The following is a 115,343-nucleotide window of genomic DNA, read 5'->3' as shown; positions in this document are numbered from 1 at the left end:
TACATTTCACTCAACTATGTGGCAAAAGATTATGTTCATAGCATGACCAGAAATACTATGAAAAGCAATTTTACCATTCTGGATAGCATTAATACTCATAAACCCATTCCTGATAATCTCTCAAAAGATCAAGATAGTGTTTTTATTTGGGCTTACTATGCGATTTACGATGATAACAATCACTTAAAATATGCCAATGAAACCAAGAAAAAAGAAAGCTTGCAGATCTTTCACTACATGAAACAGCATCATATAATCTCCAATCGACAAAGAGGCGTCTTTATACCCATTAAGAAAAAAACCTATTATGTAATGGCAGACGACTATCAAGGAATTTTTGAGGATGGCCTAATTAGTAAAACTGGTACCAAACAAGATCGCACCTACCATGTCATTAACTTTGCGGATATTACCTATACACAAAACCTTATTAATCAAATTAACTATTATTTAATCCTGAGCCTAACTCTTTTATTTCTTATTATGCTTTTTATCATGGGAAAAACCTTTTTCGGCATTAAAGAATCTATCCAGTCTGTTCAAACCTATATTTCCAATTTGTGGCGAGACAAAGAGACTGTCAATAGCGAGAATAAGCACATTGTCTTTTCCGACTTTGATCCCTTACTTAAAGAAAGTCAAGAAATGACCAAACGCATCCGACAAGCAGAAGCTAGCCAACTAACCTTCTTCCAAAATGTATCTCATGAACTACGTACCCCTTTAATGTCTATTCAAGGTTATACAGAAGGAATGAGAGAAGGAATTATCCAAGAATCACTAGCTTATGATATCATTTTGAACGAAAGTCAAAAAATGAAACAATTGGTAGATGATATTATGCTCCTATCTCGTATTGATGGGAATGCTAATATTCAAAAAGAAACTATTGTACTAGATGATATCCTTACTAACTGTGTTGCCTATTTTAAACCAATTGCTCAGCAAAAAGGTATAAAATTAACTTATCACATCAATCAGCATTGTGCTGTTGAGGGGTCAGAGGAACTAATTCAAAAGGCCATAACTAACATTGTAAGCAATGCATTACGTTATGCTAAAAGTAGCATTAGTATCACTTTACAGACTAATCAAGTTACTATTGAAAATGATGGACCTGCTATTGCCAGTCAAGATCTTCCACATATCTTCGAAAGATTTTATAAAGGCGACAAAGGCCAGACAGGTATTGGCCTAGCAATGGTTAAGGAAATTATGAATCAACACCAAGGAGAGGTTCTAGTTATAAGCAAGGAAAATAAAACCCGATTTATTCTTAACTTCGATTACCACACTTTTGCCACATGATTTCCTCAAAATTTCGAAGAATTATTAATGACCTTCAGTTATACTTATAACATAAAGTACTTAACAAAATGAAAGAAGGTCACTTATATGATTAACCTAAAACAATTCAAATCCTTATCCGTTATCACACTACTCTCTCTCACAGCTTTTGCTGGTACCTACCAGACTAAAAGTTATGCTGATGATACAACACACTCAACGTCTCTTAAAGTCAATATGACAAATGTTGAGAAAAAACTGGCTGACGCAGATAAGGAAGCCGAACCTATCTATGCTAAAATGGATAAAATTCAAAAAATAATTGATAATATTCGGACTGCTAAACTAAGTTCAGATGAGCTATCCCTTACTAAGAAGATTAGCCAGCTAAATGAAAAGCACCAAGTTGTTTTAGAAAAATTTTATAACCAACTTGGAGATAAAAGATGGCATTCTGAAAAAGAAGCACTCGGTTTAGTAGCTAAATCTAAGCTAAGTAAAACCGAGAAAAATAAGTTAACTAGCTATTTCAAAAATTACTATAAACACCAACATGATCTAGATAAAAAATATGATAACTTCAATAAACTAACAAGTAGTCAACAAAACAAGTTAGAATCATTGACAAAAAAAGCTGATACTATTTACAAAAAGCATGGCATTACAAAAGATATTTTAATGGCTTACTATGCTCAAAAAGGAATGAAAGCTGATTAATCTCACTTTTTTATCTGACTAGTGCATCTCAACTCTCCCCTTTTCATTAAGACATATCATAACCGACTGTCGCTATATTTTCATAAACAAATGCAAAAAACTATCCTTGTGGAGCTAGCAGAAAAGAACCATCATATGATGGTTCTTTTCGATATATATTAAATAAGCTCATTAACTTTTTCACTTTTTAATGTTTTTACTTGTTGAAGTTTTGGATTTCATTTACAATGTAACTACAAAATACTAGTAGTGACTTCAGATAACCATATAATACACAAATAGAGCTAAGTAACCTTACCAGAGGAACGTTTTTTGATTAAGTGCCAACAAACACTCCTTCACCTAACATATGAAATGCTCTATCCCCTTAAGCAAAAGATTTATTAATAATATTCTAAAAGAGGGGGCTGCCTAATGTATGTTAGTGGAGCTACAGAAATATTTCTTAAAAAATTTTTTAAACATTCCACTTGAAGTTATTACTATATAGTAATAAAATAAACTTGTGAATCATAAAAAGAAATGAGGTAGACAAAATGATTACAGTATCAAATACAAGTGAATTTATGAAAGCCATCAACAGTAAGGCTAAAGTTATTCACATTAGCCGTAGCATGACTTTTTCGTTTCCAATTTCCCTTCCAGCTGGTACTACCTTAAAAGGGCTTCCCCAAGAAGACGGAATACTCCCTTCTCTGTTCTTCTCACACTCTGATGGCTTTATTATAAATGGAACAACAGCTATTGAAGATCTGTCTATCGTCACTATGCAAGATAAAAAAGCAATTTTAGTGGCACCTCAACAGTATGAACAAGATTTTGGTCAAGTTAGTTTAAAAAATCTTGAACTTGACGGACAAATCTCTTTAATTTTTAGAAATCCAACCATGACAGCCGATGTTAAGGTTGAAAATGTACACATCAATAGTTCTGATACAAGAACTTACTTAGAACAGCCTCAGAAATATGGAGTAAATGTGCTTCAAGGTGCCTTTACTCTGTACAACTTCAATCCCAATCAAGATAGTTTAGTCACCGCTAATATTACTGGCCTCTCTGTTGGTTCAGAAGGACATCCTGCAGTTGGTTCCGGAGTCTTTATTTCTGGCTTCAATGATCAAGGAGGACAAGTTAAAGTTCCTCATTTAGAACTAGGAGCTATCTATTCTACTGGTCTTCTTCCTCAAGGCGTTTCTGACTTTATAACTGGAGCTATCTTTGTTGTGTATGGAGTTACCGTTGAAAAATTAATTCAAAATGGTAAAGTCGTAACTTATGGTGTTAACGATATGGTTCTTGATGCTTGGGGAACCGTCGAGGAATGGACAGTCAACGAAGATGTCATTTCATATGGACCGTCAGGAGTTGGTTTCGTCAACTTTGGCACTGTTAACTATTTTAAAGCTGAAAAAGGTATTTCTACTTATGGTTTAGGAGCACGCGCTTATAACCAATACGATGGTACCTTAAAAGAAGGGCATTTCACAAATCTCCATACCTTTGGTGATGGAGCAGTTGGTATCCAAATTTCTAAAAAAGTTGGTAAACTTGTAATAGAAGGTGACGTTATTACTCATGGAAGTGTCGGTCAGTCTTTAGTGAAAGGTGTCAATGTTGACTTACCTGCTTACGCGCTATCTATTAAGGATGGTGGTCAAGTTGAGGAATTAATTATCAAAGGTAATATCATTACAAATGGTGAAGATGTTATCACAGTAGCAATGGAAGAAGAAGGTCTCCTTAACCTCGTTGCACTAGACGGTGATGTTATTGCTAACGGTAAGGACTCACTTAGTTTTGAAAATAGCAAAGCGAGTCAAGCTTTTGCAAAGTAATCTACCACACTCTTCTCCAAAAGGAAGCCTAATGAAGGCTTTGCTACAGGAGAAAATAAACTCATCTCTGGTAGTATATGACACTTGGAGGTAGGAATCGTGGAAAAAACTTTTGATCTTAATAAGACGGCATTAGTGGTCATTGACCTTCAAAAAGGAATTTTAGAGATGCCAACACTTCCTTTTTCCACTACAGAAATCATCCACAATGCCAAGCAATTAGTCCACTATTTTCGGCAAAAGAAAGCTTTTATTGCTTTTGTCAGGGTTCAGTTTCTTGATGGTAAAGATAAACTCAAGCCCAATGCCATGAAGCAACTCCCAGGAGATGACCAAGCACCGGATTTTTCAGACTTTGCTGATGATTTCGAGGTGACCAATGCTGATTATATCGTTAATAAACGCGGTTTTAGTGCTTTCTTTGGAACTGATCTAGACCTGCAGTTAAGACGACGTGGAATTGAAAACCTTGTTTTATGTGGTATTTCCACACATGCCGCTGTTGATTCAACGGCACGTGATGCCTATCAATACGCCTATAATCAATTTTTTATAACGGATGCTATGGGAGCTGCAACGAGAGATATGCATGAATTCCCAATAAAGAACCTCTTCCCAACTATGGGACAGGTCCTTACGACAACAGAATTTTTATCTCTAATAGGAGGTAAGTAATGACTAGTTCTAAAATAAACACTTATCATATCAGTCCAACTGAAGACTATCCCCAATTTTTAATAGAATTAATCCAATCTATTGAATGGAAAGCTGGCCCCCACCTCGCTCAAAGAGTAAAAGATAATAATCTTGCCAGCTATGATGAGATTATTGTCCTAACGACTCTTGACGACCAATTAATAGGCTTTGGAGCCTATCTCGAAACAGATATTTTAGACAAAACCGATTATCCTTTTGGGCCTTTCGTGTCAACAATTTATGTTACTCCTAAATACCGTGGACAGGGAATAAGTTATCAGCTTATTAACAATATTTTACATGTAGCAAGAAAAAACAAGTGTGAGCAGTTATACGTTGTAACAGAGCATACTGGACTTTATGAAAAAACTGGCTTCATCTTCCAAAGGTTTGTCACAGACATCTTCAATCGTAAGATGCGCTTATTGAAAAAAGATCTCTAAAAAATTAAGATAATACAGATAAAAAAGCAATGATTCCTAAGTCTTTGCTTTTTTTATGTCCGTAAAGTCAGTTTCCAAGACGGAAATGGTACCTCTATAAAGTTTCTTTATTGGAACTTTATTTTTGTTATAGGAAACTTTATAATGAGAATGAAAGGAGTAAGACAATGATTGGTGATACTATTTTCTTAGAACGCACTCGCTTGGGCATGACACAGGAAAAATTAAGTGATTATTTACATTTAACCAAGGCAACCATCTCCAAATGGGAGAACAACCAAGCTAAACCTGATATTGATTATTTAATTTTACTAGCTAAACTCTTTGATATGACTCTAGACGACCTGGTTGGTTTTCAAAAAACATTAACAGATTTTGAAAGGACTGAACTCTTTAATCAGTTAAAAGAGAAAATAAATCAGACTGAGGAGCTAGAATTTTTTCAAGAGATCGAAGAACTTTCTAAACATTACATTAATGATTTCAAAACACTTCTGATGCTAGTGCAACTGGTACTAAGTAATCCCAACAAACTTGACACCAAGGTATGGTCGCTGGAAATGCTTAACCGCATTATTAGTAAAACGACCGTTGAATCTGATCTCCAATCTGCCATGATGCTAAAAGTGGTCATCCTTTTCCAACAAAAAAAGTATGATGAAATTATCAGGATTTACCAAAATCGTCCCTATAAGCTTGGTGAAGAATTGTTTTTGGCCAATAGCTTCGCAGCCAAAGGTCAAACCGATCAAGCTAAGCAAGTCTTACAAGTAGAAATGTATCAGCAACTTCTCTTGATATGCCAGTATCTCTTAAGCCTCGCTGCCTACGAAAGCACAGAAAAGCAAGAATCCATCTACTCTCGCCTTGAGCAATTGATAACTCTCTTTGATTTGGTCAACCTCCATCCAAACACAGCTATTTCTTGCTATTTCGGTCTAGCATGCCATTTCGCTAGTATTGATGCTAAACGAGCCATTTTATACTTAAACCAACTAGTACAAGCAACCAAAAATTTAATCACTCAATTTGAACTACATGGCGACAGCTTTTTTGATGCCATTGATCCTTGGCTACAGGAACTACCCACGGGCATTCAACCACCAACAAGTTCCCAAACCCTTATTCAACGAGTGATTGCCTTATGCTACAGCCCCAATTTACAAGCAGTAAGCCAAAATAGCCAATTTAAGGTCCTACTAGCAGAATTAGAAGCATTAGAAAAGGAGGCTTCTCATGAATACTAATATTCCAAGTCAATTTCTACCCTTTTTTATCCCACTTATCCTTTTACAAATCTTATTAATCCTTATCGCTTTACTAAAATTACGAAAACTAAATCGGACAAGATACCTGTCTAAACCTACATGGGTTCTGATTATCATATTTATTAACCTCTTTGGACCTATTGCTTTCCTTAGTCTAGAAGGGAAAAACAGATGACTGCAATCAGCTTTCAAAATCTTTCCAAATCATTTGGTGACAAACTTATCCTGGATAGAGTAGGGCTCCATTTGGACGAAAATATGATTTATGGCTTCGTCGGACCAAATGGTGCTGGAAAAACAACAACAATTAAGATGATTCTTGGTCTTCTAAAAAGTGACAGTGGCCAAATTTCAGTCTTAGGAAAACCAGTAACTTTTGGTAAAACAAAAAGTAACCAAGAAATTGGTTATTTGCCTGATGTTCCTGAATTTTATGATTACATGACCGCAAGGGAGTACTTACAACTTTGTACAGGACTAGCACAAAATCAGGCTAGTCTACCCATTGACAACCTTTTAAAACAGGTGGGTTTAGCTGGTAATGAACAGCGCATCAGTACCTATTCACGAGGCATGAAACAACGACTAGGATTAGCTCAAGCCCTTATTCACAATCCTAAAATTCTAATTTGTGATGAACCGACTTCGGCTTTGGACCCCAAAGGACGCCAAGATATTCTCAATATCATCTCTCACCTACGAGGACAAAAAACAGTCATTTTTTCGACTCATATCTTATCAGATGTGGAAAAAATCTGTGACCAAGTATTAGTTCTAACAAAAGCAGGTATCCATAACTTGGAAGAGTTACGAGTGAACGCCCCTGCCAGTAAGAATCAACTGAGTATCTTAGTCAAACTTTCAGAAGAAGAAGCTAAGGTCTTAGCTCTGCGATTCCCCATTGAAAAGAGAGACCAAGACTACAAGATTTGCTTAGCATTATCTAAAAGTGTGAACAAAGAACAAGCCCTAAGAACCTTTTACAGCTATTTAGTAAAACAGGCAATCACACCTTCTTTTATTGAACTACTAGACGATAGCTTAGAAAACCTCTATTTGGAGGTGATCAAATGACAGGCTTTGCACTCATGCTAAAAAAGGAATGGCTGGAAAATAGTCGCAGCCATAAAACTCTCGCTCTCCTCTTAATCTCCGTTATTTTTGGACTGTTAGGCCCTTTGACTGCGCTTTTGATGCCAGATATCATGGCTGAAATTTTACCCAAAAACCTTCAGAAAGCTATTCCTGATCCCACTTACCTTGATTCCTATACCCAATATTTTAAGCAGGTCAATCAACTCGGACTCATTCTTTTAGTCTTTCTCTTTAGTGGAACGCTAACCCAAGAATTTACCAGAGGCACATTAATTAATTTAATAACCAAAGGACTCAGCAAAAAGGCTATAATCCTTGCAAAATTTACTATGATAGCTGGGCTTTGGACTTTAACCTATAGTTTAGGTTCTCTTACTCAGTACGCTTACACTCTCTATTACTTTAATAATCAGGGGAAGGATAAGCTTTTGGCCTATGGTGCTTCCTGGTTATTTGGACTGATGCTGATTAGTCTTATCCTCCTTTATTCCGCTCTCTTCCGTAAAACTGCAGGCCTATTAATAGCTTGCCTTATGACCATTGTAACCTTTTTTATCTCTGGTTTTTTCAAAGCTACGAAGAATTGGAATCCCATGTTACTGATTCAGAAACAAAGCCAAATGCTAAGTGGACATTACAAGATTCAAGACTGGTTCCAGCCCGCCCTGTTAATTATTGCAATTATGTTGATTAGCTTGACTCTTGCCATAGTCATTTTTGAAAATAGTGATGTTTAATACCGGTTTAAACACGAAACAATAATCTGTAACAAACTCACAAGAAACATCAAAAAAGTGAGTATTAATCTGATACTCTACAGAACTTAGCTTTTCATATACCCGCTACATTAACAAAGAACTATTATTGCGATAAACGATCTATAAAATAACCCCAGAAGATATGTCTTCTGGGGTTATTTTATATTGAATTAGAGAAGTTTTTTCTATGAATTCTATTCAAAATCAGCATGCCTTGCAAACATCGTTTCAGATGTTTCTTGCAACTCAGTCATTAAATCTAATACTAACGCATCAAATAAAATGAATGCCATTTGTTCAAATGCTGAGCCCATGGGTTGAATAGACTGTTCTCCTTCAGAATCTGTTTTAATTCGTCCTGGCAAAATGATTTTACTATCTGCTAAGTTTCCAATGGATGAGTTTTCTGCCATTGTAATAAGGGAAATTGATAATCCGCCTTTTTTTGCTTTCTCAGCTAAACCCTTTAAACTTGGTGTTTCTCCAGATCCTGAACAAATGATAACCATATCACCTTCATGAGAGTGAGGGGAGGAGATTTCGCCCACTATACTAACATCAAATCCCAAGTGAAGCAGGCGGTTGGCAAAGCCTTTAACTGCCAAACCTGAACGTCCAGCTCCCGCTAAGAAAATATGTTTTGCCTTTAAAATATTTTTAAGAACAAGACTTGCTTGATTATCTGATAGTTTTTTAGAATTCTCTTCTAATTCTTTTAGAATCTGTTGGATATTATTCGTTAATGACATATTTCACTCCTAAGCTATTGTTCTACCACCATCTAATAAAATTGTTTGCCCTTGAATATAAGAATTTTCTGGATCTGCTAAAAAGTATGCCAAGTTCGCCACATCAGTTACTGTTCCATACCGTCTTACAGGAATTTTTTCTAGAACAGCTTTTAGACTCTCTTCAGTTGGATAATTAACACGCATCATTTCGCCAGTGTCAATCAGACGAGGAGCAATAATATTAACATTGACCCCTTTTGGTCCTAATTCTTTGGCAAGGCCACGCATCAAGCCTTCTCCTCCTGCTTTACTTGCTGGATAAGAAACGCCGCCACCAGTTCCACTTAAAGCTGAGCCTGAACTGATGTACACAATTGACCCTTTATTAGTTAAGAAATCATTATAGAAAACTTTCACTGTATTAAATAGTCCACTTAAATTAATATCTAAATGTTTTTGCCATTCAGATGTTGAAATCTTATCCATTTTATTGGCTACAGCAATTCCAGCATTTAAAATTAAAATATCAACTCTTCCAAACGTTTCAAATGTTGCTTCACGAACTTTTTCCATAGCATTTAAATCCGAAACATCAGCTTGTACAAATAATGCTTTTGTAATTTTTTTTGTAATTTCATCTGCAGTACTTTGTCCGTTTTCAACGTTGTAATCGACAATAACCGGATGGACACCAGCTTTCGCAAATTTTTCTGCAATAGCTTTCCCGATACCATGACCTGCTCCAGTTACAACAACAACTTGTCCTTCTACATTACTCATATTTATCTCCTATTTTACTTTAAATAATTGCTTGTTTTAATTCTGAATAGCTAGCTTCCCGATTATCAGAAAACAATGCGCCTCCAACAACAATTAGATCCGCTCCAGCTTCTTTACACTCTTTTGCAATTTCCTTATTAACGCCACCATCAACTTCAATCTGGATAGGACGACTACCAATCAGTTGTTTCGTCGCTTTAATTTTGTCAATACTCTTAGTGATAAAGCTTTGACCTGGTTGACCTGGATTGATAGTCATAATTAAAATATAGTCAATGTCATCTAATAAATAAGTCAGAACGGTCTCAGGTGTCCCTGGATTAATAACAACTCCAGCTTTTCTTCCCGCTTTTTTAATTTTTTGAATGACTGAATGAACATGAGGTGTTGATTCATAATGTACCGAAATCATTTCAGCACCTGTATCAATCACATCGTCAATATGTTTTTCTGGTTCTTTTAACATCATATGAACATCAAAAATCATAACAGATGCTTCTTTCATAGCCTTGATTTGATTTGGTCCAAATGCAATATTGTTGACAAAGTTGCCATCCATTAAGTCCACGTGTAGAATTTGAGTATTTCTAGATTCTAAAAAATCTATTTCTTTTTGTAAATGTAATAAATCTGCTCCAAAAATGGAAGGTAATATTTGACTCATACACTATCTCCTTATAATCTTAAACTGAAATTCGCTTATCCAGCTACTAATGTCTTAATCCAATAGGTTAAAATTTCCCATGGTCCTGTCAATACAAAATCTGTACCTTGACTTGATAATTTAACTCCTGCACCTTTTAGAAACTCGGTAGCACCTGGAGCGACGTATGCTCCTAAGTACATAACAACTATTGAAAATAGCAAGGTTGAAATAATTGAACGAATGACATTTCCTTTACTTGCCATTACTGTCATTGTTGTCATATAGATAATTGATGTCAAAATTCCAATTGGAAAAGTTCTAACGCCTGGTAAAACAAGCGCTGCTAACATTGTCAATGGAATGGTGATTACTGTAACTGTGACAGTTGCTGGATCTCCTAATGCCAATGCACAGTCCATCCCAATATTTAGTTCAGAATCTTCACCCATTTGTTTCATCATAATTGTTTTAGCTGCTTTTCCGATTGGTGATAAGCCTTCCATTAAAATACCAACTACTTTTGGTAATAAAACTTGAACGGCTGCTATTCCCATAGCCATTGGGACAATCGCTGTAATAGGTTGTTTTGTTAAAACTCCTAAAATGATACCGACAATAACTCCAATGATAGCAGGATCACCCATTAATCCTAAGCGTTTTTGTAATTTTTCTAAACTAATATCCCATGTGTTTAACCCAGGAATGACATCAATAATTCGATTGACAAGAAGGACAAATGGTAACGTCCAAGCTGTATGAATCAACGTTGTACAAGTTGTATCTTCCAGACCATAATACTCTTGCCACATCGGTGCAATTTTATCTCCGACAATCAGTGCTAATAATGATAAAACTACTGATACAACTAAGCCCAATAAGAAATTATCAAAAATGAAATATGCTAAGGCACCTGGAACTAGGAAATGCATATAATTCCAAATATCTACGTTTAGCGTCTTAGTCCATTTTAATCTTACAAGTAGAATGTTAAGGACTAAGCCGATTGGAATGACTAAACCAGCAAATGGAGCTACCCAAGCCGCCGCTCCAACAGCTGGCCAGCCAAGGTCCATAATCGTAAACCCTGAGCCCATTTTTGAATAATAATCAATAGCTGGTTGTAAGGATTTACTTAACAATTCGACGACTAAACCTAGTCCAATAAATCCAATACCAACAGTAATACCTGCTTTAATAGCGGCAGTAACTTTCATACGAAATACTAATCCTAAGATAAAAATTACTAGAGGTAGGATAGCAGATGCACCCATACTCGTAATTGTTTTCATTATTGCTTGTAAGGTTTCCATTTTTGTCTCCTAAACTATTTGAAGTGAACTCAATTAACCATTATTACTTTGTGTAACTTCTTGTAAAAGTTCTCCAAGTTTTGCACGCGTCTTTTCTTCATTAATACCTGTGATAAATGATGAAACACTTAAATATGGTTTTGATAGAGTTCCACGATAAACGCTGGTTGTTAAGATAACATCAGCTTCTTTCGCTGCCGATTGTAGTTCCTGCATTGAAGATTTAATAATTTGATAGTTATCAATTCCATATTCCTGACAGACAGACTTCACTTCATCCGCTGCTAAGGTTGATGTTGCAATACCACTTCCACAAGCTACTAAAATATTAATTTTTTTCATGTTCTTTTCCTTCCGTTTTCTCACTTAATAATGATATGATTCCTTCTTCCGAACTAGCATTTAAGATTTCATTGATAAACGCTTCATTCTGAATTTTTTTCATTAATGTTTTCAAAATCAACAAATGATTTTCTCCACTATTTAATCCTAAAATAAATAACATTTTTACTGGGATTGAAACTTCAGGATCATCCATTCTATTCATGATTATGGATTCTTTTAATCTTACAACCATAATAAAGGGGTGGTTTACAAAACTAGGGTCACCATGCGGGATGGCCACATTTGAATATCCAAGCTCAAGTCCAGTTGGATAGTCATCTTCCCGATTATTTAAAAATTCTTTGAATCCTTCTTTGACATATCCTTTTTTCGTCAATTTTAAAGCTACTTTTTGAAATAGCTCTTGACGGTCTAGACTATCATCATCTAATAGAATTAAATTCTTTTCGATATATTGTGAAATCATTATTACTCCTTATGTTTTTCCATATATTTTATTTGTTTGATGATATCATCTGCAGAATTAGCTTCTAATAATAAATCAGAAAAATTTTCTTTAGCAACTAAATCTCGTAACTCTAGTAAAAATGGTAAGTGACTTGTTTTATCTGGAGTTGTCATTAGTAAAATGAAATGAATCATCTGATCGTTATACAAAATACCATCTTTCAAAACTAATAAACTAAATCCTAATTTCTGTTGGTAAATGTACGGATCCAAATGTGGTAATAGTAATTTGGATTTTAACATGATATGAATTGGTTTTTCTTTATATTCTTCCTGTAGTGCTCTCGCATAATCATCGGTGATTTTTTTATCAAGAATCAAAGGGTGACAAACCAGTTTCAGAGCATCATTCCAATTAATCCGATAGTCGATTATCTGAATACTGCTTTCCTCTAGCATTGCGGACAAACTTAAACCATGTGTTTGATGACTCTTTGAAGAACCTTTAGTATCATTATGTATCAATAAATAGCGATGAATTGCTTCTGTAAGGTCCTTTTCTGAATTGATAGTTGCATAATTTTTAATGAGACTGACTAAGTCAGTCACATTAATACTTGGCATATCAAGATGAAATAGTTTACTAATCACATGATGACGTAACTGAATTTTATCTTCATCTAGCGAAAGAGTATTGACTAAAAATAATTCTTTTTCAGTATCAATAGGGACAGGTGAGAAGACAAGTTCATGTGGTAAAATAAATCCTTTATATTCTCGAATCGATATGGTTGGATAAAAAATGATCTCTGGAAATAGGCTTCTCAAGTCCTCTTCCATTAGTTTCGAAAACGAAATACCATTTGGACAAACAATTACTGCTTTCTTATTTCGTTCTTCATGTCTACTTTCACCTTTTTCCAATAAGTGGCCGCCAACAAACAAAGTGATATAGGCTATTTCTTTATCTGGTAAACTTGTTTTAAAATATGTTTCTAATGGTGAAACCGACCGTTTTACAAAATTATGTAGAACTCTATATTTCGAGATGATTTGCTCATACATAACATTTTCAAATGTTAAATGATATTTGATCCGGTAATAAGCTGGCTTAAAGTGACTAAACAGTTTTTCTAAAAGTTCACTTTTATCATTAAAGATAACCATCGCTTGCGACTCAAATATCTCAATGAAATCTCTTAAAGCATTTGATAAGTCCTGTAATTCTTCTTTATTAAGCTGTGGAATCGTTGCAACCTTTGAGCTTAACAAATGAATGGCAAAATAAACATACTCACTTTTTGAAACTTTTGGAAAAGTTTCAGAATACATTAAAGACTGATATTCCTGAGTAGTGGCAATTTCAGAAATTTCTTTTGAATCAAATTCTTCAATTGTTAACCCTCTTCTTATCCTTTGACGGATAATTGTCATGAATGGAACTAATTGAAAATAATCTTCGTCAGTATAGACAATGTCTAGCATCTCCTCAATCTGATGTAGAGTATTACTAATTTTTTCCAAGTCATCTGTTAAATCGCTTAATAAGTGAAGGATAAATTCATTCCCAAAATACTGATTTAAATCAATAATAATTTGATGAAGCAGGCTTCGTTGATTCCATTCAGCTCCCTTAATTTCATAACCATTACGACGAGAATATACCAAAGTTAATTCATATTCGGATAAAAGTGTTCTACATCTTTTCAATTCATTTAATACCGTATTTTTGCTAAGTGTAAAAATATACGCAAAATGATCTAAAGAAATATAACTTTCCTTACTGAGTATGAGCAATAAAATAATGTTAACTCTAGCTGGACTATCAATCATTAACTCTCTTAACTTGAAATTATTCGAGAGTACTTTTTTTGACTGAGGGTCAATAAGATAATTTCCGTTGTTTTTTAAAATTTTGGGGTATCCTAAGCCCTCAAGATCTTCGTTAATTTGAGTAATAACATAATTCAATTGACGAATTGTTATTTGTAATTGTTTAGCCAACTCTTCCTCATTTGAAGTATGATATAAAATTAATTGTTGGAGTACACTTTGTTTTCGATCGATCATTATTTTTCCTCCTAAATCTATGATATAGTACCTACCAATAAAAAAAAAATCTCCATTCAACACAATTTATGTTTGAAACAACACTTTAAATGTGATGAACCGAAAAAAATACTTTAAAACCCATCTCATCAAGCTTGACACTTGCCGCCTTAATCTTTGAAACAGTGAAGCATAAAATATAAAAGGCGATACCTCTTCAGATATCACCTTTTATATTTTACCTAAATCCATCCTTTTTCTTGTACGATTTTGGCGGCCTCAGTTCGGTTGTTAGCGTTGAGTTTGGTAAAGACACAAGTTAAATAATTGCGAACGGTGCCGTTTGATAAAAAGAGTTTTTGAGCAATTTCGTGGTTAGAAGCACCTTGTACTACTAGACTCATTACCTCTTGTTCTCTAGGACTTAGAGGGTTAGTCGAAAAGGTAACTTCCTCAATTAGTTCTGGCGAGTATTCTTTGCGTCCTTCTAGAACGCTGTGGATGGTTTGCATCAATTCTGAAATGGAACGGTCTTTCAGAACATATCCGTCAACATGGGCAGCTAAAGCTCGCTGAAAGTAGCCTTTCCTCTTGAAAGTTGTCACAATAATAACTTTAAGCTCTTGATGTTCCCGAACCCACTCTAAAACATCTAAGCCTGATTTTTCGGGCATTTCGATATCAAGAATAGCCACGTCAATGGCTTCTTGCTTCAGTAAATCAATAGCCTTTTGACCATTTTCTGCTTGGAAGACGGCATCAACACCTGATTGATAAGTGAGGAGCTGACAGAGAGCATCTCGTAACATGGATTGATCATCAGCAACTAATAATTTCATCTTTTACTCCTTTGAAGGGATTATAATGCTTATTTGAGTTGGATTTTTGACTGAACTTATCGCTAGCTGTCCCCTCAAAGGAACCAAACGGTCTTTAATACTATGTAATTCTCGACCATTAATGTCTGAAAAACCAATACCATCATCTTGATAATTGAGAGTATAGGTTTTTTCAGTTCGACTGAAGACAAGCTGGCATTTTTTAGCTTGACTATGTTTCATAAGATTATTAATTAATTCTCTGAGCATCATACTTAGTTTGTTTTGTATGTCTATAGGAAATGACTCCGCCACTTTGTCACCTTTTATTTGGAGATTGATTCCCGCTAATTCTAACATATTAGAAATGACTACCAATTCTTGGCTAATTTTATGGTCCTTGAGACTTTCCACCATTTGTCTGACATCTTTAGTCGCATTTTTAGTAATTTTCTGTAAGTCAACTACTTCCTTTTGCGCCTTGGCAATTTCACCATGATCCAAAAGCGTTTGGATTAAATCAGCCTTGACCGTCAGCATAACAAAGACGTGACCTAAGGTATCGTGTAAATCTTGACTGATGCGATTACGCTCATTCTCAGCCAAAAGCAAATTAATGGATCTATTTTTCTCCATAAGGACTTCATTGGCTTCTTCACGTTTACGTTCCAGAGTCCAGAAAATAAGTATAGAAAAGTTGAGAATTGGCGCGACCAGGGCTAGAACTTGGGTTGTGACGTCATATCCTTTTAGAAAAACATATAAAACTACAATTAGTGTGGCTGCAACATAAGAAAAAAAACGGAAACTTTTAAAATTGTCTCGTAAACGATAAACAAAGAGGTTATTTAGATAAAAGAATAACCAAATCATGCCACTGTTGATAAATAAGGACATGTAGGTAATATAGATTAGCATGTAAACCCAAAAAAGGTTAGTCAGCCAGCCCTTCTTTTCGTGAACAATAAAAAGATAAGCAAATAAAAATAAGAGAGAAAATGGCAATGTCCACAAAGGGTATCCAAAAAAGAAGATACCACCAAATGGGAATATCATGAAAACTAAGGAGACATAATAGAGAGGATGTTCCCACTGCCATTTTAAAATCATACCGATACTTCTCTCCTTTGTTTAATTACTAGCGCTATTATCATCATTATTATGGCATAGGCAAAGACAATAAGCAAGGACTGCCATTTCAATTGAGTCTTTTCTGCAAATTTTGTAACCATCTGATTGACATGGTAAGTTGGTGTCAACTTAGAGATGTATTGCATCCATTTAGGAAAAACGGAAATAGGCATCCATGACCCCCCAATGATGGCTAACAATAGAAAAACAACATTCCCAACAATGGACATCAATTGAGGGGAAGGAATCTGAGCAATCAAGAGTCCCATGGCTAAAAAGACCAAGCCTGAAATGAGAAGTAAAATAGTTGAACCAAGCCATTGTTCCAAAGACATCTCAACACCTCTGAACATTTTTGCAATCATAAACGTGGCTAGAATGGAACAGGTAAAACTAATATAAACTCTAACAATTTTCGATAGATAGTATTGCAACATATTAACATTGGCATGTTCCAAATAAAGTAACCAGTGATTCTTTCGATCCTCAAATAACATAGAAGGAAATGAAAAAAAGCCGAAACTAGACATGGAAAATGCGGTCATGGTCAACATATAAGATTGGATAAATTCTTTTTGAAGTTTAGGATCAGGTGACATGGTCATTCCTGAGTAGAATAAGAAGAAGCCGACCGGCATACCAATAGCTAAAATGAAGGTTGGCCACTCACGCCATAACTTAATCCACTCAATTTTTAATAATGCTTTCATTCTCTTTCTCCTTGTGTTTGTGCAAATAAACTATCTAGAAGCGACTTATTTTGAATTTGAATTTCTTGGATACTAACTCCTGCCACTTCTAATTTGGGCCATAGCTGAGCTATATCCTTAGTTCTAAACTGCAAACTTTCTTTTTTGAGGGTAAGTTGATCAATCAATGGTGAAGGCTCGAGTAAATGCTCATATTTGCGTGGCAAGGTAATTTCTTTCTCCATTTCCTCATTGCCCAAAGCATAAGGACTGGTATCCTTCAATAATTTTCCTTGATGTAAAATTAAAATCCGTTCAGCAGTATGTTCCACTTCTTCAATATAATGACTGGTGTAAAAGATAGTCTTTCCCTGTCCTTTTAAATCAGCAATGATTTCCCAAAAGCGTTTGCGGGTTGACGTATCCATGCCTGCTGTTGGTTCATCTAAGAAGAGAATATCTGCTTGACCAATCAGAATGAGCACAAATGATAGTAACCTTCTTTGCCCACCAGATAGCTTTTCAGCAAGAAGGTTTTTTTGTTGCTCATCAAAGCCAAGTAAAGCATCAATTTCTTGAAGAGATAAAGGATTAGTCGCAATATCTTTAAAGAAGGCAATTAGCTCTTTTACCTTAAGATTATTAGGAATGGTATTATCTTGTTGTAAGACAGCAATTTTTTCTTTCACAACAGGGTCCTTAGGATTCTTTGATTGAATGCTAATCTTGCCCTGATTGATTTTCTTATCACCCAACATGGTCCCAATCAGTGTTGACTTACCTGCTCCATTTGGCCCGATTAAGGCGACACATTCGCCTTCTTCAACCTTAAAAGAAATATTCTTTAAAGTGTCTTTACCCTTAATCACTTTAGTGATTTTTTCGACGTTAATCATACTTGCCTTCTTTCCTACATCCTTTTGATAGTTTAACTATAAGGGAATTACTCCAAGGAATATAGTACAAAAAGTCATGATGTCATATGACAAATGTCATCAAAAAAAGCCCTTACGGGCTTAAAGTGTTTGCTCAGCTATTTTCCAAAGAAATCTCAGAGTTTGAGCTCTTTTTTTCTTGGATTAATTGCCAAGCCATGTAGACAGTAGCAACTAGGAGAACAAGAGTAGCTAGAAAACTCCCCTCTATTCCAAAAGCCCCACCCGAAATCCAATCAGGGGCTCCCGCTTTTTGACCAAAATACATAAGCGATGGCCCTGCTTCGGTACCACTAACAGAAATCCCAAAGATATTACCCTGAGTGAAATTCCAAGCACCATGAATCCCAGCTACACCCCAAATATTATCAGTCTTAAGCATGTATAAAGCAAGGAAAATGCCTACCACAATAATACTGAGTACCGAATAAACGTTAATATTATCATTACCCAAATGCATAATCCCAAACAGACTACTTGAGACAATTATTGCGATCACCAAATGTGTCCTCTTTGCAAGAATGGGTAATAGCCAACCTCGTGTTAATAGCTCTTCTGTTCCGCTTTGAAGAAGCCACAATGGAATACTAAAAACTAAGAATTCTAGTGTCTTAAAAGAAAAACCAAATGAATGGAACTCCAGTCCCCCTAATAGACAACTTAAAGCAAGGGTTATAGACAACAGCACGGTTCCTATAAGCCAACCTTTAGCTATTTCGATAAAAACTTGGCCTTTAAAGAATCCAAGACTTTTAATAGGCCTTTTTTCATACCACTTAACCCAAGCAAACAGACTTAAGCTGATAAAAGGAAAGATGGCTAATTCTATTAAGGGATTTTGATAAAAAGTTTCAATATCAGTTTTAACTTCTGAAGTCAGTAACATAGCCAAAGTCATCACCATTTTCAAAAACGCTTCTGCAACGAGACTCCCTACAATAAAGAAAGCATAAACCATCGCACAGGCCACTAGAATCATCAGCCAAGTGGGTAGTTTTTGATAACGCTCCGTTTGGACTTCTAAAATGTGTTTTTTAATCATGTCCATCTCCTTAATTCTAAACTTATTTTCATTATAAATTAATAATATAAGATTGACAATGCTATTCAATCCCCTTTTAAAATAGTTTTGATAAAATGTAACCATCCATTACTTTCATTCGTTATACTAGTGAATAGAAAAAAGGTGATGTAAGGAGGATATTGTTATTGAATTAGATGCTTATGAGAAAGAGCTAATGGATTACGCTCAAGAAATTATCACCTATTTGGTCAATTCTGGGATTTCACCCCACCGTGCTCAAGATGTTACTCAAGATGTTTTCCTTCAAATGCTTGAATGTAATTATTCTATACCTTTGGAGAAAATCCGAGCTTGGATGTACCGCACAGCCATACGTCGCTACATTGATCTTTATCGGCGCGATAAACGCTACTATGATTTACTTCAAAGAGACTTCTTTTCCCAACAAGCAGTCACACTCTACGACTTGGAAAATTATGATGACTTGTATGAAGCCATCAGTCAGCTCAGCCAAAAATCACGACTACTTTTAGATCTCTACTATTTTCAGGGATTTTCAGTTAAAGAAATAGCAACTATTACAGGTTATTCCCAAAGCAATATTAAAATCCGATTAATGCGGACACGACACCTTCTCAGAAAACAATTACAAATGAAAGGATATTCAAATGACCACCTTAAAAACAAATGACCCTTTAGCTAAACTAGCCAAAAAACGCCGAAGAACGACCTTCCTAAAAACCAGCCTTTTCAGTCTCTTAGCTTGTCTGCTTGCCTTAGCCCTATCTTTTAAAGGGCTGAGCAGTTTGACAGCTAAGAATGGGCAAAAAATTTATGAAGACTATGAACAATTAGCACAAATCGCCTATCCAAATATTTCTTACGATAGTCTTTACTATTTTCCAAGTGGTCAATTCACTGGTAAAATTCATGCCGATCGCTTTAAAGATTTAGCTGGCATACCGGTCCCTTACTCTCCCTATGAAGCTTATTATAATTTAACAGGAACCTATGACTCTGCGCCAGGAGATGCTTTCTCATCCAAAAATGGTCTCTATGACCGAGGAACCCGACAAAAAATTCCACAATTTTACAATACACATGTTCGCTTTACTAAAAGTGATATCAAAACAAATCCAAGTCAAGATCTTAAACAAGTGAGTAAAATAAACAATCGGCTTATTGAAGTAGCCATAACCTTTGACAGACCATATACCTATCAAGAAATTAAAAAGAAGATTCCTAAGACAATCAAACAAAATTGGTTTTGGATTGGAACTTACACCAAACTAGACACTTCGCAGTGGTCAACTGCTTACCAATTTGGGACTAATCCTGAAAATTTAGAATCACCCCACCTTTTTCTTCAAAATGTGAAGAAAGTCTATCAAAACGGATCTAAAATCTCTATTGGCCGGATTGATATCTATTCGGACTTGAAAAAATACTTTAAAAAATCCAAAAAAGTTAAAAGTAGCGACCAACTCACTTTTTCTGGCATGATTCTAACAGGAAAGTCAGAAGATTTTAAAGCTCTCAATGAACAAAAATGGATATATGCCTCAAGCATTGGTGCTAGCATCGAAAATCAAGAGTATTACAAATTAGATACCAAGTAAAAAAAGCCCGCCTGGGCTTTTTTAGTATCTAAATCTAATAATTTGCTCTTCTACATCAATATCAGCTATATAACCAAATGGCAAAATAGCACGTGGGGTAGCGTGTCCTATATTGAGATTGTAGACTATTGGAATCTCTATATCGATAATTTCTAACAGATTTTCTTTATAGGCTTCATAGTGACACTCGTCCTGAGGTTTACCAACCAATAAGCCATTAATAACACTAAAAATTCCTGTCTCTTTTAGTTTTTCTAACATCTGACGATGCTGTTTAGGACTAGGTTTTTCTTCACTAGTTTCGAGAAAGAGAATCTTTCCCCGCCACTCTTCTAGAGAAGGAAAGAGCTGATACCTTTTGCACAGCTCCGCACTATCCTTATAGCGGCTATTGTCAAAGATGTCATAAAGAGACTCTAAGCAGCCTCCTAATATCTCACCGGAAAATTTTGACTTTCCTTTGAGCAATTCAAAGCCTAAATTCGTGTGAGCAATTCGTTGCGTACCTAGGGCATTGTTACTAAAGTCATTTCTCTCCTCATACCAAGTGTGACTTGGTCGAATCTCTGAAATCCTTCCTGTTTGTAAAAGCTCTCTAAAATAATGCTCTGTATAAGGTAACATTTCCTTGTCTAGTTCACAAATATCCGCAAGAAAGGATTGTCCATAAAAAGTTTTGATACCAACTTTATGAAGCATCAGATGATTGATTGTCGTATCAGAAAAACCCAGAAATACTTTTTGTTTCACCACCTGTTCTAGTTCCTGATTAGCAAACAAATAAGGCAAGAGACGGTAAGTATCATCTCCACCAATAGCGCAAAGAATCAAATCAATGTCTTCATCTTTAAAAGCTTGGATAAGGTCGTCTGCACGCCCTTTGGGATGTTTCTTAAGATAATCCAAGCCTTTTAAAGCATTAGGCAAGAACTTAACTTCTAATCCATAATCTTTAAGACGTTTAAGACCAAGATCCAACTCATGCTTAACTAACTTTTCCCCTAGAATACCACTTGAAAGACTAACAATTCCAACTGTTTTAATCATAGTGACCTCCAATTGCTTTTTCATATCATAACACAAAGAAAAAGTAGATGGAAGACCAATCTACTTTTTAATCACCAATGATGGTTACCTGAACACGCCGTTCTCTTTCGCGTGTTCGATCAAAGTCAACAAAATAAATGTATCCCGTTTTACCGATGGCTAAGCTGTTTTTCCTTACCGGAACCATCTCACTTGCTCCAATCAGGCTAGCTTTAAGATGGGCATCAGCATTCCATAATGCTCTACGATCTCCCCCTGGTAGCCATTGTTCCGGATTGGGCCAGGATTCAACAGCGCGATAATGGGCTTCCCCAGGATAATGATAGGTTTCTGAAGAAGTGTGGGGAGGAAAAATTCTCTCTAAGGCTTTTGATAAGTCTAAATTAAGAAAATCATCTCCATTCGTATCACTATCATGCGTCCATTCCTCAAAGAAAATCGCACAAGTTGTATGTGGTGTCGTCACATAGACCATTCCATTTTGAATATGACTTTCTGCTAGAACTGTTCTCACTTGGGAGGTCACATCAAAATAAGAATCTCGCTGTGCATGAGTATTAAGACTAAATTGAGATTGATAAACCGTCATTTTTCGCCTACCTTTCTTGAATTGCTGTTTTGACAGCTTTAACCATATCAATTAACATCTGTTTTGGATTGTCAGCTTTAACAATCCCACTCGTACAACCTGTCCCGTCCGCACCTGCTAATATGGTTTGGTAAACATCTCCAGCACTACTGATGCCTGCCGCCTGCATAACCAAACATTCTGGATGAAGCTCCTTAATGGCTTTATTTGTTTCTTCAATATAGTCGTTACCACTTGTTTTTCCCGTTCCAATGAGTTCTGTTGGTTCACACAAGATTATATCTGGTTTTAAGACTGCTATCGCACGAGCTTCTTCAACAGAGTCTGCACAAACAATAGAGACAATCTCCTTTTTTTGGCAAATAGTTAAAGCTCTGCTAAGTTGGCTCAAAGTCATAGGGTGTTCCGCATGATTTAAGAAAACCGCTTTGACACCAACCTGTACTAAGGCGTCCGGCAAAACAGCTCCCATACCTCTCCCTGGAGAGATACCATCTAAATGCTGAGCTGTGACAATGATATTCTCTGTATGCTCAACCAACTGGCCCAAATCTGTATATGGTGCTGTTACAAAAATACTGACATCTTTATCTGCTAATTGATCTGCTATTAATGCGAGCTCCAAAAGTTCCTGTCCATAAAGATAAGATTTGGGATTAAAGACGAAAAAATTAGGATTGACACTTGCTTTCATCACTCAAAACCTCCTTGGTTTCAAAAACATCATAATAATGGAGTAGGACTTCTTTCATTGCCCTTTGCATTCCTTGTTGTAGGTTTGGATAGTCTTTAACTTGATGCTTTTGTTGATAGGCAAATGCCGCAGTAATAACATCGGAAAAAATATTGATTTTGGCAATGCCTTCACGCGCGCACCTCTTCAAGTTAGCATCACCTGAAGAGGAACCTCCATGTAAAACAAGAGGAATAGGAAGTTGACTAGAAATTTGTGCTAACCTTTCAAAATTAATTTCAGGGGTTCCATTATAAATGCCATGAGCGGTTCCAATAGAGATAGCTAAACTGTCAACATGCGTCTTTTGATAGAATGTTTGTGCATCCTCTAAACTTGTATATATGGACTCTATAACCTGATGGTTTTCCAAATTTTCATTAGCTCCTACAAAACCTATTTCAGCTTCGACGTCAACACCCCTAGCATGAGCATAGTTAACCACTTCTCTTGTCAGACTGACATTGTCATCAAAGGTTTGCATGGAAGCATCAATCATCACGGAATTAAATCCTAAATTAATAGCTCTTTTAATAAAGTCCAAATCTTGACCGTGATCTAAATGTAGAACTATAGGCGTACTGGCTTTTTCTTGGATATACCGTCCTATCATAGCCGCATCCTCTAAAGCCAGCCAATTATTGTGAGTCTGAGCAAAAGCAAGGATAAGAGGCAGTCCCTTTTCTTGACTAGCTTCTAGATATGCCTTTGCACTTGAAAAGTCAATGAAGTTCATGGCTGGAACCGCAAAATGTTGCTTTTGCGCCTCTTTTAAGAGAGATAACATGCTTACTTTCATCTTATGCCTCGATTTCTTTTTTAACCTCTTCCCACAGAGCATCTGCACCAATTCCCGTTAACAAAGGCAATCCCATAATCACCTTATCTTGAACACTCTCTGGGACAACCGTTGTTGAAATAACAATATCATAATCATCAATGTGATTAACTTCTTCAGCAATTTTAGATTGATAAAGCTTAACATCTTTGTCATATCCATTTTCTTCTAGCCAGGTTTTGACTTTTCCCATAACAACTGTTGATGTCGCAATACCAGAGCCACACATAACTAATAATTTTTTCATAATTAAACCTCTTTTGTTTCTTTAGTAACTTTATTGACGTAAAATAGTCCCGCTAAGGAAGCTAATAAGATAAGACTAATAATTAGCCATGGTAAATGATTAGCCGCAAAAATGAAGAGACCTGTTGGCCAAAGTCCTCCCTCTGCCATGGCCGTAATACTAGAATGTCCATCAAGATTAAACTTAGCAGCTTTTGCAGAAGCTGTTACAAGAGGTGCTGCCCAAGATGTAATATATAAAATAGAAATCATATACAATGAACCACCAATAACAGTTCGGATAATATTACCTCTAAAAACAGCGGCCATTAAACAAACAACAAATGGAATAGTAGCTAGATCCCCAAATGGTAAAGTTTTATTACCAGGTAGAATAACAGCAAGTAAGATTGTAATTGGAACAAGAATTAAAGAACTTGAAAGAACCGCGGGATGACCTACTGATAAGGCTGAATCCATTCCGATGTTGACTTCCCGACCAGGGAAACGTTTTTGTACAAAACTATTAGCTGCTTCTGAGATAGGTGACAAGCCTTCCATTAAAATAGAGACCATACGAGGCATTAAGAGCATAACAGCAGCTGTTTTCACCGCTAATTGAGAAATTCCTTGAAGGTCGTAACCTGCTAATATACCAATCACTAACCCAATAATTAAGCCCATAACAGTACTTTCGCCAAAAATTCCAAATTTCTTTTGAATGGTATCAGGGTCAGCTTGAATTTTGTTAAAGCCAGGGATGCGATCAAAAATCCAATTTAAAGGGATAGCCACAAGAAAACCCGGCGCTGAGGTCCCGTGGGGGAAGGTTATATTTGGAAAGCCATAAAATTTCTTAATCGCTGGTGCAATAATATCTGCTAGCAGATAAATCATCACCTGATAAGCAATCATAGCATAGAGACCTAAAGCAAAATCATGAGTCACTGCATAAACTAAAGATGCTACAAAGGCCGCATGCCAAAAATTCCACATATCAACCATCAAGGTTTTTGTCCAGCCTATAAATAAAAGCAAAATATTGACTGCTATTCCAACCGGAATGGCTAAACTTCCTAATAGTGTCCCGTAAGAAATAGCTGCTGCTGCCGGCCAGCCAACGTCAAGCGTTGTTAATTGTAAACCAAAACGTTCCACCATTGCTTGAGCAGCTTTACCCAAACTTCCTGACAGAAGTTCAACAACTAAGTTCAAACCAACAAAACCAATCCCAACTGTAACACCTGCATTAAAAGCTTTACGAGCTGGAGTCCCTAATAGAAGCCCGAAGATGAAGATTAAGATAGGGAGAACGACAATTGCGCCTAAATCAATAAACTTTTGTAAGATATCAAACATGATAGCCTCCTATAATATATTATGTGATGATAACAATTCTAATACTTGATCTTGCTGGTTAGCACGACAAGCTAAAATATCCTGAACTAAGTCTCTATCTTGTAACACCCCCATCAAAGTTTGTAACATTTCTAACTGAGAATGAGCCTCTTTGATTGCCAACATGACGATTAACTGAACAGCAACTTCCTGATCTTTGCTTGCCATCTGAGTAAAGGTAACTGGCTTTTCTAAGGTCATTACTGCTACTTGCGTTTGAGTGACATGTTTGGCATCCGTGTGGGGTAAAGCCACTCCGTAGCCTTCAAATTGCAAACCCGTTGGAAAAATATTTTCGCGCTCAATGATTGCAGAAACAAATGTGTCTTTAACAAATTGCTGTTCTCGAAGACGGTTTCCCAGATACGTCAAAGCTTCTTCTGCCGTTTCTATACCTGAAACCTGTAAAAATATTAAATTTTCATTCATCCTTTAACTTTCCTTTCCTAATAATACACGCATAAACTCATTCTTAGTATTAGCTTCTGCCAGCTTTTTAATAAAATTCTGATTGTCAATTTTCGAATAAATATGGATAAGTGCATCTTTGTAGACTTCTTCTTCTCCACCTTTAATAGCAATTAGCATAATTACCCTAACTTGATTAGTCCCCCATTGAATCGGGGCATTTAGGGTTAGAAGGCTTAATTGTGATACTTCAACGGTATCTGGACTGGCATGTGGTAGGGCAATTCCAGTATAGACACTGGTGCTTCCTAAGGCCTCTCGTTGCATGATAGATTTCTTGTATGCTGACGTGTGATTATCGTTAGTATCGTTATGTTCCACAAGATATTGAATACACTCTTCTAATGATTGGCAATCTTGATGTAAATAGATACGCTCCCCTATTAAATCTGAGATAAGCGACTGATTCACAACATCATGATTATTGATAACAGAAAGGGTCTTTCGATTTCCATTGACCATGGAGTAATACACATCTCGTATTTTTTCCATCTCCAATTGACTAAGAACAGGACTAACTAATATGTAGGGTTCCTTAACATGGCTCAATTCCACCGAACTAATAATCATATCTGCTTTTTTGGCTTCATGATTTGTGATCTGGGTATAATCTATCTTTTTGAGATAGTCATAGGGAGAAATCACCCGTTTAAGTGCATTGATAATGAGTTCAGAAGTGGCTAAACCATGGGGACAAATAACATAGATTAATAAGGGCTTTTCAATTTTTTCAACAGCAATTTGGAAATAAATTGTCAAAAAAGCAATTTCCGAATCTAAAAAGGCAATCTGATAATTATCTGCCAGTGTCTTAGTAGCTAACCATACAATGTTGAAGAGTATCGAGTAACGCTTTTTAATTTCTTCAGTGGTCTGATTTTCTAAACGAATACCATTTTTTAAGCGGTAAATCATCGGTCGCATATGGTTGGCAATTTTTTCATAAAGGTACTGATCAGCTTGGAAATCAATACCAGACAGTTCACTAACCTTCTGAATTAAGTGTTTAGTTAAAATATGAAATTCATGCTTATCATCTGGGATAGTGACATAGCCTAGTGATAAAATGGTTAAACAAATATCTTTAATATCCTTATCTGGCAACCTCTCAACTGGTATGGACAAAGCCTGACTCAACAAGTCACTTGCTAAAGGGTAGACTTCAAGGCACTTCAAATCTTCCTCAATACTTGCTTCCTTTAAACAATGTTGTCGTCTAATCCGATTACTTGCAATCAAAAGATCTAAAATGAGATAGATTTCCAAATGACTAGGAATTGAGAAAGCATATAAAGCCGTAGATTTGGCAATCATGTCACAAATGTCAGTCACCTGCTCTATAGGAAAAATCGAAGAAAGAGTCTTTGGGATATCTCCCTGAGGAGACATCAACTGAAAGTTAGAAATAAGATAAGTACGATAAAAATGACGAATATCTTTCTCACTCCCCTTAATCTGAACATCCCCCATTTGCTTAGATAAAAGCAACTTATTTTCACGTAAATAGTGTTCTAGTTTTTCCAAGTCCCGTCTAACAGAAGTTTCACTCAAGAAAAAGGATAAGGCTAAATCTAAAACAGACTGTTTATCGGCCTCCAAAATTAGTTTGTAAAGGTAACGTGCTTCGCGTTCTGAATAATCCTTATAATTGATACTTAATTCATTTTGACTTCTTAAACTTGCAAGTAATTTAGCCTTATGAGCCCCTTCACCTTCTACAAGAATCCCATGCCTAGGAACTTTAGTTAAAAAGAGGTCATTAGTTAAAAAGAGGTCTTGAAGCTCTTTTAAATCTGAATAGATGGTCTTACTAGAAACCTGATGAGTCTTTGCTAATTGAGCAGCACTCATAAAACTATTTTGTTCCAATAGGGTTATAGCTAAATCTTTTTGTCTATTGTTCATCGGTCCTCCTATCAGATGCTATTATCATTATATAGAAAACGCTTACTAAAATGAAGCCATCCTACTTCCACATTAATCTAGTAAGGCTGACTATGGTCTCTAAAATTATTTTCATTATATAAAATGACTTAGTTAATTTCAAAACAGGGTAGAAAAATTATCCTGATAAAGGCTTGTCAAGAAGGCAGATAGCACTATCACAAGAAAGAAACTCAATTATTTTTGTGGTTCAAGCCCTATAATTTTATAGCCAGTAACCTTATTAGGCTGCTTATAGTCTATAGCTTCCTACAAGTATGAATTAGTGTATAATAGAGTCAGCTTCATTCAAGCAGAAAGGAAAAACTATGCTCGCTTTTTCTCAGACCGTAGACCTCTTCATTTGCCCAATTTGTCATAACGGCTTCCAACTAGCCGGTCGCAGTCTTATCTGTCCTAAAAGGCACACCTTTGATTTGGCTAAACAAGGCTATGCCAATCTCCTACTCAATGCCAAAAAAGATGCCCACTACAATAAGGAATCTTTCATCAGGCGTAGCCATATTTTAGAGGCAGGCTATTATCGCCATATTTTAGAAGCTATAAGTAGCTATTTACAGCCAGATAAAAATACTACCATTTTGGATGTTGCTTGTGGGGAGGGCTATTATTCACGTGCACTAGCACAGACGCCTAATCATCAAATCTTAGCTTTCGATCTTTCTAAAGAGTCTATCCTATTGGCAGCCAAAAAAGATCTCCTAAATCGCGTCACTTGGTTCGTCGGTGACTTAGCCAAATTACCCTTGGCAGACCAAAGCGTAGACATCATACTAGATGTCTTTTCTCCTGCCCATTACCAAGAATTTCAAAGAGTCTTAAAACCCACAGGAAAAATTATCAAAGTAGTGACAGCTAGTGACCACCTTAAAGAACTACGTCAGGTTGCTGCTAGTCAAATCTCTTCTAAAGACTATTCTAACCAAAGTGTTATCACGCATTTCGCCCAGGCTTTTCCTGATTATGCAATCAGTCATCATAGCCACACCTACCCTATTAACCAAAAAGATTTAAGTGACTTTACTCAAATGACCCCACTATTTTTTAATGTTGATACCAAGCAGATTGAAATGGAATCTATCCGAGAAATTACTATAGCAGCTGATATTTTAATAGCAAAAAAACTTTAAGAAAACAAGTTCCCACTATGGGAACTTGTTTTTTTCACTATGAATGGAGCGGCTCCTGACCTAGAATTATTATTAAAGAATCTGCCTAGCAGGAATGTTAAGGTATGTGACTACCGACGCCACCTTTTCGTTTTTTTCAGCATAATAGGATAGGTTGTCATTACTAACCACTTAACCAAGCGATTTCCTGGGCTTGATTGAATCCCTGCTTTACCTTTAGCAACCATTTGCTCAAAGGTAATATGAGGTTCTGTAAATTGCCCATTCAGATAGCAAAGGTAACAATACTCATCTGACTTTGTTGCATCAGCATTATGGCCACGGAGATCTCTCTTTTTTGGCATTAAAGGCATGGCACAGGACTGACAAAATTTTTCCATAACTCTCTCCTATCTTTTTTTCTATTTTACCATAACTAGGTAACTAAATGTTGTTTTCTGAATATTAAAGTTTTTCCGTCTTAAAGGAATAAATAAAAACCATGATTTCTCATGGTATATTTATTGTGACTGAGATTTATTTCTCGCCTTTTATTTCTCCAACTAAAGTAGATAGGGCCTTGATTACTCTATCTTGTTGACCTGAGGAAAGTTCTTTGATTTGCACTAATAACTCAGATAAATCTTCATTTTTTTCAACCAGACTAATATCAAAAAATTCTTCAAAATCAACTTCTAGTGCTTTCATTACCTTTTCTAAAGTTTTGACTTTTACGTTAGTGGATTGGTTTTCCAATTTATAAACGTAATTGGTCCCAAGATCAGCTTTTTCTTCCAGTTGTTCCTGGGTTAAACCTTTATTCAATCGTAGCAGTCGTATTCTCTTTGAAATATACTCCTGCAAAACTTTATTTTCCATACAATTTTTTACCTCATGTTGTCCATTCTACACAGATATATCAAATTTTTTAAGCTTTTAAAATATCATTTTTTTAGGCAATCAACTTTTAAAAGTCAGGCTATGCTAAAGGTCATTTTTATTACCTCTTCTGACAGTTAGAGTTCCTTCCTACAATACTCTATTATAGCTTATATTGCTATATTTGTGTCTTTTTTAGCCTAACTTTTTTTGTTTTAACCTTTTGGAGACACAACTGTACAAAAGAGGTAAAAGTAGTAACATGCGACTGCTATGTTATAATAGAAAAAAGATAGGAGATTTGCAATGAAAAGTGATACACAATTAAAAGAAGTAGCTTCTCAACTCTTAACCACACGTGGAGTTATGCTTGAAGATATAGCAGAATTGGTTATGTCCTTGCAAAATAAATATATCCCAAATCTAACTATTGACGAATGTTTAGAAAACGTTTCAGCTGTATTAAAAAAACGTGAGGTGCAAAACGCCATTATTACAGGCGTTGAACTGGATAAATTAGCTGAACAACATGTGTTAAGTCAGCCCCTACTTGACATTCTTAACACGGACGAAGGTCTCTATGGTATCGACGAAATCTTGGCCTTGTCTATCGTGAACCTTTATGGTTCAATCGGCTTTACAAACTACGGTTATTTAGACAAAACAAAACCAGGTATCATTGCTCGTTTAAACGTTAAAGACGGCAAATCGTGTCACACCTTTTTAGATGATATTGTATGTGCTATTGCCGCAGCGGCAGCAAGTCGTATCGCTCATAATGATCCCGACAAAAGTGCCATTGCTAACCAGCAATAGCGACGTGTAAAAACCCTTAACTTAGTTTCTAAGTTAAGGGTTTTTTTTAGTCAACTAGTTTTGGCAGAAAAAGTATGACTTGCGTTCCTTCACCTTCTTGACTGAATACTTCTAATTGACCCTTAAGTAAGGTCACAATACGTTTAACAATAGCTAAGCCGAGTCCATTTCCTTCTTGACTATGAGATTGGTCGACTTGATAAAACTGATCAAAAATATACCGTAATTTGTCAGGAGCAATACCTATCCCCTTATCTTGGAAAGTAAGAGAGAGGCCTTTGTGGTCTGCTTTCATGATAATTGTCAGATTAACTTGTATTCCGGAGTATTTAATAGCATTATCGAGTAAGTTAAGCCAAATTTGCATACTTAAATCAGGGTCCGTTCCCCACACTAAAGGAAGTGCCTGAAAATCAATTTGGATCTCTTTATCTTTCCACTTTTCTTTTAACAGAATAAGGCTATGCCTAATTTGTTCATCTACTCTAACTTTTTCAATGCGAAGCTGGTCTTGACGATCTAAGCGTGATAAATTCAAAATATCATCACAAAGTCGACTCAGTCTTAAGGTTTCAGACTGCATCAATGCTAAGAGCTCAGCCTGATCTTCCCTATTCAAATCAGAGTCAGCAAGCAAATCACTCAATCCCACCAAAGAAGCCACTGGCGTTTTCAACTCATGGGAAACGTTTGAAATAAAATCTTGACGCAGCTGCGCCAAATTCTTCAAATCTTGGGCCATCTGATTAACGTTTTGAGACAGCTGATCAATTTCGTTATGATATGGAGCGGTATCCTTAGGATAGGTTTTACGGACGATCTGATAATCGAAATTCCCTTGAGCTACTGCTTTAACAGCCTGATTCAAATCTTGGATAGGACGTGTTAGATGAATCGACCCCTGCCACATAATGAAGCTACCAAGTATGAGAATAACACCGGTATAAATCGTAATCCAAAAAAGCAAGTGCCCTTCAAGTTGTAAACCAGTTCTTAGAGCATAAACGACAAGAAGACCCGACAGACAAGTTATAAAGAGAATCCCAATAAATAAAACAACGAAATAAGACCGTAAAGACCACTGTAATTGTTTAGCTTTTGCCATTTATAAGTCTCCCTTTATAACCAAGCCCACGAACTGCTAGAATATCAAAGTCAGGATTTCCCTTGCATTTTTGCCGAAGCCTTTTCACACAAGCATCTACCAGTCGTTCATCTTTGTCGTCTTCCATTCCCCAAATATCATCTAATAAATCAAGCCGCGTAAACACTTTTTCTGGCCGACTCAAAAGTTTATAGAGCAAATAAAACTCCTTGGGTGGTAATTGGATAGACGTTTTCTTTGTTAGGTCAGTCATGGTTAACTGAGTATAGTCCAATTGTGTATGGGCAAAGACCAATTTTTGTTCTGCTTCTAAACCTGCTCGTCGAAGCAAGGCTTGAACTCGTAAGAGTAATTCTGGCAACCGAATCGGCTTGACCAAATAGTCATCGACCTCCAAGCGAAAAGCTTCTTCTAGGGACTCAAATTGTGACTTGGCTGTAATCATTAAGACTGGCGTCTTATCACCAGTTTCCCTTAACAGCTTTAATAACCCATAGCCGTCCAAAATAGGCATCATAATATCCGTAATGACCAAATCAACCTTATGTTCTTCCATGACATCTAAAGCTTCCTGACCATTAAAAACAGGATAAACAGTGAAATGATTCTGCTTAAGCTTAGTCGTGATAATTTTATTGAGTGATCGATCGTCTTCAGCAACTAAAATGGCAAACATGACCCCCTCCTTGCTCCCCAATTATATCACATCTAAAAAACTTAAGCTCGGACTAACTGGCCATTTTTGAGCTCATATACCTTGTCAACTAAATCTAAAATAGCGTGGTCATGAGTTACCATCAGCGCAGCTTTCTGCTTGCTTTTCACTTCTTCTTGGATAAGTCTAGCAATATCTTGTCCCCTTTTGGGATCTAAACTTGCTGTTGGTTCATCAGCTAGGATGAGCTTAGGATTCCCAATAAAAGCTCGCGCAATAGCAGCCCTCTGCTTTTGCCCCCCCGACATATGGCTAGGGTATTTATCTTGACAGTTAAGAATATCTAATTCTTCAAGAAGACGAGTAACTTCTGCCATCATTTCTTTCTTGTCCTGACCGCCCTTCATCTTAGCTACCATTAACAGTTGATCTTTAATTGACATAAAGGGCAAAAGCTGATGATCCTGAAAAATAAAACCTAGTAATTCTTGACGCTTTTTAGTCCATTGCTGTTGCTTCAAATGGGACAAATCTTGACCAGCAATCGTAATAGTACCAGAATCAGCTGATAAAAGGAGCCCCGCAATAGACAGAAGGGTTGATTTCCCTGACCCTGAGGGCCCTAAAATAGCTACAAATTCATTCTGTTGAATATTTAAGCTAAGATCATTTAGAATGGTGCGACGACCATCCCCATCTTGAAAACTTTTAGTGATATGTTCTAATTCTAATAATGCCATCTTACTCTCCATTTCCACCAATAACTTCCAAAGGATCAACTTTTCTAACTTTCAACAAGGATAGAGCCCCACAAATCATCGAAATAAGGATAAAGCTTATCGCTACTAGCAAGACATGGTCCCATTTCAGATAAAAAGGCATACTAGCTGGTAAGACTTGTGCCAGACCAGTTGCTAATCCAAGGCCAATACCAACACCTAAAAGCGAAAGCATGGTAATTTGCCCCATCTGAATCAAAGAAATTTGACTCATAGACATCCCAATCGCTTTGAGAACTCCAAACTGTTTTAATTTTTGCAAGGTTAAAATATAAAAGAAAACACCAAGGATTGCTGAAGAAGCTACTAGTAAAACCCAGGTAATCATGGTTAAAGTCAAATGCTCTGCTTGATAACCAGGAATTTTCTCAATAAGATCCTTTTGTCCCAATTGAGTCACCTCTTTAGGAAGATCTTTTGTGTTGAATTTCTCTTGAGAGACAAAGGCTTGTGGTTGCCATTTGTAACCAGGCATGCTTTCTTTTTTAAGACTTGCAAACGTTTGAGGTCTCATAAAGGCAACTGCGCTGTGGCCGTACATAGCATCTTTAGCAAAGCCAACCACTTCAAGTGAATGCTTACTGCTACTATCAAGAATCTTATCACCTAGCTTAATCCCGTGAGACTTAAAGGACTGATCGAGGACAACCTGATCTTTGCTTGTTGATAGCTTATGTCCTGACACAACTTCAGGGTTAACCAAAGAACTATCCTCGACAACAAAATAAGTAACATCAATCGTATCTGAATTTGAACTCTTTTTGAGACTAGCTCTCTGAATAGCCATCCCCGCTACCTTCTGACTGGTTTGGTTCTTTATCTCTTTTAAAGTCTGGTCAGAAAAATGCGAGAAGCTAATGATATCCTCTGAGTCCTCTGATAGTAAATAATTAATCTTGCCATAGTTTTCAATCTGAGCACTAACAGCACGACCCAAACCATTGGTTAAACCCGTCAAAAAAACTACCATAAAAATCATAATCACAATTAAAAATTCAATTAAAAGGTATTTCTTAGGCTGATAAGTCAGTTCTTTCCATGCTACTTTCATACATATTACTCCTTTTTCTAATAAGGAAAGTATAAAACAGAATTATGACCTGAATATGACCATTCATAAGTCAATTTCATAAAAATAGCACCCCAAAAGTTAGAGTTTGTCTCTAACTTTTGGGGTGCAGTTCCAGGGTTATTTTTTCTGTCTTAATGTTATGATTTATCAACTAGCGAGTAAGATTTTTGACATAGGCATCCACTGCAAGAAGGGCAGCGGCGACATCTTCTGCCGTGATAACAAATGGCATTTGATGGATTGTTTCACCAGCTATTGTTGCTTGTTGACCAACTTTCAAGAGGTCTTCATAGCTAGCATTGTCTAAATGCAATTCTTTTAGACTTGTCGGCATACCAATCGCTTGGTAGAAATAAATGTACTTATTAATCTCCTCTTTAGGACGATTTTCTAAGAAGAGCTGGGTCAAAGTGCCATAAGCAACTTTTTCACCGTGAGTCAAATGATGAATATCCCCTTCTAATGCTGTAAAGCCATTGTGAATAGCGTGAGCGGCAGCTAGACCGGCACTTTCAAACCCTAAGCCACTGAGTAAAGTATTTGCTTCTACAACATTGTCCAAGGCTTTGGTCACTATTTTTTGCTCACAACTAGCCATCGCTTCTAATCCATCGGCAAAGAGCGTTTCTTCACAAGCTTTGGCAATCGCAATACCTGCTAAGGACTGATGGCCTCCAGCCATTGTCTCACCATTTTTTTGTAAAACCGCTCTCGCTTCAACCCAAGTTGCTAGACCATCTGCAATACCAGAGGCCAAAAGTCTTTTTGGAGCTTGGCAGATAACTTGTGTATCAACAATGACTAAGTCAGGATTCTTAGCATAAAAAATGTATTTTTCAAAAGCCCCCTCATCCGTATAGATAACTGATAAGGCAGACGTCGGAGCATCTGTGGAAGCTACAGTCGGTGCAATAACAACAGGAACACCTAACTCATCTGAGATAGCTTTGGCACTATCAATAGTTTTACCTCCGCCCAATCCAATGATTAAATCATTATTTTGTTCCTTAGCGATTGCAACAACACGTTTAATTTCATTGTCAGATGCTTCACCATTAAAATGGACACGGTCTGCTAGTATGCCTTGTCTATGGAGATAGTCTTCAAAATCCTTACCAATAATCTGATAAACAGTATCGTCGCAAAGTAATATTGGTTTAGTTCCAAGCTTTAGAATAACTTTATGATTTTCAAAGAGAGCATTTTTTCCTTGGATATAACGTGATGGGCTCGCAAAAATTTTCATGATAAGTCCTCGTTTCTATTTAATAGCATTGTTTAAGTTTTTATCTAGACTAATTCTCATATCAGCTATGACTTAAATTATTTCCTTGCCGTAGTTATCAACCCAATCTTTACTAAAATCATCAACTGCTTTTTGAATTGATGGCATCGCAAAGCCAGCTTCAAAGACGTCTGGACCAGCTGTAACGGCTTGGGCTCCTTGAGAAAAGGCTTGATTAATCTGACCTACATTTTTAAAACTAGCTGCTAAAATTTTGCTTTCTGAGAAATCACGGTCAATAGCTTCCGCAAGCTGTCTAATCACAACTGCAGGGTCAATATTAAGATTTTCCATACGATTATAGTAAGGGGCTAGATAGTCGGCCCCAGCTGCTATTGCCAAAAGTCCTTGAAAGGTCGTGTAAATAGCAGTTGCCGTAATAAGATAACCTTTTGCCTTTAAAGTTTTAATGGCCGCTAAACCTTCTGTAGTTACCGGAACCTTAATATATATGGAGTCACCGCACTGTTTTCGGATTTCTTCTGCATCCTTCAAAATGCCATCATAATCTTGAGCCACAACCTGAACATGAATAGAAGCCTTATCGCCAATGATAGCTCTCACCTCTCGGATACGTTCAAAGAAATCAATAGCCCCTTCTTTTTTAGCAATTGTTGGGTTTGATGTGACTCCAGCCAGTGGTAAAATCCGGCTCCACTTTCTTATCTCATCTAAGTTTAAAGTGTCTAACATATATTCCATTGTTTTGTTTACTCCTATAGTGTGTGTTCTGTTCTTTCTATAATGTCATCTTGCGTTGCTTTTGATAAAACGTTAAAGAAGGCTGAATAACCTGCTACACGAACAATCAAATCACGGTGTTTTTCTGGATTTTTTTGAGCATCAATCAAGGTCTCGCGTGAGACAACATTGTATTGAATGTGGTAGCCATGAAGACGATTGAAGAATGTTCTTAAAAGCGCCTCTAATTTCATTTTATCCTCTTCTTTGGCCAAAGTTTGAGGATTTACTTTTTGATTTAAGAGAACCCCACCTACAATTTCTTCTGTCGGTAATTTTGAAACTGATTTAAGAACAGAAGTTGGGCCTTTCTTGTCCATGCTGTGCTCTGGGGAGCATCCTTCTGCTAAAGGGGTACCGGCATGTCTACCATCCGGTGTTGCAAGGGTGCCTTTACCTTGACCAACGTTAGCAGAAATAGATGAGGTACCTGAGTAACGAATACCTCCAATTGGACCACGATTATATCGTGTATTAGGGTATTTAGCGATTTCATCAATGTAAGTATCATAGGCTTCAACAACAAGCTGATCAGCATAGTCATCATCATTACCATATTTTGGTGCATCATTGATAAGCATTTGTCGGATTTCTTCTCCTCGGTCACCAGCAAAGTCAGTTTCCAAAGCATGCCACAATTCTTCTGTGCTTAACTTGTTTTCTTCGAAGACTAATTTTTTCAGCGCCGCTAGGGAGTCGGACAGATTGGCGATACCAACTTGCAAGCCAGAGATAAAATCATAAACGGCTCCGCCTTCTTTCAAAGTCTTACCACGGCCAATACAATCATCTGTTAAGGCTGAACAAAGAATATCTGGCACTTCTGATTCTAATCCGAGATCAATAGCATTCTCAACAATGACACTCATACGAGTGATTTCCCTTAACGTTTCATCGAATGCCTCTTTCAACTCTTTGTAAGAAGTCATCTCTTTAAAATGTCCATGCCCCTTAGCAAATCGTTTGCCAGATGATGGATCAATCCCATCATTCATGGTAATAAGCAAAATTTTAGGGAAATTAATATAACTCATCCCTGTACAACGGTATCCCCACTTACCTGGCACTGCTGTTTCAACACAGCCAATCGCAGAATAGTCATAAGCATCTGCTTCCAAGACACCTTTTTTGATAAAGGACGGAATGATAATTTCATCATTATTGAAGGCCGGCATTCCAAAACCGAGCTTCATGACTTCAATACAGTCATTCATAAAGTTTTTGTCTAATCCTTTATGATAACGAACCGTCAGGTTCGGTTGTGGAAGTTTTGTCTGGGCAACACTGCGCAATACCATATAAGAAAGTGGGTTAACGGCATCCTTTTTATCTCTTGTTTGACCACCGATAGTAACATTTTGATAAAGAGGACTACCTGCTGACGAGAAAGTATGAGACTGGCTACGAACTTTGTTAATCGTTAAAGTCTTGATCCAAAGATTAGTCAAGCGTTCCACAATAGAAGCCTCTGTTTCACGCCCCGCTTCCAAGTCCGCTTTAACATAGGGATACATATACTGGTCAAAACGGCCATAAGATAAAGAGTGTCCATTAGACTCAATTTGAAGGATACATTGAATAAACCAAACAGATTGAACCGCTTCAGCAAATGTTTCTGCTGGCTGATAGGGCACCTTATCACAAATCCTAGCGATTTCAAGAAGTTCTTCTTTTCTGACATCATCGGCTTTTTGGGCCAAATGACGTGCTAAGTCAGCATACCGTTTTGCATAAGTTTTAACAGCATCAATGACGATAAAGACGGAGTCGTAAAAATGATACTTAAAAATGTTCTCTGGAACGGTCAAATCAAGTGCAGCTTTAGCATCACGGGCCCGTTTTTCAAAACCGATTAAGCCTTCTTCAAGCAGTTTTTGGTAGTTAACTGCCAAGTGTGCATCCCCAGAATTCATCTTTCCTTCCATACCAAAGAAGCCTGTTTCCATATAAACATCAACTTCTTTCGGGAGAAGGACACCAGCTCGTGCCCGTAAATTATTATTTTCCCAGAAAGGAGCAATAGCCCTTAGTTGTTCCTTAGTTTCTTCTGTGATATAAAAGACATCTCCGTCTCGTTTTTCAAAAAGATCTAATTCTTTAATCACAAAATCTAAGGTATATTCTGGGAAAATTGGTGCATCTTTATTAGAGGAAGCCTGGTTCCCTGCAATTAAACTGTCATCTTCAATATAGATAGACATATTTTCCAAAATATTTTGTAACATGTAAGCTCGTTTAAGATTTGCAGGTTTATCCATGTGCTTTTGATAGCTTTCTGTTACAAGAATAGCACGCTCAGCATCAATATAAGGTTTTTTTGTCAAAACGGCTTCACGATAGTTATTCATTCTATCAGTAAGTGTACCAAAATAAGATTGTTTCAAGTCAGTCATATGCCTCTCCTTTTTCTTTCGTAATAAAAAAACTTTCCTTCGTAACTATAGTATCATATTCAGAGGACTTTTGAAGCCTCCAATGATAAGAGAATTGATTCATTTTATTTTGCACGATTGTGCAAAATATACCTTCTGACGCATCCCTTATTTTAAAAAAAACCATCTCTAAAAATGAGATGGCTTAAGAAAGATGAAGGAACTTTTTACTTGTTTTAATTCTCAGCGGATAATTCATTTTGATAAGCAATTTTATCTTGAACCTTAAAGAATGGGAAATAAATGATAGTTGACAAGATCAAAATAAGAATTTGGATAAGAGCCCCTTGCCAACCACCTACCATAAAGCCAGAGATAATCGCCGGAGTCGACCAAGGAAGTGTGACTCCAGAAAAAGGTTGCATAAAGCCGATTGAGATGGAACCGTAGACAAGTAGTGCTGCCAAAACAGGAACCAGAACAAAAGGTAAAAACATGACTGGGTTCATGACAATTGGAAAGCCAAATACCACTGGTTCATTTACATTAAAAAGTGCTGGAAATGCCGCCACCTTACCTAGAGCCTTATACTGCTTTGATTTTGAAGCAACTATCATCGCAATAACTAAACCACAAGTAATCCCTGAACCTGAGAGAATTAGGAAAGAATCCAAAAATTGCTGAGTCACAATGTGCGCGCCATTCTCTAAAGTCAGTTTGTCGGCAGCAAGCAAGGCTTTATTAGCATCTAAATTCGACAACAGCAAGGCTGTAACGATTCCGTTAACTACTGATTGCCCATGTACTCCAAACCACCACAAGAATGAAATAAAGAAGGCAATACCAATCGCACCATAAAGGGAGCCTGTTAGTCCTTGTAGAGGAACTTGTATCACTGAGTAAATCATCTCAATAAACGTTCCACCGCCAGTAACAGCTTTTGCAATAAGATAGACGATCATTGACAAAGTAAAAATAACAAAAGCTGGAATCATTGCTTCAAACTGCTTAGCAATAGCTTGTGGCACTTGCGGGGGCATTTTTATCACTATATGCCGACGGATAAATTCCGTGTAGATAGCGCCAACAACTAGCCCAATAAGAATGGATCCAATGATCCCTTGACCACCAAACCAGACCTTACTAATGGCATCTGCGATAGCTTCTCCTTTTACTGGAATATAGGAAGATCTTAATAAGATAAAGAAGGCAGATAATGATAGAACACCTGCAGGAAGGGGTTCAACACCAGCATTTTTAGCGTAGGAATAGGCAATAGCAAAACAAGAAATCAAACCCATAATAGCAAAAGTACCGGAGTAAACTTGCATGAATGGCTCTGTCCAGTTCTCACCAAAAACCTTTGCGATAGCTTCATTAACACCTTGAAATGGTATCTGACCAGCAATTAAAAAGAGACTCCCGACCACTGTTAAGGGCAAGATAGCAAGCATCCCATCTTTGAGAGCAATAATCCCTTTCATATTAACAAAAGTCATGATCGGTGCAATGATTTTTTGTGTATTTATCTTGGCCATCTTGGACTCCTATCCTTTAACGAGACCTAAGGCTAGGTCAAGCACTTTTTCACCATCCAACATCCCGTAATCAGCCATCGGGATGACTGCAATTGGAATACCATGTTCTTGACAGATAGCTTCTGAGCTTTCTAAAGTATAAGAAACTTGAGGACCTAAGAGAGCGACATCAATCTGAGGAGCATAATCTGCCAATTTCCCTTGAGAATAAGCCTCTATCTGGCATTCTATTCCTCTTTTTTCAGCTGCTACTTTCATATTGTTAACCAGCATCCCTGTAGAAAAACCTGCTGCACAAAATAAACCAATTTTCATCATCTTTGTCTCCTTTAGTTATTTCTAAATCTACTTAGTTGCTAATTCTTTACGAAGATCAATAATTTCTTTAATCAAATTAATTTCAGTAATGGTTGTCATCAAGTGATCTTGTGAATGGACAAATAAAGCCGATATATCTGATTTATTCCCGCTCGCCTCCTGAGCTAAAAACTGGGTCTGCAAATTATGTGCTTCTAATAGAGCATTGTCAGCAAGCGCCATTTCACGTTCACTATTTTCATAGTCCTTAGATTTTGCAAACTTCAAAGCCTGATAGATATGCTGCTTGGCATCTCCAGCATTTAAAATTAAACCCATGATAATTTGATCAGGTACGATTAATTCCATTTCTTTCATCTCCTTATTTTACTTTGTTATAGCTTTCTTTTGAAAGTTTCACAGTTGCAATTGTAACCGTTTTCCTTTCGCCTATAATTTTATTCTAGCATTTTTGCCATCAGGGTCAATGCCTATCGTGCCATCTTTTTATTTGTGCACATTTGTGCAAACAACTAACTATTTATCACTTACACCCTCACTATGTGCCTAAACAAATAGATGCTAAGACAGAAACCAATAATAGAAATCAACTAGTCTTTTGCGCAAAAAAAAGCCCTGATTAGCATCAAGACTTAACATTTATTCCTTTAGCAAAAGTGTTTGACGTTTTCAAGATCATCATCTAACTCTAACACACGCATCAAAGTATCTTTATCTGTCACTAAATAGTTAATAAAACCTGCCTTCAGTGCTGCCAAGATAGCCTTTGCTTTATAAGCTCCCCTTGCAACTGCTAACGTTTTTGGTACCTGTTCCAATTGCTTGAGTGAAATACCGATGGTTCGTTCTTGTAAACCTATATAAACAGGATTACCGTACTGATCAAAGAAGCGGCAACAAACTTCACCTACCGCCTCTTCCTTTTTTAACTGTTCAAAATCGGCAATGGTTAACAAATCAAGCCACTGACTTTTTTCCCCACTATGCGCTTCGCCACCAATCCCCACTATGGCTAAATCAAGTTGATTCCAGCTTTCTAATAAACTTTCAAAATATTTAGACTGTAAGATCCCATTAGTAAGGTCTTTATTCTCCTGCACAGCCATAGCATTAATAAAAGTACTCTTCCCTTGAAAAATTCTAGCCAGCCGGTAAACTAAGGTATTAACATGGAATTGGACATTAATATGACTAGGACCACCTGCAAGCGGACAAACAGAGACACCCGTCATGGATTTAGGGTCCAGCTCATCAATTACACTGGACAAGGTTGCTCCCCAAGCAATCCCAATTTTATCCCCATCTCTAACCGTATTACGCAAAACTTCAGCTGCTGTTCTTGCAACCTTACTGTGAGTATTAGCTAGACTATCCTCTGGATCGTTTGGCACAATATCAATTTTTTCCAAACCATATTTTTGCCGAACATACTCTTCTAAACCAAACAGATGCGTATCATAGTCAGCAATCTCGATACGAACAATACCTTCTTTTTTCGCCTTTGCCAGCATACGACTAACAGTTGTGCGATAAATTCCTGTCTCCTCAGCAATCTGTGTCTGGCTTTTGCCCTCAACATAAAATAAGTAAGCTAGCTTAGCCAGCATGCGCCGCTTTTCTTCTCTCATCATAGACACCTACACCATCAGACATAGTCTAAAACAATCCCAAAGGAGTTTAGCAGTTGTTGACTCTCTTTATCAAGGTTTTGATCAGTAATGACACGCCCCACCCGGTCAAGGCTAAGCTGTTGAACCAGACTAGCTTTTAAAAACTTACTAGAATCAGTCAGAATAATCGTTTCTTCCGCCGCATCCGCCATATATTGTACACTTTCACAACGCATCATGTCTTTACACATAAAACCGATTTTAGGGCTAAAGCCATCCGTTCCTGCAAAAACCCGATCAACATGGAAAAGATCAACCATCTGTTTAAGTAAAGGTCCGACCGTTACCTCAGAATTAGGCTGATAATTGCCACCTAATAGAATAATCTGACAAGAATCATATTGCCTTAGAAAATTAGCAATGAAACAAGAATTGGTAATGATTTTGATGTTACGTTTAGTCTGACAAAGAACCTCTGCTAATAATGCACAAGTTGAACCCGATTCAATCATAATCGTATCATTGTCTTGAACCAATTCGGCCGCTTTTTCTGCGATTTTCCGTTTGATATTGTAATTATAGGACAAGCGTACATTTAAGTTATCACCACTATTTAAGACGGCGTAACCATGTTCTCGATGTAAAAGTCCTTTACTCTCTAGTTTATCTAGATCCTTTCGAACGGTTACTTTCGAAACTCCTAAATGTTTTGATAAACTGTTAACATCAATACGTTTATGGTCCGAAACCAATTGAATGATTTTCTCTAATCTGTTCATTATTCACCTCAACATCTATTATATCAGGTTTCTTAGGAAATGAAAAAATAAATCTGCTTACGAACGTAATTGATTTATTTACGTTTATTTGCTATCATTAGATTACTAGGAAAGGATTTTGAACTATGACAGAATCAGGCATTGTCTTTAATATTCAGCATTTTAGTATCCACGATGGTCCGGGTATTCGGACAACTGTCTTTTTAAAAGGTTGCCCCCTGCGTTGTCCCTGGTGTGCTAATCCAGAATCACAAAAAAAACAACCCGAGCAGATGCTTAAAGCAGACGGACAAACTTATGAGACCGTTGGGGAACTTAAAACAGTTGATATGGTCATCGAGGACGTTTTAAAAGATCTCGATTTTTACGAAGAATCTGGCGGTGGCTTAACTTTATCTGGTGGTGAAATTTTTGCTCAATATGATTTCGCCAAGGCTATCCTCAAAGCTGCCAAAGAAAAAAGCCTCCATACTGCCATTGAAACAACAGCTTATGCTAAACATGAACAATTTATTGATCTGATACAGTATGTAGATTTCATCTATACAGACTTAAAGCACTATAACCAAGTAAGGCATCGCAAAATGACAGGTGTCACCAATGACCTGATTATCAAAAACATTCATTATGCCTTCGCAATGGGCAAAGAGATTGTCCTACGCATCCCTGTCATCCCCAATTTTAATGATTCTTTAGAAGATGCTAAAGCCTTCTCAGAACTTTTTAATCAACTAGAAATCAGTGAAGTCCAATTATTACCTTTCCATCAATTCGGCGAAAATAAATACAAACTCCTCGGACGAGACTACCAAATGACTGACGTACCTGCCTATCATCCGGAAGATTTAGAAGATTATCGCCAAGTTTTTCTTCAACATCAGATTCATTGCTATTTTTAACAGTCAAAAAGTATCCATCCAATTTCATTATGGTGGATACTTTTTTGTTCATAAGAAATTGCACACAGCTTCTAAGTTATCTATCTAGCAAATCTTTAAGGTTTGTTAACCTTCATAATACGAACTAAGTGGGATCTTTCAGCTTCTTCAAGTTTTAATTCAATATAATGAATAGTTTCTATCAGTTGAGGGATAATAGCATGTTCTAAACCATTGACACGACGACGTGTTTTTTCAATATCATCAGCCATCAACTGACACTGTTTTTCAACTTCTGCCAATCTTAGCATCGGCTGCAAAAGGTTTTCCATATTCTGAATGGTTTGATCCATCTCACTGTTTGATGCCAAAAAACTATATGAAAAATTAGCCTCTCCACTATCTTGCTCTTCCTGAATGTGATATTTAGGAACACGGACACTCATAATATTATCCACTTCGATATAAAGTGAGAGGTCATGGATAGGAATGGAAAACAATTCTTCAACGACAGCACTATTTTCAAGTGACTTTGCCAAAACAAAGGTTTGCATGTTCTCAATTAAACACTCTTCAACCTGACGCCTGAGCTTATCATTCTCGCGTATTAAATCAACAAAATGATGCATGAGTTCATCGCGCTTATCTTTTAAAAGTTTATGGCCCCTTTTAGCAGTCCTTAACCGTTTTTTCAACGAATTGAGTTCCATTCGTGTGGGTTTAACATTTAATCTTGACATCTCATAATAAACCTTTCTTTAAGATAGCATAGGCTCAATCAACCACAGCTGAGGTTAAGCTAATCAACTTTTCCTAAGTAGTGGTCAATCATCTCAGCTTTAATCCGTTTCAATTCTGTTCTTGGCAAGATGGAGAGGAGTTCCCAGCCCAAGTTGAGACTTTCTTCAATGGAACGATTTTGAGCGAACCCTTGATTAATGTATCTTTCTTCAAATTGGTTGGTAAAGGTAACATATAATTTATCAGTTTCTGATAAAGCCGATTCTCCAAGCACAATAGCCAATTCTTTTGCTTGCTTACCTTGCGCGTAAGCTGCAAAAAGTTGATTCATGGTTGCAGCATGGTCTATCCTTGTCTTTCCTTCTCCGGAACCTTTATCCTTTAGACGGGATAAAGAGGGCAAAATATCAATGGGTGGTTCCAAACCACTGTTATAAAGCGCATGTGAAAGAATAATCTGACCTTCGGTAATATAGCCTGTCAAATCTGGAATTGGATGGGTAATGTCGTCTTCAGGCATAGTCAAAATAGGGATTTGTGTGACCGAACCTGCTTTTCCCACTAAACGACCAGCCCGCTCATATAAGGTTGACAAATTAGTATAAAGATAACCTGGATAACCTCGCCGACCTGGAACTTCTCTTCTTGCTGCCGAGATTTCTCTCAAGGCTTCACAATAATTTGTCATATCTGTCATAATCACTAACACGTGCATGCCCTTTTCATAGGCCAAATATTCCGCTGTTGTTAAAGCAATCCGAGGAGTTGCAATTCTCTCAATAGCAGGGTCATTTGCCAAATTAATAAAGAGGACAGAGCGGCTGATAGCACCTGTTTTTCGAAGATCTTCCATAAAAAATTCAGCTTCTTCGAAGGTGATTCCAATAGCTGCAAAGACCACTGCAAACTTCCCATCATCACCTAGAACAGTTGCTTGGCGCGCAATTTGCGCGGCTAATTCATTGTGGGGTAGCCCAGAACCCGAGAAAACAGGTAATTTTTGCCCACGGACCAAAGTATTTAGGTGATCAATAGCTGAAATTCCAGTCTGGATAAACTCATCCGGATAGTCACGCGAAATTGGATTGATAGCTTGACCATCAATATCCAAGAACTTTTCGGCTATTAATTCTGGACCGCCGTCAAGCGGTCTTCCCATGCCATCAAATACTCTCCCAACCATATCTTCAGAAACAGCAAGCTCTAAGGGGTGTCCGGTGAAACGTACTTTTGATTTGGCCAAATTAATCCCACTAGAACCCTCAAAAAGCTGAACGACAGCCTTGTCATGATGAACTTCTAAAACTTGACCTTGACGCTTATCGCCATTTTGCATCGTGATTTCCACCAACTCATTATAGTGGACACCAGAAACCTGATCAACAATCATTAAAGGACCAACCACTTCACAAACCGTCCGATATTCTTTGATTTGCTCCATCTCAGACACCTCCTTTCTCTAAAATCGCTTGTATGGATGCCTTCATCTCAAGGCCTATCTCCTCTATCTGCTTAATGTTTTCCTCTAGAATAAACTTGCTCCTTGCCATCCGATCACGAAGGTCAATTGTTCCCTCCATAATTTCTGAAAAATAAGCCCCTAATTGCAACGCTTTGCTGGCTTCTTCTTTAAAGAGCAAAATATTGCTAAGCATGGCAGCTTGCTTACTAAAAGAACTAAAGGTATCAGCTACATCAAAAGCATTTTGTTGCAAATAATCTTCGCGAATTTGTCTCGCAATAGCTAAGGTTAAACGATCCTGCTCAGATAAGGAATCCATACCCACCAGTCGAACAATTTCTTCCAAACGTGATTCCTCTTGGAGGATTGCCATAGCTTCTCTGACTTTTTGTGGCCAGTCTGCTTCTTGATGTTGACAGATATAGCGTCCAACCTCGTCCTTATAAAGTGAATACGATGTCAACCAGTTAATGGCTGGGAAATGCCTTCTCTGCGCTAATGGAGCATCTAAGCCCCAAAAAACTTTCACAATTCTAAGAGTGTTTTGAGTGACCGGCTCTGAAATATCACCACCAGGAGGTGATACCGCCCCAATAGCCGTAATTGACCCTTCACGCGCATCGCTTCCTAGGAGTTTAAAACGACCTGCACGTTCATAGTATTCCGCAATTCGGCTTCCAAGATAGGCAGGATATCCTTCATCTCCAGGCATCTCCTCTAACCGACCTGATATCTCCCGCAAAGCTTCTGCCCATCTAGAAGTAGAATCAGCCATGATGGCAACTGAATAGCCCATATCGCGGAAATACTCTGCAATCGTGATACCAGTGTAAATAGAGGCTTCGCGAGCTGCTACTGGCATATTAGAAGTATTGGCAATTAAGACTGTTCGTTCCATAATTGACTGACCTGTCGTAGGATCAATTAACTCAGGGAATTCATTCAAAACATCCGTCATTTCATTGCCACGTTCACCACAGCCAACATAAATAACAATATCAACATTCGCAAATTTGGCTATTTGGTGCTGAACAACTGTTTTTCCCGCACCAAAAGGTCCAGGAACTGCCGCTGCGCCGCCTTTAGTCACAGGAAAGAAAGTATCAATAACGCGCTGCCCCGTAACCAAAGGTTCCTTCGGAATGAGTTTTTGTTTGGTCGGCCTATTTTTTCTTACCGGCCATTTTTGCATTAAAGTCCCTTGGTAAATAGTGCCATCATCTTGCTTAATCTGATAAACAATATCGTCAACACTAAAATCTCCAGATTGAATAGCAATCAGCTCCCCTGAAACATGAGGAGGAAGCATAATCCGATGCTCAATAACCTTTGTTTCTTGAACGTAGCCCACAATATCACCAGCCACAAGCTGACCGCCAAGTTCCACAGTCGCCACAAAAGTCCATAAGCGTGTCCTATCCAAACTCGGAATATGAATACCTCGCAATAAAAAGTCACTCTGGGTAGTCTTTTGGTACCGTTCCAAAGGCCTTTGAATGCCATCAAACATCTCAGCCAACAAACCCGGACCCAATTCTACAGATAAGGGTTCGCCGGTCGTCACTACAGGTTCATCGGGACCAACCCCTGACGTTTCTTCATAGACTTGGATCGAAGCATGATCTTTTCGCATTTCAATAATTTCACCGATAAGTCCAAGCTTACCTACCCGACAGATATCTTGAATATTAGCTTCTGCCATGCCCGATGCAACCACTAGAGGGCCTGAAACTTTTATAATTTTTCCTTGGCTCAACTTTTTCTCCTTTTTACTATTTACTTGGGATCCTATCCAAAACCTCATAAGATATTCTGCCCAACAGCTCTTTCAACACGCTCCTGAAGCCGATTTAACGCAATTCTTTCTTTGTGCTTATAACTTGGAAGTAAAATAATGGCTGGCATCAGTTCTTTATCATAACGCGCTATTGTCTCTGGGATAAGCTGTGCAATGTCTTCTGTTACATAAATGATGCCAAAGTTAGCCTTTGCTAACTGACGTAAAGTATTAGTTGCCTCTTGTGCTTCAATAACAGGGAAAGTCTGAAAACCAATCATATGAAATGGTAGAATTAGATCCCGATTTCCCACAACAGCAATTTTATAGGTTTTAGTATTCATAAAAGGGTCTCAACCTTTCTTTTACCAAATCAAGCGGTAGCTGATTTACCTTGGCTGATAAGATTAACCGTAAGTTCTTGATTTCAAATAACTTTGTTAAAAGAAAACGAGCTACTGGATAAGGGCCTTGGCAAGTAAATTTACTATCATCAAAGAGATAAAAGATTAAAAGATCAACTAATTCTTCCAATTCCCTAATGCTTAGCTCCCCCTTAGCTATTTTTTGCTCATAATTAGCTAGCCTACTTGAATAATTCTCTGGGAGTAATTGGTTATACCAACTACTTAAGGTCTGATAAATAGGGCCGCAAGTAAGCTCTTGGTAGGTTAAGCTTGATTGTTCTGTTAATAATTGTTTAATGAAGCCATCTGACTTGTTCAAGTTTCTTGCACGCATCAGCGTCAGCACATTATAGGAGTCTGTTAGAATATCCACTGCCTTATCAAAAACGGGGTCATCTAACTGCTCTGCAATTCGCCGCAGGTGTTTAAAATAAGCTAAATCAGCCCCAATTTCAATTACCCGACTATCCCCATAATCAACATACTCTTCCCAAATAGACTGGATTTCCTCCTCAAAATAAGCAGGAAAATAATCAGACTTTAAAGTCCTCACAAGATGCTGCAAAGCTGGTAAAGAAGTTCCGCCAAAAGGAATCAATAAATGATCTAAATTCTTTTGACTAGCCTTTGCTTTGAGAAGAACTTTGACATTGTGGTAAAGGTAGGGCAGGATAAACAAGTCCACAATCTCAGGAACTGGACACTCAGCAGAGACCCACTTAAAAGTCTTTTCCAACTCTTTCATTAATACCTTCTCAACAGTGTCTAAATTATCTAAATCAGTAATGTTTATAGAATAGGGTGTTTTTTGTAACAAGAGACTCAGTTCCTCTTTATTTTTTGCATTGAGGAGCATCGTGAATTCTTGTTCAGAGATGAAGTCTTTTTCTTTAACACTGATACTTGTATTAAGTTGTGAAAATTGATCGTGATCCATAAGACCCCCTAGTGACTATTAAAAATAAGCTTTGAAAACTGCGCACTTTCGTCTCTATATAAAGCAGCTACCAATTCTTTATAAAGGTAATTGTAATCAATCTGCCCTAAGGATAAGACAAAGCCTGACTCATTTTCAATCAGCTCAGACCGAAAGCTTACCTCTGGGAATGTATCCTTACAATTGGCTAAGACTTGCTGGTTCAATTTTTGAGCTGTTGTTTCTCCCAATTGAACACTAATCTTTTGATTGGGAAATTGCATAAGGACAGCCTTCAAAAAGGAAAGCTCTTGCTCACTGGTAAAAGCTTCCATCTTTTGTAAAGCTCTTGCAAATAAGTCACCTAAAACCTTTTGTTTAAAAGATAAACTAGCCTGCTTTTCCTGATTTCTACCCTCTTGACTGCGGACTTGAAAATGACTTTTAATCTCTCTCAATTGTTCTGTGCGATAAGCTTCTTTTTCTGTTCGCATAGCTTCTCTATCTAACTCGAATTCTCGTTCCAATTCCTCAATAGCCACCCTAAATTTCCTTTGGCTATCTTGGTGAGCTTGTTCAAGAATAGTGGCTTTTAGTTGTTCAATATCACTCATACAATCCTCCCTTCAAACACACTAAGCAGCCTCAGCCTGACTTGTCCTAAATAACACACAAGCCTAACCAACCCGCAATGTTAATATAAAGGACACAACGAAGGCTAAGATAGCGTAGGTTTCGACCATAGCAGCTAAGATAGCTCCCTTCATATATTCCTCAGGACGCTTGGCTAAAATTTGCATCCCAGCCACTGCTACATTTCCTTGATGCTTAGCAGAAAAGTAACCAACAAGTCCTATTGGTAGAGAAACAAAAAAGTAAGCCACTCCCTGCTCAAGAGCTAAGTTGGGAGTTAATTGTAACCAAATTAAAATACCAATAACAAAACCGTACAAGCCTTGCGTTCCTGGTAATAGTTGCAAAATTAAGGCTGATGCAAATTTATCTGGTTCTTCTTTTAATAAAGCAGCGGCAGCCTGACCCGCTTTCCCAACACCATAAGCTGAGCCCATGCCACTAAAACCAACCGCAATAGCAATCCCCAAGGCGGCAAAAAAAGCGCCTCCGTGACTTGTAAAATAACTTGCTAACTGTTCCATATTATTCTTCCTCCATTTGACTTTCTTTCTTAATGACCACATACTTATTAGCTACTTTTAAGGGGTTAAAAGCTCTGCCTCCACCTTGATAGAACTTACCAAAAAATTCAACAAACATTAGTCTAGCACCATGAACATATCCTGATAATAAGGACAAGAAAATATTAATAGCATGTAAAAAAACAAAAATCACAATACCTATCGTAAATCGCCCTAAAGGAGGAAAAATGCTCACAATTAAATTAAAAGCTGATCCGATACTTGCTCCCGATAGCCCTAAAGCCATAAGACGCGTAAAACTTACCAAATCGCCAATATAGGAACTAATATTATAGAGTTGGTATAAACCCACTCCTAAACCTGCAAAATTTTTAGATTTTAGCACAGCAACAAGGACAATTCCTATAGCATTTACAATAGCTAACCATTTCCCAGTTGTGATTAAAAAGCCTAGCCAAGGTATCAGTAAGCCTATTGCCATTAAAAATAACCCTACTAATATCAAACACCAAGCAAAGCCTGAACTATAAGCTTGTGCATAATCCCTCATTTTTACTTGCTGTAAGCCATTCAAAAGCAAACCAACAATCACTGTCACAAAACCGAAGATGACTGATAAGATAAGAATGGACATCACATCTCTGGTTGTTGATAGCAGATGGACAGGCAAACCAAAACCAAAAAAAGAACCATAAATCAGTCCCCATAAGGCGACTGCAACACCAAGTGTCCTAAAAAATTTAAGAAATCGTCTCTTTTTAACATCTAGATTACCCAAATTTAGAGCAAGACTGGCCACTAAACCTAAGAGAAGACCATAACCTAGATCAGCTACCATCATCCCAAAAAACGTAAAATAAAAAGGAGCTAAAAGAGGAGTCGGATCCTTTTCATAATACTTAGGCAAAGCATACATTTCCGTTACTAACTCAAACGGCTCAATAATAGTGTGGTTACGAAGTTTAATCGGCACCTCATCCCACTCCGCTTGTTCAACATCAGTAGCTTGTATATAAACCGAGCAGCCAAATTGGTCTTGAGCCGCCATTTCTAGTCCCCTTACTTGGTCTGCTTCAATCCATGCTTCAATAGCAACTAAATAGCAACTCCTAGCTAGCAACTGCTTGGCACTTTGCCGTAAGTTTAAAGTACTACAATAGTCTAGCTGAATATAGAGTTCTTCCATCTGGTCTGCTGAATTAGATAATTCTAACACTAGCTGTTCTTTTTCAGCCTTATAGGCCTTAATGGCCTTTTCTTTTTCTAAGAGTAACTCAGCTGGTAACAACTGATAGGGATAATCAAGTGCTTTAAAATGGTAATCTTCCAGAGCGACTGTTTGTTGCTTATCCCAAAACAAAAGAACTCCATACTCTAACTCTGTCTGAAAGACTTTCTCCAATACAATATGAGGATTAGCCAGTAATTGGCGGTAAAAACTATCATCCGCTGTACTTGGAATGGTACCAATCTGACCAGCTAAAACGTTTAAATCAGCAAGATCTCGGGGTACAATTTTTAACTGCTCCCATTTTCTAAGATCTTTTAATTCCACATCAAGCCCTTCCAAAGCCTGGTTAATCGTTTTCAGTCTCTGTATTTTTTCCTGATAATAACAAAGAAGCTCCTTAACCTCTTTTTGTCGCTTTAAATCTTCTAAATCCTCAAACTGAATAGAGGGTTTTTGCTTTTTGAGAGTGGCCAATTTACTTTTAGGCGGGATAATACCTGTTAATGCTTTGATGACGTCTTTGATTTCTTCTTCTTGCCGTCTAAAATAGGCTAAAGTCTGATTGCCTTCTAAATTCCCTTCAGACTTATCAGCAAATTGCCATATTTTAGGACAAGTATCAGTCCTTTCTTGAAAAGCTTCCTGCCATTCATCTAACTGGCGAACATTCCGTACTTCAACGACTTGCCTTTGCTGTAAAAATTGTAAAAACTGATCTAGGATATCTTGCTCTAAGATAATAGACAGTTTCTTCATTTGACTAATAGCCATATTTTTCTACCACCCTGTCCACAATCTGATCAACCAAGTGCTCTTTTTGATCAGCCAAAAAAAGCTCAATAGCTCTTTCTTGTGCTTGTTGCCTTGCTAAAGTGGCTGCTTCTTCTTGAGCCAATTCCTTAGCCAGAGCCTCTTTTAAATCTTCTACTTGTTTTTGTGTCTCTAGGTCATAACTCAGCCTTAAGGCTTCCAACTTATCTTTAAACTGGATAGCATGTGCTAATTTTTTAGTTTCATAATCTTCATAAATGGCCTTAGCTTCCAGCTCAATAGAGGTCATCTTTGATATGATAGAATTTGTCACGTTCTTCTCCTCATCTATAGGCACTGACAACAGTCACCGCATGCCAACCAAACACCCTTGTTCTCATGTTTTTATAAATAGAAAAGAGAGGCTTATTTCCTGATGGCTAGTTTAGTAGCGAAACAAAAAGTCACTAACCATCTACCACCCAGAAATAGGCCTCCCCTAATGCTATGTTACTTGTCCCTAGTTTAGCTAGACCATTTCAAAGCTAATTCTGCTAGAGACATCATCAGAATGGCTTTATTTACCTTCTTGGTAGAACTCTTCCATATCTGCTTTTGGCACCATACTACCACCAGTCGCCCATGCAATATAGGTTGCATTTTGCATCTTGTCTTCCAAGTCATAAGCTTTCAGATAGGCACGGCCTTCTTCTGTTCCAAAGAGCATTGCTGGTCCAATAGTACCCGCTAGAGCTGCCGGTTCTAAGTGAATGTCTTCTAAATCAATCATTTTTGTCAAGAAGAGTTTTTGGTGCTCTTCAGAAATGGTAATTCCCCCATTAAAGTAATGATGCATCAATTCAGCTACAAAACCAGACGTTCTAGGAACAGCTAAACCATCCATATTTGTTTTCGCATCAATAGCAAAATCAGCCACAGAAACCTTAGAGTATTCTTTGGTTAATAGGCCAACCAACATGGACGGCATATGTGTTGGTTGAGCAAAGAAACAGTGAACGTGATCACCATATATCTGTTTCAAACCAAAGGCTGTACCGCCAGGACTGCCACCAATACCACATGGTGAGAAGACAAAGAGTGGATGGTCTTCATCGACGAGAATCTTTTTTTCTTCCAACTGTTTCTTCAATCGGCAAGGTCCAACAGTATAGCCTAAGAATAGATCCACCGAATGCTCGTCATCTACAAAGTAAGATTTGGGATCTGCATCGGACTCAGCACGGCCTTGATTAACTGCCTCAGTGAAATTTGTCTTATGTTCAATAACGACAACACCATGATCGCGCAAGTATTGTTTCTTCCACTCCTTAGCATCGTAGGACATGTGAATAACCACTTCAAAACCAAGTGAAACACCCATGATACCGACACTGATTCCCAAATTTCCAGTAGTGCCAACCATAATCTTGTACTGACTGAAGAACTCTTTGAATTCAGGACTGCCAAATTTCCGATAATCATCATCATAGCCACTTAACATCCCTGCTTCCAACGCTAATGTTTCAGCATGTTTTAGCACCTCATAAATAGCTCCGCGAGCCTTAATAGTCCCAGCTATTGGCAACGTATCATCACGTTTTAAATACATCTGTCCTGGAATTTTGATTTGGTATTGAGATTCTAAAAAGTGTTGAAACTCTGGGATTTCTGAGATGGCAGATTCAATAATACCATTATTAGCACGGGTGCACTCAAAATTATCGGCAAAGTATGGAGCAAAGCGTTTCAAACGGTCTTCTGCATCTTTGATATCGGCTTTTCCAAACTGCGACACCTTATTAGCGGCATCAACGCCTTGATAAGAATCGTTCATCCAAAAAAGTTCTTCATAGTTCATCACTTTTTCAAGTTCAGGTATTTCTTTTTTCCAAGTTTCTAGACTCATCACAAGCCTCCTTCATCTTTATTTTTCCAGCCGTCAGTCATTTTTCCAAGAAGTTTCTAGCTATCCCTTGCTTGTAGTTCTTGTTTAGTAATTAATTTATAGTTTTTGAATACGCTTCCACCAACATATCCCGCAAGCATACTCAAAGCAATACAGCCTAAAGCTGTGATTAACACTTTTACCATCGGGTTATAGGCGAACATGACAGCAAAACCAGCAATTGGCGTTGCTGTTCCCGGAGTATCATTGACCAGTTTCATCAAGGCAATTAAAATACCACAAGCAGCACCACCACAAAAATTAGTCACATAAATCGGAATAGGATTTGCCGAGGTCACATCAGCCTGTGTCAATGGTTCAATGGCAAAGGCAATATTGTCTTTTCTTTCACCCAATTTTAGGCGATAAAAAAGAACAGCATTCATAAAAGAAGAACCAAAAACGGACAAGGCTCCAATAGCCATCGGTATACCGGTCAAACCAAGCATAGCTGTCAAAGCCATTGATGATAGTGGAGCCGTTGCCACAACCACAATTGTACCTCCAAGAATAATTCCCATAATGATTGGATTACTATTGGCACTTGAGGTTAAGATATCACCTATTGATAAAAGCGTATCATTAATCACCGGGGTGATGAGCTTAGCAATGATGCGAGTTAATGGAGCTCCAATAATAATAATCGAAATAAGATCCAATCCACCAGGAATATTTTTTTCCATCCATTTAATCAAGAAGGAAACCAGATACCCAGCAATAAAGCCAGGGATAATTCCCGTACCAGACACTGCCAAGCCAATTAGAACAGCGTAGCCGGGAGAAACACCAATAGCAATCGCAACAAGAATAGCTGCCGCTACACCTGATAAGGAACCATTAGCTCCACCAACTTCGCTCAAAAACTTAAAGCCTAAAACTTTTCCAAAAAAAGAATCTTGAAAAGCCTCAACTAAAAATGACGCACATGCTGCCGAAGCCAATGCCCCCATCGCCTTGGCTCCGTAAGGAGCCTTATAGTTAAATAAGGTAAAAATTGCTAATACCAGAATAAGTAAACCAGTCCCAATAATTATATCCATCTCATTAATCCACCAATCTATACATTAAACAGCTTATGATTTCGTCAGTCTAGCTAGTGCTTCAACCTCAATTAAAGCTCCTTTAGGTAAAGCAACAACTTGATAAGCAGTCCTGATAGGATAAGGTTCCTCAAATAATTCTTCCATCACATGGTTTAAGGTATTAAAATACGTCAAATCTGACAAATAGATAGTAAGTTTAAAAACGTGGCTCAAATCCAGGCCTTGTTCCTCTAAAATTCCCTTAATGTTGGCAAAAGATTGTCGGCACTGAGCTTCAAACCCAGTAGCTAAGTCGCCAGTCTCAGGAATCACTGGTAATTGACCTGAAGTGTAGAGCGTGTTACCTTCTACCGTGTAGATAGAGTAAGGCCCAATAGAATCGGGATAGTTTTTCATAGATAATCCTCCTTTTGTTTCAATAATTTAACTATAAATGAAATCGCATTCATTGTCAATAATAAATTATTATTTTAATAATATTTTATTATACATTTTTTTGCCTCATAGGTCGTTTTTTGCAGAATGTTCATTTTTTTAAATTGTTTTTTACTTTAAAATGTATTACTATAATAATAAAAATCAGGAAAAGGGTACCTTATATGGACAAGGAGAGACTGAACTATTGGAAAACAGTCATTAAGTTTTTACATGGAGTTCTTGGGGAAAATTATGAAATCGTTCTTCATGTGATTGATGAAAATGATATCTACATTGGCGAAATTGTAAACAGTCACATTAGCGGACGGACAACCAATTCACCCCTAACAGCATTTGCACTAGACTTGATTAATAATAAGGTCTATCAAAAACAAGATTTTGTCACCAATTACAAAGCTATTGTGAGCCCACAAAACAAAGAAGTCCGAGGATCGACTTTATTTATCAAAAACGCCAGTGGTCAACTAGAAGGCATGCTCTGTATCAATATGGATATATCCGTCTACAAAAACTTAGCCGAGAATGTCTTAAGTTTGGCCAACCTCCTCCCACATCAGTGTCAGTCACCAACACTAGCGTCAATTAATTATCAACCAGATGAAGCGGTAGAAGTCTTATCAAATAACATTCAAGATATCATTAGCGAGATCATCGACCCTTCTTTATTAAAACAAGGGATTAACCTTAGCCAAGAAGTCAAAATAGACATTGTTTACAAGCTCCACGAAAAAGGAGTCTTTCAGCTCAAGGGAGCCGTTTCAAAGGTTGCTGAAGTCTTAAATATCTCAGAACCAAGTGTCTACCGCTACCTTAAAAAGATTGATGCCGATTAAAATGGTCCATCACTTTCACACTCCAACCTTTCTGTCATTAGCCGAGCGTCCCAAGTCCTTGGGGCTTTTTTAAAAGACTTTATCACTGAAGAAAGACTATCATAAAAAAGATTTTTTAACCTCCTGACTTCTAAAATAAAAACAGCCGACAGGTTAGACAAAAATCTAACTTGTCGGCTACGATGCACATCATCCGTTCTTCTCTTTTCTAGAGTCCACAAATAAGGTTGGACCTTTTGTTTTAAAAAGCCTCGACTTCTCTCAAATTTGCTTAAATAACACTTTTAGGCCAGTTCATTAGCTTACAAATCAGCTCCTGCTAATAGAAAAAGTCTAGCCTTGATATTTAGCAATTACCTGCTCACTAGTCTTCCCCTTTGCTAACCAGTCAACCAATTTGTCCAATTGGCGAAGCTTTTGCATCTGATCATCCGTAATCGTTTCGATTTGGATACCACAAATCTTACCCGTAATGTTTTGCCGGTAAGGGTTATATGAAGGTGCTTGATTTAAAAAGTCACCATAGGTCACATTTGATTTTTTAAGCTCAGCTATTTCTTCATTAGAGTAGCCCATCAGCCAAGTAATCATCCTATCCACATCTTGACCATGCCCTCCCTTACGCTCGACTTTAGCCACCAAAGCCTGATAAACAGACTGAAAGGCCATCTGAAAAATACTATGGGACATCTTTGCCACCTTCTCTCTTTTTTCCTATTCTAACATAAGCTGTTTCCAAAACAAAAAGAATCTTCTTGCAGAAGATTCTTTTTAGTTTCATCCTTTTATCATTAAATAGTTGCCCAAACACTCTCTAAAATATTAGTTTGTTCACGGCCTGGTCCAACTGAGAAGGTTGAAATACGCACACCAACTAATTCGCCCACGCGACGCACATAGTTACGGGCATTTTCTGGAAGTTCTTCCAGACTGCGAACGCCTGTGATATCCTCTTCCCAGCCTGGAAGTTCTTCATAAATAGGTTTACAACGTTTTAATTGCTCCAAACTTGCAGGGTAATAATCAATCCGCTGACCATCAAGATCATAGGCCACACAGATTTTAACGGTATCAAGACCTGAAAGAACATCAATAGAGTTCAAAGATAGATTAGTAATTCCTGACACGCGACGGCTATGACGCATCACAACTGAGTCAAACCAACCGACGCGACGCGGACGCCCTGTAGTTGTTCCATATTCATGACCAACTTCACGGATGCGGTCACCAACTTCATCAAAGAGCTCAGTCGGGAAAGGACCATCACCCACACGACTCGTGTAAGCTTTACATACACCAACAACCTTGTTAATCTTACTTGGTCCGACACCAGAACCAATAGTCACACCACCAGCAACTGGGTTAGATGAGGTCACAAATGGGTAAGTTCCTTGATCAATATCAAGCATAACCCCTTGGGCACCTTCAAAAAGAACACGTTTGCCAGCGTCAAGAGCATCATTTAAGATAACAGACGTGTCTGTCACATATTTTTTAATCTCTTGACCATAAGCATAATACTCTTCAAAAATAGCATCAAAGTCAAGTGGTGTACTGTCATACATTTTTTCAAAGAGACGGTTTTTCTCAGCTAGGTTAATTCTAAGGCGTTCAGCAAAGATATCTTTGTCCAAAAGATCAGCAATCCGAATCCCAACACGCGCAGCCTTGTCCATATACGCTGGACCAATACCCTTGATTGTAGTGCCGATTTTGTTATCACCTTTGGCATCTTCTTGCAACTGATCCAACTTGATATGGTATGGCAGAATCACGTGCGCACGATCTGAAATCCGAAGATTATCAGTGGTTACACCTTCTTCATGCAAGTAAGCTAACTCTTTAACCAATGATTTTGGATTAACTACAACACCATTACCAATAACAGAAATCTTTTCTGGGAAGAAAATCCCTGAAGGAATCAAATGCAACTTGAATTTCTTACCATCAATCACAATGGTATGACCCGCATTATCTCCACCTTGATAACGCGCAATCACTTCTGCATCAGAAGATAAAAAATCTGTAATCTTCCCCTTACCTTCATCACCCCACTGGGTACCAACAACTACTACTGATGTCATATGTTTTCGATATCGGCATGCCAAACACGCAGAGGCCTTCACCTTTCTTGAGCAATATGGCAGGAATCTCACCTGCAAGTTTGTCTTACAATCTATTATAGCAAAAAATGAAAAAAATTGCTAACTCTGACAAAATAATTAAGAAAATTATATCTCTTTTCCTTTTTTAATTTTGATAAATCGGTAAAAGCCGAACAATATAGACTATTTTTAGCAACCTTTAAGTAAGTTACCCCTAGCTGACGCCGCAAAACTCATTAAAAACTTTAAGAAAGACATCTTTTAGGGTAGAATAGACATAAGATCTCCCTCACTAATAGGATATGAAATGGAACAGTTATAAGATGAAAACACTCTTTGAAAGATTAGTCGCCCTCATACCTCGCATGCCAGTCTGGCTCTGGTTTCTCACCTTCGGTATTGTTCTTGCTACCATCGCAGAAACACTACCAGAAGCCTTTTTACTCCCCAGTGCCCTCGTAGTTGGACTCAGCTTTCGCTATATCCGCAAAACACAAAAACGGCTGGCTGGCCAAGCCTTAGCCAAAAGAATCCAAAACCTCAAGGATACCGTACACTTAGCCGACAAACAAAATCAATTGCTCAACCGCTACTTGCTTGAAAATGATATTCAAAACTTTCAACAAGTCGCTCAACAACTATTACCCAAAATTCAATTTATCAAAGAAGAATCTTACCACTTAAAAGATAATATCCCAAAATCAGTTTATCAACGGATTAACCAAAAAGCCGATGAGGTCAAAGTAGATACCCTTCTCCAACTCGAACAAGTACAAATTGACCAGAAACTTAGCTCTAGCATCCTAACAGAAAAGGTCATCTCAGAAAAAGCACCAGAACTCAAAGATATTTATCAAAATGTCCAAAAAGATAACCAAACCATCTTAGAAAAAATTGCCAAAGCTGATAATAAAGCTGAATTAGAAGCCCTACAAGAAAGTAGCATGCAACATTTTTATGACATTTTAAATGGCTACCTGAAAATCAAAGCTTCACCCAAGGATTATTTTAAGGCCGAAGAAAGACTAGCCTCAGCCCACCAAGCCCTAAAACAGTTTGACCTAGATCTAGATGAAACCTTACGAAAATTAAATGAAAGTGAGCTAAAAGATTTTGATATCAGCTTGCGCATGATGCAAAAACAAAACGAATTGAGAACAAAAGAATAAGGAGCCCCTGATGTCTGAATTTAACTTTGATATTGATGCCATTGCCGACAAGGCCATGACTAAAAATGATAAAACCACTGAAATATTAAGTGACAGCTCTACCCAAGCCGGCAAAACTATTTCCTTCTTTGAAAAGCTAAGCCCTGAGCAACAAACTGCCATACTAGCCAAAACCCCAGCTTTGGTGGATTCTTTTATGGACAACCAAAATACTCTACTTGACTTTGGCCAAACAGCCGTCGAAGAAGTTAACAGTACCGTCAATCACATCTTGCAGGAACAAAAAAAATTACAAATCCCACAGGTTGATGACCTGCTCAAAAACACCAACCAAGAGCTCAATGGCTTTGTTAAAAAATATAAAGAAGTCGGCCCAGCAGATTTGGAAAAGAAACCAAACATGCTACAAAAGCTCTTTAAACAAAGCAAAAACACCCTACAAGATTTCTACTTTGACGCCAAAAATATCGAACAAAAAATGGACGGCATGGCTGCCGCAGTCGTCAAACAAGAAGACACCCTAGCTCGCAATATCGTCTCAGCCGAGTTGTTGATAGAGGATAATACCAAGTCCATCGAAAATCTGGTCGGAGTTATCTCCTTTGTCGAAGCTAGCCAAAAAGAAGCTACCAAGCGCGCTCAGGCTCTGCAGGCAGAATTAGCAAGTCTCGACGCAGCAACGCCTGACTACCAACACACAAGCGACCGACTAGCCAGAACAACCGAAGTCATCAACACCTTAGAACAGCAGCATACCGAGTATGTCAGCCGTCTCTATGTGGCCTGGGCCACTACACCGCAGATGCGAAACCTAGTAAAAGTCTCCTCTGACATGCGCCAAAAATTGGGCATGCTCCGCCGAAACACCATTCCAACCATGAAGTTATCTATAGCCCAACTAGGGATTCTCCAACAGTCTGTCAAGTCAGGGGCCACCGCTGATGCCATCGTTAATGCTAACAACGCTGCCCTTCAGACGCTGGCCGAAACCAGTAAAGAAGCCATTCCGGCCCTAGAAAGGTCTGCTCAGAACCCTACACTCTCTATCCAGTCAGTAACAGCCTTAGCCGAAAGTTTAGTCCAACAAAACAAGGGCATCATTGAAGCCATTGATGCTGGTCGCCAAAAACGGGCTCAACTAGAAGCAACAATTATCACGTCCGCTGAAACCATCAATGACTCTGCTAAACTAAGAGATGAAGGCATCATTAATGCCCTTCTCAACCAAGGACGTGCCAGTCAAGAGCAAGTGGAAAAATAAGCCCGTTAAAATCTCGTCATATCAGCCAAAACCAAAGTCTTTACCAAGCTTTGGTTTTTTGCTATTTAGGTGTCAAAAAATTGTATTTCAGGCCCTAAAATTGTAAACTGGAACAAGAAGAAACCAAGAGAAAGTAGAGATAGGATGCTCAATCAGCTGTTACAACAATTACCCCATAATACTAATATTTTAGAAGCAACTTTTGGCCTAGAAAGAGAGGGCTTACGCATCACTGAATCAGGCCAGATTGCCCCAACTGACCACCCATCTTGTTTAGGGTCACGTAGCTTCCACCCTTACATTCAAACTGACTTCAGTGAGGAACAACTAGAACTAATCACACCCATCTCCCACTCTACTAGCCAAGCCAGACGCCGACTAGGGGCTATCTGGGACGTGACCCATGCTTCACTTGCCCCAAAAGAACTGATTTGGCCCCTATCCATGCCACCTTACCTGCAAGATAAGGATATCCAAGTCGCCAAGCTAGAAAACAAAGAAGAGGTTGCCTACCGCAATCACCTGGTAGAAACCTATGGCAAAAAACTGCAGTCCATCTCAGGACTCCATTACAATTTTGGCATAGGGCAAAATTTACTCGAAAGCCTCTTTCAGCATAGTGGCAGTGACAATTTGGTCACCTTTAAAAACCAAGTTTACATGAAATTAGCCCGTCAATTTCTCAACTACCAGTGGTTTGTGACCTACTTGTTTGGTGCATCACCACTTGCCGAAAAAGACTTCTACGCGACGATGCCACAAGGCTTAGCCCGTGCTCTCAGAGCCAGCAAGGCCTATGGCTACAGCAATGCTGACTCGTTGCAAATCTCCTTCTCCTCTCTTGAATCCTACATCAAGGATATCCAAGCTAGCATTGCCCGAGGGGACTTATCCTTGGAAAAAGAGTTCTATTCGGCTGTCCGCCTACGGGGCAGTAGCCATAGCCAGGACTACCTGAAAAAGGGAATCAGCTATCTGGAATTCCGGAGTTTTGACATTGACCCCTTTGACCCACTAGGTATTAGCCAGGAAACCCTGGACAGCTTCCACCTCTTTATCCTCAGTCTCCTGTGGCTTGATGACCTAGAAGACTGCGATCAAGACCTACAAACGGCCAAAGAGCTCAATGAAGTCGTTGCCCTAGCTGGTCCTCTCACTCCGCTGTCGCCTCAGGCTAATCCACAACCACTCCTAGAAGCTATGCAAAAACTAGTCCAGCACTTCAACTTAGATGCCTACTATCAAGGACTGATTGATCAGATAACACTAGCTCTAAAGGAACCTAGACAAACCATCTGCGGTCGTCTTTCTAGTCACATCGCTGACGCTTCTCTGGCAGCCTTTGGCTTAAAACAAGCAACCACCTATCATCACAAAGCAAAACTGGCTCCCTACGCACTTAAGGGCTATGAAAGCATGGAGCTATCGACGCAAATGCTCATGTTTGATGCTATCCAAAAGGGGATTCATCTTGAAATCTTGGACGAATCTGACCAGTTCTTAAAGCTCTGGCATCAGGACCACATCGAACTGGTCAAAAATGGCAATATGACTTCTAAGGATAACTATGTGGTGCCACTGGCCATGGCTAATAAAACCGTGACCAAGAAAATCTTAGACCAAGCGGGCTTTCCTACCCCACAAGGGCAAGAATTTGCGACTAAAGAGCAGGCCTTGCGCTATTACCCAGTGATTGCGGACCAAGCCATCGTGGTCAAACCCAAGTCGACCAATTTTGGCCTAGGCATCTCAATCTTTCAAAAACCAGCTAGCCAGACCGACTATGCAAAAGCCCTTGACATAGCCTTCTCAGAAGATAGCGACGTTTTGGTTGAGGCCTTCATCACAGGTACGGAATACCGCTTCTTCACTCTAAATGGCACGTGTCAGGCGGTGCTTCTGCGCCTTCCAGCTAATATCGTGGGAGACGGTCAACACACCATCAAAGAACTGGTAGCCATCAAAAATCAAGACCCATTACGAGGTAGTGATCACCGCTCACCTTTAGAGAAAATCCAGCTAGGCCCCATTGAAAAACTGATGCTGGACCAACAAGGCTATCAAGAAGACTCTATTTTAAAAAAAGGTGTCAGAGTTGAACTGCGGCGTAACTCTAATATCTCAACCGGTGGCGACTCTGTTGACCTGACAGAAGAGATGGACCAATCCTATAAGGACTTAGCCGCCCAAATGGCAGACGCCATAGGTGCCTGGGTCTGCGGTGTAGACCTGATTATCCCAGATATTAAGGAAAAAGCAGATATCAGCCAGCCCAATGTCCACTGCATCGAACTCAACTTCAACCCTTCCATGTATATGCACACCTACCCTTACCAAGGGCCAGGCCAAGCCCTGACACCTAAAATCCTACAAGAGCTCTTTCCAGAAGTAGCAATCTTAACTTAGATCCCCCTTTCCCTTACCCATTAAATGGGTGAGGGATTTTTACTACTAAAAAACCCCCTTATCAGTGATAAGGGAGTTGGTGTCTTAATGAATCGAAAATAAGTTTTTTGTCTTATGTCTTTTTACCGAGTAGGGGTTAGTTTTTTTTGCGTTTGGCAGCGTAAGTGTAAGCACCTGCACCAATGATAAGGGATAAGCCAGTTGCCACAAGAAGTGGGTTCACAGCTTTTTCACCTGTTGATGGTAAGTGCTCAGCATTGTGGTTTGCTGATGAGTTAGCTTGACCAGCTTGAGCTGCACCACCTATGTGTGGTTCAACTTTATTTGGCATGTCTTTAAGTTTTTCTGCCAATTCTTTCTTAGCTTGGTCTAATTCTTTTTGAAGTTTCGCTTTTTCTTCTTCACTTAATTGTGCGTTCTTCTCAGCTTCTTCCTTGGCTTTCGCCACTTGCTCTTCTAAGCGCTTGATAATGTCATCTTTTTCAGCAAGAAGGGCATTAAGGGCATCAACTTCTTTCTTGTGCTCTTCTTTAAGCTTGTCGATTTCAGCTTGAAGGGCTTCTTTTTCAGCTTTAACAGTCTCAAGTTCTTTAGCAAGAGCTTCTTCTTTTTCTTGAAGTTCTGCTACTTCAGCTTTAGCCTCTTCAAGCTCTTGTTCTAACTTCATAATTTTTTCTTCAAGTTCAGGAACTTTTTCAGCTTCTGCTTTAGCAGCATCGCGTTCTTCAGTTAATGTACCTACTTTGTCAGTAAGCTCTTTATTAGCTTTCTCAGCTTCCGCTAATTTAGCTTCAGTTTCTTTTAGTTTCAGTTGAGCAGTTTCATAGAATTCTTCAGCCATTTTTAGCTTCTCGCTAAGTTCTTTATTACGGCTTTCCTCTTCAAATAACTTACCATCTGTTTCTTCTAAAAGTTTGTCATACTCTTCTCGAGCACTGTTAAATTCTTGAGTTGCTTCTTCTAGTTTAGCTTCAAATTCTTTAACCTTAGCTTCAGATTCAGCTTTTGTTTTTTCTAACTGTTCTTTTAATTCAGTATTTTCTTTATCTTGATCAAGAATTTGTTTGTTTAAGTTTTCAGTAGCTTCCTCGTGAGCTTCTTCATGGTTTTTTAGTTCTTCTTTAAGTGATTCAAGTTCTTTATTTTTATTTTCTAATTCATATAATTTTTCTTCTAATGTTTTGTCGCTCTTTTCTCTCTCAGTTAAGAGATCTTTTTCCCTATCTCTTAAGACTTCGAGTTCAACTTTTTTAGAGTCAATTTCTTTCTTCATTTCATCATTTGCATCAAGTCGTTTTTCAATCTCTTGAATCAAGACTGATTCTAAACTAAGCCCACCATTATGATATAAATCACTATCGTTATCATTATTTAAATTACCCAGTAAAAGAGAGAGATTAGTTAATATACTACCTCTATAAAACAGATGTGTATTATCTAAACCTTTAAGTAGGGCATGAAGAGTGTCAGTACTAGCTTCGCTCAGCACTTTCCTCAAGTCTTTTAATGCTTTTTCTTTATTACGGAGGTTTGCCTCAGCCGTAACCTCTACGAGCTTTCTGTAGTCTTCACTATTTGTATCTAAAATATTCCTATGATCGGCCTTTACCGATGTTACGGTTCCTAGCGCACCTCCAAAGCTGGAAAAGGCTGTTCCCGCTAATACCGCTGCTGTTACGGCTTTGCGTAAAGCATGTTTGCGGCGTTTCATATTGTTTTTCATTTTCTTTCTCCTTATATATGAAAATTCTCATTTTTTTGTTAGTTTGACAAGTCTGTCAAGGCTGTCAGAACAGTTTTTTTGGGCACACTTGGTCAACTACGTTCTTAGTATATATCACGTCAGATTAATATTAAAGTCCATGTTTTTAATGAAAATTTAAATTTATGAATGATAAATTAATTAACTTGGTTTATAATAGTATTGTAGGCTGGTTTATCTTCCGGCCATTTTTAATTAGAAACGATATCAAAAAAATGGCTTTAATTCCCGTATCACCTGCTTTTAGAGAAGATAAGCTAGAACCATAATGTCAAGGAGAAATGATGATAACCACTAAAGAATTATTTTCTAATCAACAACTACGTAGTTTTAATCTACTCAAACTTCTCAACCAAGAGGAACACTGTTGCGACTATAAGGACATCTGTCATCATCTAGACTGTTCTTTTCTAACCCTGCAAACAGAGATTGCTCATCTGTCGACTTTTTCTGAAATCAAATCTCTTCCTTATAAAGGACCCTATTTAACACTTGATTATCAAAAAGAGTCGGGACCGCAAAAACTTTACCAGTCGATCCTATTAGAGACACCCTCTTTGCGTCTGATTGAGGCCATCTTTTTTGAAGAGTTCGACTCACTCGACGAACTGGCTGAAAGTCTCTTTATTAGCCTCTCTACCCTCAAACGCTTAATTAAGCGGACCAACCATTTCCTGCAACTGGTGTATGGTTGCCACATTGACTTTAAAAGCATTACCATGATAGGAAAAGAAGAGGACATTAGACTTCTTTACCTGAAATATTTTTCTGAAGCCTATGATTGTGGTCAATGGCCCTTCGTGAACCGGGTTAATGAAAGAGCTGTCATGCGCCTGATTGATTTGATTGCTCAACAGCTTGATGCCCCTATTAGCCATTTTTTCTTTCATCACCTGAAAGTCGTCGCTGGGGTTAATATTATCCGTTTTGCTAAAGGCTACCGCATCAACCACACTTACACTAGAAGCACGCGCCTCTTTCAAAAACTCAAAGAAGATCCCAACTTGCAGGAGCTGGCCCAGCTCTTTTGGCAAGATTTTGCCCAACCACTAGATGCTTTAGCCCTATCAGAAATCTTCTCGACCTATTTCCATCAGGAAATCATTGTCAATACTCAGGACGATGTCCCTCAGACGCCTGCCCTAGTGCCAGAAGAGATAAACATCATCTCTTATAAGGAATGGCTAGAGACCCTAGAAAGCATCCAAAAACGCCTCTCACTGCCAATTTCCAACTCCAAAGAGATAGCCAAGATTTTGCATAATGCAACCATCTTAAAAGAACATGACGCTTACCAAAGCTATCTCGTCTACGACTATAAAGAACCTTACATTGACTATTTCCAAAAATCCTACCCTCTGCTATTAGAAGCCTTGAAAAAAGCGCTGCTAGCCCCTTTCACTAAGCGAGGCATTGCCTGCCCAGAGAAACAGCAACAACAGCTCTTGTATTCTTTACTGGTTAACTGGGATAACCTCTTTTTACACCTCAGTCAGGCCATTAGCCAACAAAAAGTCCTCGTCATTGAAAAAGGAACCCGAAACACTGGTCAGTTCTTAAAAGCCTTCACCGGTCAATATTTCGACATCACTATTCACGACCATTACGAGATTGACATGCGAGCTATCCGCAAAAAGTACGACCTCGTCCTAACTGATATTAGCTTAGAAAAAAGTGAAGGCATTGACATCTACTTTTTCAGCCAACTGGTACCCAGTGTCGCCCTCGAAGAGCTTAACCACTACCTCAAAGAAAAAGTTGAAAAACATTTCATGACCTGCTTAGCAGAAACAGAAGAACTTTAATAGCTTAGATTTTCCATATTATCATGAGCCTATCTCATCTTCATTGGTATCAAGGTTAATCCCTTCTTAAAAATTAAGATGCCTTCAAGGGTCAGAAAAAAAGGTCTTTATGCTATAATAGTAGTCATGGATAAATTGATTAAATCACTCTCACAATCTGGCTCTTTTAGAGCCTTTGTGCTTGATAGTACAAAAACCGTTAAAAGTGCACAAGAAAAACATGGCACCCTATCATCATCGACAGTGGCGCTTGGTCGCACCTTGATTGCCAACCAAATCTTAGCTGCTAACCAAAAAGGAGATAGTAAAGTTACCGTCAAAGTGATTGGTGACTCTTCTTTTGGTCATATCATTTCCATTGCTGACACTAAAGGTCACGTCAAGGGCTACATTCAAAACACTGGCGTTGACATTAAAAAAACAGCTACTGGTGAAGTTCTAGTTGGCCCTTTTATGGGCAATGGCCACTTTGTCTCGATTGTCGATTATGGAACAGGTAATCCCTACACCTCAACTACACCCTTGATTTCTGGCGAAATCGGTGAAGATTTCGCCTATTTCTTAACCGAGTCGGAGCAAACACCTTCTGCTGTTGGTTTGAACGTTCTCCTTGATGAGGAAGATAAGGTTAAGGTTGCTGGCGGCTTCATGTTGCAGGTTTTACCTGGGGCTAGCCAAGAGGAAATCGCACGTTACGAAAAGAGGCTCCAAGAAATGCCTGCCATCTCAAGTCTTCTGACCTCAGAAGACCATATCCAAGCCCTCTTAGATGCTCTCTATGGCGATGAGCCTTATAAGCGACTCTCTGAAGAATCTTTAAGCTTCCAGTGTGATTGCTCGAGACAACGTTTTGAGTCGGCCCTCAGAACTTTACCTGATAGTGATCTAAAAGATATGATTGATCAGGATCATGGTGCCGAAATCGTCTGCCAGTTCTGTCAAACAATCTACCAGTTTAACGAGCAAGATTTGAAAGGGATTATCAATGACAAAGCTTAATTCATCTTTTATGATTGGGACTGTTGAAATCCCACACCGTACTGTTTTAGCCCCTATGGCTGGCGTCACCAACTCTGCCTTTAGGACAATCGCCAAAGAATTTGGTGCTGGTCTAGTGGTTATGGAGATGATTTCCGAAAAAGGGCTCCTTTACAACAACGAAAAAACCCTGCACATGCTCCACATTGATGAGACAGAGCATCCCATGTCTATCCAACTCTTTGGGGGCGATGCTGAAGGTTTAAAACGGGCTGCCGATTTCATCCAAACCAACACTAAGGCTGATATTGTTGACATCAACATGGGTTGCCCGGTCAATAAGGTTGTCAAAAACGAAGCCGGTGCCAAATGGTTGCGTGACCCTGATAAGATCTATCATATCGTCTCCGAAGTTACCTCAGTTCTCGATATTCCACTGACTGTTAAGATGCGTACCGGCTGGGCAGACAGCTCATTAGCTGTTGAGAATGCTCTAGCTGCCGAGTCAGCAGGCGTCGCTGCGCTTGCTATGCACGGTCGTACGCGTGAGCAGATGTACACTGGAAGCTGTGACCACGATACCCTCGCACGTGTCTCTAAAGCACTGACCAAGATTCCTTTTATCGGCAATGGCGATGTGCGTAGTGTCCAAGATGCTAAGTTTATGATTGAGGAAATCGGCGTCGATGCTGTGATGATTGGACGCGCAGCCATGAACAACCCTTACTTGTTTACTCAAATCAACCACTTTTTTGAGACGGGTGAAGAGTTACCTGATCTTCCATTTGCCAAAAAACTGGACATTGCTGAGGACCACTTGACCCGCTTGATTAATCTCAAGGGGGAAACCATTGCTGTCCGGGAATTTCGCGGTTTAGCTCCCCATTATTTACGTGGGACTGCTGGAGCTGCTAAAGTCCGCGGAGCTGTATCACGCGCCGATACTTTGGCTCAAGTCCAAGAGATTTTTGCCCAAGTTCGCTAAGACCATTGAAGGAGAATCATGTTGATTGTACTAGCCGGAACTATTGGAGCAGGGAAGAGCTCTCTTGCTGCTGCTCTTGGAGACTATTTGGGGACTGATGTTTTTTATGAAGCTGTTGACAACAACCCCGTTCTTGATCTCTACTATCAAGACCCCCAAAAATATGCCTTTTTACTCCAAATTTTCTTTTTAAACAAACGTTTCAAATCCATTAAAGAAGCCTATAAAGCTGATAATAATGTTCTAGACCGTTCCATTTTTGAAGACGAGCTCTTTCTCAAACTCAATTATAAAAATGGTAACGTCACCAAAGCAGAACTTGACATCTACCAAGAACTGCTGGCTAACATGCTAGAAGAATTAGAAGGCATGCCTAAAAAACGGCCTGATTTATTGATTTATATTGACGTTTCTTTTGAGAAAATGTTAGAACGCATTGCCAAACGGGGACGCTCTTTTGAGCAAGTTGATGACAACCCTGGACTAGAAGAATACTACTACCAAGTCCACGAAGAATACCCGACCTGGTATGAAGAATACGACGTCTCACCGAAAATGAGAATTGACGGAGATGCTCTAGACTTCGTCCAGAACCCAGAAGACTTAACCACAGTCCTCCAAATGATCGATGAAAAACTTAAAACATTAGATTTATTATAGAAGAAAAAACGACTCACAAATGTGAGTCGTTTTTATGAGTTATGAAGCAATCACTTTAAACTGCTCCTTGTTCTGATCCAAATAAATGCTATCCCAGGATCAGTCCATCATCTTTAAGGCCTTGTCCCACATTTTGTTGAAAGAGAGTCATCAGCTCTTCAACAGTCAGCTTTCTTTTGTCATCCCCCTTAAGATCAACGACGATTTGGCCTTGATGAAGCATGACCAAACGGTTACCATATTGGATAGCATGTTCCATATTGTGGGTAATCATGAGGGTAGTCAGCCCATGATTTTTGACAATTTTGTCGGTTAAGGTCATCACCATATCACTGGTTTTGGGGTCTAGGGCGGCAGTGTGTTCATCTAGCAACAAGACCTTTGGTTTTTCAAGAGAAGCCATTAAAAGCGTTAAAGCTTGTCTTTGTCCACCTGATAGGAACTGGGTATCTACTCTGAGACGCTTTTCTAAATGTAGTCCTAATTCTTGCAGGGCTTGTTGATAAGCTTCGCGGTCGCTTTCTTTCACGCCCCAGCTAAGACCACGTTTTTTTCCACGACGATGGGCGATGGCCATGTTCTCTTCAATAGTTAAGCGTGAAGCTGTCCCCATCTTAGGATCTTGGAACACACGGCTGATAAACTGTGCCCGTTTGGCAGTCGATAAGTGACTGATGGACTGACCTTCTAACAAGATGTCGCCATGATCAAGCTTTAGTGTCCCAGCCAAGCTGTTCATAAGGGTTGATTTCCCAGCTCCATTACCTCCGATGATTGAGATGAAGTCTCCTTCTTGCACATCAAGGCTGAGTCCGCGCAAGACGTGGTTTTCATTGACCGTACCAGCTTCAAAAATCTTATGAATCCTTTGTAATGATAATAATGTTGACATAATAACTCCTAATTCAGTTTTGGTTGACGAATCTTCAATCTCTGTTGTAATTCTGGAATAAAAAGGACAGTCGCTAACAGTATGGCCGAAAAGAGCTTAACCAAATCAGCATCCATACCCGGAATAGACAAGATAGCAAGAATAATCAGACGATAGAGAATAGCCCCTAAGACAAGGGACGCCAAACGCCAGCCGATAGTCAGATGCCTAATGACCACCTCAGCTATGATGATTGAAGCAAGGCCAATAACAATGGTTCCGACCCCAGAATTCAAGTCGGCATAACCATTATTTTGACACAATAAAGCCCCGCAAAGTGCGATCAAGCCATTAGAAATCATATAGCCTAGAATCTTCATCTTGTCGGTATTTATCCCATTTGCTTCACTCATGGGGATATTATCCCCGGTTGATCGCAGCGCTAGACCGACCTGAGTTTTCAAGAGCAGAGTCAAGAGCAAGATAAGAATAAAAACAGCGATAACTCCTATAATCATGGCCGAAGCTGTCTTTGTAAATCCCAAGTCGTAGAGTTCTGAAACTAGGGTTTTTTGTCCCAAGAGAGCTACATTCGCCTTGCCAAGGATTTTTAAGTTGATAGAATACAAGGCTGTCAAAGTAATAATCCCTGTCAAGAGGGCTGGTATTTTCAATTTGGTATGGATAAGACCTGAAACCAAACCCGCTAATAGTCCACCAGCAAAAGCTAGGAGTGTTGCTAAGAGCGGGTCTAAGCCTGAAACAATACCTGTCGCACAGATAGCCGCTCCGAGCGGATATGAGCCCTCAGTAGTTAAATCAGCAATATCTAAAATGCGAAAAGTAATGTAGACGCCAATAGCCAGCACCGACCATAAGAGTCCCTGTGATAAACTTGATAGAATGAGTGCCATTTTTTCTCCTTTTTTTCTTACTTCAGTGATAGGTGGGAAAGATCTACCCCTAGTTTTTGAGCCTGCTGTCTATTAACATGCAAATTTACCTTTTTTGGCAATTCAACTGGGATCGTCGCCGGATTCTGCCCTTTTAAAATAGTCACTGCCTGTCTTGCAACTTGTCTGCCTAACTGACTATAATTGGTCCCATAGGTTAAGAGTCCGCCAGCATCAACCATATCTGTCGAGCCGCCAATGACTGGTACCTGATGCTCAACAGACAACTGACCAATCATCGTCATCGTTGAAGCCACCGTATTATCTGTCGGAACAAAGAGAGCATCAGCTGTATGCATCAAACTGTTAGTTGCATCTTGCACTTCATTGCTTGATGAGATGCCTTTTTTGCTGACTCTGTAACCTGCTTTTTTAAGCTCTTTTTCTGCTTCCTTAACCTGTACTTCTGAATTTCTCTCACTGCTGGTATAGAGAATTCCTACTTCTCTGGCTTTTGGCAAAACTTCTTTTAAAAGTGCTACCTGTTTAGCAATAGGGGCCTGGTCGCTTGTTCCTGTTATCAAGCCACCAGGTTTTTTTAGACTTTTAACCAAATCTGCCGACAAGGGATCAGTCACTGCTGTAAAGACAATTGGTATATCAGTTGAGGCTGTGGCTAAAGCTTGAGCTGCTGGTGTCGCAATAGCTAACACCAAATCACTTTTTTTAAGCAACTGTTCTGAAATGGTTTGTAAATTAGCCTGGTCTCCCTGAGCATTTTGATAGACTATTTTTAAGTTTTCACCTTGGGTATAGCCTTCTTTTTTAAGCTCTGCTTCAAAGCCTTTACGAGCTGCTGTGAGAGAATCATGTTCCATATATTGTAAGATTCCAACTGTTACAGTTTGCTGTGATACTGGGCTTTTTCCCTCGGTCGATCGACAAGCAACCAAAAGGAGACTGACTAAGGTTAGCACTACTAATTTGCTGAATCTGTTCATTATCACACCATCCTTCTAGCTCAGGGCTGCTTTTAATGTTGAGGGGTCTATACCAAGTGCTTTAGCCATAGCCTCATTAATTTTGACTTGAGCTTTTTGAGGTTTTTGAACAGGGAGCTCAGAAACTTTTTTACCTTTTAGAATTTTAAGAGCCTGTTCTCCCGCAGCATGGCCGATAGCTTGATAATCAACACCTGATGTTAATAAAACAGCATCTAGGTAAGCTGCATCACTACCAATAGCTGGCACTTTGGCTTCTTTCAAGACTTCCCCGATAGTTGTTGCTGTTGAAGCTACTGTATTATCTGTTGGCAAATAAACAGCATCAACTTGATTGGCTAAACTGGTCATGACTTGCTGAACATCATTACTGGTGGTTACCGTTTTGATAACTACCTTGAGTCCTTTCTTAAGCAAGGCTTTTTTGGCTGCCTTAGCTTGAATTTGAGAATTGACTTCACTAGAGTTATAGAAAATACCGACTTTCTTAGCTTTTGGGATAGCCTTGGTTAACACGTCAATTTGTTGACTGACATCACCCGCATCAAGAGTCCCCGTAACGGTCCCGCCAGGTTTTTCTAAAGATTTGACCAAACCTGCTGATATAGGATCTGTAACTGCCGTAAAAATCGTCGGTGTTTCCTGATCAGCATTAACCATGGCCTGAGCTGCTGGAGTTGCTATGGCAAAATTAAGATCATTTTTACCTGCTAATTGCTCTACCATTGTTTGTAGATTAGCTTGCTCTCCTTGAGCATTTTTCTGTGTTAAATCAAGATTTTGTCCTTCTTTATAGCCTGCTTCATTCAAAGCCTTGATAAAGCCTTTTTGGGCAGCATCTAAAGCTGGATGTTCAGCATATTGGATAATACCAACTTTAACATGGTTTTTGCTAGTCACTGCCTCTTGACGGCAAGCCGTCAAACCGAGTAAAGCTAATGTAAGCATTGTAAATCGAAATATTGTTTTCATGTGACTCCTCTTTTCTTGGGTATAAAAATAAGACCATTTAGAAATATCTAAATGGTCTTATACAACTAAAGAGGTATAAGAAGATACACTGTGATAAGGTGCCCACTTAGATATTTTTATCTATGTGGACAAACAACTCAAATAGCCTTTAGCCCCATAGATACAAACTGACGTTTTGCATTGTTTGTATCCATAGGTAATATGTCTACAAACACTATCTAAAGAAGCTAAAGTAATAACGGTTGTTAAGCGTGTGAGTTGTCGTGTTAGGTATCATACCAGTGACCTCCTCTTTCTTTCCATTAATTTTTAAAAAATTATAAGGTATTTTTGAAGAGCTGTCAAGCCATTGAAACTCCATAAATAAACTTTTTTATTCTTTTTCAAGCAAGCTGATGTGGCTAAACCCCTTCAAACCGCCATTAGGGCACGATTTCAACTCGCTAAAAATTTTTTAAGAAAAGTTCAATCTTAGAAAGGTAAGGCCTCTTCATCTAAAACCAAATCACAAAGATCATCAGCCAGGTTATTTTCTCTAACAGCCCGCTGAGCGCGGCTCTCTAAAAGTTGATAAGATTGGCATAGGACTTCGGTCATATAAGTCATCTTACCATCTTTTTCGTACTTACGGATGCGTAGCTCGCCATCAAGCGAAATCAAGCTACCTTTGCTACCATACGAAGCCATGCTTTCAGCCAATCGTCCCCAAAGAACAAGATTAACAAAATCAACTTGACGCTCACCTTCAGCATTTTTAAAACGGCGATTGACAGCAATTGAAACTCGGCACACATGCTTATCTTTTGGGGTCTTTATCAAGTCGGGATGGTTAACTAATCGACCAATCATGATTACTTTATTATACATTTTTTGTCCTCCTAACTAGTTATCCGAAAAGATTTGGACAAATAAACTGACTTTGGCAAATAAATCCCTTTTTAATACTCAGCATTGCCTTTTGCTTATGAATATGTTATTTTAACTTAAAAAGAGGTGGCTAAAAGATGAAGATTAAATTTGCTATCGGAGTTTTTCTAGTCTTATTATTTTCCCGTTTTATCTGGTTTCAAATAACAAGAGGTATCTGGCTTTACGATTTTTTCGGTAGTCTTTTTATTGCTACTCTCGCTACTCTGATTAGCTATTTTCTCATTAAAAGATCTAAAAAACCTTAGTTTAAAACTAAGGTTTTTGTTTATAGTCGTGCTTTTTTACCCACGCCAATGCTTAGCCGGATCAAAAGCTTCTCCAACAAGTGCTGACTGATCTAATTCAATGATCCCACGTTTTTGCGGAGCGTTTGGAAGGGCTAACTCACGTGGAGAGCACATCATCCCGTAAGAATCTACTCCTCGGAGCTTCCCTGGAAATATAAGACTACCACTTGGCATCATTGCCCCTGGAAGAGCCACAATCGTTTTTAAACCAACAGCAGCATTAGGAGCACCTGCAACAATTTGAACACTTTTGTCTGATCCAATAGCAACTTGACAGATATTGAGGTGGTCACTGTCTGGATGGGCTACCATCTCTTTGATTTGACCGACGACAAAGACCGGTTCTTGACCAGCTGTTAATTCTTCAGAGAAGCCCTCTTTAGCTAGTTCGGCATTTAGATTGTTAATGTCTGATTCTGATAAGAAGACCTGGCCATTGCCTTTAACTGCAAACAGTGTGGAAACTTGGAAAATATTCCAGGCTAAGGTTCTGCCATCTTCTTGGGCGAAAACTCGTGCTACTTTACCTTTACGTTCCACTTGTCGTTTGATTGGCTTCGTATCCTCGAGAATAACCATCAAAACATCGCCAACTTGTTCTTTATTATATGCAAAAATCATTATTCTTCCTTTTCTGCTTACTTGTATTCTGCCAAAAACTGATTGATCTCAGCTTTCGTTTTCCGTGACTTACTGACAAAACGGCCAACTTCCTGTCCTTTTGAAATCACGATAAAACTCGGGATGCCAAAAACATTCCACTCCTGAGCCACTTCCATGAAATCGTCACGGTTAATAGCAACAAAAGTTAGCTGATTATTCTCAGCTTCAATGTCAGGCATGACAGGGTATATGAATTGGCAGTCTGGGCACCAATCCGCCGTAAAAAAGAGAACAAGCTTATCTTGCCGTTCCATTATTTCAGCTAATTCTTCATAGGTTTTAGGACTAATCATGCTTCTCCTCCTCATAAACAATATCACCTTTACAGTAACTAAAGCGATAAGCTCTGCCATTTGCAAAAACGACACCGCCCTTATGACAATCTTTTTCAGATTCAGCTGCATTAAAATAGAGGACATCAATCTGTCCCATCTCAGAGAAAAAGCGACGCAGGTCAGCTGTCATCTTAGCTCTTTGATAATCCTCATATTTGTTTTTTAAGGCTAAGCCTATGACAGCTAGCGCCGAAATACCGACAAGCCCTGAAAGGTTTTTCATTCTTTTTTTGTTCATACTTTTCATTTTATCATACTTTTTAGTAAATAGGCCAACGCCTTTACTAAGAATTATTAGTTCATCACAAATTCAGGTGTCAATTAGCCAAGGGCCTTCAAAAGTGGTAGAATAAGGGTGATAGCATCATCTCGGTAATGGTTACATTCTAACCAAAAAGTCCTAGATGCAGCTAAAGGAGGAATGGAGATTTAGATGACAGATTTATTTAACAAAATTAAAGAAGTAACAGAATTAGATGGTATCGCTGGTTACGAACATAATGTCCGTGACTTTCTTCGCCAAAAGATAACACCACTTGTTGACCGCGTAGAAACTGACGGTCTTGGTGGCATTTTTGGTATTAAAGAAAGTAAAGCTGAAAATGCGCCCCGTATTCTGGTGGCTGCTCACATGGATGAAGTCGGCTTTATGGTAAGTCATATCAATGACAATGGGAGTCTGGCTGTTGTCGAAATCGGCGGCTGGAACCCTCTAGTTGTTAGCTCTCAACGCTTTACCCTGTATACTCGAAAAGGCAAGGCTATCCCCGTTATTTCAGGATCTGTCCCCCCACATTTCCTCCGTCACGCTAGTGGTGCTCCAAGCTTACCAAAGATTGAAGACATCACCTTTGATGCGGGCTTTACAGATAAAGCCGAGGCTTTAAGCTATGGTTTAGCCCCAGGCGATATCATCGTCCCTCAATCAGAAACCATTTTAACTGCTAACCAAAAGAATATCATCTCAAAAGCTTGGGACAATCGCTACGGTGTTCTTATGGTCACTGAACTACTAGAGGCGCTCAAAGACCAAGACCTCAAAAATACCCTCATTGCTGGGGCTAATGTCCAAGAAGAAGTTGGGTTACGTGGAGCACATGTTTCCACTACCAAATTTGATCCTGAGCTTTTCTTTGCAGTTGACTGCTCCCCTGCAGGTGATATCAACGGCAATCAAGGGGCAATCGGTGGTGGCACGCTTCTTCGTTTTTATGATCCAGGCCATATCATGCTTAAAGACATGCGTGACTTCTTGCTGACAACTGCCGAAGAAGCTGGTATTAAATTCCAATATTACTGTGCCAAAGGTGGGACAGATGCCGGAGCGGCACATCTGAAAAATCAAGGTGTCCCATCAACAACCATCGGTGTTTGTGCCCGCTATATCCACTCACATCAAAGCCTCTATGCTATGGATGATTTCTTAGAAGCACAAGCATACCTTCAAGCCATCGTAAAAAAACTTGACCGTTCGACGGTTGATCTCATCAAAAAATACTAGAAAGGTTAAACATTCCCATGAAAATAGGCTTCATCGGCGTAGGAAAAATGGCTCGAGCAATCATTCAAGGTCTTAAAACAGGTCCAGATCAGATTATTATTTCAGGTTCTTCCCTCCAACGCTCAAAAGAAATCGCTGCGGAGCTTAATCTCGACTATGCTCAGTCTCATCAGGAATTAATTGACCAAGTTGATTTTTTGATTTTAGGGATAAAACCACAGGCCTATGAGACTGTTCTAAGACCCTTAATCTTTAAACAACCAGTCATGTCTATGGCAGCAGGGATTTCCCTAGCTAAGCTATCTGAACTAGTTGGTTCTGACTTACCACTCATCCGCATCATGCCTAACATGAATGCCCAAATCCTCAAAAGCACCACCGCAATAACGTGCAATGATCAAGTCAATCAAGAAACTAAAGAACAAGCTGAAACAATTGTAACTTCTTTTGGCTCTTGCTTTGATATTAGTGAAACAGACTTTGATACCTTTACAGCCTTAGCTGGCTCAAGTCCAGCCTATATTTACTTATTTATTGAGGCTATGGCTAAAGCTGGGGTTGCACATGGCCTGCCAAAAGAAAAAGCCTTAAACATTATCAGTGAAACAGTCACAGCTAGCGCACAACAATTATTAGAGGGTCAAGACTCCCCTAATGACTTAATTGACAAGATTTGCAGTCCGGGGGGAACAACTATCGCTGGGCTGCTAGAGCTTGAACGGACTGGGATGCCATCAGCTATCAGCTCTGCTATTACCAAGACGATTGAAAAAGCTAAGCTTATGTAAAAACTATGTAAAAAACAGCTAAGGATCTTAGCTGTTTTTCGTTTTAATTTTATTGCATAAGCAGCATGAGGATAACTGCTATACCGTTGTTAAGAGCATGTATGGCTATGGTATAAGAAAGTTTGTTTGTGAACATATAGACTAGTCCTAGAATAATGCCCATTCCACCATAGATGACCCATGAACCAATATCTGACGGCATGTGGATAAGACCAAATAGAAAACTACTTAAAACGAGCCCTAACCAAGAGTGTCGGCCAAAGGTTTTACCATAAACAAGCCCACGGAAAATAAGTTCTTCAATCATTGGTGCTACAACTGCAGCTAGCATAAAAAGAAGGAGGGGATGAAGTCCAGCATTTTCCAACATAGCCTGGTTGGTAGTATTTGCTTTTGCGCCATGCTCAAAAAAGAGAAGCATAGCACCAATAGCCTTAACGACTGTTAATACGACAAATCCTAACCCAACCCACAAGGCTGGGCCGTAATCACTCACTTTCTTAGTAGCAAAGAAACCAAGTTTCTTAGCAAGCCACAAGCCCCCAATGGCGATGGCTAACATCACAAGGGTTAAGACTAAAACCTGCCAAAGAGCTTGCCCTTTTTTTATTAAAAGCAGAGGCGCCTGCTCAACTACGAGGATAGCGATAGCTAAGAAAATCCATTTTAGTTTTGATAAAAAAGTTTGCATTTTTTCTCCTTACATCATTCGTTGCAACAGCATTTCCATCCCAAAAAGGGAAAGAATAAGCAAATATAAATCACAGACTAACAAAAGTCGAAAGTCAAAGGTCATCTCAAAAAAAGCATTCAAGCACAAGAAAACTATTATAAAAATAATTTGCAATGCAAGGGTAAAAGCAGAAGAGATTAAAAAGATAACACGTTGTCGTTCATCTCTACTCTTAATATACATCGCCTTAAGTCGCCTTGCATCATGTAGTACCATATATTTTCGAATCGCCAAAACAAATAAAGCCAAAGACATACCCAAGACAAATCCTTTTGTGTAGGACGAAAATTGAATACTCAAATTAAGAATAATTAAAACCAGCGCTATTAAGATGCCCACGATAGCTCTTGTGCGGTAAATTTTAGTAAACTCTGACATACTTTTTTCTTTAGTGATCGTCTTGATAATATTAGTACTCATTCGTCTTCCCTGCTTTCCTCAAAGTAAAAGATGTCTTCAATCGTCAAATGAAAATAACGCGCTAGTTTAAAGGCTAGTTCTAAAGAAGCATTATAACGCCCCTTTTCAAGAGAGATAATGGTTTGGCGAGTAACACTCATTGCATCTGCCAACTCTGCCTGACTAAGTTTATTTGTCTTTCGGAGTTCTTGTAAATTATTTTTCATATTCCCTCCAAATGTAAAACGAGCTTTACATAAAAAGTATAGTCTACTTTACTTTATTTGTCAATAAAAAATTCTCACCAAAGGCGAAGAAATAGTATTCCTCGATAAAACCTGTTTCTAACAAAACTAATTCAATGATTTCTAGGAAAAGACTATCCATTATACTTTTCCCTAAATTCAAAAAAGAGCGAAGAAAAACGCTCATCGAAACATTTTCTTCACTCTGAGATTTAATCAAAGGTAATTAAATCCTAAAATCTCTACTTATTTTTGTCTTAGGCGCTCAACATCACGTGCGATACAAAGTTCTTCATCAGTAGAAATTACCAAGACTTTAACTTTAGAATCCGGTGTTGAAATATCACCGCGGTAGCCAAAAACATTTTTCTCTGGATCAAGTTCCATACCAAACCACGTCATACCTTCAATAACATCTTGGCGAACAAGTGGTCCGTTTTCACCCATACCGGCTGTGAATACTAAAGCATCTGCACCATTTAAAACAGCAAAGTATTGACCAATATATTTTTTGATACGATCAACAAACATATTATAAGCTAATACAGCATCTGGATGGTTAGCTTGAACTCCGTCTTCAATGTCACGCATATCACTTGAAATACCAGACACACCACCTAAACCAGATTGCTTGTTAAGCATATTGATAGCATCTGCAGCATCTTTTAATTCAGGGTCACGCTCAATAAGATAAGGAATAATAGCAGGATCCACGTCTCCTGAGCGAGTTCCCATCATTGGTCCAGCAAGTGGAGTAAAGCCCATAGAAGTATCAACTGATTCACCATGATAGTTTGCTGTGATAGAAACACCGTTCCCAATGTGGGCTGTAATAATCTTCAACTCTTCTAGTGGACGACCAAGCATCTTAGCCGCTTCTTGCGCAACATACTTATGGCTTGTCCCGTGTGCTCCATATTTACGGACTTTGTAGTCAGTATAATATTTTTGTGGGATAGGATACATATAAGTATGTTTTTTCATTGTCATGTGATAGGCATTGTCAAACACACAAACGCTTGTAATATCTGGTAAAATATCACGGAAAGCACGAATACCAGCAGCAGCTCCAGGATTGTGTAGTGGTGCAAGTGCAGATAATTCCTCAACTTGTTCTACAACTTTGTCATCAACCAAAACTGAATCTGTAAAATATTCACCACCTGCTACGATACGATGTCCCACACCTGTAATTTCATCATAAGCAGAAATAATATTAAAATGAATGAGGTCATTTAAAAGAATTTTTACAGCCACTGTGTGGTCTGGAATATCCGTAACTTGAACTTCTTTATTACCATCAAATTTTACAGTTGAAATGGAATCTTTCAAACCAATACGTTCGATAATCCCTTGTGCTAGAACTGTTTCTTCAGGCATTTGATAAAGTTGCCATTTCAGACTTGAACTACCAGCATTAATTGCAATTGTTTTTGACATTGTTAACCTCTCTTGAAATCGTTTTCTGTAATACTATAATATTATATCAAAAATTTTATGAAAAAACATTATCTTGTTTCCATTTTTTGAATTCTTCCATGAACCTTTGAACCGTCTGTGGTGATTGTAAATCAGTCAGTGGGTAAACAAAAGTTTCACCATTTTTTTCAGTGTTCTTTTGTAGAACGATAATGGATTTTGCATTTGCTTGATTGCCAAAAATAGAGTCTGGCAGGGTCACGACCACTCTAAGCTGAGCATAGTCTTTTAACCATTTTTTCAACAAATCACTTTGAGAACTGTTTAAGAGATTACTTGGTGCTAAGAAAATCGCAAAGCCATTATTTTTGAGATACTTCAATGATTGCTCCATCAATAAATGATGAGCATAAGTATGTCCCTCAGCACTTGCCACCTGATAGCGACTTGCAATCTCATCATTCGGATAATAACCAACAGGTAAATCACTAATGATAATGTCACTTTCTTTTAGTACTTGCGGGCGAACAGCATCTTCTTGAAGAAAAGTTGCAGAGGACTTCATGACCTCAGCTATACTGGCTGACAAATCAATCAATAAATCATCTAACTCCAAACCTAAGTAGTCGATTTTCTTAAGACTGTTATTTAGTAGTGTCTGAGCAAGATTCCCTGTCCCACTACCAATCTCAATCACATCCAAACTATTTCCACTATGCAACTGCTCCATCAAAAAAAGCATGATAAAAGCAATACTGTCTGGGGTAAATTGGTGATTAGCTTGTAATTTTTCCGTCTGGCCTGCCTTTATAAAAACAAACTGAAAGGCGCGTCGCCACTCTTCCTTACTCAAGTTTAAAGCATATAAGTCACCATTATTTTTCAAGACCTGTTCACTTGCTCCATCAGCTCCTAAATAATAGGCATTCTGCTCAATTAAAGCATCATAAATATGCGTCTTAATCTCATTTTCAATGAGTTGGCTGTTCTCCAAAATAAGCTCATAGGCTTTCTCAATTTTTTCAAAGTTCATAAAGCTATCATATCAAAATAACTGTTAAAAGAAAAGAAAGGCATTCAGGGAATGGTGGGTAATTTAACTTTTTTTGTTTTTTTCTTGTTAAGATGCTTTCCTTTCACTTCAAGTTCTGAACGTGCCGCTCGGGCTTGTAAAGTTAGGTAATCAAAATGATAGCTCTGACCACTTTTCAAAGATACAGAAACTTTCAATTTGTCTTCCTCAAGCTGATAACGGGCCTGTCCTTGCTCAAACTGCAACTCACCACTTGAACCCTCAGCTAGTTCTTTCGTCATTTCTCCTATTAAATGTGCTGTCAAGTTAGAAACCTGTACTTGATGTTCTCTTTTAAAATCCTGAATCTGAGCTAAGTAAACCTGTATCAGGCAAATGAAAACTGTACTGATAACAATAGTATAGAGAAGCACCCCAGCCTTAAGATTTTTCTTTAAAATCATAAATAAAGGTCCTTTCCAAACCACTTGGCCACTTTAGAACAAGTGTTATTCGCTGCGCATGCTCAGAAATATGGACATTTGAGAGATTAAGTAACATGGGATGATATCCCTGCCACTGCGCCGAAGCCTTTCGGAAATCTTTTTTGCCAGTATAACCAAAAGCTAGTTCTTTACCATCTTTTTCAATATAAAGCCGATTGTCTCGGACACTTCGAAAGCGCGCTCCTCTGCATTCGGAACGAAATTGATGAGTAAATAATAACCATTTATCCTGATCACTTTCTCTTAAATAGGTTATATGCGATAAAACCGAGTGCGATAACCCTTGGTAGACCAAAAGTGTTCCCGAAATAACAATTAAAGCAATTAAAGATTCCATAAGGGTGAAGGCTGAAGCATTATTTTCTTTTAATCCTAAATATTTCTTGATGATTTTCACTAATACTAAGTCCCTTTTGATTCTTAAATATATGGATACGACAACCATTTACTTGCAATTGATCCTGCTTTGTTTGAACCGCCATTAATGCCACTGCCATAGCTTCTTGACGATGACGCATTCTAGCAATTTCTCTTTGTTGTCTACTAATGGCACTCATAAAAAGTGTCACAATAAAGATAAGGATTACTGTTGCCAGTAAACTCTCATATAAAATATAGGCTTTAACCTGTCGTTTTTTGATATGTTCCACTTCCCAAATGTAATTTATAAGTAAGTACTCCTTGCTTGGTTTGAAAAGCAATTGTAGCTAATGAGTGATTTCCCCCTTGTTTATTCAACCTTATTTTATTTTGATACAAAAGCTTTATCTGACTAGGGATTTCTAATGTTCTTTTACTACAACTGATATTATGTTTCGAAAAGACAAGATAACTTTCTTCTTGATTTAAAACGCTTATTTTTTGGCTATGACGATAAAAATTTTCAAAGCTGATAAAGAATAAATGCTTCTCAATTGTTTGATAAATCCCTGTGACTGAATGAGACATGAGTGAAATCATCAAACAAGTCACCCATAGGCAGGTAATACTTTCCAATAAAGTAAAGGCTCTAATCTTGCACTTTACGATTTTTGTTGTCATGTTTAACATAATAGTCTCGATAGGCTTTTGCTTGCTCTTTACTAATGTCCCCTTTATTTTCCAATTCACTCAATTTGGGACTAGCACCTTGATTTAGCTCATAGAGTTCTGCTTGGTTATCAACAATTTTTACAACTGCAGCCTTACCTTTATCCGTAACCATATCTTTTTGTTTGTTTAGGTTGGGAATAAAGAGGAGCATGAGTACACTAATGATTAATAAGACCAGTAACATTTCTAGTAAAGTGAATCCTTCTAGACTGACATCTTTTATTTTGTTTCCTAATTTCTGCATTAAATTGTTCCTCCAATTGTGTTATACATAGGTAATAGCATAGCGGCATAAATCATTACAATAATCAGGGCGACAATCATAAATATGAAAGGTTGGATAATCTGTGTCGCTTGGAAGAGTTTTCTAAAATAAGCATCCCATGTCAGTTGGCCATAAATATCTAGCTCCTGACCTAATTTCCCTTTGATTTCACCATATTCAATCATCAAACTCAACTCATCACTAAAAAAAGGATATCCCCTTACTTTTTCGTGGAAACTCTGCCCTTCAAGAAATGATTGTCTCATATCTAAACCTATTTCTTTTATCAAATCAGATTTTTCAATACTCATAATGGTTACTATTTGACTCAGTTCGATACCTTGACTAATTAAATTCCCCCATTCACGGGCATAAAAAGCCGTCATATAGAGCTTTAGGAAGGGTGCCAACAAAGGAATCTGACTGTATTGTATCATCTGTTTCATCTTTCCAAGTTTACGCCATCTGATCACCAAAGCAATGACCGTAAGCAGAAGAATAATTGACAAACTTAGGAGGTAAACTGGGAAATTATTGAGAAAATAGGTCAAAGTGCTTTGTTTCTCCATCTGAGGCATTAAGTAATGTCTCAAGCCCAGGATGATTAAAATTAAAAAAGTAAGGAGAATGATGGGATAGGTCACGACTTCAATTGTCTTTTGCCTAATCTTTTGCGTCTGTACTAGATAGTCTTCAATTTTACCCAAACATTTTTTGGTATTGCCATGAGCTTCAGCTAAACTTAGTTGGGTAATAATTCCATCAGGAAATCCTAAATGCCTCATCATTTCTGATAAACTACATCCATTTAACAAATCAGTCTTCATCAAGCTAAGATGTTTTCGGTCTAAGATCTGTGTTTTTTCTAAGAAGGCGATCATCTCTGCTAGATTAAAACCACTTTGACTTAAATTATGTAAGAGTTGGATTAATTTGGCCTGTTTTTTAGTCGCTAATTTTTTCCGAGAGTGCCTGTTGTTGAGTGATATGTCCTTCTGCAAGTAAGTGATCAAGTTTTTGATTCCATTCTTGATTGGAATGAGTTTCGAATGTCTCGATGGCAAAATCAATAAGTCCTCCTCCTGCTATCAACCTTTGGTACGCAATAAATTTTAGAGTATGATTTATCTCTTCACTTTTGATACCTAGTTCTAACAATCTTTTATATACTCCTGGAATACTTTTTGCGTGGACAGTAGAAAAGACTACAGCTCCTGTTAAGCTTGCTCTAATGACTGCTTTTGCAGTCTCAGCATCACGAATCTCTCCAATAATTAAATAATCTGGACGATGTCTGAGGGAAAGTTTAATAAGGTTATCATAAGTCATTCCAATACTTTCATTTACTTGAATTTGTAATAGGCTGTCCTCTTGAATTTCAACAGGATCTTCAATTGTAATAACTTGTTTATCCTTTGCTATACGTGTCAGTAGTTGATACATGAGACTCGTTTTACCCGACCCTACAGGACCCGAGAAAAGATAAAGACCTCTTCCAGAAATAACTTTTTCTACTTTTTGATCAGTATCAAACCAGTAATTGAGAGGTTTATTAACAGTTGTTAAGAGTCTGATAACTAAACTTTCAAAACCTCTAAAATTCCCAACACAAGAAAGACGTAATGGAATGGATTCTGATAAAGTTCCCTTATAGTCACAGGCTCCAAGTTGACAGCGTCTCTTTTCTCCTACATTCATCCCTGCTACAAACTTAAAATGGCTAATAAGACTTGCCATCTGTTTCATGTCATAATTATCAATAAATCGCCTCTCATCTCCAACTCTCATGAAAACTTTATACTGCTTTTCATAAGGGATTATATAGATATCTTGTGCCTTTAGATTTACCGCTTGACTAACTAATACTTCACCTGTTTTTTGTATCATAGCTACCTCCTCAATTATTTATTCGAAAAAAAAGACGAGTTCTCATCTTAACTCATCTTTTCTTTCTATAATTAAATTTCTTAAAATTTAAGTTTACAAGTAGATGGCGCAGTAGGGTCATCATTACGTTGTTCATATCTATCAAGGTATTTATCTTTTGGAATAATGTCTTTATCTTTCAAGAGCAAGATGGAATGGTACTGTTGCAAATCATCGTAACAATCTTCACACCATCGTTTTTCTGAACGGGTCCAAAAAGTGGCTAATAAATTTCTCTGACTATGAAAACTCGAATAATCAGTTTTCATCTGAGACCATTCTTTTTCATAGTAGTTTAAGGCCTCTTGCCAATTATCGAAGCAGCGTTCTTCCACGATATCATCTTGCCATCCTTCAATGAACCACCAAGGTTCCCAATCCCCATACATTTTTATAACTTGATACATACGATATTTCCTTTACTTAAGCCTATTATATACAAAAGACTGTGCTTTTAAAAAATATCTGCTCACACCACTTAACCAGTTAACAATCAGACCAAAAAGAAAAGGAGCTAATTAGCTCCCAATCTTTATTCTTCTGTAACTGCCATTTCTTCTGCAGCTTCAGCTTCTTCGATGATTTCTACTTCATTGATAGCCTGTGGTTCAATGTTACGGTAGCGTGCCATACCAGTACCTGCCGGAATGATCTTACCGATAATGACATTTTCCTTAAGGCCAAGAAGATGATCTTTTTTACCACGGATAGCAGCATCTGTAAGGACACGTGTTGTTTCCTGGAAGGATGCAGCTGACAAGAATGAATTGGTTTCAAGAGAGGCTTTTGTAATCCCCATAAGCACCGGACGTGATGTCGCTGGAATACCACCTGAAATAACAATTTCTTTATTAGCTTCTGTGAAGTCAGCGATATCCATTAACGTTCCTGGCAAGAGATCAGTATCACCTGGATCCATAACACGTACTTTACGAAGCATTTGACGAACCATTACCTCAACGTGTTTATCTCCAATTTCAACCCCTTGGCTCCGGTAAACTTTTTGTACTTCCGCTAATAGATAAGTCTCAACTGATAGGGTGTCACGAACTTCAAGTAAGCGTTTTGGTTGGATTGAACCTTCGGTTAGTGAGGCACCACGGTTAACCTCATCACCAATTTCAACTTTCATACGAGCAGTGAAAGGAACAACATATTCACCTTTACCAGTTTTACCTTCAACGTATACTTTCTTAGTACGTGTTGAGGCATCTTCTTCGATATCTACAACTTTACCTTTTACTTCAGTGATAACAGCTTCCCCTTTAGGGTTACGTGCTTCAAAGATTTCTTGGATACGAGGAAGACCCTGCGTGATATCGGTATTTGACGCAACACCACCGGTATGGAAGGTACGCATGGTAAGCTGTGTACCTGGTTCCCCGATAGATTGAGCGGCGATTGTACCAACTGCTTCACCAACTTCAACAGCATCACCTGTGGCTAAGTTGATACCATAACAGTGACGGCAAACCCCATGACGCGTTGAACATGTGAAGACAGAACGGATAGTTACTTCTTCAACACCTGCTTCAACAATCTTACGAGCCATGTCTTCAGAAATTAACTGATCAGCACCGATAAGTACCTCACCAGTTTCAGGATGTTTAACTGATTTACGAGTGTAACGTCCTTGAAGGCGTTCCTCAAGCGTTTCAGTAACTTCTTTACCATCAGTAATTGCACGGATAACAAGTCCACGATCAGTACCACAATCATCCTCACGAATGATAACATCTTGGGCAACATCAACCAAACGACGCGTTAAATAACCTGAATCGGCAGTCTTAAGGGCAGTATCAGTCATACCTTTACGAGCACCATGGGTTGAGAAGAACATTTCCAAAACAGTCAAACCTTCACGGAAGTTTGAAAGGATTGGTAATTCCATGATACGCCCGTTAGGAGCGGCCATCAAGCCACGCATACCGGCAAGCTGTGAGAAGTTCGAGATATTACCACGGGCACCTGAGTCCATCATCATAACGATTGGATTCTTAGGATCTTGGGTCTCAATCAAACGTTTTTCAAGAGCCTCTTTAGCTTCGCGCCATGTTGTCGTAACAGCAACGTAACGGTCATCTTCAGTCATCAAACCACGACGGAAGGCCTTGTTAATATCTTCCACACGGTGATGAGCTGCTTCAATGATTTCAGCTTTATTATCAATAACTGGAATATCAGCAATACCCACTGTTAAACCAGCTAGAGTTGAATGATAGTATCCCAAGTCTTTCAAACGGTCAAGAAAGGCTGATGTTTCAGTTGTACGGAAACGTTTGAAGGTTTCAGCAATGATATTTCCAAGATTTTTCTTTTTAAATGGTACATTTATTTCCAAACCATCAATAACGCTTTGAATATCTTGTCCTGGTTCAAGGAAATATTTATCTGGAGTGCCTTCAGTCAAGTTAGCATTGTTTGGTTCTTGTAAATATGGCAGATCCTCAGGCATGATAGCATTGAATAAAATCTTACCAACTGTCGTCACCATGATTTTATGTCTTTGACTATCTTTCCAAGGTTTATTTGGCATACTGTCAACTGCAATACCAACTCGACTATGTAAATGAGCGTAGCCATTTTGATAAGCCATAACAGCTTCATCAATATCTTTAAAGACTCTACCTTCGCCTTCACGCCCTGCATCTTCCATAGTAAGGTAATAGTTCCCCAAAACCATGTCCTGAGAAGGGGTAACGACTGGTTTACCGTCTTTCGGATTTAGGATATGCTCCGCTGCCAGCATTAACAAGCGTGCTTCAGCTTGTGCTTCCTCAGAGAGTGGCACGTGAATAGCCATTTGGTCACCATCGAAATCGGCATTGTATGCTTCGCAGACTAGTGGATGAAGACGGAGAGCTTTACCATCAATCAATACTGGTTCGAAAGCTTGGATTCCAAGTCTGTGGAGAGTCGGTGCGCGGTTAAGAAGTACTGGATGTTCTTTGATAACTTCTTCTAAGATATCCCAAATACGTTCATCCCCACGTTCAACCATACGTTTAGCCGCTTTAACGTTACCAGCATATTCTTTGGCAACAATTTCACGCATAACAAATGGTTTGAAGAGTTCGATAGCCATTTCACGTGGCACACCACATTGGTACATTTTTAAGGTTGGACCAACGGCGATAACGGAACGACCTGAGAAGTCTACACGTTTACCAAGCAAGTTCTGACGGAAACGTCCTTGTTTACCTTTAAGCATGTGGCTTAAAGATTTCAATGGACGGCTTCCTGGTCCAGTAATTGGACGACCACGACGACCATTATCAATCAGAGCATCAACAGCTTCTTGAAGCATCCGTTTTTCATTTTGAACGATAATTCCAGGGGCATTCAATTCCAATAAGCGCGCAAGACGATTGTTACGGTTAATAACACGGCGGTACAAGTCATTTAAGTCAGATGCTGCAAAACGGCCACCGTCCAATTGAACCATTGGACGCAAATCTGGCGGAATAACTGGCAAGATGTTAAGAACCATCCATTCAGGTTTATTGCCAGATTTGTTAAAGGCGTCAAGTACATCTAAACGACGAACAGCTTTAATCCGTTTTTGTCCAGTCGCTGATTTGAGTTCTTCTTTTAACTCAGCAATTTCTGCTGGTAAATCTACACGTTTCAAGAGATCTTGAATCGCTTCAGCACCCATTTTTGCGATAAATGAACCGTAACCATATTCTTGAACTTTTTCACGGTATTCACGTTCTGTTAATAGCGATTTAGGTTCAAGAGGTGTATCCATTGGATCAATGACAACATAGGCTGCAAAATAGATAACTTCTTCAAGTGCTCGAGGACTCATATCAAGGGTCAGACCCATACGTGATGGAATCCCTTTAAAATACCAAATATGTGATACGGGAGCTTTTAACTCGATGTGCCCCATACGTTCACGACGAACTTTGGCACGGGTTACTTCAACACCACAACGGTCACAAACAATTCCTTTATAACGGATACGTTTGTATTTTCCACACGCACATTCCCAATCTTTTGTTGGTCCAAAGATGACTTCATCAAAGAGACCTTCACGTTCAGGTTTTAATGTACGGTAGTTGATTGTTTCAGGTTTTTTAACTTCACCATAAGACCATGAACGGACTTTACTTGGTGAAGCTAATGTGATTTGCATACTTTTAAAACGATTTACGTCAACCACTAGTATTACCTTTCTTCGTTTTATCACTGACTAGCTCTTAGGGCTATAAGTCCTAGCTAGTTTTTTTATTATTATATAAACTTTTTGCGTTTAGTTTTCATCACTTTGTTCAGAAACTACTGATGTTTCTTGTACTTGTTTTTCACGCGCTTTCTCAAGATCGTCAACGTGCATAACATCGTCATCTTCACCTTCATCAAGATCACGAAGTTCAACTTCATTGTCATCTTCATCAAGAACTCGCATGTCTAAACCAAGTGATTGCAATTCTTTAACAAGAACGCGGAATGATTCTGGAACACCTGGTTTTGGAATTGGTTTACCTTTAGTGATTGCTTCATAAGCTTTCAAACGTCCAGTAACGTCATCTGACTTGTAAGTCAAGATTTCTTGGAGAACATTTGATGCCCCATAAGCTTCCAAAGCCCAAACTTCCATCTCACCAAAACGTTGTCCACCAAATTGTGCTTTACCACCAAGAGGTTGTTGGGTAACAAGCGAGTATGGCCCAACTGAACGGGCATGAAGTTTATCATCAACCATGTGGTGAAGTTTAATCATATACATGACACCAACAGAGACACGGTTATCAAATGGTTCACCAGTACGACCGTCATAAAGAACAGTTTTAGCGTCAGAATCCATACCAGCTTCAGCTACTGTTTCCCAAAGATCTTCAGCACTTGCTCCATCAAATACTGGTGTCGCAATATGAATACCAAGGTTACGGGCAGCCATACCTAAGTGAAGCTCCATAACTTGTCCGATATTCATACGTGAAGGAACCCCAAGTGGATTCAGCATGATATCAACCGGTGTACCGTCTGGTAGGTACGGCATGTCTTCAACAGGTACTATACGAGATACAACCCCTTTGTTCCCATGACGACCGGCCATCTTATCACCGACTTTAATTTTACGTTTTTGAGCGATGTAGACACGAACAAGCATGTTAACACCTGATTGTAATTCATCACCGTTTGCACGTGTAAAGATTTTAACATCACGAACAATACCATCACCACCGTGAGGAACACGAAGAGATGTATCACGCACTTCGCGAGATTTATCACCGAAGATAGCATGAAGTAAACGTTCCTCAGCAGAAAGATCTTTTTCTCCCTTAGGAGTTACTTTACCTACTAAGATATCGCCTTCTTTAACTTCAGCACCGATACGGATGATACCCATCTCATCTAAATCTTTAAGGGCCTCTTCACCAACATTTGGTACTTCGCGAGTGATTTCTTCAGGTCCAAGCTTTGTATCACGTGTTTCTGATTCAAATTCTTCTAAGTGAACTGATGTATAGACATCTTCTTTAACAAGACGTTCACTCATGATAACCGCATCCTCAAAGTTATAACCTTCCCACGTCATGTAAGCTACGACTGGGTTTTGTCCAAGGGCCATCTCACCATTTTCCATCGATGGACCATCAGCGATGAAGTCACCTTTTTCAATGATGTCGCCAACTTTAACAAGTGTGCGTTGGTTATAGGCTGTACCAGAGTTTGAACGACGGAATTTAGTCACATGATAAACATCAAGTGAACCATCTTCACGACGAACTTCAACTTTTTCAGCATCAGAGAAGACAACTTTACCATCATGTTGAGCAATAACAGCAGCTCCGGAGTCATGCGCTGCTTGATATTCCATACCAGTACCAACAAATGGTGCTTTAGGATCAATCAATGGCACAGCCTGACGTTGCATGTTGGCACCCATAAGGGCACGGTTGGAGTCATCGTTTTCTAAGAAAGGAATACATGCAGTCGCAACGGCAACTACTTGTTTTGGAGATACGTCTACAAAATCAACTGTGCTGGCAGCAAATTCTTGGTTATTACCTTGATGACGACCCATGACGATTTCTTCAGCAAAAGTGCCATCTTCATTTAATTTAGAATTAGCCTGTGCTACTGTATATTCATCTTCTTCATCCGCAGTTAACCACACGATTTCATTAGTAACAACACCATTTGCACGATCAACTTTACGGTATGGTGTTTGAATAAAACCATATTTGTTTAAGTGTCCAAATGAAGACAAGTTATTAATCAGACCAATGTTTGGTCCTTCAGGTGTTTCAATCGGGCACATACGACCGTAGTGAGTATAATGCACGTCACGAACTTCGTAACCGGCACGGTCACGTGTCAAACCACCAGGTCCTAAGGCTGAAAGACGACGTTTATGTGATAATTCTGAAAGAGGGTTATGTTGATCCATGAATTGTGATAATTGAGATGAACCAAAAAACTCTTTTACCGCCGCAGTAACTGGACGGATGTTAATGATTTGTTGTGGCGTTAAAACTTCATTATCTTGAACAGACATTCTCTCGCGAACATTACGTTCCATACGTGCTAGCCCAATACGGAATTGATTTGCCAACAATTCCCCAACTGCACGAATACGACGATTACCTAAATGGTCAATGTCATCAACTTTGCCGATACCTTCAGAAAGATTTAAGAAATATGACATTTCCGCTAAGATATCTGCTGGAGTTAAGGCACGCACACGATCATCAGGGCTCGCATTACCAACAATAGTAACGACCTTGTCTGGATCAAGAGGTGACACAACTTTGAATTTTTGAAGAATAACTGGCTCAGTGACAACAGCATAATCATTTGGTGTGTAGACAAATTTATTTAAATCACCATCAAGATGCTCTTCAATTGATTCAATGACATCACGCGTCATCTCAGTACCAGCTTCAACCAAGATTTCACCAGTTTCACTGTCAACAAGGTTTTCTGCAATAACTTGGTTCAAAAGGCGAGTCTTAATATTTAATTTTTTATTAATTTTGTAACGACCTACAGCGGCTAAATCATAGCGACGAGCATCAAAGAAGCGAGCTATCAACAAGCTACGAGAGCTATCAGCTGTTTTCGGTTCACCTGGTCTTAAACGTTCATATATTTCTTTAAGTGCTTCATCAGTACGTGAATCGCTTGGGTTTTTATGAATATCTTTTTCAATGGTGTTACGAACGAGGTCACTTTCACCAAAAATATCGATAATCTCATCATCACCAGAGAAACCTAAGGCGCGCACTAAAGTTGTAAATGGAATTTTACGAGTACGGTCAATACGTGTATAAGCGATGTCTTTAGCATCTGTCTCTAACTCTAACCATGCACCACGGTTTGGGATAACAGTTGAACCGTAACCAATTTTACCGTTTTTATCCACTTTATCATTAAAGTAAACACCTGGAGAACGAACCAACTGAGAAACGATAATACGTTCACCACCATTGATGATAAAGGTACCCATTTCAGTCATAATTGGGAAGTCACCAAAGAATACTTCCTGTGTTTTGATTTCGCCAGTCTCTTTATTAACTAGTCTAAAAGTAACAAAGATTGGGGCAGAATAGCTTGCATCATGGATACGAGCTTCTTCCAAAGTGTATTTTGGCTCTTTGAATTCATAACCTACAAATTCAAGTTCCATAGTATCTGTAAAGTTTGAAATTGGAAGTACATCTTCAAAAACTTCCTTCAAGCCAGTATCTAAGAAATCTTGGAATGAGTCAGTTTGAATTTCAATTAAATTTGGTAAATCAAGAACTTCTTTGATTCTTGAAAAGCTACGACGTGTACGGTGTTTTCCGTATCGAACTTCATGTCCTGCCAAGTTTTTAGCTCCTTTTTCTTTTTAACATTGCTTAGATAAGCAAATAGGTCTATTCCATCATTTGTCCCAAGTGTGAATTTTTAGAATCTTTAAATATAGGTAACAAATCCATATTTTCCCAAAAATAGGCACAAAAAGAGCAGCTAAATCTGACTGAATCAGTTTGATTTAACTGCTGTACTTCCTAGTTGGACAATATTTCAACTAGATTGGACGACAAATAGTTATCTATTATTGTACACTATTTATCCTCAAAAATCAAGTTATCTTTTTCTTATATTAAAAGCTGACCAAGCCTTTTGGTAATCACCATCAGTTCCACCGATAGCATATTTATAAGTCATCGGTCCTGCACCATTTTTAGCCCAATAACTTGTAGTGGTTTCACCACTAATGCTAATCTTCCGTCCGTTAACAGTAACCACTCCTGGTTGGAGCCCTGTCTGTTTAATAACCGTTGATTTAATAACGCCTTTATCCAAATTAAAGCGATCACTGATTCCAAAAATATTGGGGTCAGCACTGTGAATAGCATTAACAAGATTAGCCATATAATTGGAATTATTATTATAGCCGGACATGGGGGCCAGTGAGTTATTGTTATCATGACCAGCCCAGCCACCCAATGTTACTTTCGGAGTCGCTAGCATTAACCAAACATCTGAATAATTTTCGGTCGTCCCAGTTTTTCCAATCCAGTCAGCTCTAGCCAAGGAAGGGTTTAAAGCATTTAAGCGCGATTTAAAGGTTGTTGTATTCCCTGAATCGATTGGCCCACGGAGAAGATTTTGAAGGATTGTCGCTGTCGGGGCGGAGAAGATACGTTGAGGTTTATTTTCATGCTTGTATACTACAGTCCCATCACTGGCTGTTATTTTATCAACCATGTATTGTTTTTGATAATTGCCATTATTAGCAATCATTTGATAGGCATTGGTTTGAGTCGCCACAGAGACATCAATCCCTCCGCCTAAAGGTAAACTTTCGATGGAATAGTCATTAATACGATAGCCCATCTTAGAGAGGTAGCCCTCAACATCGACGCCCTTTTCGCGAAGTAATTTTTGAGTCCAAAAAGCCGGAATATTCCATGAAGTGTTCAAAGCTTCTTGCAATGACATCATGGCCGTTCCTTCGCTATCCACGTGCATAATTTTTTGACCACTTGAATAGGTTGTTGGATAATTGGATAAGACACTGGCGCTACCCATCAACCCTTGATCAATGGCCGGTCCGTAGGCAATAACAGGTTTGATACTTGATCCAGGAGATCTAGCTGTATCAAAAGCATGGTTATTTTGATTAAGATTATAATCACGCCCTCCGATAAAGCCAATAATAGCACCGCTGGAATTATCAGTCAGAACATTGCCCATCTGAACCACTCCTGTACCATCATCTAACAGACCCGCATAACGGTTAGCAGCGTCTTGCATCACATTGTAGACTTTTTTATTAATGGTTGTTTTAACCGTATAGCCGCCTTGCTGTAATTCTTGTGAGGCTAAGGCTTCATAGGACGCCCTTGTTTCATCATTTTTAAGATCATGTTCTGAAACATTATCTCTCTTAATTAAGTAGGAGAACATCGCTTTTTTAGCTTCTCCAAGGACCGCATAATAGAGAAAATCATGTTTATTTACTGTCACATTTTCGGGCTTTATAAAATCCTTACTGATATCATAAGATTTATAGGAATCATAATCCTTCTTACTGAGCTTACCCGTACGATACATATTATACAGAACACTTTGCTGACGTTTAATACCAAGTTGCATGTCCGCAGCTGATTTTAGTTGACCAGATGACATGTAAGGTGAATAAACGATGGGACTTTGAGGAAGACCCGCTAAAAAGGCCGCTTGTGGAATGGTTAAGTCCCTAGCTGAGACACCAAAAATGCCCCTGGCTGCTTCCTCAATTCCAGCAATATTTTGCCCCTTATTATTGCGACCAAAAGGTGATACATTTAAATAGTATGATAGGATATCATCTTTAGAGACATAGCGTTCCAGAGCTAAAGCATAGATAATTTCTCTTGACTTACGCTTGAAAGTTGGATCGTCTCCAAGGACCTGTTGTTTGACTAGCTGTTGAGTTAAAGTTGAACCACCACTAGATTCACCAAGACCTAAGATAGACGTCAAAGTTGCACGGAAAACAGCTTTAGGTACGACCCCTTTGTGCTCCTTAAAATTTTCATCCTCTGTTGAAATAATAGCATTTTTAACATTATCAGAAATATCTTTATTGGCTACCGGTGTCCTCAAAAGATCCGTGTCAATTGTTGAAATTATACTATTATCTGAATAATTAAGCTGTGAAATTCGAGTAATGGTTTTTACTTGTTTAACCAAATTGTCCTTGCCAGGAACTTTGACAGCATCAATTTGACTAGCTAAATAGCCAAAAGCAAGCCCAACGCCCAGCATAGCTATTAAAAAAATGCTGATATAGAAAAAATTAGATACTAATTTTACTGTTCGAAGAGCAATCGCTCCGAAATCGCGGAAACCTAATTGGTGTTCTTCCTTCTCTTTTATCTGTTTTTTATCTTTCAATATAAAATACCTCATTACCCATTATACCAAACTTTGATTAAGCTTGCACAGCGCCAACTATTTTTGATATAATGATTCGTAAAACTAAACAGAAAACGGAGAAAGCCTATGAATATTTTTGAAGAACTCAAAGCTCGTGGCTTGGTCTTTCAAACGACCGATGAAGAAGCCCTTGTCAAAGCACTAACAGAAGGGCAAGTATCCTATTATACTGGCTATGATCCGACAGCAGATAGTCTGCATCTAGGACACTTAGTGGCCATCTTAACCTCTCGTCGCTTGCAGTTAGCAGGACATAAACCTTACGCATTAGTTGGTGGTGCAACTGGCTTAATCGGCGACCCCTCCTTCAAAGACTCTGAACGAAGCCTGCAAACCAAGGAAACTGTCTTGGAGTGGAGTGCTAAAATTAAAGGGCAATTGTCCCAATTCCTTGATTTTGAAAATGGCGAAAACAAAGCAGAACTTGTTAATAATTACGACTGGTTCTCACAAATTTCTTTCATTGATTTTCTAAGAGATGTTGGTAAATATTTCACCGTAAATTACATGATGAGTAAAGAATCGGTCAAAAAACGAATTGAAACAGGTATTTCCTATACTGAATTTGCTTACCAAATCATGCAAGGATATGATTTTTACGAACTCAATGACAAACACAATGTTACCTTGCAAATTGGAGGTTCTGACCAGTGGGGAAATATGACTGCCGGTACTGAGCTATTACGTCGCAAATCAGACAAAATAGGTCATGTGATGACAGTTCCTCTCATTACTGATGCTAGTGGTAAGAAATTTGGTAAATCAGAAGGCAACGCTGTCTGGTTAGATGCTGACAAAACGTCGCCATATGAAATGTACCAGTTCTGGTTAAATGTTATGGACGATGATGCCGTTCGTTTCTTAAAAATCTTCACCTTCTTATCACTTCAAGAGATTGCAGAAATTGAAGAAGCATTCAATGCAGCTCGCCACGAACGTTTAGCTCAAAAAACATTGGCACGTGAAGTTGTTACTCTTGTCCATGGAGAAGAAGCCTACAAGCAAGCCGTTAATATTACCGAACAGTTATTTGCTGGTAATATCAAACAACTATCTGCTAAAGAATTAAGACAAGGTTTAAGCAATGTTCCTAACTATGCTGTTCAAACTGACGATAATCTTAATATTGTTGATATTCTAGTATCTTCTAAAATATCCTCATCTAAACGTCAAGCCCGTGAAGATGTCCAAAACGGAGCTATCTATATCAATGGCGAACGGGTTTCGGACTTAAACTATGTTTTAAGTGACACTGATAAAATTGAGGGACAATTAACAGTTATCCGTCGTGGTAAGAAAAAATATTTCGTTCTTACATTTACAAACTAAAAGCTCAGGCCTAGGCCTGAGCTTTTTAACGTCGGTGAGCAATCACTGTGGCAAGATTGACCACTATAAAAATAGAGATAAATATTAAAGTAATGGTTGCACTAGCTGGTGTTTCCCAAAAATATGACAAGAAAATACCAGAGAGCATACCCACAAATCCTATTAAAATCCCCCAAAAAATGACTGTTTTAAAGTTTCTTCCAATGCGCATAGCAATACTTGCTGGTAAGACCATGATTGTCGATACAAGCAAAGCGCCAGCCGCAGGGATAGTTAAAGCGATAGCAATTCCTGTTACAATATTAAAGAGCACAGACATCAGCCTAACAGGCAAGCCATCGACATAGGCTGTATCCTCATCAAAAGTCAAAATATACATAGGTCTAATAAAGAACAGGGTCAGAATCAAAATAATACTTGCAATCACAAAAAGAGCAATAACTTGTTCCATACCAATAGTGATAATCGAACCAAAGAGATATTGTTCCAAGCTAACATTGGAATTACCAGCTGACTTACTCATAATAACCAAGGAAACTGCCAATCCTAAGGACATCAAAATAGCCGTTGATATTTCCATATAATGTTTATATACCACTCTCAGGTATTCTAGCAAGATAGCCGCAATCCCGACAACAATTACAGTTGTCCAAGTAGGATTAATTCCTAACACTACTCCAAATGCCACACCTGCTAGTGAAACGTGACTCAAAGTGTCGCTCATTAGACTTTGACGGCGGAGAATTAAAAAGATACCCAGAATTGGTGCAAAGATACTAATAGCAATAACCGCCAAAATAGCACGTTGCATAAAATCATAATTGAGAATATCAAGCATTGTCTACCTCCTCAGGTTGGTCACTATGAACATTGAAACAACGCCAAGGTAAACTTTCATTACGCACCAAATGAATATTGCGATCGGCGTAATCCTTTACATCTTCCGGATCGTGAGTAATCATCAAGACTGCTTTACCATGTTTATGAGCACTGTGGTTCATCAACTGGTAAAAAGTCTCGGTGGTTCCACTATCCATCCCAGTGGTCGGTTCGTCTAAAACAAAAATATCCGGATCAGAAGCAAACATGCGAGCGATGACTACTCTTTGTTTTTGCCCGCCAGATAGACTCCCAATTCGCTCCTGACGACTTTCCCACATGCCGACAGATTCTAAACTGGCTTGAATGTGCTCTTCATCATGTTTCGTTAAAGGACGGAACCAACCTCGTCTAGGAAAGCGACCTGATTTGACAAATTCATAAACCGTTGACGGAAAGCCAGCATTAAAGCTAGCCACTTGTTGCGGTAAGTAAGCAATTCTTAGCTTTTTTCCTTGCTCATTTTTTTTAGCAAAAATGACTTGCCCCACTTGAGGCTTCAAAATCCCCAGCGTCGCCTTAACCAAGGTGGACTTGGCAGCGCCATTTTCACCTGTCAAGGTGACAAATTCGCCACTGTCCAAATGATAGTTAACACCTTCTAAAACAGTTTCTGCTTCATACTGGAAGGATAGGTTTTCAACGGTTAAGTATCTCAATTCATTACCTTTCTAACTCATCTGAGAATACTGTCAGGAACTTTTCAATAACTTTAGTTTCTTGCTCAGAAAAATGACCCAATAAACGAGTATAGACATTTAAAGTCTCATCATGATGATGAGTATGTTCCTCGGCAATTGGCTTTGCTAGAGGAGTTAATTCAAAATAAGTCACACGCGCATCAACGGCATCTTTTGTCGTTGCTAGCATTCCTTGATTGATAAGACCTTTAATAGCTTTTGTTACTGCTGCTTGACTAATATTTAATATTTTAGCTAATTCAGTATTAGTTAATTTATCTTGTGATAAGAGCATCAAAATATGCTCTTGAGTGTTAGTTAATTTGACTTCGCTTTGACAAGCGCCAAATAACAATTCATGCTGATTTTCAGCTTTTAATAAAATCTGATTTACTAAGGTATCAATCTTTTTTTCTAATGTTCCCATACTATTCCTCTTTTTATTAACCAGTTAATTATAGCAAAAACCCTGTCAAGAATCAAACCTCTACAACGTTCTTACTTTGTAAACCTCTTTGCAAAAACCTTTTAAGCTATTAACCACACGGTTAGCTTGCTTTTCTGACTGACAAAGGGCGAAAACTGACGGCCCACTTCCTGTCATCAAAGCAACATCAGCACCACTGCTTACCATCTTATCTTTGATTTTTTGAATAAATGGTTTACGAGCAATCGAAACATCCTCTAAAGCGTTTCCCATAGCTGCAGTCATCGCCTGATAGTCATTGCTTTCAATGGTTTCAACAATTGTATCAATGTTAACCCGAGAAATATTTTCAGGGTCAACATTTGGAAAAATCGTTCGCGTTGAAATACCAAAGTCTGGCTTTACCAAAACCACCCAAGATGAGAGTTGCCCGTCAATCGGTTGAACAATTTCTCCTTTACCAGAAATCCGTGAGCAGCCTGCTTCGATACAATAAGGGACATCACTACCAATTTCTATTCCTAACTGTATCATCTCCGACACAGACATGTTTAACTCCCATAATTGATTCAAAGCACGGATAGTTGCTGCAGCATCACTTGAGCCACCTCCCATTCCAGCACAAACAGGAATTTTTTTTGTCAGAAAAATCGAAACCCCTGATTTAATCTGATAGTTTTCCTTAATCAGACGAGCCGCCTTAAAAACATCGTTCTTCGCATTGACAGGCATCTTAGGACAATCAGAAGCCACTTGAATACAATCTTCTTCAAGGGCAGACACACTAATATAGTCACATAAATCAACCGAAACCATAACCATTTCTAAATCATGGTAGCCGTCTTCACGTTTTCCTTGAATATCTAATCCTAAATTGATCTTAGCCGGAGCTCTTTCAATAATAGAATCCATCTGTCACCTCTCTTCCCCTCAATCTACCTTAAAATAGACATACATTTTAAGAAAAATTCAAATCAATCTTATCATACTTAAGAAGCGATGACAAGTTTAGAGGTCCTTTGCAAATAAGCCCTCACAGGACTTCTTTAGCTGAGAAGATAATTCTAGCAATCACTGCCTAATTACGGTAAAATAGTAACGTAATAGTATCCAAGGAGAAGCCTAAATGCCAAGTTACTGGAGCAAATATCCGGAAATCGATCAACATATCAAACTAGTCTGTCAGCTCATCGAAAAGCGCGTACAGGTCCGTAACACTGATATACAAGAAGCCATTATTCAGCTAGCACAAGCAGGAGGGAAATACCTACGTCCAGCCTTTTTCTTTTTATTTACTAGCTTTGGCCCAAAAGAAAAACAGGACTCCGAACAATTGACTAAGATAGCAGCCTCTTTGGAAATTCTTCACATGGCTACCTTGATTCATGACGATGTCATTGACGATTCTCCCCTACGCCGAGGCCAAGTAACTGTCCAAACTCAGTTTGGCAAAGACATCGCCGTCTATACCGGAGACTTTCTATTTACCATTTTCTTTGAACTCATCCTTGAAACGATGCAAGATAGCCCTTATATGAGCATCAACGCTAAAGCCATGAAAAAAATTCTCGTTGGCGAACTTGATCAGATGCATCTTTATTTTAACCAAGAGCAGTCGATTAGAGATTACCTACGTTCCATCTCTGGGAAAACAGCAGAGCTCTTTAGACTAGCAAGTTTAGAAGGAGCCTATTTCGGTGGAGCTAGTCCAGATGTCGTTAGCAAAGCGGGCAGAATTGGTTATCACATTGGGATGACTTTCCAAATATTAGATGATATTTTAGATTACACCGCTAAAGAAAAAGATTTCAATAAACCTATTTTAGAAGACATCACCAATGGCGTCTACAGCCTTCCACTCTTATTTGCCATCAAAAATAATCCTAATGCCTTTAAAGAGCTCTTAGATAAAAAAGACCAGCTCACTGCTGAAGAATTAAGAACAATTGCGCAGTTAGTCCTTGATAATCATGGTGTCGAAAAAGCCCAAGAGCTAGCGCGTCAATACACTCAAAAAGCCATTGATGATATCAAAGCACTCCCAAAAATTAAGGTCCAAAAGCAATTGTTACAACTTACCAATCATCTTTTAAAACGAAAAATCTGAGGAAATCCTCAGATTTTTTGCTTCTAGTTCTGCTAATGTCACCCAACAACAGGCACCTATTAACGCATAAAAAATTTAGAATGATTACTCAAATTTTTCTAACCAAGATCTATTCTCCATCATCAATAGCTTTTAAATGACGGAAGCGGTGACTTGTTTCAGCCAAATAAGCTGGGGATCCAGACATTTCGATTTGTCCATTTTCAATAAAAATAACCTGATCTGCATTTTCAATCCCCTTGAGATGATGCGTAATCCAGATAATAGTTTTTCCCTTGAGGAGCTTCATAAAGGTGTCTAATAACGTTTTTTCGGTAATAGGATCTAATCCTACTGTAGGTTCATCCAAAAGAACAATTGGGGTATCTTGCAAAAGAATTCTGGCCAATGCTAAGCGATGACGTTCGCCACCTGAGAAGCGTAACCCTGCCTCATCAACCATTGTCGCCAGACCCTTAGAGAGATCCAATACCATGTTTTTTAAACCAACTTGTTCAAGCACGCGCCAAACATCTTGTTCAGTCGCTGCTTCATTACCCAGACGAATATTATTAATCAGACTGGTATTAAAGAGATAGGGAGCCTGTTGAATAACCCCTATGTAGTCAGCAATGGAGTCACTCAAGTCACAAACATCTACTCCACCAAGTAAAATCCGACCTTGACTTGGTCGCAAGTCTCCTCTAAGAAGAGTTGCTAATGTACTTTTACCCGAACCACTCTGACCTAAAATGGCTAATTTTTGTCCTTGCTCAATGGTCAAATCAATGGTGTCTAGTACTTTGTTTGATTGTCCATCATAGCTAAAGCTGACCTTATCGACCTGAATAGTGAAGGGTTCCTTAGGTACGTTCTGACTCTCAGCTAAAGTTCCGGCAACAGGTAAATCATTCAAACCTTTTATAGAGTCTGCATAAACATTCGTTTCCTGAGCTGCGCTTGATAGCCCAGCAAAAGCCTCAACTAAAGGAAAAACCGAAAGTACAAAGGCCGCAATCCAGTTAGCTGCTCCACCGCGAATTCCCGAGAACTGATAACTAGCCCAAACCAAGACAAGAACCGCAAGTAGTCCAAAAGCCATCTCAAATAGCAGGCTACGCCGGTTGTTAAAACGTCGCATCTCAGCCTGCACTTGCGCAAGTTCCGCTTCAGATCGTTCGTGCAGCTGGACATAGGCATGCCCTCGTTGACTAAAAATCCAATCTGAAATCCCTAAAACGTTATCCGTTAAATCCGTATACAAGCGGTTTTTAAGGACCTTTTCTTGTTCTTGCCGAGCACCATTGACTAGGACAGACCACAAGGGAAAAACTACTACCAACAGTCCTAAATAGAAGAAGAGAACAATGGCAAACCACCACGAAAAATAACCAACTGCTAGAACAACAAAACTATAAAGCACCCAAGCAATAATAGTCGGAAAAATAGTTCTTAAATAGAGATTTTGAATATGATTAATATCCTCAGCTAAAAGCCCCATAATATCCCCGAGACGGTGATTACGTTTGAGAAAAATAGCATCTTCTTCTAGTCTGTTATAGAGCTTTAAGCGTAATTTCGAAGTCATCTTCAAAACCCAATTATGACTGGTAAGGCGTTCTAAATAGCGAAAAACTGGGCGTCCGATACCAAAGGCACGTGTTAGAACAATTGGAATATAAACCAAAAGAATATTGCTTGGCAAAGAGGCCGATTTACTAATCAAAAAACCAGAATTAAACATTAACGCAGAGGCCGAAAAGAAGGTTAAGAAACCTAAGATCAAGGCCAAAACTAAAGCTTTCCAATAATGTTTAAAATATGGTTTAACCCATTGGTCCTTTTCAAAAGCTTTTAATAAGGGAATTTTAAGCATTCTGACCTCCCATGGCATTTTTTAAATCATATAAGTAGCCTTTTTTAGCTATCAAATCTGAATAAGAACCAGCTTCCACAACCTGTCCATGATCCAGCACAATAATGTGATCCATATCCTTAAGCCAGTGCAAGCGATGGGTCGCAAAAATAACTAAACGATTAGCCATTAGTGGAAGCATCCTTGCTTTTAACTCAATTTCAGTTTCCAAGTCTAGATGAGCTGTCGGCTCATCAAATAAAAGAATACGGCGCTCTTTATCCAGGAAAGCACGCGCCAAGGCAATGCGTTGAGCCTGACCTCCACTTAGAGGCCGAGCCCCATTCCCGATTCTAGTATCAAGTCCCTCTGGTAGTTCCTCAACTAATTCCTCCAGCCCCACCACTTTGATAGCTTCCTGAATATCTTCTAAACTTGCTTCTGGCGTGTAAAAAGCAATATTGTCGCGCAAGCTCATTTCAAAAACATAAGGAGACTGAGGAATGTAAATTAATTGTTTTCGCCAAGCTTCTTGGTCTAAGTTTAATAATTTTTGCTTATCAAGCTGGAAGTTCCCACTGTCTGGAACTAGAAAGCCACTCAAAAGGTTAACTAAGGTTGATTTACCCGATCCACTCATACCAACTAGGGCGACTTTTTTTATGCCATTAAGTTCTAGATAAGGAATTGACATGAAGTCCTTTCCCTCATAAGAAAGTTTAATATCATCAAGGGTCAAACAACTTTTATCAGTCCATTCGTTGATTAAGACTGGCTCTTGCTTACTTTCTGGACAGTTGAGAATCCTCTGCACAGCCGAAAAAGCGTTCTTTCCATCTAGCGTAGCATGATAATCACTTGAAAAATCTCGAATAGGGATAAAATATTCTGGCGCTAAGATTAAGACTGTTAAGGCTGGAAATAGTAAGATTTGTTCATTAATTAACCGTAACCCCAACATTACTGCCACAATAGCAATTGATAACGTGGTAAAAAAGTCTAAAGCAAACGTTGATAAAATCCCAATTCGTAAAGCGGACATGGTAGCTTTTCGGAAAGATTCACTAGTTCGATAGATGCTCTTTGCATAACGTTTACTAAGTCCAAAAAATCGAAGGGTATCAATTCCTCTTAAGGAATCTAAAAAGTGATTAGATAAAACTTGGTAAGAGGCATACTGTTTATCCGCACGAGCTTTAGCCGCTAAACCAAGGATAATCATAAAAATAATAATAAGTGGATAAACCAAAAGTAAGATAAGCCCTGATTCACTGTCCATATAAAAGATGAACGCTAAAACTATAAAAGGAATCACCGACAAATTCATCATTTTATTTAAGACTAGATGAAGGTAATTCTCCACTAACGATATTCCATCTAACGCCATCGTAATCACATTCCCAGATCCTTCTTCTTGGACAATTTGCGGACCTAGCAAAAAGAGTTTTGCCAGCAATTGGCTACGCAATTCCTGCGCATGTTTTGCTGCAAATCGATCTAGTTGTTCATCCTTGATAAAATTAATAAGATGCCTTGCCAGATAACATAATAGAAAATATAAGATAGCTAAACTCTGTTTTGATAAAGACTGTCCTTGCCATAAACCTGAAATGGCCTGACTCAAAAAGTAAGCTTGACCTATAATAAAGATTGCCTGTAGGAAATCTAATCCTGCAAGCAATCCTAATATTCTATGAATACCCGACAAGCGCATAACCGCTTTATCTAGCATTATTTTTCCCCCGTGACAATGACTGGCAATGTGATACGTTTTCTGAAAATGTAGTAAGCCCAAGCAGTGTAGGCCAAAACAAATGGCACTAAGGAAACCGCAACAATGGACATAATCTTCAAGGTATAAGGAGATGAAGAGGCATTTTCGATCAACAAGTCGTATTTAGAAGAGATTGATGAAATCATAACACGTGGGAACAATCCTTGGAATAAAAGCACAACGACTGACACTAGCGTCAAGCCACTTGCAATAAAAGCTGACATCTCTGCTTTTTTAAAGACTGACATGTGAGCATAAACAGAAAGCGCAACAATTACAAGCAACAATAGTAAAGTGGTCACAAATCCTTTAGTAAAGAAGTCAGTTTGGAAGAAAAGCAAGAGTGCAAAAGCTACTAAGCCTAGATACAGTACCCAATAAAGCAATTGCGCTACGTTATTTGCACGGTCTCTCACAGGACCCTCTGTCTTCAATGCTATGTAGTTCAAACCATGTAAATAGGTCAATAGCAACATAGCTACCCCTCCAACAATGGAAAAGATATTAAAATAATCACCAAAACGAGCAGTCATATTAGCTTTTGCATCTATAGGCATCCCTTGAACAAGACTAACAAACATCAGTCCAAAAAAGAAAGGCACAAGGGCTGAACCAATTGTTAGAGTCCAATTCCAAATATTTTTTTGCTTGGCTGGTACATTGTGTCTGAATTCAAAGGAAACACCACGAATAATTAAACCAAACAAAATTGTCAAAAGGATTAAATAATAACCACTAAATAAAGATGCATACCAGTATGGAAAAGATGCAAACATCGCACCTCCAGCTGTCAAGAGCCATACTTCATTTCCGTCCCAAACAGGGCCAATTGTTGAAACAATTTGATCTTTTTCATCTTCGTTATGAGCTAAGGTTTGAACTGCCATACCAACTCCGAAGTCAAAACCTTCTAAGAAAAAGAATCCGGAAAAGAGAAGACCAATTAGGAAAAACCAGAAAAATTGTAATCCACTCATTAGAATGCTCCTTTCTCAAATGGGTCAATGCTTGATTGTTTTAAATTTTGTAGTAGAACTTCTTCATGCTCAGGCCCTTTATTCAACTCACGAATAACAAGATAGACCATCATGGCCCCTAAGGCACTGAATAATAAGAAATAAACAGTGTTTGAGAAGAGTAGAGAGGCAACTGAGACATTTGGAGAGACACTATCTTTGATTTTAAACAAGCCATAAACTGTCCAAGGATAGCGCCCTTGCTCTGTAATAATCCAACCAAATGTATTTGATAAGAAGGGAGCAATTGTTGTCAAAGCAACAATTACAAGCATCCATTTTTTCTCATATAGAATTGGTTTCTTCGGACGCGTTAAGAATAGACCTAGCGCTGAAACACCTAACATTAAGGTCCCAAAAGCAGCCATGGTACGGAATCCGTAAAAGAGCAAGTTAACCATTGGGAAATAATTGTCTTGGCCATATTTAGCAACCAATTCTTTGTTAGCCGTATTCATTCCTTTGACAGAACCAGAAGGTTTCCCATAAGAGAGAATACTTAGCATATAAGGAATTTTCACTCCAAATACTTGTTCTTTTTTAGCTTCATTAGCCCAAGCAAGAACTGTCCAGGCAGCTGGATCACCAGAATCTTCATAGTCACCCTCCATTGCTGCGAATTTCATGGGTTGATCATTAAGCAAAGCTTTCATCTGCAAATCCCCCATCCCCATTACTGAGATAGAACCTAGCAACGTGACTAACAAACCTAAACGTAATGATTTTTTATATATTTTTTGAACAGACTCAGTTAGAGCTTCTTTTTTCAGCAGTTTGAAAGCCGCCATACCGGCAATAACAGTACCACCCATAGTGATGGCGCCAGTAATGACATGGCCAAATTCATAATGGAACTGATGATTATTGATAAGAGCAAAGAAATCGGTCATCTGTGCTCTGCCATTAACAACTTCATAACCAACAGGATGTTGCATAAAGCTATTAGCAATCAAAATCCACATGGCCGACATTAATGAACCAAAAACGACCAACCAGATAAAGCTAAGATGAAGTTTCTTACTAATCTTTGGATTATCCCAAGTAAACATCCAAAGACCTAAGAATGTTGATTCCATAAAGAAGGCTAATAAGGCTTCAATTGCAAGTGGGGCCCCAAAAATATCACCAACAAAACGTGAGTAATCAGACCAGTTCATTCCAAATTGGAATTCTTGGATAATACCGGTAACAACTCCTACCGCAAAACTGAGGAGCATGATATTGCCCCAGAATTTTGTCATTTTTTTGTATTCTTCTTTTTTTGTGACCACATAACAAGTTTCCATAATGGCTACAACAAAACAGGTTCCAATTGTGAAAGGCACAAAGAAAAAGTGGAATACAGTTGTCATTGCAAATTGAAATCGTGCTAGTGTTTCAATAGTCATAAATCTTCCTCCGATTTGTGTAATCCTTACTTTGTTTCAAGCAGCGTAAGGTAAGTATACTAAAAGTAAATCATCATATATTAATGGTACAAATCGAAACGACCTTTGGCAAGAAGTTCTTTCAAGCCACCGATATCAACTAATGATTTGTTCATGATGCTTTTCTTAACAACTGAGGCTGGATATCCTTTAACTTTCGACTTACCAACTAAACCAAAGGCATGTGTATTACCAACAGAAGCAACTGTTCCTAAGGATTTGTAGTTGAAGTCTTCTGTTTTTTCTCCTTTTAATTGACGTGCCAAGTTCTTGGCAGCATGCGCCCCCATACGTGTGGCAATTTGAGCCGTTGTTGGGAAAGGACGATTTGTTTCCGGATCTATCAAGGCTGATACGTCCCCAAGAATATAGACCTTGTCGTATTTTGGATCACGTAAATCTTTGTTAACAACAACACGCCCACGACGTTCTGCAAAACCTGACTCTCCCATTATTGGACTTCCACTAACACCTGTTGTCCATATGATTGTTTCAGCAGCGATTGAGTGACGTTCTGCGTTTTCATCTGGACTTGTTACGTAAACAACCTCACCTGGTTTAATTTCTTTAATCATTGAGCCAAGCATTAAGTTGACACCCAATTTTTCAATTAAGTCAACTCCATATTGAGCTAATTTATCGTCAAACATCGGTAAAATACGAGTAGCTGCTTCAACGCAGACAATTTCAATCTGATCTTCTGCCACACCAGCAATTTTAGCGTAACGTTTGCGTTCATCAACTAAAGCTCCTGCTAACTCAATACCTGTAAAACCAGCTCCACAAATCAAAAGACGGAGATAATTCTTATCTTTTGTCTCACGGTATTTTTCCATCATGTGCAAAATATGATGGTGAATATTTTCAGCCGTATTAATATCTACCATTTGAAGGGCATTTTCTTTAGCACCGCTGATTCCGAAAGTTTCTGAACAAAAGCCCAGTGATACAACCACATAATCATAATGAAGTGTTCCACTATTTTTTAATTCAACTGTAGAATCTTCAGGATTAACTTTGACAACATCATCCTGAATGAAAGTTACTTTCTTAGGGTTGATAACATCTTGGATAGGATATGAAATTTTTTCTTTTGGCTGTGATCCAGCCGCCACTTCATGAAGTTCTGTCGCTTCATAGTGATAGTCATTACGATCTACCAGTGTAATATGGAAATCACCAGTTTGTTTTTGTAAATTACGTACCGTTTTCAAACCAGCATAACCAGCTCCCAGTACTAGTATCTCTTGCATAATATTCTCCTTATAATATTAATGTCAATGTCTTTATGTTAATAGTATCCCGATAAAATAGGTTACTACTTGTGTTAATGAACCTAAAGCCAATATCCGAACAGCACAGATAAAGGTTTCTTTCTTAACTTGTTTCTGCCAAAGTAGATAGGTTTGCTTATAAATAAAAGGCACTAAAAGTAAGCACAATAATACAGTCATTGGAGCAAGTCCAAACATATATTGTCCGATAATTGCTAGCATAGCCATAATATTGCCCAAAGCAAAGAGAACCAGTCCCCCTTTTAGCCCCATATAATGAACCAAAGTGTAGCGATGGTTGCTTTCATCTTCTTCTTTATCACATAAGTTATTAGCCAACATAAGATTAGCAATCCATAGTGTATTTGGCAAGGAAATCAAAAAGATTGCTCCTAAAGTTGCAAAATCCCATCTAAAATTATCATAGGTATTCAAATAAACACAAATCAGACTAATCATAAAGCCCATGGTAAAACCAGAGAAAAACTCCCCCAAAGGTAAGCTTGATAAAGGTTTTGGTCCGTACGAATAGAGTATTCCAACCGCAAAGCAAAATAGCCCCATAACTAATAATGGCCATCCTACCATCACGGTTAAAAGGATACCAATAGTCGCTGAAATAAAGAGAAAGATTGCCATCATTTGCTCTATTAATTTGAGAGATAAGCTCTCGCGTCCAATAATATTTGTCTTGGCTTGATAATCCAAATTAATAGCATTTTTATAGTCATTATAATTATCCCAGATGTCAACAAACATATTGAAACAAAACATGGCGATAAAAAATAATAGAACCCAAAAAAGATGAACACTTCCGTAGTAATAGTAACTAAAGCATAAACCAATTAAAAAAGGTAAAACACTTGCTGTCTTGGCTTTCATCTCCACAAGTTCAAGAAAAACAGGAATTGTCATGAAAAGCCTTTCTTTTAGTTATTCTTTAACCCTTATATTATACTCCAATTTGTTTCAATAATAAAACAAAAGATTTCAAAAAATTTCATTTTATCGCTCTTTTTTATAGATTTTTAAGCTTCCGACAATCATCTTTACTCTTTCTTTCCGAGAAATCTCTTATTCTGGAAAAAAATTCACCTTCAATTGTGGCCAAGTAGAGGACCAAGCTTTTCGGGATTGCCTTTGATTATATTTTTTGTGGCGCTCCACCATTTCTGTATAGTAGGGTGTTGGATTTACCTGAAATTGTAAAATATCTGCTTCTCCATAAGGCAAGAAAAGCTCTAACTGATTTTTGTCATTCAATCTAGCTCCAATAGCTGTGCACTTTTCAGGAAATTTCGAAATAGCGTCACATGCACTCCTATAAGCTGAGGCACCTGGTGTATGGTAGTGCATGTAGACCTCATTTTTAACATCCCAGTTATATTGAGGAAACTTTCTTATTATACTTTGCTCCAAGGCCAAGCTTTCTTGGTACGTCATGTTAGGATCAAAAAATACCAAATCAATATCCGTTGTCAAAATCTCATTACGGTTTGACAACTTATTCCAAATAAAGTTCCGTAAAGTACCCGCACAAAGCCATGAATCTGATAAGTCTAAGCCCTTTATAAGTTTCAATAAGTTCATTAATTCAACATTCTGAGAAATCAGTTTAGCAATAACTTCCATCAAGACATCCTTTCTACATGTTGTCACTTCTCCATTACTGTCACCTTACTTTACCATACAAGACTCCTTTTTTCATTTTATAACTGATTTTTTGATAAATGGCAAAAAATCGTTTGACAAAATAATCACAAAATCATAAAATATTGGTGTAAACGTTTTCAATATATGATAATTATTATCGGAGGGATTTATATGAAAGCAGTTGTTGTTAATCAAACAAGCACCGGCGTTGATGTTATTGACCACGAGGTGCCCAAAGTGGGTTATGGTCAAGCACTTGTCAAAGTAGAATTCTGTGGTGTCTGTCATACAGACTTACACGTTGCACATGGTGATTTTGGTGAAGTTCCTGGCACTATCCTTGGTCATGAAGGCATTGGCATTGTCCAAGAAATCGGTGAAGGGGTCTCAACTTTACAAGTTGGTGATCGTGTCTCAATTGCATGGTTCTTTGAAGGTTGTGGTCACTGTGAATACTGCACTACCGGTAGAGAAACACTATGCCGTTCTGTTAAAAATGCAGGCTACACCGTTGATGGTGGCATGAGTGAATATGCTCTTGTCACAGCTGATTATGCCGTTAAAGTACCAGAAAACCTTGATCCAGCACAAGCTTCATCTATTACTTGTGCTGGTGTTACAACCTATAAAGCAATAAAAGAGTCTGACATTGCTCCTGGTGAATGGATTGTTATCTACGGAGCTGGTGGTTTAGGCAACCTTGCTATCCAATACGCCAAAAAAGTCTTTAATGCTCAAGTTATTGCTGTTGATATCAACCAAGATAAATTAGAACTTGCCAAAGAATGTGGAGCTGACGTTATCGTTAATGGTAAAGAAATAGAAGATGTTCCAGCTTATATTCAAAAAGTATCCGGTGGCTGTCACGGAGCAGTTGTTACCGCTGTTTCTAAAGTTGCCTTTAACCAAGCTGTTGAAAGTGTTCGTGCCGGTGGTACTGTTGTTGCTGTTGGTCTTCCTTCAGAATACATGGATTTAAGTATCGTGAAAACTGTCCTAGATGGCATCCGCATCAAAGGATCACTAGTCGGAACTCGTAAAGACCTAGAAGAAGCTTTTGCCTTTGGTGCTCAAGGGCTAGTTGTACCCGTAGTTGAAACAGTTCCTGTAGATACAGCTCCACAAGTTTTTGACGAAATGGAAAAAGGGCTTATTCAAGGCCGCAAAGTACTAGATTTTACACGGTTATAAATTGAATTGCAATTTAACAATTAAAAAGTCAACTGTTTTTCAGCAGTTGACTTTTTGTCACTTTAAACAAATAGAGTTTTACATGCTAGATAGCAATTCCATCACTTTGACCAATCCCCTTACTAAGGACTTTTCTTTTTCCTTTAAAAATGACCTGTACTAGTCACGTATCAAGTAGGACTCAATAATGACTTTATAGACATCAATAAAATCTAAGTATTGGGCTAAAGGCAACCTTTCATCTAGTTTATGGTTTAGTGTTGGCATACCTGGACCATAGACAGCTAACTCCAAATTATCATTGGCTCTAATAAATTGCGCTGCATCGGTTGTCCCTGATACAACCATTGGTTTTACCTGATTCAGATCAGCAAAATCTTCTGGATTCAGTTGTTCGTCCTCACCAAGTACAGTATTCATCTGATGAACTAATGATTGTGGCTTCAAGGTCTCAATAGCATTAGCAACATTAGTAATAGTTTCAATTAATTTTGAGTTAGGATTGGTTTGAACTGGAGGCTGATCAGCCGTAATAGTTGCTTCTAAATCAAAACCTTCCTTTTTGTTTAATTCCCGAATAACTGCAAAAACCTCTTGCATCAACGCCTGATTGTCAAATTCAGGAATAGTTCTAGCGTTGGCTTCAAATTTAGCATACTCCGGAATAGAATTGACTTGGCTACCGCCTGTCACTAAGGTAATATTATGGAAAGTTTTCCCCAATACTTCATTTACAATCTGGTCTGATTTCTGAGTAATTCTTTCTGAAATCTTAGTCATAGCTAGTAAGATATGTTCGATGGCATTATTGCCCAACTCCGGCGTTGAAGAATGTGCAGATGTTCCCTTTGAGGTAACCTTATAATTAAGAGACCCTTTATGTCCATACACAACTCCAATATTACAAGGTTCCCCAATTAGTACTGCCTCAACATCATCCAAATATCCTAAATCCGTCAATTGAGCAGAGCCAAGTTCTCCAACCTCTTCACCAACAGTTGCTAATAATTTCACTTTTCCTTTAAATTGTTGAGATTCATAGATTTCAATAAAAGCAAGAATCAGCGCTGTCAAGCCGGCCTTCATATCTGATGCCCCTCTTCCCCAAATAACATCTTTTTCAATATGCCCTGAAAATGGGGGATAAGTCCAATCATCAACATTACCAACACTAACAACATCCATGTGCCCTGATAAGGCAAGCACAGGTCCAGGTCCATTTGAAATCTCAGAAATAAGACTGCTTCTTCCTTCAAAATAGGTCACTAGTTGCGAAGGGATGCCATGCCTTTTTAAAAGGTCACGATAATAAATAGCAACTTGCTCTTCATTCCCATTTTCTGATTCAATTTGAATAACATCTTGTAGAATTTTGATATATTCTTTTTTTTTCATAATTGGTTAGCCTCTTTTCTGACTACATTATAGCACATCCTTAGAAATATGCTTTATTTTGAATTCATACTTAAGAGAGTTCTGATTTGAAGCTTCCTTTACTTATACCTATTAGAACATGTTTATGATATGCTTTCTACAAGGAAAAATGATTTAGCTTAATTTTTCAAAAAAAGAATTAAACAGGGATACACAAGGTCCTGTCAGTAAGGTTGCTATAAGTGTCCCCTCGCGAATGCCAGAAAAAGGATGACCTAAACTAAAAGAAAAGAGCAAAGCTAAGACAACCATCGTAAGATCTGTCCACACTTTAACCTTAGCAAAGGGTAAATGATAAGTATTGGAAATTGTTTGAGGCAGGCCTTCACCTGGCATCACGATAAAATCAGCACTTACCTCTAGGTAAACGCCTAAAGCAAGTACTAAAACACTTATCAACAGGACTGTTAGTTGGCTACCATAATGACTCGTATCCTGAAACCCCTGAAGCAAACTATCATAACAGTTGATAAGTAAACCAAATAGAATTCCTGGCACCAATTGAATGACTATTTTAAACCGTCTAGTTCTACTGATATTTTTCCCTAAAATTAAAAACTGTAAGATGACTAGTAGTAACATAAATATTATTGTCAGAAGTCCTAGCGAAGCTTCCAAGGTCTCCGACAAGACATTTGGAATGGCCGCAATTGGTGAGGTACCTAACTGTGATTGTTTTGACATAGCCACCCCTAAGGCCATAATATTAACGCCAATAAAAAAACGTCCTATTTTTTTCATTTTTTGCCTCTCATTTTAATTCTCAAAATCATAATAAGAAATTTTAACAAAAGTCCCATTATATAGCAAGAAGATATTTCCTCCAATGGGCATCACTTGGCTCCTCCTTCTAGTCACGTGTGCTAAAAAGATTTATTCTCATCCAAAGAGAAAAGACAAAGTTTACTAACTTTGTCTTTTCTAACAAACTCACTCTTACTAATAAATCCTAGTCTTCGGCTTTTAAGTCTTATTAGCAAATCTTAAACAAATATCACATCTAAACATATTTAAAAAGCGGAAGTAGAAGTATCTAAACTAGATTGGCTTGACATACACTTCTTCTTGCCTACCAACTGAGAAAATATACTTATGCCCTTGAGTCAAACTATGGTAAAATCCTTCTCCTTTATAAAGGTGAAACACTTGCATACTGCTACCATCATCATCTTTATAAATGTAATCATAGTAAGGATTATTAGCAAAGACCGACTTCAAGTACTTATTTTCAACCGGTCTTGCAACCCCCTCAATACGTATAACCTGTGTCAAATAACCATCTTCTAACATCGCCGTCAAAGCAATACGCTCATCACCCATTAGTTGCTGATAAAACCGAGTCTTTGGGCTAGTCATAAAAAATATACCTTCTTCATTAGCAGCAGTTATATGAGCATGCCTAGCATGAGGCTCACCGTCCTGCCCAACTGTAGCAAAAACACCGACTTTCATATCTTCAACTAGAGCCATCATATCTTTTATTTCCATCACACCATCTCCTGTAAGCGCTTTTCTTTAGTATAGCAAAATCAAGCTTACTTGTTAAGAAGAAAAAATAATTAGAATACTGTGAAAGAATGAATTGTTAATACTATCTCCATATGAATCATAGCGAGGCCTTCATTTGATAACCACTATATCATTACATTAACGATAAATAAGACCATCAGCATTATAAGGTTACTATTCTTATAAGTCTAAACGATATACATACTCTGAAGTCGTTTCTTTTGCCTTCTTATTCAAGCGCCCATCAGAAACCGCGATCCATTTCATACCTAATTTTTCCATTAATAAATAAGAAGCTTGGTTTTGACTATCACAGTGGGCAATAAAATGTTTGACTTGGAATGTTTCAGAAAAGTAACTTATAGCAGAATGAGCCGCCTCAAAAGCAATCCCTTGATGCCAAAACGGCCTGGCCAAAATCCAGCCAATTTCAACAACATTCTCATCAGCCCTTTTTGTAAGACTCAAACCTCCAACGTGTTTACTATTATAAATAATAGCAAATTCAAGTTCAAACTCCTCTTCCGAATAGCATTTCCAATTATATTCACTGTTTAACAAAAAGTCCTCAGTTTCTTCAATAGAATCATTGGGTAAATTAAGCATATACCTATTAGCATCTTTATCTGATGCATAGTGATGAGTCGAGTCAATAAACTCCCTATTCATTGGCTTCAACTCTAATCTTTCTGTATTTATTACGAACATTAATTCTCTCCTTACCGCACTATCATTTTTTGAGCAGAACTTTTCCATTATTCACAAAAACACGTCTTTAAGACAATATCAAAATAAGCCATATCATTTTACAAATGTGTGGTCACTTGATATAATATAGTTAAATAAAATTTAGAAAAGGTGATTATATGAAAAAAGTAGTTACAACTAGTATCGTTTTATTATCCACTTTA

Annotated in this window: 116 protein-coding genes (2 of these 116 running past the window's edge); 28 read left to right on the top strand and 88 right to left on the bottom strand. The window is 38.3% G+C overall.

The annotated features are described in order from the left end of the window. The 9 genes from DQM45_RS01150 to DQM45_RS01110 all read left to right on the top strand — a co-directional run. On the top strand, nt 1-1,308 hold the 3' portion of the coding sequence (locus DQM45_RS01150) for a sensor histidine kinase (RefSeq protein WP_003084185.1). It extends 75 nt beyond the left edge of the window; the window shows 1,308 of its 1,383 coding nt (coding positions 76-1,383); its start codon lies off the left edge, out of view; the stop codon is at nt 1,306-1,308. A gap of 87 nt (nt 1,309-1,395) precedes the next feature. Continuing rightward, nucleotides 1,396-2,004, top strand: coding sequence for a hypothetical protein (locus DQM45_RS01145; RefSeq protein WP_003085853.1), 609 nt, complete (start codon nt 1,396-1,398; stop codon nt 2,002-2,004). 536 nt (nt 2,005-2,540) lie between these two features. Continuing rightward, nucleotides 2,541-3,839 (top strand): hypothetical protein, encoded by a 1,299-nt coding sequence (locus DQM45_RS01140; RefSeq protein WP_003083518.1) that lies wholly within the window; start codon nt 2,541-2,543, stop codon nt 3,837-3,839. A gap of 99 nt (nt 3,840-3,938) precedes the next feature. After that, nucleotides 3,939-4,514, top strand: coding sequence for an isochorismatase family protein (locus tag DQM45_RS01135; RefSeq protein ID WP_003085660.1), 576 nt, complete (start codon nt 3,939-3,941; stop codon nt 4,512-4,514). Then, entirely contained in the window at nt 4,514-4,978 is a 465-nt protein-coding gene (locus tag DQM45_RS01130) for a GNAT family N-acetyltransferase (protein WP_003085650.1), read from the top strand. The genes DQM45_RS01135 and DQM45_RS01130 overlap by 1 nt, the downstream gene beginning before the upstream one ends. A gap of 167 nt (nt 4,979-5,145) precedes the next feature. Beyond that, on the top strand, nt 5,146-6,225 hold the full coding sequence (locus DQM45_RS01125; protein ID WP_003084947.1) for a helix-turn-helix domain-containing protein: 1,080 nt from the start codon (nt 5,146-5,148) through the stop codon (nt 6,223-6,225). Next, nucleotides 6,215-6,421: a PLDc N-terminal domain-containing protein gene (locus DQM45_RS01120; RefSeq protein ID WP_039984757.1), complete on the top strand. Its 207-nt coding sequence runs from the start codon at nt 6,215-6,217 to the stop codon at nt 6,419-6,421. Before DQM45_RS01125 ends, DQM45_RS01120 begins: the two co-directional genes overlap by 11 nt. Beyond that, complete coding sequence (locus tag DQM45_RS01115) at nt 6,418-7,320, top strand: ABC transporter ATP-binding protein (protein ID WP_003083243.1); 903 nt, start codon at nt 6,418-6,420, stop codon at nt 7,318-7,320. The genes DQM45_RS01120 and DQM45_RS01115 overlap by 4 nt, the downstream gene beginning before the upstream one ends. Next, a complete protein-coding gene (locus tag DQM45_RS01110; protein ID WP_003084374.1) occupies nt 7,317-8,078 on the top strand; it encodes an ABC transporter permease in 762 nt (253 codons plus the stop codon). The genes DQM45_RS01115 and DQM45_RS01110 overlap by 4 nt, the downstream gene beginning before the upstream one ends. 215 nt (nt 8,079-8,293) lie before the next feature. On the opposite strand, the gene hxlB is transcribed toward DQM45_RS01110, so the two are convergent. The 12 genes from hxlB to DQM45_RS01050 all read right to left on the bottom strand — a co-directional run bounded on the left by hxlB (nt 8,294) and on the right by DQM45_RS01050 (nt 19,022). Continuing rightward, entirely contained in the window at nt 8,294-8,848 is a 555-nt protein-coding gene (gene hxlB / locus DQM45_RS01105) for a 6-phospho-3-hexuloisomerase (protein WP_003084772.1), read from the bottom strand. Nucleotides 8,849-8,857: 9 nt separating this feature from the next. Then, nucleotides 8,858-9,610 (bottom strand): SDR family NAD(P)-dependent oxidoreductase, encoded by a 753-nt coding sequence (locus DQM45_RS01100; RefSeq protein WP_003082716.1) that lies wholly within the window; start codon nt 9,608-9,610, stop codon nt 8,858-8,860. A gap of 19 nt (nt 9,611-9,629) precedes the next feature. Continuing rightward, nucleotides 9,630-10,274: a ribulose-phosphate 3-epimerase gene (gene rpe, locus DQM45_RS01095; protein ID WP_003086017.1), complete on the bottom strand. Its 645-nt coding sequence runs from the start codon at nt 10,272-10,274 to the stop codon at nt 9,630-9,632. A gap of 35 nt (nt 10,275-10,309) precedes the next feature. Continuing rightward, nucleotides 10,310-11,566: a PTS transporter subunit IIC gene (locus DQM45_RS01090; RefSeq protein WP_003084129.1), complete on the bottom strand. Its 1,257-nt coding sequence runs from the start codon at nt 11,564-11,566 to the stop codon at nt 10,310-10,312. A gap of 33 nt (nt 11,567-11,599) precedes the next feature. Then, nucleotides 11,600-11,908 (bottom strand): PTS sugar transporter subunit IIB, encoded by a 309-nt coding sequence (locus DQM45_RS01085; protein ID WP_003083514.1) that lies wholly within the window; start codon nt 11,906-11,908, stop codon nt 11,600-11,602. Then, nucleotides 11,895-12,377 (bottom strand): PTS sugar transporter subunit IIA, encoded by a 483-nt coding sequence (locus DQM45_RS01080; RefSeq protein WP_003083376.1) that lies wholly within the window; start codon nt 12,375-12,377, stop codon nt 11,895-11,897. The genes DQM45_RS01085 and DQM45_RS01080 overlap by 14 nt, the downstream gene beginning before the upstream one ends. 2 nt (nt 12,378-12,379) lie before the next feature. After that, nucleotides 12,380-14,428, bottom strand: coding sequence for a BglG family transcription antiterminator (locus DQM45_RS01075; protein WP_003083892.1), 2,049 nt, complete (start codon nt 14,426-14,428; stop codon nt 12,380-12,382). Between the two features lie 221 nt (nt 14,429-14,649). Continuing rightward, nucleotides 14,650-15,246 (bottom strand): response regulator transcription factor, encoded by a 597-nt coding sequence (locus DQM45_RS01070; RefSeq protein WP_003085533.1) that lies wholly within the window; start codon nt 15,244-15,246, stop codon nt 14,650-14,652. A 3-nt stretch (nt 15,247-15,249) separates the two neighbouring features. Further along, nucleotides 15,250-16,335, bottom strand: coding sequence for a sensor histidine kinase (locus DQM45_RS01065; RefSeq protein WP_003082942.1), 1,086 nt, complete (start codon nt 16,333-16,335; stop codon nt 15,250-15,252). Further along, the gene (locus tag DQM45_RS01060) at nt 16,332-17,066 is read right to left on the bottom strand and encodes an ABC transporter permease (RefSeq protein WP_003085974.1); all 735 of its coding nucleotides are present in this window, start codon (nt 17,064-17,066) and stop codon (nt 16,332-16,334) included. The genes DQM45_RS01065 and DQM45_RS01060 overlap by 4 nt, the downstream gene beginning before the upstream one ends. Further along, the gene (locus DQM45_RS01055) at nt 17,063-17,941 is read right to left on the bottom strand and encodes an ABC transporter ATP-binding protein (protein ID WP_003083071.1); all 879 of its coding nucleotides are present in this window, start codon (nt 17,939-17,941) and stop codon (nt 17,063-17,065) included. Before DQM45_RS01055 ends, DQM45_RS01060 begins: the two co-directional genes overlap by 4 nt. 133 nt (nt 17,942-18,074) lie before the next feature. Then, nucleotides 18,075-19,022, bottom strand: a complete 948-nt coding sequence (locus tag DQM45_RS01050) for a CPBP family intramembrane glutamic endopeptidase (protein ID WP_003084885.1) — start codon at nt 19,020-19,022, stop codon at nt 18,075-18,077. A gap of 196 nt (nt 19,023-19,218) precedes the next feature. On the opposite strand from DQM45_RS01050, the gene DQM45_RS01045 reads away from it, so the two are divergent. Both DQM45_RS01045 and DQM45_RS01040 read left to right on the top strand, forming a co-directional pair. Further along, complete coding sequence (locus tag DQM45_RS01045) at nt 19,219-19,695, top strand: RNA polymerase sigma factor (RefSeq protein WP_003083210.1); 477 nt, start codon at nt 19,219-19,221, stop codon at nt 19,693-19,695. Further along, a complete protein-coding gene (locus DQM45_RS01040) occupies nt 19,673-20,623 on the top strand; it encodes a sigma factor regulator N-terminal domain-containing protein (protein WP_003084410.1) in 951 nt (316 codons plus the stop codon). Before DQM45_RS01045 ends, DQM45_RS01040 begins: the two co-directional genes overlap by 23 nt. Before the next feature lie 21 nt (nt 20,624-20,644). Here the strand turns inward: DQM45_RS01040 and DQM45_RS01035 are convergent, their stop codons facing one another. The 8 genes from DQM45_RS01035 to DQM45_RS01000 all read right to left on the bottom strand — a co-directional run bounded on the left by DQM45_RS01035 (nt 20,645) and on the right by DQM45_RS01000 (nt 27,826). Then, entirely contained in the window at nt 20,645-21,670 is a 1,026-nt protein-coding gene (locus DQM45_RS01035) for a S66 family peptidase (RefSeq protein WP_003085690.1), read from the bottom strand. Between the two features lie 67 nt (nt 21,671-21,737). Continuing rightward, a complete protein-coding gene (locus DQM45_RS01030) occupies nt 21,738-22,259 on the bottom strand; it encodes a YjbQ family protein (protein WP_003083963.1) in 522 nt (173 codons plus the stop codon). 7 nt (nt 22,260-22,266) lie between these two features. Continuing rightward, the gene (locus DQM45_RS01025) at nt 22,267-22,953 is read right to left on the bottom strand and encodes a triose-phosphate isomerase (protein ID WP_003083531.1); all 687 of its coding nucleotides are present in this window, start codon (nt 22,951-22,953) and stop codon (nt 22,267-22,269) included. Next, entirely contained in the window at nt 22,931-23,791 is an 861-nt protein-coding gene (locus DQM45_RS01020; RefSeq protein WP_039984753.1) for a class II fructose-bisphosphate aldolase, read from the bottom strand. The genes DQM45_RS01025 and DQM45_RS01020 overlap by 23 nt, the downstream gene beginning before the upstream one ends. A gap of 1 nt (nt 23,792) precedes the next feature. Continuing rightward, nucleotides 23,793-24,077 (bottom strand): PTS sugar transporter subunit IIB, encoded by a 285-nt coding sequence (locus DQM45_RS01015; protein WP_003082714.1) that lies wholly within the window; start codon nt 24,075-24,077, stop codon nt 23,793-23,795. Between the two features lie 2 nt (nt 24,078-24,079). After that, the gene (locus DQM45_RS01010) at nt 24,080-25,414 is read right to left on the bottom strand and encodes a PTS galactitol transporter subunit IIC (protein WP_003085208.1); all 1,335 of its coding nucleotides are present in this window, start codon (nt 25,412-25,414) and stop codon (nt 24,080-24,082) included. Between the two features lie 9 nt (nt 25,415-25,423). After that, nucleotides 25,424-25,882 carry a PTS sugar transporter subunit IIA gene (locus DQM45_RS01005; RefSeq protein WP_003083835.1) on the bottom strand — a complete coding sequence of 153 codons (459 nt, stop codon included), beginning with the start codon at nt 25,880-25,882 and terminating at the stop codon, nt 25,424-25,426. A gap of 3 nt (nt 25,883-25,885) precedes the next feature. Next, entirely contained in the window at nt 25,886-27,826 is a 1,941-nt protein-coding gene (locus DQM45_RS01000) for a BglG family transcription antiterminator (RefSeq protein ID WP_003082785.1), read from the bottom strand. Between the two features lie 347 nt (nt 27,827-28,173). On the opposite strand from DQM45_RS01000, the gene DQM45_RS00995 reads away from it, so the two are divergent. Then, the gene (locus DQM45_RS00995; RefSeq protein ID WP_003083707.1) at nt 28,174-28,995 is read left to right on the top strand and encodes a methyltransferase domain-containing protein; all 822 of its coding nucleotides are present in this window, start codon (nt 28,174-28,176) and stop codon (nt 28,993-28,995) included. 110 nt (nt 28,996-29,105) lie between these two features. Here DQM45_RS00995 and DQM45_RS00990 read toward each other — a convergent pair whose 3' ends face one another. Next, nucleotides 29,106-29,375, bottom strand: a complete 270-nt coding sequence (locus DQM45_RS00990; protein WP_003082567.1) for a zinc ribbon domain-containing protein — start codon at nt 29,373-29,375, stop codon at nt 29,106-29,108. Nucleotides 29,376-29,511: 136 nt separating this feature from the next. Beyond that, on the bottom strand, nt 29,512-29,853 hold the full coding sequence (locus tag DQM45_RS00985; RefSeq protein WP_003084853.1) for a helix-turn-helix domain-containing protein: 342 nt from the start codon (nt 29,851-29,853) through the stop codon (nt 29,512-29,514). A 306-nt stretch (nt 29,854-30,159) separates the two neighbouring features. On the opposite strand from DQM45_RS00985, the gene DQM45_RS00980 reads away from it, so the two are divergent. Further along, a complete protein-coding gene (locus DQM45_RS00980; RefSeq protein WP_003082821.1) occupies nt 30,160-30,669 on the top strand; it encodes a phosphatidylglycerophosphatase A family protein in 510 nt (169 codons plus the stop codon). A gap of 46 nt (nt 30,670-30,715) precedes the next feature. Here DQM45_RS00980 and DQM45_RS00975 read toward each other — a convergent pair whose 3' ends face one another. From DQM45_RS00975 to DQM45_RS00920, 12 genes are all read right to left on the bottom strand, one after another. Continuing rightward, entirely contained in the window at nt 30,716-31,774 is a 1,059-nt protein-coding gene (locus tag DQM45_RS00975) for a sensor histidine kinase (protein WP_003084244.1), read from the bottom strand. After that, nucleotides 31,761-32,450 (bottom strand): response regulator transcription factor, encoded by a 690-nt coding sequence (locus DQM45_RS00970; RefSeq protein ID WP_003086000.1) that lies wholly within the window; start codon nt 32,448-32,450, stop codon nt 31,761-31,763. Before DQM45_RS00970 ends, DQM45_RS00975 begins: the two co-directional genes overlap by 14 nt. 41 nt (nt 32,451-32,491) lie before the next feature. Continuing rightward, nucleotides 32,492-33,169, bottom strand: coding sequence for an ABC transporter ATP-binding protein (locus tag DQM45_RS00965; protein WP_003083760.1), 678 nt, complete (start codon nt 33,167-33,169; stop codon nt 32,492-32,494). Nucleotide 33,170: 1 nt separating this feature from the next. Next, nucleotides 33,171-34,259, bottom strand: coding sequence for an ABC transporter permease (locus tag DQM45_RS00960; RefSeq protein ID WP_003085323.1), 1,089 nt, complete (start codon nt 34,257-34,259; stop codon nt 33,171-33,173). A gap of 172 nt (nt 34,260-34,431) precedes the next feature. Then, nucleotides 34,432-35,526: a glycerol dehydrogenase gene (locus DQM45_RS00955; RefSeq protein WP_111724847.1), complete on the bottom strand. Its 1,095-nt coding sequence runs from the start codon at nt 35,524-35,526 to the stop codon at nt 34,432-34,434. 72 nt (nt 35,527-35,598) lie between these two features. After that, nucleotides 35,599-36,267 (bottom strand): fructose-6-phosphate aldolase, encoded by a 669-nt coding sequence (locus tag DQM45_RS00950; protein WP_003084854.1) that lies wholly within the window; start codon nt 36,265-36,267, stop codon nt 35,599-35,601. A gap of 14 nt (nt 36,268-36,281) precedes the next feature. Continuing rightward, nucleotides 36,282-38,699 (bottom strand): glycyl radical protein, encoded by a 2,418-nt coding sequence (locus DQM45_RS00945; RefSeq protein WP_003083257.1) that lies wholly within the window; start codon nt 38,697-38,699, stop codon nt 36,282-36,284. A 215-nt stretch (nt 38,700-38,914) separates the two neighbouring features. Beyond that, nucleotides 38,915-40,216, bottom strand: a complete 1,302-nt coding sequence (locus tag DQM45_RS00940) for a PTS sugar transporter subunit IIC (protein ID WP_003085708.1) — start codon at nt 40,214-40,216, stop codon at nt 38,915-38,917. Between the two features lie 9 nt (nt 40,217-40,225). Then, nucleotides 40,226-40,534 (bottom strand): PTS sugar transporter subunit IIB, encoded by a 309-nt coding sequence (locus DQM45_RS00935; RefSeq protein WP_003084311.1) that lies wholly within the window; start codon nt 40,532-40,534, stop codon nt 40,226-40,228. A gap of 27 nt (nt 40,535-40,561) precedes the next feature. Then, the gene (locus DQM45_RS00930) at nt 40,562-40,882 is read right to left on the bottom strand and encodes a PTS lactose/cellobiose transporter subunit IIA (protein WP_003084477.1); all 321 of its coding nucleotides are present in this window, start codon (nt 40,880-40,882) and stop codon (nt 40,562-40,564) included. Between the two features lie 299 nt (nt 40,883-41,181). Beyond that, complete coding sequence (locus DQM45_RS00925; RefSeq protein WP_003082908.1) at nt 41,182-42,162, bottom strand: sugar-binding transcriptional regulator; 981 nt, start codon at nt 42,160-42,162, stop codon at nt 41,182-41,184. Between the two features lie 17 nt (nt 42,163-42,179). After that, nucleotides 42,180-42,923: a DeoR/GlpR family DNA-binding transcription regulator gene (locus DQM45_RS00920; RefSeq protein ID WP_003085096.1), complete on the bottom strand. Its 744-nt coding sequence runs from the start codon at nt 42,921-42,923 to the stop codon at nt 42,180-42,182. Nucleotides 42,924-43,048: 125 nt separating this feature from the next. Here DQM45_RS00920 and DQM45_RS00915 point away from each other — a divergent pair, with 125 nt between their 5' ends. Then, a complete protein-coding gene (locus tag DQM45_RS00915) occupies nt 43,049-43,822 on the top strand; it encodes a glycyl-radical enzyme activating protein (RefSeq protein WP_003085443.1) in 774 nt (257 codons plus the stop codon). A 95-nt stretch (nt 43,823-43,917) separates the two neighbouring features. Here the strand turns inward: DQM45_RS00915 and DQM45_RS00910 are convergent, their stop codons facing one another. From DQM45_RS00910 to DQM45_RS00855, 12 genes are all read right to left on the bottom strand, one after another. Continuing rightward, a complete protein-coding gene (locus DQM45_RS00910) occupies nt 43,918-44,541 on the bottom strand; it encodes a V-type ATP synthase subunit D (protein ID WP_003083608.1) in 624 nt (207 codons plus the stop codon). A gap of 59 nt (nt 44,542-44,600) precedes the next feature. Next, nucleotides 44,601-45,983: a V-type ATP synthase subunit B gene (locus DQM45_RS00905; protein WP_003085243.1), complete on the bottom strand. Its 1,383-nt coding sequence runs from the start codon at nt 45,981-45,983 to the stop codon at nt 44,601-44,603. A gap of 1 nt (nt 45,984) precedes the next feature. After that, nucleotides 45,985-47,760, bottom strand: a complete 1,776-nt coding sequence (locus DQM45_RS00900; RefSeq protein WP_003083622.1) for a V-type ATP synthase subunit A — start codon at nt 47,758-47,760, stop codon at nt 45,985-45,987. Nucleotides 47,761-47,804: 44 nt separating this feature from the next. Beyond that, entirely contained in the window at nt 47,805-48,125 is a 321-nt protein-coding gene (locus DQM45_RS00895) for a V-type ATP synthase subunit F (RefSeq protein ID WP_003086097.1), read from the bottom strand. Continuing rightward, a complete protein-coding gene (locus tag DQM45_RS00890; RefSeq protein WP_003083747.1) occupies nt 48,115-49,125 on the bottom strand; it encodes a V-type ATPase subunit in 1,011 nt (336 codons plus the stop codon). Before DQM45_RS00890 ends, DQM45_RS00895 begins: the two co-directional genes overlap by 11 nt. 8 nt (nt 49,126-49,133) lie before the next feature. Beyond that, nucleotides 49,134-49,718, bottom strand: a complete 585-nt coding sequence (locus DQM45_RS00885; RefSeq protein ID WP_003083164.1) for a hypothetical protein — start codon at nt 49,716-49,718, stop codon at nt 49,134-49,136. Between the two features lie 63 nt (nt 49,719-49,781). Then, nucleotides 49,782-50,261, bottom strand: a complete 480-nt coding sequence (locus DQM45_RS00880) for a V-type ATP synthase subunit K (protein ID WP_003085045.1) — start codon at nt 50,259-50,261, stop codon at nt 49,782-49,784. Between the two features lies 1 nt (nt 50,262). Then, nucleotides 50,263-52,263, bottom strand: coding sequence for a V-type ATP synthase subunit I (locus DQM45_RS00875; RefSeq protein ID WP_003082583.1), 2,001 nt, complete (start codon nt 52,261-52,263; stop codon nt 50,263-50,265). Further along, on the bottom strand, nt 52,253-52,576 hold the full coding sequence (locus tag DQM45_RS00870) for a hypothetical protein (RefSeq protein WP_003084579.1): 324 nt from the start codon (nt 52,574-52,576) through the stop codon (nt 52,253-52,255). Before DQM45_RS00870 ends, DQM45_RS00875 begins: the two co-directional genes overlap by 11 nt. Nucleotides 52,577-52,819: 243 nt before the next feature. Continuing rightward, nucleotides 52,820-54,148 carry a D-serine ammonia-lyase gene (locus DQM45_RS00865; protein ID WP_003083839.1) on the bottom strand — a complete coding sequence of 443 codons (1,329 nt, stop codon included), beginning with the start codon at nt 54,146-54,148 and terminating at the stop codon, nt 52,820-52,822. 56 nt (nt 54,149-54,204) lie between these two features. Continuing rightward, nucleotides 54,205-55,227, bottom strand: a complete 1,023-nt coding sequence (locus DQM45_RS00860; RefSeq protein ID WP_003085988.1) for a PTS fructose transporter subunit IIC — start codon at nt 55,225-55,227, stop codon at nt 54,205-54,207. A gap of 33 nt (nt 55,228-55,260) precedes the next feature. Next, nucleotides 55,261-55,626, bottom strand: a complete 366-nt coding sequence (locus DQM45_RS00855; RefSeq protein ID WP_003083683.1) for a RidA family protein — start codon at nt 55,624-55,626, stop codon at nt 55,261-55,263. 203 nt (nt 55,627-55,829) lie between these two features. On the opposite strand from DQM45_RS00855, the gene DQM45_RS00850 reads away from it, so the two are divergent. Next, nucleotides 55,830-56,501: a helix-turn-helix transcriptional regulator gene (locus DQM45_RS00850; protein WP_003083556.1), complete on the top strand. Its 672-nt coding sequence runs from the start codon at nt 55,830-55,832 to the stop codon at nt 56,499-56,501. Between the two features lie 333 nt (nt 56,502-56,834). Here the strand turns inward: DQM45_RS00850 and DQM45_RS00845 are convergent, their stop codons facing one another. Both DQM45_RS00845 and DQM45_RS00840 read right to left on the bottom strand, forming a co-directional pair. Continuing rightward, complete coding sequence (locus DQM45_RS00845; protein WP_003085901.1) at nt 56,835-57,191, bottom strand: DUF2200 family protein; 357 nt, start codon at nt 57,189-57,191, stop codon at nt 56,835-56,837. A 101-nt stretch (nt 57,192-57,292) separates the two neighbouring features. Then, nucleotides 57,293-58,585, bottom strand: coding sequence for an adenylosuccinate synthase (locus DQM45_RS00840; protein ID WP_003083421.1), 1,293 nt, complete (start codon nt 58,583-58,585; stop codon nt 57,293-57,295). Between the two features lie 344 nt (nt 58,586-58,929). On the opposite strand from DQM45_RS00840, the gene DQM45_RS00835 reads away from it, so the two are divergent. The 3 genes from DQM45_RS00835 to gshAB all read left to right on the top strand — a co-directional run bounded on the left by DQM45_RS00835 (nt 58,930) and on the right by gshAB (nt 63,442). Next, on the top strand, nt 58,930-59,775 hold the full coding sequence (locus DQM45_RS00835) for a hypothetical protein (RefSeq protein ID WP_003085123.1): 846 nt from the start codon (nt 58,930-58,932) through the stop codon (nt 59,773-59,775). Between the two features lie 10 nt (nt 59,776-59,785). Next, a complete protein-coding gene (locus DQM45_RS00830) occupies nt 59,786-61,036 on the top strand; it encodes a toxic anion resistance protein (protein WP_003083151.1) in 1,251 nt (416 codons plus the stop codon). 144 nt (nt 61,037-61,180) lie between these two features. Continuing rightward, nucleotides 61,181-63,442 carry a bifunctional glutamate--cysteine ligase GshA/glutathione synthetase GshB gene (gene gshAB, locus DQM45_RS00825; RefSeq protein WP_003084653.1) on the top strand — a complete coding sequence of 754 codons (2,262 nt, stop codon included), beginning with the start codon at nt 61,181-61,183 and terminating at the stop codon, nt 63,440-63,442. Between the two features lie 136 nt (nt 63,443-63,578). On the opposite strand, the gene DQM45_RS00820 is transcribed toward gshAB, so the two are convergent. Next, nucleotides 63,579-65,165, bottom strand: coding sequence for an LPXTG cell wall anchor domain-containing protein (locus DQM45_RS00820; RefSeq protein WP_003082736.1), 1,587 nt, complete (start codon nt 65,163-65,165; stop codon nt 63,579-63,581). Nucleotides 65,166-65,488: 323 nt separating this feature from the next. Here DQM45_RS00820 and DQM45_RS00815 point away from each other — a divergent pair, with 323 nt between their 5' ends. The 4 genes from DQM45_RS00815 (at nt 65,489) to DQM45_RS00800 (ending at nt 69,632) form a co-directional block, all read left to right on the top strand. Next, nucleotides 65,489-67,009 (top strand): M protein trans-acting positive regulator PRD domain-containing protein, encoded by a 1,521-nt coding sequence (locus DQM45_RS00815; RefSeq protein ID WP_003082913.1) that lies wholly within the window; start codon nt 65,489-65,491, stop codon nt 67,007-67,009. A 126-nt stretch (nt 67,010-67,135) separates the two neighbouring features. After that, nucleotides 67,136-68,008, top strand: a complete 873-nt coding sequence (hslO, locus tag DQM45_RS00810) for an Hsp33 family molecular chaperone HslO (RefSeq protein ID WP_039984748.1) — start codon at nt 67,136-67,138, stop codon at nt 68,006-68,008. Continuing rightward, nucleotides 67,995-68,972 (top strand): tRNA dihydrouridine synthase DusB, encoded by a 978-nt coding sequence (gene dusB / locus DQM45_RS00805; RefSeq protein ID WP_039984745.1) that lies wholly within the window; start codon nt 67,995-67,997, stop codon nt 68,970-68,972. Before hslO ends, dusB begins: the two co-directional genes overlap by 14 nt. Before the next feature lie 18 nt (nt 68,973-68,990). Beyond that, entirely contained in the window at nt 68,991-69,632 is a 642-nt protein-coding gene (locus DQM45_RS00800; RefSeq protein ID WP_003085179.1) for a deoxynucleoside kinase, read from the top strand. A gap of 88 nt (nt 69,633-69,720) precedes the next feature. Here DQM45_RS00800 and DQM45_RS00795 read toward each other — a convergent pair whose 3' ends face one another. The 8 genes from DQM45_RS00795 to DQM45_RS00760 all read right to left on the bottom strand — a co-directional run bounded on the left by DQM45_RS00795 (nt 69,721) and on the right by DQM45_RS00760 (nt 75,822). Next, nucleotides 69,721-70,524: an ABC transporter ATP-binding protein gene (locus DQM45_RS00795; protein ID WP_003083252.1), complete on the bottom strand. Its 804-nt coding sequence runs from the start codon at nt 70,522-70,524 to the stop codon at nt 69,721-69,723. Between the two features lie 8 nt (nt 70,525-70,532). Then, nucleotides 70,533-71,417 (bottom strand): ABC transporter permease, encoded by an 885-nt coding sequence (locus tag DQM45_RS00790; RefSeq protein ID WP_003083454.1) that lies wholly within the window; start codon nt 71,415-71,417, stop codon nt 70,533-70,535. Between the two features lie 17 nt (nt 71,418-71,434). Continuing rightward, nucleotides 71,435-72,397 (bottom strand): ABC transporter substrate-binding protein, encoded by a 963-nt coding sequence (locus DQM45_RS00785; RefSeq protein ID WP_003085535.1) that lies wholly within the window; start codon nt 72,395-72,397, stop codon nt 71,435-71,437. A 15-nt stretch (nt 72,398-72,412) separates the two neighbouring features. Further along, nucleotides 72,413-73,369 (bottom strand): ABC transporter substrate-binding protein, encoded by a 957-nt coding sequence (locus tag DQM45_RS00780; protein WP_003084013.1) that lies wholly within the window; start codon nt 73,367-73,369, stop codon nt 72,413-72,415. Nucleotides 73,370-73,840: 471 nt separating this feature from the next. Further along, entirely contained in the window at nt 73,841-74,236 is a 396-nt protein-coding gene (locus tag DQM45_RS00775; RefSeq protein WP_003082593.1) for a single-stranded DNA-binding protein, read from the bottom strand. A 344-nt stretch (nt 74,237-74,580) separates the two neighbouring features. Beyond that, nucleotides 74,581-75,207 (bottom strand): YtpR family tRNA-binding protein, encoded by a 627-nt coding sequence (gene ytpR, locus DQM45_RS00770; protein ID WP_003085847.1) that lies wholly within the window; start codon nt 75,205-75,207, stop codon nt 74,581-74,583. A 17-nt stretch (nt 75,208-75,224) separates the two neighbouring features. Beyond that, nucleotides 75,225-75,542 (bottom strand): thioredoxin family protein, encoded by a 318-nt coding sequence (locus DQM45_RS00765; RefSeq protein WP_003082874.1) that lies wholly within the window; start codon nt 75,540-75,542, stop codon nt 75,225-75,227. Continuing rightward, nucleotides 75,535-75,822 carry a DUF4651 domain-containing protein gene (locus tag DQM45_RS00760; RefSeq protein WP_003084445.1) on the bottom strand — a complete coding sequence of 96 codons (288 nt, stop codon included), beginning with the start codon at nt 75,820-75,822 and terminating at the stop codon, nt 75,535-75,537. The genes DQM45_RS00765 and DQM45_RS00760 overlap by 8 nt, the downstream gene beginning before the upstream one ends. Nucleotides 75,823-76,017: 195 nt before the next feature. Between DQM45_RS00760 and pepA the strand changes: the two genes are divergently transcribed. Next, nucleotides 76,018-77,085, top strand: coding sequence for a glutamyl aminopeptidase (gene pepA / locus DQM45_RS00755; RefSeq protein WP_003083897.1), 1,068 nt, complete (start codon nt 76,018-76,020; stop codon nt 77,083-77,085). A 17-nt stretch (nt 77,086-77,102) separates the two neighbouring features. After that, on the top strand, nt 77,103-77,873 hold the full coding sequence (proC, locus tag DQM45_RS00750) for a pyrroline-5-carboxylate reductase (RefSeq protein ID WP_003085990.1): 771 nt from the start codon (nt 77,103-77,105) through the stop codon (nt 77,871-77,873). Between the two features lie 49 nt (nt 77,874-77,922). On the opposite strand, the gene DQM45_RS00745 is transcribed toward proC, so the two are convergent. From DQM45_RS00745 to pbp1b, 16 genes are all read right to left on the bottom strand, one after another. After that, entirely contained in the window at nt 77,923-78,564 is a 642-nt protein-coding gene (locus DQM45_RS00745) for a CPBP family intramembrane glutamic endopeptidase (RefSeq protein ID WP_003084336.1), read from the bottom strand. A gap of 9 nt (nt 78,565-78,573) precedes the next feature. Then, nucleotides 78,574-79,026 (bottom strand): hypothetical protein, encoded by a 453-nt coding sequence (locus DQM45_RS00740; protein ID WP_039984742.1) that lies wholly within the window; start codon nt 79,024-79,026, stop codon nt 78,574-78,576. Next, a complete protein-coding gene (locus DQM45_RS00735) occupies nt 79,023-79,232 on the bottom strand; it encodes a helix-turn-helix transcriptional regulator (protein ID WP_003083613.1) in 210 nt (69 codons plus the stop codon). The genes DQM45_RS00740 and DQM45_RS00735 overlap by 4 nt, the downstream gene beginning before the upstream one ends. Nucleotides 79,233-79,496: 264 nt before the next feature. Continuing rightward, nucleotides 79,497-80,690: an acetate kinase gene (locus tag DQM45_RS00730; RefSeq protein WP_003085774.1), complete on the bottom strand. Its 1,194-nt coding sequence runs from the start codon at nt 80,688-80,690 to the stop codon at nt 79,497-79,499. 55 nt (nt 80,691-80,745) lie between these two features. Further along, the gene (locus DQM45_RS00725; protein WP_003084266.1) at nt 80,746-81,702 is read right to left on the bottom strand and encodes a class I SAM-dependent methyltransferase; all 957 of its coding nucleotides are present in this window, start codon (nt 81,700-81,702) and stop codon (nt 80,746-80,748) included. Nucleotides 81,703-81,746: 44 nt separating this feature from the next. Next, nucleotides 81,747-82,145 (bottom strand): competence type IV pilus minor pilin ComGG, encoded by a 399-nt coding sequence (comGG, locus tag DQM45_RS00720; protein ID WP_039984739.1) that lies wholly within the window; start codon nt 82,143-82,145, stop codon nt 81,747-81,749. Further along, nucleotides 82,123-82,584, bottom strand: coding sequence for a competence type IV pilus minor pilin ComGF (gene comGF / locus DQM45_RS00715; protein ID WP_003082840.1), 462 nt, complete (start codon nt 82,582-82,584; stop codon nt 82,123-82,125). Before comGF ends, comGG begins: the two co-directional genes overlap by 23 nt. Further along, complete coding sequence (gene comGE / locus DQM45_RS00710; RefSeq protein ID WP_039984736.1) at nt 82,544-82,837, bottom strand: competence type IV pilus minor pilin ComGE; 294 nt, start codon at nt 82,835-82,837, stop codon at nt 82,544-82,546. Before comGE ends, comGF begins: the two co-directional genes overlap by 41 nt. Further along, the gene (gene comGD / locus DQM45_RS00705; protein WP_003085212.1) at nt 82,809-83,147 is read right to left on the bottom strand and encodes a competence type IV pilus minor pilin ComGD; all 339 of its coding nucleotides are present in this window, start codon (nt 83,145-83,147) and stop codon (nt 82,809-82,811) included. The genes comGE and comGD overlap by 29 nt, the downstream gene beginning before the upstream one ends. A gap of 49 nt (nt 83,148-83,196) precedes the next feature. After that, on the bottom strand, nt 83,197-83,523 hold the full coding sequence (gene comGC, locus DQM45_RS00700) for a competence type IV pilus major pilin ComGC (protein ID WP_003083111.1): 327 nt from the start codon (nt 83,521-83,523) through the stop codon (nt 83,197-83,199). Next, nucleotides 83,523-84,578 carry a competence type IV pilus assembly protein ComGB gene (comGB, locus tag DQM45_RS00695; RefSeq protein WP_370737019.1) on the bottom strand — a complete coding sequence of 352 codons (1,056 nt, stop codon included), beginning with the start codon at nt 84,576-84,578 and terminating at the stop codon, nt 83,523-83,525. Before comGB ends, comGC begins: the two co-directional genes overlap by 1 nt. Continuing rightward, complete coding sequence (gene comGA / locus DQM45_RS00690; protein WP_003084519.1) at nt 84,490-85,431, bottom strand: competence type IV pilus ATPase ComGA; 942 nt, start codon at nt 85,429-85,431, stop codon at nt 84,490-84,492. Before comGA ends, comGB begins: the two co-directional genes overlap by 89 nt. Nucleotides 85,432-85,511: 80 nt before the next feature. Then, the gene (locus DQM45_RS00685) at nt 85,512-85,877 is read right to left on the bottom strand and encodes a DUF1033 family protein (RefSeq protein WP_003085731.1); all 366 of its coding nucleotides are present in this window, start codon (nt 85,875-85,877) and stop codon (nt 85,512-85,514) included. 125 nt (nt 85,878-86,002) lie between these two features. After that, nucleotides 86,003-89,638 carry a DNA-directed RNA polymerase subunit beta' gene (gene rpoC / locus DQM45_RS00680; protein ID WP_039984732.1) on the bottom strand — a complete coding sequence of 1,212 codons (3,636 nt, stop codon included), beginning with the start codon at nt 89,636-89,638 and terminating at the stop codon, nt 86,003-86,005. Between the two features lie 90 nt (nt 89,639-89,728). Beyond that, entirely contained in the window at nt 89,729-93,295 is a 3,567-nt protein-coding gene (gene rpoB / locus DQM45_RS00675) for a DNA-directed RNA polymerase subunit beta (protein ID WP_003085257.1), read from the bottom strand. Nucleotides 93,296-93,558: 263 nt separating this feature from the next. Next, a complete protein-coding gene (gene pbp1b / locus DQM45_RS00670) occupies nt 93,559-95,871 on the bottom strand; it encodes a penicillin-binding protein PBP1B (protein WP_081461243.1) in 2,313 nt (770 codons plus the stop codon). A gap of 93 nt (nt 95,872-95,964) precedes the next feature. On the opposite strand from pbp1b, the gene tyrS reads away from it, so the two are divergent. Further along, nucleotides 95,965-97,227 carry a tyrosine--tRNA ligase gene (gene tyrS / locus DQM45_RS00665; RefSeq protein WP_003083379.1) on the top strand — a complete coding sequence of 421 codons (1,263 nt, stop codon included), beginning with the start codon at nt 95,965-95,967 and terminating at the stop codon, nt 97,225-97,227. A gap of 25 nt (nt 97,228-97,252) precedes the next feature. Here the strand turns inward: tyrS and DQM45_RS00660 are convergent, their stop codons facing one another. Genes DQM45_RS00660 through ispE form a run of 4 tightly spaced genes read right to left on the bottom strand, consistent with a single transcriptional unit; the run spans nt 97,253 to nt 100,125 of the window. Further along, nucleotides 97,253-98,065: a metal ABC transporter permease gene (locus tag DQM45_RS00660; RefSeq protein WP_003084962.1), complete on the bottom strand. Its 813-nt coding sequence runs from the start codon at nt 98,063-98,065 to the stop codon at nt 97,253-97,255. Continuing rightward, nucleotides 98,058-98,765, bottom strand: coding sequence for a metal ABC transporter ATP-binding protein (locus DQM45_RS00655; RefSeq protein WP_003082953.1), 708 nt, complete (start codon nt 98,763-98,765; stop codon nt 98,058-98,060). The genes DQM45_RS00660 and DQM45_RS00655 overlap by 8 nt, the downstream gene beginning before the upstream one ends. 4 nt (nt 98,766-98,769) lie before the next feature. Beyond that, a complete protein-coding gene (locus tag DQM45_RS00650; protein WP_003082780.1) occupies nt 98,770-99,213 on the bottom strand; it encodes a zinc-dependent MarR family transcriptional regulator in 444 nt (147 codons plus the stop codon). 60 nt (nt 99,214-99,273) lie between these two features. Continuing rightward, nucleotides 99,274-100,125 (bottom strand): 4-(cytidine 5'-diphospho)-2-C-methyl-D-erythritol kinase, encoded by an 852-nt coding sequence (gene ispE, locus DQM45_RS00645; protein ID WP_003084356.1) that lies wholly within the window; start codon nt 100,123-100,125, stop codon nt 99,274-99,276. A 214-nt stretch (nt 100,126-100,339) separates the two neighbouring features. On the opposite strand from ispE, the gene DQM45_RS00640 reads away from it, so the two are divergent. Then, nucleotides 100,340-101,320 (top strand): polyprenyl synthetase family protein, encoded by a 981-nt coding sequence (locus tag DQM45_RS00640; protein ID WP_003086073.1) that lies wholly within the window; start codon nt 100,340-100,342, stop codon nt 101,318-101,320. Between the two features lie 109 nt (nt 101,321-101,429). Here DQM45_RS00640 and cydC read toward each other — a convergent pair whose 3' ends face one another. The 7 genes from cydC to DQM45_RS00605 all read right to left on the bottom strand — a co-directional run bounded on the left by cydC (nt 101,430) and on the right by DQM45_RS00605 (nt 110,277). Beyond that, nucleotides 101,430-103,175: a thiol reductant ABC exporter subunit CydC gene (gene cydC / locus DQM45_RS00635; RefSeq protein ID WP_003083996.1), complete on the bottom strand. Its 1,746-nt coding sequence runs from the start codon at nt 103,173-103,175 to the stop codon at nt 101,430-101,432. After that, nucleotides 103,168-104,886, bottom strand: coding sequence for a thiol reductant ABC exporter subunit CydD (gene cydD / locus DQM45_RS00630; RefSeq protein ID WP_003083623.1), 1,719 nt, complete (start codon nt 104,884-104,886; stop codon nt 103,168-103,170). Before cydD ends, cydC begins: the two co-directional genes overlap by 8 nt. Continuing rightward, entirely contained in the window at nt 104,886-105,905 is a 1,020-nt protein-coding gene (gene cydB / locus DQM45_RS00625; RefSeq protein ID WP_003084837.1) for a cytochrome d ubiquinol oxidase subunit II, read from the bottom strand. The genes cydD and cydB overlap by 1 nt, the downstream gene beginning before the upstream one ends. Further along, the gene (locus DQM45_RS00620; RefSeq protein ID WP_003082732.1) at nt 105,905-107,332 is read right to left on the bottom strand and encodes a cytochrome ubiquinol oxidase subunit I; all 1,428 of its coding nucleotides are present in this window, start codon (nt 107,330-107,332) and stop codon (nt 105,905-105,907) included. The genes cydB and DQM45_RS00620 overlap by 1 nt, the downstream gene beginning before the upstream one ends. An 80-nt stretch (nt 107,333-107,412) precedes the next feature. Continuing rightward, nucleotides 107,413-108,624, bottom strand: a complete 1,212-nt coding sequence (locus DQM45_RS00615) for an NAD(P)/FAD-dependent oxidoreductase (protein ID WP_003084666.1) — start codon at nt 108,622-108,624, stop codon at nt 107,413-107,415. Between the two features lie 33 nt (nt 108,625-108,657). Further along, a complete protein-coding gene (locus DQM45_RS00610) occupies nt 108,658-109,560 on the bottom strand; it encodes a prenyltransferase (protein WP_003083766.1) in 903 nt (300 codons plus the stop codon). A 159-nt stretch (nt 109,561-109,719) separates the two neighbouring features. Continuing rightward, nucleotides 109,720-110,277 (bottom strand): nucleotidyltransferase family protein, encoded by a 558-nt coding sequence (locus DQM45_RS00605; protein WP_003083356.1) that lies wholly within the window; start codon nt 110,275-110,277, stop codon nt 109,720-109,722. Between the two features lie 192 nt (nt 110,278-110,469). Here DQM45_RS00605 and adhP point away from each other — a divergent pair, with 192 nt between their 5' ends. Continuing rightward, complete coding sequence (adhP, locus tag DQM45_RS00600) at nt 110,470-111,489, top strand: alcohol dehydrogenase AdhP (RefSeq protein ID WP_003084523.1); 1,020 nt, start codon at nt 110,470-110,472, stop codon at nt 111,487-111,489. A gap of 159 nt (nt 111,490-111,648) precedes the next feature. On the opposite strand, the gene DQM45_RS00595 is transcribed toward adhP, so the two are convergent. The 4 genes from DQM45_RS00595 to DQM45_RS00580 form a co-directional block, all read right to left on the bottom strand. After that, nucleotides 111,649-112,884, bottom strand: a complete 1,236-nt coding sequence (locus DQM45_RS00595; RefSeq protein WP_003082859.1) for an ArgE/DapE family deacylase — start codon at nt 112,882-112,884, stop codon at nt 111,649-111,651. A gap of 153 nt (nt 112,885-113,037) precedes the next feature. Next, nucleotides 113,038-113,664, bottom strand: a complete 627-nt coding sequence (locus DQM45_RS00590; RefSeq protein ID WP_003085887.1) for a YczE/YyaS/YitT family protein — start codon at nt 113,662-113,664, stop codon at nt 113,038-113,040. A 297-nt stretch (nt 113,665-113,961) separates the two neighbouring features. Beyond that, on the bottom strand, nt 113,962-114,411 hold the full coding sequence (locus tag DQM45_RS00585; RefSeq protein WP_003084274.1) for a pyridoxamine 5'-phosphate oxidase family protein: 450 nt from the start codon (nt 114,409-114,411) through the stop codon (nt 113,962-113,964). Nucleotides 114,412-114,612: 201 nt separating this feature from the next. After that, entirely contained in the window at nt 114,613-115,140 is a 528-nt protein-coding gene (locus DQM45_RS00580) for a GNAT family N-acetyltransferase (RefSeq protein WP_003085448.1), read from the bottom strand. A 158-nt stretch (nt 115,141-115,298) separates the two neighbouring features. Between DQM45_RS00580 and DQM45_RS00575 the strand changes: the two genes are divergently transcribed. Then, on the top strand, nt 115,299-115,343 hold the start of the coding sequence (locus DQM45_RS00575) for a PepSY domain-containing protein (protein WP_003083817.1). It continues 477 nt past the right edge of the window; the window shows 45 of its 522 coding nt (coding positions 1-45); it begins with the start codon at nt 115,299-115,301; the stop codon falls past the right edge of the window.

It is taken from the genome of Streptococcus porcinus (genome assembly GCF_900475415.1).
GTDB lineage: Bacteria > Bacillota > Bacilli > Lactobacillales > Streptococcaceae > Streptococcus > Streptococcus porcinus.
The sequence above is the reverse complement of the archived record's forward strand: the minus strand, read 5'-3'. Positions and strand labels throughout refer to the sequence as shown.

Bases quoted from the DNA above. Each gene is read 5' to 3' on its own strand.
- DQM45_RS01125 (WP_003084947.1), top strand. From the start codon at position 5,146: ATGATTGGTGATACTATTTTCTTAGAACGCACTCGCTTGGGCATGACA.
- DQM45_RS01010 (WP_003085208.1), bottom strand. From the start codon at position 25,414: ATGTTTGATATCTTACAAAAGTTTATTGATTTAGGCGCAATTGTCGTT.
- DQM45_RS00590 (WP_003085887.1), bottom strand. From the start codon at position 113,664: ATGAAAAAAATAGGACGTTTTTTTATTGGCGTTAATATTATGGCCTTA.
- comGA (WP_003084519.1), bottom strand. From the start codon at position 85,431: ATGATACAAAAAACAGGTGAAGTATTAGTTAGTCAAGCGGTAAATCTA.
- DQM45_RS00585 (WP_003084274.1), bottom strand. From the start codon at position 114,411: ATGGAAATAAAAGATATGATGGCTCTAGTTGAAGATATGAAAGTCGGT.
- DQM45_RS01025 (WP_003083531.1), bottom strand. From the start codon at position 22,953: ATGAAAGCAAGTGTCAATCCTAATTTTTTCGTCTTTAATCCCAAATCT.
- DQM45_RS01120 (WP_039984757.1), top strand. From the start codon at position 6,215: ATGAATACTAATATTCCAAGTCAATTTCTACCCTTTTTTATCCCACTT.
- DQM45_RS00895 (WP_003086097.1), bottom strand. From the start codon at position 48,125: ATGAATACTAAAACCTATAAAATTGCTGTTGTGGGAAATCGGGATCTA.
- DQM45_RS00930 (WP_003084477.1), bottom strand. From the start codon at position 40,882: ATGGAATTAATCGTACCTGATCAAATTATCATGGGTTTAATTTTAAAT.
- DQM45_RS00850 (WP_003083556.1), top strand. From the start codon at position 55,830: ATGGACAAGGAGAGACTGAACTATTGGAAAACAGTCATTAAGTTTTTA.
- DQM45_RS00615 (WP_003084666.1), bottom strand. From the start codon at position 108,624: ATGCAAGAGATACTAGTACTGGGAGCTGGTTATGCTGGTTTGAAAACG.
- DQM45_RS00765 (WP_003082874.1), bottom strand. From the start codon at position 75,542: ATGATTAGTCCTAAAACCTATGAAGAATTAGCTGAAATAATGGAACGG.
- DQM45_RS01035 (WP_003085690.1), bottom strand. From the start codon at position 21,670: ATGATTAAAACAGTTGGAATTGTTAGTCTTTCAAGTGGTATTCTAGGG.
- DQM45_RS00660 (WP_003084962.1), bottom strand. From the start codon at position 98,065: ATGCTTGATATTCTCAATTATGATTTTATGCAACGTGCTATTTTGGCG.
- cydB (WP_003084837.1), bottom strand. From the start codon at position 105,905: ATGAGTGGATTACAATTTTTCTGGTTTTTCCTAATTGGTCTTCTCTTT.
- DQM45_RS00620 (WP_003082732.1), bottom strand. From the start codon at position 107,332: ATGACTATTGAAACACTAGCACGATTTCAATTTGCAATGACAACTGTA.
- hslO (WP_039984748.1), top strand. From the start codon at position 67,136: ATGGATAAATTGATTAAATCACTCTCACAATCTGGCTCTTTTAGAGCC.
- DQM45_RS00685 (WP_003085731.1), bottom strand. From the start codon at position 85,877: ATGTATCAAGTTATAAAAATGTATGGGGATTGGGAACCTTGGTGGTTC.
- DQM45_RS00725 (WP_003084266.1), bottom strand. From the start codon at position 81,702: ATGAACTTTGAAAAAATTGAGAAAGCCTATGAGCTTATTTTGGAGAAC.
- DQM45_RS00995 (WP_003083707.1), top strand. From the start codon at position 28,174: ATGCTCGCTTTTTCTCAGACCGTAGACCTCTTCATTTGCCCAATTTGT.
- DQM45_RS00980 (WP_003082821.1), top strand. From the start codon at position 30,160: ATGAAAAGTGATACACAATTAAAAGAAGTAGCTTCTCAACTCTTAACC.
- DQM45_RS00970 (WP_003086000.1), bottom strand. From the start codon at position 32,450: ATGTTTGCCATTTTAGTTGCTGAAGACGATCGATCACTCAATAAAATT.
- DQM45_RS00985 (WP_003084853.1), bottom strand. From the start codon at position 29,853: ATGGAAAATAAAGTTTTGCAGGAGTATATTTCAAAGAGAATACGACTG.
- tyrS (WP_003083379.1), top strand. From the start codon at position 95,965: ATGAATATTTTTGAAGAACTCAAAGCTCGTGGCTTGGTCTTTCAAACG.
- DQM45_RS01050 (WP_003084885.1), bottom strand. From the start codon at position 19,022: ATGATTAAAAAACACATTTTAGAAGTCCAAACGGAGCGTTATCAAAAA.
- DQM45_RS00780 (WP_003084013.1), bottom strand. From the start codon at position 73,369: ATGAAAACAATATTTCGATTTACAATGCTTACATTAGCTTTACTCGGT.
- adhP (WP_003084523.1), top strand. From the start codon at position 110,470: ATGAAAGCAGTTGTTGTTAATCAAACAAGCACCGGCGTTGATGTTATT.
- DQM45_RS01110 (WP_003084374.1), top strand. From the start codon at position 7,317: ATGACAGGCTTTGCACTCATGCTAAAAAAGGAATGGCTGGAAAATAGT.
- DQM45_RS00815 (WP_003082913.1), top strand. From the start codon at position 65,489: ATGATAACCACTAAAGAATTATTTTCTAATCAACAACTACGTAGTTTT.
- DQM45_RS00800 (WP_003085179.1), top strand. From the start codon at position 68,991: ATGTTGATTGTACTAGCCGGAACTATTGGAGCAGGGAAGAGCTCTCTT.
- DQM45_RS00595 (WP_003082859.1), bottom strand. From the start codon at position 112,884: ATGAAAAAAAAAGAATATATCAAAATTCTACAAGATGTTATTCAAATT.
- ytpR (WP_003085847.1), bottom strand. From the start codon at position 75,207: ATGATTTTTGCATATAATAAAGAACAAGTTGGCGATGTTTTGATGGTT.
- DQM45_RS01115 (WP_003083243.1), top strand. From the start codon at position 6,418: ATGACTGCAATCAGCTTTCAAAATCTTTCCAAATCATTTGGTGACAAA.
- DQM45_RS00915 (WP_003085443.1), top strand. From the start codon at position 43,049: ATGACAGAATCAGGCATTGTCTTTAATATTCAGCATTTTAGTATCCAC.
- DQM45_RS00905 (WP_003085243.1), bottom strand. From the start codon at position 45,983: ATGGAGCAAATCAAAGAATATCGGACGGTTTGTGAAGTGGTTGGTCCT.
- DQM45_RS00835 (WP_003085123.1), top strand. From the start codon at position 58,930: ATGAAAACACTCTTTGAAAGATTAGTCGCCCTCATACCTCGCATGCCA.
- DQM45_RS00945 (WP_003083257.1), bottom strand. From the start codon at position 38,699: ATGACTGACTTGAAACAATCTTATTTTGGTACACTTACTGATAGAATG.
- DQM45_RS01070 (WP_003085533.1), bottom strand. From the start codon at position 15,246: ATGAAATTATTAGTTGCTGATGATCAATCCATGTTACGAGATGCTCTC.
- DQM45_RS01040 (WP_003084410.1), top strand. From the start codon at position 19,673: ATGACCACCTTAAAAACAAATGACCCTTTAGCTAAACTAGCCAAAAAA.
- DQM45_RS01015 (WP_003082714.1), bottom strand. From the start codon at position 24,077: ATGAAAAAATTATTAGTTATGTGTGGCTCTGGTATTGCGACATCAACA.
- cydC (WP_003083996.1), bottom strand. From the start codon at position 103,175: ATGCTTAAAATTCCCTTATTAAAAGCTTTTGAAAAGGACCAATGGGTT.
- DQM45_RS00845 (WP_003085901.1), bottom strand. From the start codon at position 57,191: ATGTCCCATAGTATTTTTCAGATGGCCTTTCAGTCTGTTTATCAGGCT.
- comGC (WP_003083111.1), bottom strand. From the start codon at position 83,523: ATGCAGAAATTAGGAAACAAAATAAAAGATGTCAGTCTAGAAGGATTC.
- DQM45_RS00740 (WP_039984742.1), bottom strand. From the start codon at position 79,026: ATGAGTACTAATATTATCAAGACGATCACTAAAGAAAAAAGTATGTCA.
- DQM45_RS00730 (WP_003085774.1), bottom strand. From the start codon at position 80,690: ATGTCAAAAACAATTGCAATTAATGCTGGTAGTTCAAGTCTGAAATGG.
- DQM45_RS00640 (WP_003086073.1), top strand. From the start codon at position 100,340: ATGCCAAGTTACTGGAGCAAATATCCGGAAATCGATCAACATATCAAA.
- DQM45_RS01130 (WP_003085650.1), top strand. From the start codon at position 4,514: ATGACTAGTTCTAAAATAAACACTTATCATATCAGTCCAACTGAAGAC.
- DQM45_RS01140 (WP_003083518.1), top strand. From the start codon at position 2,541: ATGATTACAGTATCAAATACAAGTGAATTTATGAAAGCCATCAACAGT.
- DQM45_RS01080 (WP_003083376.1), bottom strand. From the start codon at position 12,377: ATGATTTCACAATATATCGAAAAGAATTTAATTCTATTAGATGATGAT.
- DQM45_RS01060 (WP_003085974.1), bottom strand. From the start codon at position 17,066: ATGAAAGCATTATTAAAAATTGAGTGGATTAAGTTATGGCGTGAGTGG.
- proC (WP_003085990.1), top strand. From the start codon at position 77,103: ATGAAAATAGGCTTCATCGGCGTAGGAAAAATGGCTCGAGCAATCATT.
- DQM45_RS00735 (WP_003083613.1), bottom strand. From the start codon at position 79,232: ATGAAAAATAATTTACAAGAACTCCGAAAGACAAATAAACTTAGTCAG.
- DQM45_RS00855 (WP_003083683.1), bottom strand. From the start codon at position 55,626: ATGAAAAACTATCCCGATTCTATTGGGCCTTACTCTATCTACACGGTA.
- DQM45_RS00650 (WP_003082780.1), bottom strand. From the start codon at position 99,213: ATGGGAACATTAGAAAAAAAGATTGATACCTTAGTAAATCAGATTTTA.
- DQM45_RS00760 (WP_003084445.1), bottom strand. From the start codon at position 75,822: ATGAACAAAAAAAGAATGAAAAACCTTTCAGGGCTTGTCGGTATTTCG.
- DQM45_RS00605 (WP_003083356.1), bottom strand. From the start codon at position 110,277: ATGGAAGTTATTGCTAAACTGATTTCTCAGAATGTTGAATTAATGAAC.
- DQM45_RS00880 (WP_003085045.1), bottom strand. From the start codon at position 50,261: ATGGAACAGTTAGCAAGTTATTTTACAAGTCACGGAGGCGCTTTTTTT.
- DQM45_RS01020 (WP_039984753.1), bottom strand. From the start codon at position 23,791: ATGAAAGTAAGCATGTTATCTCTCTTAAAAGAGGCGCAAAAGCAACAT.
- DQM45_RS01075 (WP_003083892.1), bottom strand. From the start codon at position 14,428: ATGATCGATCGAAAACAAAGTGTACTCCAACAATTAATTTTATATCAT.
- DQM45_RS00885 (WP_003083164.1), bottom strand. From the start codon at position 49,718: ATGAGTGATATTGAACAACTAAAAGCCACTATTCTTGAACAAGCTCAC.
- comGD (WP_003085212.1), bottom strand. From the start codon at position 83,147: ATGATTTCACTCATGTCTCATTCAGTCACAGGGATTTATCAAACAATT.
- DQM45_RS00890 (WP_003083747.1), bottom strand. From the start codon at position 49,125: ATGGATCACGATCAATTTTCACAACTTAATACAAGTATCAGTGTTAAA.
- DQM45_RS00820 (WP_003082736.1), bottom strand. From the start codon at position 65,165: ATGAAAAACAATATGAAACGCCGCAAACATGCTTTACGCAAAGCCGTA.
- DQM45_RS00790 (WP_003083454.1), bottom strand. From the start codon at position 71,417: ATGGCACTCATTCTATCAAGTTTATCACAGGGACTCTTATGGTCGGTG.
- DQM45_RS01055 (WP_003083071.1), bottom strand. From the start codon at position 17,941: ATGATTAACGTCGAAAAAATCACTAAAGTGATTAAGGGTAAAGACACT.
- DQM45_RS01090 (WP_003084129.1), bottom strand. From the start codon at position 11,566: ATGGAAACCTTACAAGCAATAATGAAAACAATTACGAGTATGGGTGCA.
- DQM45_RS01145 (WP_003085853.1), top strand. From the start codon at position 1,396: ATGATTAACCTAAAACAATTCAAATCCTTATCCGTTATCACACTACTC.
- DQM45_RS00875 (WP_003082583.1), bottom strand. From the start codon at position 52,263: ATGGCTATTAGTCAAATGAAGAAACTGTCTATTATCTTAGAGCAAGAT.
- DQM45_RS00910 (WP_003083608.1), bottom strand. From the start codon at position 44,541: ATGTCAAGATTAAATGTTAAACCCACACGAATGGAACTCAATTCGTTG.
- DQM45_RS01045 (WP_003083210.1), top strand. From the start codon at position 19,219: ATGGATTACGCTCAAGAAATTATCACCTATTTGGTCAATTCTGGGATT.
- DQM45_RS00955 (WP_111724847.1), bottom strand. From the start codon at position 35,526: ATGAAAATTTTTGCGAGCCCATCACGTTATATCCAAGGAAAAAATGCT.
- DQM45_RS00775 (WP_003082593.1), bottom strand. From the start codon at position 74,236: ATGTATAATAAAGTAATCATGATTGGTCGATTAGTTAACCATCCCGAC.
- DQM45_RS01065 (WP_003082942.1), bottom strand. From the start codon at position 16,335: ATGATTTTAAAATGGCAGTGGGAACATCCTCTCTATTATGTCTCCTTA.
- pepA (WP_003083897.1), top strand. From the start codon at position 76,018: ATGACAGATTTATTTAACAAAATTAAAGAAGTAACAGAATTAGATGGT.
- DQM45_RS01005 (WP_003083835.1), bottom strand. From the start codon at position 25,882: ATGAATGAAAATTTAATATTTTTACAGGTTTCAGGTATAGAAACGGCA.
- DQM45_RS00975 (WP_003084244.1), bottom strand. From the start codon at position 31,774: ATGGCAAAAGCTAAACAATTACAGTGGTCTTTACGGTCTTATTTCGTT.
- DQM45_RS00830 (WP_003083151.1), top strand. From the start codon at position 59,786: ATGTCTGAATTTAACTTTGATATTGATGCCATTGCCGACAAGGCCATG.
- pbp1b (WP_081461243.1), bottom strand. From the start codon at position 95,871: ATGAGGTATTTTATATTGAAAGATAAAAAACAGATAAAAGAGAAGGAA.
- DQM45_RS00940 (WP_003085708.1), bottom strand. From the start codon at position 40,216: ATGGCCAAGATAAATACACAAAAAATCATTGCACCGATCATGACTTTT.
- rpe (WP_003086017.1), bottom strand. From the start codon at position 10,274: ATGAGTCAAATATTACCTTCCATTTTTGGAGCAGATTTATTACATTTA.
- cydD (WP_003083623.1), bottom strand. From the start codon at position 104,886: ATGCTAGATAAAGCGGTTATGCGCTTGTCGGGTATTCATAGAATATTA.
- dusB (WP_039984745.1), top strand. From the start codon at position 67,995: ATGACAAAGCTTAATTCATCTTTTATGATTGGGACTGTTGAAATCCCA.
- DQM45_RS01000 (WP_003082785.1), bottom strand. From the start codon at position 27,826: ATGAACAATAGACAAAAAGATTTAGCTATAACCCTATTGGAACAAAAT.
- DQM45_RS00935 (WP_003084311.1), bottom strand. From the start codon at position 40,534: ATGATGAAAATTGGTTTATTTTGTGCAGCAGGTTTTTCTACAGGGATG.
- DQM45_RS01100 (WP_003082716.1), bottom strand. From the start codon at position 9,610: ATGAGTAATGTAGAAGGACAAGTTGTTGTTGTAACTGGAGCAGGTCAT.
- DQM45_RS00795 (WP_003083252.1), bottom strand. From the start codon at position 70,524: ATGTCAACATTATTATCATTACAAAGGATTCATAAGATTTTTGAAGCT.
- DQM45_RS00860 (WP_003085988.1), bottom strand. From the start codon at position 55,227: ATGGATATAATTATTGGGACTGGTTTACTTATTCTGGTATTAGCAATT.
- comGG (WP_039984739.1), bottom strand. From the start codon at position 82,145: ATGATTTTAAAGAAAAATCTTAAGGCTGGGGTGCTTCTCTATACTATT.
- DQM45_RS00925 (WP_003082908.1), bottom strand. From the start codon at position 42,162: ATGAGAGAAGAAAAGCGGCGCATGCTGGCTAAGCTAGCTTACTTATTT.
- DQM45_RS00990 (WP_003082567.1), bottom strand. From the start codon at position 29,375: ATGGAAAAATTTTGTCAGTCCTGTGCCATGCCTTTAATGCCAAAAAAG.
- DQM45_RS00785 (WP_003085535.1), bottom strand. From the start codon at position 72,397: ATGAACAGATTCAGCAAATTAGTAGTGCTAACCTTAGTCAGTCTCCTT.
- DQM45_RS00840 (WP_003083421.1), bottom strand. From the start codon at position 58,585: ATGACATCAGTAGTAGTTGTTGGTACCCAGTGGGGTGATGAAGGTAAG.
- DQM45_RS00580 (WP_003085448.1), bottom strand. From the start codon at position 115,140: ATGTTCGTAATAAATACAGAAAGATTAGAGTTGAAGCCAATGAATAGG.
- DQM45_RS01085 (WP_003083514.1), bottom strand. From the start codon at position 11,908: ATGAAAAAAATTAATATTTTAGTAGCTTGTGGAAGTGGTATTGCAACA.
- DQM45_RS01030 (WP_003083963.1), bottom strand. From the start codon at position 22,259: ATGACGGTTTATCAATCTCAATTTAGTCTTAATACTCATGCACAGCGA.
- DQM45_RS00920 (WP_003085096.1), bottom strand. From the start codon at position 42,923: ATGAACAGATTAGAGAAAATCATTCAATTGGTTTCGGACCATAAACGT.
- DQM45_RS00610 (WP_003083766.1), bottom strand. From the start codon at position 109,560: ATGACAATTCCTGTTTTTCTTGAACTTGTGGAGATGAAAGCCAAGACA.
- hxlB (WP_003084772.1), bottom strand. From the start codon at position 8,848: ATGTCATTAACGAATAATATCCAACAGATTCTAAAAGAATTAGAAGAG.
- gshAB (WP_003084653.1), top strand. From the start codon at position 61,181: ATGCTCAATCAGCTGTTACAACAATTACCCCATAATACTAATATTTTA.
- ispE (WP_003084356.1), bottom strand. From the start codon at position 100,125: ATGGATTCTATTATTGAAAGAGCTCCGGCTAAGATCAATTTAGGATTA.
- DQM45_RS00965 (WP_003083760.1), bottom strand. From the start codon at position 33,169: ATGGCATTATTAGAATTAGAACATATCACTAAAAGTTTTCAAGATGGG.
- DQM45_RS00745 (WP_003084336.1), bottom strand. From the start codon at position 78,564: ATGCAAACTTTTTTATCAAAACTAAAATGGATTTTCTTAGCTATCGCT.
- DQM45_RS00950 (WP_003084854.1), bottom strand. From the start codon at position 36,267: ATGGAATATATGTTAGACACTTTAAACTTAGATGAGATAAGAAAGTGG.
- DQM45_RS00960 (WP_003085323.1), bottom strand. From the start codon at position 34,259: ATGAAAGTAGCATGGAAAGAACTGACTTATCAGCCTAAGAAATACCTT.
- DQM45_RS00865 (WP_003083839.1), bottom strand. From the start codon at position 54,148: ATGAGTCTAGAAACTTGGAAAAAAGAAATACCTGAACTTGAAAAAGTG.